We start from the raw sequence: 93527 nt of genomic DNA, 5'->3' as shown, positions 1-93527 counted from the left end.
TGCCCGTTTAAAATCGTATCGCGCCATAGCGACGCGCTACGATAAACTGAAGCGAAACTACGAAAGCATGGTGGCTTTGGCGTGCGGTTTTTTATGGCTCCCAATGTGAAACGTCAACAGGCCCTAAACTAGCTTTTATATTTTGTTGATTACTGGCTAGTAAATTTTTTGGCACTCTTTAGCTTCAGCCCCGCGTTGCGGGGCTTTTGTTTATCATTACTGAACATATGTGGCGCGTCATATCAGTCATTGCGCATTAAAGTGATAAATAAGCTGGTACAATGCAGCGCTAAATTTCCACGTATTTTTGCTTGGTGATTGTTTACTGGAGTTATTATGACTTCCTGGCTATGGGGGGCCAGTCTTGCGTTGATACACATGCTTGGCATGGTGTCAGCGGTGATGGCGCTGATGTCCAGTCGTACATCGCAGGGTGCGGTGGCCTGGATAATTTCACTACTTACCTTTCCATATGTGGCATTGCCGGCTTATTGGTTTTTTGGACGGCCACGCTTTTATGGCTATGTTTCGGCCAGAGGTGAACGCGACAGCGTGTTGCGCCGTGTATTGGCTCGTTATCGCGCTAATATGATGCCTTTCTATGTGGCCTCTGCTAATGCAGATATACATGCCGTAGAGCAGCTAGCCATGATGCCGTTGACCCAAGGCAACCAGGCTGATCTTTTAATTGATGGTGAAGCCACATTTAAAAGCTTGTTTTCGGGTATCGATCGTGCTGAGTCGTATATCCTGCTGCAGTTTTTTATTGTGCGCGATGACGAACTCGGTCGTAAGTTGCAGTACCGGTTGCGGGAAGCAGCTTGCCGTGGGGTGAGGGTCTACTTTTTGTATGATGAGGTGGGTAGCCGTAAGCTTAATGAAGGCTATTGGCTCGATATGCAATCAGCGGGCGTAGAAGTTAGTGCATTTCGCTCATCGCGCGGATTTAAACATCGCTTTCAGCTGAACTTTCGCAATCACCGCAAAGTGGCTGTGATGGATGGGAAGGAGGGCTGGGTAGGCGGGTTTAACGTGGGAGTCGAGTATTTGGGAGAGCATCCTCGCCACGGTGCCTGGCGAGATACGCACCTAAAACTGACAGGGCCCAGTGTAATGGGGTTGCAAGAGGCTTTCTGGGAGGATTGGCACTGGGCGACGGGAGAAGTTATTAACCTCAACTGGCAGCCTGAGACCAAGTCCTCGACAAACCATCACGTCATTATTGTACCTTCAGGGCCCGCTGATCGTTTAGACACGGCAAGCCTTTTAGTGCAGAACATGATTCATAGTGCACAAGAGCGCTTATGGGTGACAAGCCCTTATTTTGTGCCTGACCAGGGGGTGCAAGATGCACTCCGATTGGCCGCTATGCGAGGCGTGGATGTTCGAGTCATGATTCCCGAACGCCCAGATCACTTGCTAGTGTTTTTATCAGCCTTCTCTTTTTTACCCGACATGCTTCAAGCAGGGGTAAAAATATACCGTTATCTACCAGGGTTTTTACATCAAAAAATTATATTGGTAGACAATAAAGCAGCATCCGTGGGAACCGTAAATCTGGATAATCGCTCTTTTCGTTTGAACTTTGAAATTACTGCCTTTATTCCTAGCCCTGAATTTGCGGGTGAAGTGCGCCTCATGCTGGAAAAAGATTTTTCACAGTGTCGGCGTGTTTCTCTTGATGAAATTCAGCAGCGCCCTATGTGGCAAAAAGTTATTTCGCGGGCTGCTTACTTAACATCCCCCATCCAATAATCGCGGCGAATACACGTTACATTTGATTCAATAGGAGTCTAGGGTGAATTTAGAAACCAAATGGTTAGAAGATTTTGTCGCCCTAGCCAATACGCGCAGCTTTTCTGCGTCGGCGCGTCAGCGCCATGTGACTCAGCCGGCGTTTAGTCGGCGAATCCGAGCTCTCGAGCAGTCGATTGGTGTCACGCTGGTTGATCGTTCAACGACCCCTGTGGGGCTTACCTCAGAAGGGCAGTTATTCCTAGTGACTGCTCGCAACCTTGTCGAACAACTTAACGAATCGCTTAGCCACCTGCGTGGGCTTTCCATTGCTAACGAAGCCTTGGATATTGTGGCTGCCCATTCTCTGGCGCTTAGCTTTTTCCCGCCTTGGATTTCTCGGCTGCAAAAAGGGTTAGGGGAGCTACCCACTCGGTTAGTTGCCATGAATGTTGGCGAAGCCATTCATGTGCTGCGCGAAGGGAATTGCGACTTGATGCTTGCGTATTACGATCCTTTTGCCACGATGCAGCTTGATGCAGAAGTCTTTCCCTCATTTTCCATCGGTAAGGTCAAAATGCTGCCCGTTACACTGCCCGATGAGCAGGGTAAGCCGCGCCACGCACTCCAAAGTGAAAGTTCTATTCCTTATCTCGCCTACACACAAGGTGCTTTTTTAGGTCGCAGCGTGCGAATGCTGCTCAAAAACGACCCGCTACGCATGCGCTTGCGCACAATATATGAAACGGCCATGGCAGAAGGCCTTAAAGGCATGGTGCTTCAAGGCGTAGGGGTGGCTTGGATTCCGGATTTCTGCATTCGTGAGGAGCTCAAAAGCGGTCAGCTCGTTCGTGCCGGTGATGAAAGTTGGGATATCCCGCTAGAAATTCGTCTATACCGCTGCTCTTTGGTTCACAAGCCGGGGGTTGAGCGCCTATGGAGGCAAATGATGAAGCTGCCCAGAGACTTTCTTCAAGCGTAAGATCTTTCTTTATGGCAAAGACTGTTAGCTTTAACTTGCGCTACCAAAATCAGTGGGTAATCCTAAAAAATTCTGAATAATAAAAAAATGATCCTCAAAAAGGCTATCCGGCTCAAGATCAGCTAAAGCGACCCAACGGGCATGGTCGCCGCCTTTTACCGGCTTTAGTCTTGGCAATTGCTGGTCAGGGCGAAGAGCAAAATAAAACGCCTCGGCAAGCGTACGCCCACGCCAGCTGCGGTGCGGTTCATCAAACAGACGCTGCCCCCGTAGTGAGCCTTTGAGCACCGGCTCCGGCACTTTAAGACGAATACGCTCGCGAAGCTCACGCAGGCAAGCGTCCATTAGCCGCTCGTGTGGGTTAATAAAACCACCGGGTAACGCATAAAGTCCCTTCCCTGGGGCGGCAGTACGCCTGACTAAAAGCACATGCCCAGACTGCACAACAACGGCATTCACAGTAACAAAAATCGGCGGGTAGGGCGCTTGTGACCACGCCTGACGGTATTGATCCAGCAAGCGCTGCTCTTCAAGTAGCTGATCATACGCATCGCCCTGACAAAACTGGCTCACCCGCTCTACCACACCAGGTGGTAAATCGTGGTAGGCGCCGGTACTCAAATAGTCATCGGTAGCGGCTTGCGAGCGAAATAACCGTTCGCGAATTTGGCTAGCTGAAATCCCCTCGACAAGCGGTACGCTAACCGACTCCCACTGTGGGAAAAGCGATAAATAGTAACTTGATTGTCCGCGACTCGCGCCTATCAAGCCAATACGCGGTAGCTTTGCGTTGTCGAGTGCGGTTAAGTCACGGACACGGCGCTGAACATCGCGCACCCAGACATCATCGTTATACAACGCGTCTAACAGCGGCGTGATTTCCAGGCGCTGATTTTCTTCGTCATCAAAGCCCGAGCGAATCATCGCCTGACGTTCATTGAACTGCCAGGGGTTACGCAGCGAACGTGCCTGCCAAGCAGAACCTGCGAGCACGATGACTTGCCGAGCTTGCTTAAGCGCCTCACGGATAACCGCTAAATGGCCGAGATGCGGCGGCTGAAAACGGCCAATAAACACCAGGCAATCAAAATCGTATGACGGAGCGCCATGAGCCTGTGTGGCTGAATGTTCTGGTGGACCCATAAGGGGCTCCTGTTAGAAGGACGCGGACGATTCGCGGTAAATCGATTGCCATTATGGCAGTTAAGGCGTTTGACGCAATTGGTCGTTGACCTATCATCCGGCGTAAGGTCCGGTATGCTATGTCCTATTCACCAAAAGACAGGGACGCAACTGATGGTCAAACGTACTGTGACGTTTTGGGGCAACGTCGTAAGAGATGCCATAAAGCTTTGGTTGGAACGAAATGCATTTAGCTATGCGGGCTCACTGGCGTTTTATACGCTTTTTTCTCTCGCGCCAACGATTATCATTGCAGTGACCGTTATTGGCGTGGTGATGGGGGAAGAAGCGGCACACGGCCAGATCGTCAGCCAATTGCAGGGGACCTTGGGTGCCGATGCGGCCATCGCTGTCGAGCAGGCCGTCGCGCAGTCACGTATTGAAGAAGCCGGTTTTTTACCCACGATCTTAGGTGTCGGCGCGCTGATTGTAGGGGCCACTACCGTCTTTGCTCAGATGCAGTTTTCGCTAAATACCATTTTTGGAGTTACCGCGCGCCCTACGGCCAATAGTGCTTGGGTTTTTATCAAAAACCGATTGCTCTCACTAACGGTTGTTCTCGCGATCGGTTTTATTTTTCTTGTATCGTTGGTTGTTGGCGTTATCATTCGCAGCATGTTGCAGGCCACAGACGATCATTTACCCTATACTGGCATGCTAGCCGCAAGTGCGGAGTCGGTGATTTCGTTAGGCGTGGTGGTGCTGCTATTTGCGACCATTTTCAAGGTGTTACCCGATGTTATTTTGCGCTGGCAAGATGTTCTCATCGGCGCGGTGGTGACGGCGATACTCTTTACCATTGGGCGCAGCCTTATTGCGATTTACCTTGCCTACACGGCTACCGCTTCCACGTATGGCGCCGCGGGTTCAGTCGTGATGATTTTACTTTGGGTTTACTACTCGTCCCTTATTCTTTTGTTTGGTGCTGCTTTTACCCGCTCGCTTTTAATCCGGCGCGGTCGTGTTTTGGTACCGCGTAATAGCGCGGTTATTGTTAGACGTGAGCTAGTTGATGAAAGGCCAACAGCGAAATAAGCGCACACGCATCAATTAAGGAGACTAATATGCCAATGTGTTGCACCAAAGCGTGGGTAACAGGCAAGGTTCAAGGTGTCTGGTATCGCGGCTCAACTCAAGAGCAAGCGCTTATATTGGGAATTACCGGGTATGCCAAGAATCTCCCTGACGGGCGCGTTGAAGTGATGATGTGTGGCTCAAAAGAGGCCGTGAAAAACCTCTCAGAGTGGTTGTGGCAAGGCCCGGAAAAGGCGCATGTGACCCACGTGGAATTTGAGGTGTTGGAACAGGCCCATGCGCCAGATACGTTCTCGACCATCTAACGCGTCAGGCAGACTGCCAAGCGCGAATGTTATCAGCCGTAAGCTTGACGATATTCTGCCGCGCTTCCGGGGTAATCCAGGCGTTGTGAGGCGTGACAATAAGGTTGAGTGCCTCGCCTTGGCTTAGGGCGTCCAGCAGTGCATGGCCGCCGCGGGGTGGTTCGCTAGGTAAAACATCAACGCCCAAGCCACCCAACGTGTTATTCCTAAGTGCCGTTAGCGCTGCGTCTTCATCAATAATGCCGCCGCGAGCGCAATTAATTAACAGCAGCGAGGATTTAGCCCGATCTAAGCGCTCCTGATTGATCAGGTGGCGAGTTGTCTCGTTGAGCGGGCAGTGAAGGCTGACGACATCGGCGCTTGGCAGCAGTTCATCCAAGGGAGGACGCTTGTCGTTTGCTTCGTTTCCCGGCCGTGCCGCAAATATCACGTTCATACCGAAAGCTTCCGCCAGGCGAGCCACCTCGCTGCCAAGCTCTCCTTGCCCGACCATCACCAGATTCTTCCCCGTGAGTTGTAAGGTCGGATGCTGCTGTAAGCAGAAGAATTCGCTCTGTTGCCATTCACCCTCAGCGATCGCGCGCTGATAACGGGGCAAACGATTGGCGAGTGCCAGCATTAGCATTAAGGTGTGTTGTGACACGCTGGCCGTACCATAAGCAGAGACGTTTTTTACCGTAACGCCCTGCGCTTTAGCCGCCTCCAGATCAATATTGTTAAGCCCTGTTGCGAGGACGCAGATAAGGCTTAGCTTAGGCAGCGCGGCCAGCGCCTTAGCATCCAGTACCACTTTATTGACAATCGCAATCTCAGCGTCTGCTAAGCGTTCGCGCGCCTCAGGTGTGCTGCTCTGAACGTATACGGTTAAATGATCCACCTGATCACGAACCGTTGTGAGGTCAATATCTGGTCCCAGGCTCTCTGCATCTAGGATCACGGCGTTCGGCATTGTTTTATCTCCTGCAGTGTTATCAAGTGATGTGTTATCGAGTGACAGCATTTATGCGGTAGCGACTTGCTCGCTAGGGGCTACAAAAGGGTATAATAAGTCCGCTTTACCAACCGCCGTCTTGGAGTTTCCCCGATTTGGCCGCATATAGCAGCCCGGCAGCGAATGCGCATGCCAATATCCTGTCTGGGCCACGCTTTTTAGGAGTCAATAACATGCCCATCTACGAATATGAGTGCAAGGCCTGCGGCCATCGTCTAGAAAAACTGCAGAAAATCAGCGCTGACCCGCTGACGGATTGCCCCGTTTGTGAACGTGATACACTTTCGCGTCTTATTTCAGCGGCGGGTTTTCGCCTCGCTGGCGGCGGTTGGTATGAAACCGATTTCAAGACGGGTAGCAAAAAGAACTTGGCAGCAGACAGCGCTAAAGAAGCCACTACATCTTCAAATAGCGAAAAGTCGCACGGCAGTAGCAAAAAATCCGATGGCGCTGCTGCTTGATGCTTGATGGTTCTCGCTAACCGTATATTTCACGGTTTTACCGTTACGTTACCCTCACTTTGCCACAACACAAAACAGGATTTGACATGCGCAGCCATTATTGCGGCCAGCTAAACGAAACGTTGGTGGATCAAACGGTTACCGTTTGCGGATGGGTTCACCGTCGCCGGGATCACGGCGGCGTTATCTTCCTCGATATGCGCGATCGCGACGGCATTGCACAGTTCGTGGTTGACCCAGACACCGCCGAGGCGTTCGCCAATGCCGATCGCGCCCGTGGTGAGTATGTGCTTCGCATTACGGGGCGCGTTCGTCTGCGCCCGGAAGGGACACAAAACCCCAACATGCCAACCGGCATGATTGAAGTCTTGGCCAAAGACGTAGAAGTGCTGAACACCGCCGCGACACCGCCGTTCCAGCTCGATGAGCATGGCAAAGTCGGCGAAGAAGTACGTTTAAAGCATCGCTACATCGATTTGCGCCGCCCAGACATGATCGAGAAGCTACGCATGCGTTCGCGTATTTCGCACAACGTGCGTGCCTTTTTGGAAAACCAAGGCTTCTTAGACATTGAGACGCCGGTCCTCACTCGGGCAACGCCTGAAGGCGCGCGTGACTACCTGGTACCAAGCCGTACTCACGCAGGTAATTTCTTTGCGCTGCCGCAGTCGCCGCAGCTTTTCAAGCAACTCTTAATGGTGGCCGGTTTCGACCGTTACTACCAGATTGCCAAGTGCTTCCGCGATGAAGACCTGCGCGCTGATCGTCAGCCGGAGTTCACGCAGATCGACATCGAGGCGTCGTTCGTTGAAGAGAACGACATCATGGCGATCACCGAGTTGATGATTCGTCAGCTGTTTAAAGACGTGCTCGACGTTGAGCTGCCGGTATTCCCACAGATGACATGGCACGACGCCATGCAGCGTTATGGCTCTGATAAGCCTGACCTGCGCATTCCGCTGGAGTTGACCGACGTTGATGATTTAATGCAACAAGTCGACTTCAAGGTGTTTTCAGGCCCCGCTAGCGCGGAAGATGGCCGCGTAGCCGCGCTGAAAGTACCGGGTGGCGCGACGCTTTCGCGTAAAGAAATTGATGAATACACCAAGTTTGTCAGCATTTATGGCGCCAAGGGCTTGGCGTGGATCAAGGTCAACGAGCGCGACAAGGGTCTCGAAGGTCTGCAATCCCCCATCGTTAAATTTATGGAAAACGTGGTTGAAGAACTTCTCGACCGTGTTGACGCAAAAGATGGCGATATTATTTTCTTCGGGGCCGATAAAGCCCGCATCGTCAATGAAGCCATCGGCGCGCTGCGCGTTAAGCTGGGTGCCGACTTAAATCTCTACACCCAAGCGTGGTCACCGCTGTGGGTCATCGACTTCCCGATGTTTGAAGCTGATGACAACGGCCGCTTAAACCCGTTACACCACCCGTTCACTGCGCCGGCGTGCAGCCCTGAAGAGCTCAAGGCGAACCCGGCCGGGGCGCTCTCTCGCGCCTACGATATGGTGTTGAACGGCACTGAGCTGGGTGGCGGTTCTATCCGTATCCACGATCAGACTATGCAGAGTAGCGTATTTGACATTCTGGGGATTGGCGAAGAAGAAGCGCGTGAGAAATTCGGCTTCTTGCTTGATGCGCTGCAGTACGGCGCGCCTCCCCATGGCGGTTTAGCCTTCGGCCTGGATCGCTTGGTGATGCTGATGGTGGGTGCGAACACTATTCGTGAAGTGATTGCCTTCCCAAAAACGCAGAGCGCCGCTTGTTTAATGACCGATGCACCAGGTGACGTCAGCGCCGAGCAGTTAAAAGACCTCAATATCCGTCTGCGCCCAAAAGCTAAAGCGGAAACCGCGGGGGAGTAATCCTATTTGCGGTAGTCGCCATGGCTTTTGTCGGGCAACACGACACCGGCGCCTTAGGGCGTCGGTGTTTTTTTAACTGCTTATTCTTAGGATATAGCCGATGCCTGAGCCGCCGCTCGATATAATGCCGCGTATTCTTGGGATTGACCCCGGTTCTCGTATTACCGGTTTTGGTGTCATTGATATTCATCAAGGTAAACCCGGTTATGTTGCCAGTGGCTGTATTCGCACCACCGATGTAGCGCTTGAGCAGCGACTCGCGCAAATTTATGCCGGCCTCGGTGAAGTGGTGGGACTCCATCGCCCGGCGTACGTAGCGATAGAGCGCGTATTCATGGCCAAAAACCCGGATTCGGCGCTGAAACTCGGTCAAGCACGCGGTACTGCGCTTGTCTGTATGGCGAACCTAGGGTTTGCGGTTAACGAATATTCGCCACGCCAAATTAAACAGGCGGTGACAGGGCAGGGTGGGGCGGATAAAACGCAGGTACAGCACATGGTCAGCGCCATTTTGCGCCTTTCCGCCACACCGCAGGCTGATGCCGCCGATGCCCTCGCGATTGCGTTGACAGACGGTTATGCCCGCAGTGGATTGGCCGTTGGTGCGGCGACTCAACGCCCACGACGTAAAGCCGGCCGTTGGCGTCTTTAGTGCTTATCTTTACGGGTAAAGCGCATCACTTGTACCTGGTCACTTGTACAGAGTGGCTTTATAGTAAGCACACTTTGCGCAAGCGTTTGCCTATTCGCTATGAAGAGCCCGTTATCAAGAAAGGTCAGCTATGATTGGACGCCTTACCGGGCAGTTGTTGGAAAAACATCCGCCTTTGATTGTTATCGACGTGCATGGCGTGGGCTATGAGCTAGCAACGTCGATGAATACGCTAGTGGCCTTGCCTGCCGTTGGTGAGACCATTTCGCTGTATACCCATTTGACGATCCGAGATGACGCGCATCTGCTTTACGGTTTTTCCCGTGAGCACGAGCGAGCGCTGTTTCGTGCGTTGATCAAGGTCAACGGGGTTGGTCCCAAACTAGCGCTCGCGATTCTCTCGGGCATGGATGAAGATGCCTTTATGCGCTGCGTACGCGATGATGACAGCAAAGCGTTGACTCGCCTTCCGGGTGTGGGAAAAAAGACGGCTGAGCGACTAATCATCGAGATGCGCGACCGTTTCCCAGAGTGGGAAAACGCCTCAGACGCCACATTGCCGTTAGAAGCGGCGACAGCGAAAGGTCAACGCAACAGCTTAGCAGATGCCGAAGCAGCATTGATCAGCTTGGGTTATAAGCCCGCTGAAGCTGCCAAAATGCTTTCAGGGCTCGATCCGAATCAGCCTGCTGAAACGCTTATCAAAGCCGCGCTGACGCAACGGTTAAGCAGCTAGCCTATAGACTCTGAGGAACCCCATGATCGAACAGGATCGCTTGATTGCCGCCGCGCCGGAGCAGGGTGAAGTCAGGATGGATCATGCGATTCGTCCCAAGCGTCTTTGCGACTATATCGGCCAGCCACGCATGCGTGAACAGATGGATATCTTCATCGGCGCCGCCCGGCTGCGCGAAGAGAGCCTAGATCACACGCTGGTGTTTGGCCCACCGGGGCTGGGTAAAACGACTTTGGCGAATATTATCGCTACTGAGATGGGTGTCGGCTTGAAATCTACTTCAGGGCCCGTCCTTGAGCGTGCGGGTGACCTTGCCGCGATGCTGACCAATTTAGAGCCTGGCGATGTGCTCTTCATCGACGAAATCCACCGACTTTCGCCTATGGTAGAAGAAGTGCTCTATCCAGCAATGGAGGATTTTCAGCTCGATATTATGATTGGCGAAGGCCCAGCGGCGCGGTCAATTAAGTTAGACTTGCCGCGCTTTACACTAGTCGGCGCCACGACGCGTGCCGGACTTTTAACCTCTCCGTTGCGCGACCGGTTTGGTATTGTACAGCGCTTGGAGTTTTATAATATTGAAGAATTGAGCGCGATTGTGACTCGCTCGGCGAATTTGTTGAACGTCACTACCAGTGTTGACGGTGCCGCTGAAATCGCCAAACGCTCGCGCGGCACGCCGCGAATTGCTAACCGCTTGCTGAGACGCGTACGCGATTACGCTGACATCAAAGGCAGCGGATATGTCGATATCGATATTGCCGATGCGGCGCTGAATATGCTCAACGTTGACCATCATGGTCTGGATCATATGGACCGTCGCCTATTACTGGCGATGATGGATAAGTTTGATGGCGGCCCGGTCGGCGTGGATTCTCTTTCCGCGGCGATTAGCGAAGAGCGCGATAGCATTGAGGATGTGATTGAACCGTATTTGATTCAGCAGGGCTTAATGATGCGCACCCCGCGTGGGCGTGTTGTGACCCGCCAGGCGTGGGCGCACTTTAGCCGTGTGCCGCACGAGCAGGCGCCCGGCAGTACAGGGGAAGTCAGACCATGAGCCATGTTTTTACCATGCCTATCCGCGTTTACATGGAAGACACAGATGCAGGGGGAATTGTCTACTACGTTAACTACCTGAAGTTTATGGAGCGCGCTCGTAGCGAGTGGTTGAGACAACAAGGCTTCAACCAACAGGTGCTATTACAAGAAGGGACGCAGCTAGTGGTATATCGCTTGGCGTGCCACTATGCCAAACCGGCTAGGCTTGATGATACGCTTAGCGTTGCCGCCGAGATAAGCAAAATAGGTCGCTGCCGGATGCTCTTTGAGCAAAAAGCAACCCGCCACGGGGAACTGTTGTGCAATGCCACAGTCGAGATAGCGTGTTTGGATGCCAAGCGCTTAAGACCTAAAGCTTGGCCGCCTTCCCTTATGGCATTATTTAATTAAATCTGGATAAAAGAGGACACTCGTGAACGAAAATAGCATGTCGATTCCCCATCTGGTTATGAGTGCCAGTCCGGTTGTCCAGCTAGTGATGCTGCTACTTGTGCTGGGATCTCTGCTGTCATGGGTAGTCATTTTTCAGCGCAGCTTTGCGTTGAATCGCGCAAATAAAGCCTATGACCAATTTGAAGAGTCGTTTTGGTCAGGCGTTGATTTGAATGATCTCTATCGTGACATTCCCGCCGATGACGCGCGCCAGGGGGCCGAGCGTATTTTTCAATCTGGATTTCGAGAGTTTCACCGTTTGGCGGCCAAAACAGGGCAAGTAGATACTGTACTCGAAGCGGTTCAGCGCAGCATGCGAGTCGCGTGGTCACGCGAAGAAGACCGCCTCAACCAGCATCTAGTGTTTCTTGCCACGGTGGCATCGGCGAGTCCCTACATTGGTTTATTTGGTACGGTATGGGGAATCATGGGCTCATTTCAATCGATCTCCATGGCACAACAAGCGACCTTGGCGACCGTTGCACCGTGGATTGCTGAGGCGCTAATTGCCACAGCAATGGGGCTTTTTGCTGCGATTCCTGCGGTTATTTTTTATAACCGTCTTTCTAACAGTGCCAGCCGATTATTGGGTAAATATGAAAACTTTGCCGAAGAGTTTTACGCCATTTTGCACCGTAATCTGCAAGGGCGTGACACCACGTCCAGCTAAGGGAGTCGCTGTATGCAAGGGCCTTTTCATCGCGGTGGGCAACGCCGACCCATGGCAGAGATTAACGTGGTCCCTTTTATCGACGTGATGTTGGTGTTGTTGGTGATTTTTATGATCACCGCGCCCATGCTCACTCAAGGGGTACAAGTTGATTTGCCGCAGGTCTCTTCTGAACCGATCGAAAACCCAGAAGATAACGACCCTATTTTGGTATCCGTCGACCGCGAGGGTAACTATCACATCAGCCTGGGCGACGACACGACAGCTGTGGCGCTGGATGACCTCGCTGAGCGCGTCACGGTGATTCTTGAGCGCCGCCCTGACACGCCGGTGATGGTACGAGGCGACCGCCAGATTGCCTACGGCCAAGTCGTCACGTTGATGAGTACGCTGCAGCGCGCGGGTGTGGCCAACGTAGGCCTCATTTCCGAGCCGCCGCAAGATGAGTAAACGCAGGGGATGCCTTGTGGCTTTTTTTTCACGAGATAAACGCGAAGTCGGCTATGTTTGGCCGGTTGTTTTTGCGGTGTTGGTTCATGTTGTCGTTGTTATGTTTAGCGTGATTAATCTTGAGAGCAAAGACGCAGAACCCGAACCATCTTCCATCGTTCACGCTACGCTTGTGAGTACGGAAACGTATACGGATCAGGCCCAACAGGCGAATGATAATCAAGTGACATCGAACGTGCCGTCTCAACCGCCTGAGAAAACGCCGCCACAAGAAGAGCCAACGCCACCATCTCGGCCGCTAGAAAAGGCGGTTATCGATCAGGCCGAAGAGCTCGCTGAGGCTCGAGAAACCCAAGCGCTTGAAGAGGCGCGGGCCAAGGCTGAAGCGCAAGCACAAAGGCGCACCGAGGAAGCAGAGCGCCGAGCATTAGAAGCTGCCGCGCGTGAAACCGAACGTGCCGAGCAACAAGCCGAAGAACAACGCCGCCGTGAAGAATTGGCGCGCCAAGAGCAAGAAGCTGAGGCGCAGCGTCGTCGCGAAGAAGAGCAGGCCCGCCAGGCGCAAGAGGCCAAGGAACAGCGTCTTCGTGAAGAGAAACTAGCTCGCCAAGCGCAAGAGGCTGAGGCGCAGCGTCGCCGTGAAGAGGAACAAGCTCGCCAAGCGCAAGAAGCCGCTGAAGCCGAAAGGCAGCGCCAGCTAGAAGGGCAAGCAGAAGCGGCAGCTGATGCCCGCCAGGCAGAGCAGGCAGCCAATAGTTTTATCGCCATCGTACGCCGCGCGGTAGAGCAGGCATGGCTTATCCCAGGAGGGGCAAGTGATACAATGACTGCCACCATCCAAGTTCGATTAGGGCCATCCGGTGAAGTGCTTGCCACCTCAGTCGCAATATCAAGTGGCGATAGCGCCTTCGATCGCTCGGCCATCCAAGCGGTTGAGCATGTAGCACCCTTTACCGAGTTGCGTGAGCTATCCGCAGAACAGCAACGCAGCTTACGCCAATTTAATTTGCGATTTACTCCAGGGGATGTTCGTTAATGCAAACCTCACGCCATTTACGACTAGGGGCATTGCTATTGCTCATAGGCAGTTTTTTTATTGTTAGCAACGCCGCCAGTGCGAATCTCACCATTGAAATTACGCGTGGAAGTGATCGCGCACTGCCGATCGCCGTGGTTCCTTTTGCCGGTAGTGAGGGAATACCCGACGATGTGGCGCAAATCATTCACAATAACCTAGAGCGTAGCGGTTTCTTTTCTCCACTTGAGCGCGATGCTATGTTTGAGCGTCCTAGCAAAGCCGAGGATGTGCAATTCGGCACCTGGCGCTCGCTGGACGTGCGCTATTTGGTCGTTGGCGATATAGAAACCAGCGAAGCCGGTTACCGTATTAACGCTGAGCTGATGGATATTAGCGGCCAGCGTCGGATGCTGTCTGAAAGTATCCGAAGTGGGGAGAATAACTTGCGCGGTGCTGCCCACCGTTTAAGTGATCAAATCTTTGAGGCGATTACCGACATTCGCGGGGCGTTCTCGACGCGGATTGCTTATGTGACCGCTCAGGGTGTCGGCGACAATATGCAATTTGGCCTCTACGTAGCGGATGCGGATGGACGTAATAGCCAGGAGGTGCTCAGTTCTGATAACCCTATCCTTTCCCCGTCGTGGTCGCCCGATGGCCGCAAGCTTGCGTATGTATCGTTTGAAACTGAGCAGTCAGCCATCTATGTACAAGAAGTATCTTCCGGGCAAAGGGTTCAGCTAACTTCCTTTGATGGTATCAACAGTGCGCCGGTTTGGTCACCTGATGGCCGCCGGTTGGCCATGTCGCTATCCAAAGACGGGCAGCCTGAGATTTATCTTATGAACGTGGCTAACCGCTCGATTGAGCGCTTAACCAACAGCAGTGGCATCGACACTGAGCCCGACTGGGCGCCCGATGGACGTAGCTTACTGTTTACATCGGACCGTAGCGGTGGCCCACAAATTTACCGTTACACGTTGAGAAACGGAAAGACCCAACGGCTAACTTACACTGGCAACTATAACGCGCGTGGGCGCTTCTCTCCTGATGGCGATGACATCTTTTTGATTCACCGCTCTGGTCGGGGTTATCAAGTCGCGCGCCAAGAGTTAGACAATGATCGCTTGATGGTATTAAGCGAATCGACCCGCGATGAATCACCTAGTGTTGCCCCTAACGGCACCATGGTAATCTTCGCTACCCAACAAGGCGATAATAGTGTGTTGAGTGCTGTCTCCGCCGATGGGCGCTCTTCATTCAGGTTGCCTGTAGTGCAAGGTGATATACGCGACCCCGCATGGTCCCCTTTTTTACATTAGGAGTAGAATGATGCAAATTAAACCGATGGCACGTGCATTAGCCGTTGCTTTCTCACTTGCTGTAATCGCTGGTTGCTCAAGCACGGGGGGAACCCAGGGTGGTGAGTCAACAGGTTCTCAAACGGGTAGTACGACGGGAAGTGGGGCTGAAAGCCGCGGCGCGGGTAGTGGCGGTCAGTACGGTTCTACCACCGGAAGCGGTACACGTGCTAGTCAGCAAGCCGATTCGCGAATCCCTGATGTGCGTACGATTTACTTCGATTTTAACCGCGACACGATCAAAAGTGAGTACGAGTCGGTCGTGATGGCCCATGCACGTTACTTACGCGTCAATCCGGGTGCGACGGTCGTGCTGCAAGGTCACACCGATGAGCGCGGAACGCGTGAATATAACTTGGCGCTAGGCGAGCGTCGTGCCAATGCGGTACAGCGTTTCCTCAACATCCAGGGTGTTTCCAATAGCCAAATGAGCGTTGTTAGCTACGGAGAAGAGCGCCCGGAAGCACGTGGTCAGAGTGAAGATGCATACGCAAAAAACCGTCGTGTGATATTTAGCTACTGAGCTAACTTAAACGTTTGATGGATGCCACCACCTCGCTGGTAACAGCGGGGTTTAAACAGATGGCTTCAGGAGACATGATGAATTTCAGCCTGACATGCGACAAGCACACGAGGAAGGCCAACTCCTCACGCCTTTCGCTGCTGAAGCGTTTTACTTTAGGGCTTGCGGCCTCACTGTTCATGGTGCCTCTCACTGCCTTGGCTCAACAGCCAATAGTGGAGGACCTTTCTTCATCCTCTGACAGCTTCTATCAGCAAACGCAAACGCAGCCGACAAGCGGTGGAAGCCTGGTTCTTTTTAACCAGGTGCAAGAGCATCAGCGCGAAATCCAGCAGCTTCGCGGTCAGCTTGAAGAGTTACGTCACGAGTTCGAACAAGTGAGTCGCCAAAGCCAGCAGCGCTATATTGACATAGACGACCGGCTTGCGAGCTTAGAGCGCGATAAAGCCTCTTCAGCAGCTGAAGAAGAGGCAGACACCGCGACACCCGCCCCCGAGTCAAGCGTAGAACCCAAAGCCATAGGAGAAGCAGAACGGGTAGAGAAAACTGAACAAAGCGGTAGCAATTCTGTAAGCGAAGAGGTGCAAAAGGCCTATGAAAATGCCTTTTCTCACGTTCAAGCGCGCCACTTTGATGAAGCTATTACTGCCTTTAAAGGCTTTGTCGAGCAATACCCTGACTCATCGCTAACGCCCAACGGTTATTATTGGCTGGGCGAGCTTTATGCGGCAAATGATGCACTTGCCACCGCGGAAGAAGCATTCGACCGTGTAATTAATGAGTACAGTGACAGCCGTAAGGTTCCCGATGCGCTATATAAGCTTGGTCTCTTGAAGGCCCGCCAAGGCAAAACAGACCGTAGTCGAGAACTCCTTACCCGCGTAACCGAAGAGTATCCGCAAAGCAGTGCAGCAGGACTTGCAAGCGACTTTTTACGTCAATCCCTGTAAAACTAATGTGAAGGATCCAAACAACGCTATGAGCTGCAAAATCGACTATCAGCCTACGCCTGATTTACTTAAAGATCGTATTATTTTGGTCACCGGGGCAGGCGATGGCATCGGCCAAGCGGCAGCGTTGACCTATGCGCAACATGGCGCCACGGTCATTTTGCTCGGGCGCACGATTGCGAAACTTGAGCGTGTTTACGATGAAATTGAGGCGGCAGGAGGTTCGCAACCGGCTATTTTCCCGCTCAATTTTGAAGGTGCTACGCTCAAAGATTTTCATGAGATGGCGCAAACGCTGGATGGCGAATTTGGCCGCTTAGATGGAGTTCTTCACAACGCCGGTATGCTAGGTCGCATTACCCCGTTTGAGCAGTGCAATCCTGAGCTTTGGAGCCAGGTGATGCAGGTAAATATCAACGGCCCTATTTGGATGACCCAAGCGTTACTGCCGCTTTTGCAGCAGTCAGAGGATGCCTCGGTTATTTTTACTTCATCTAGCGTGGGGCGCAAAGGTCGCGCCTACTGGGGTGCTTATGCCGTGTCTAAGTGTGCAACGGAGGGTTTTATGGAAGTGTTGGCCGATGAATTGGATAGCCAACAGAACCTACGCATTAATACGCTCAATCCAGGAGCCACCCGTACCCAAATGCGCCGCAGCGCATTTCCTGGTGAGGACCCTGCGACGCTTCGCACTCCAGAAGAGATCATGCCCACGTATTTATGGCTAATGGGGCCTGATAGCCGTGGGGTAAGCGGTCAAAAATGGGATGCACAACCACCCCGTTAATGCCGAGGTTAACGTCACTCTAGCAAAGCGAAGGTTTCATAGTGGGTAGGGCAGCCACTAGCGCAGTGCAATCACTAAACCAGACGTCTGCCGGCCACTGACGGTAATCGTCCTCTTCGCTAATGTATCCATACCCCACTGCCACAGCGGTCATTCCTGCCGCTTTGGCAGCCTGCATATCACGCAGATGATCTCCCACATACCAGCACTCGTGAGGCGCGACATTTAGACGTCGCGCTGCCTCCCATAACGGTTCGGGTGAGGGCTTTTTAACGCTTAAATCATCGGCACAAAGAAGGGCGCCAGGCTCTAAGGCGAGCGCGTTTAAAAGTGGCTCGGTGTAGCGACGTGGCTTGTTAGTCACAATACCCCATAAGCCGCTGTTTAGCTGCCAGCGTTTAAGCCACGTATCCAATGGCGAGAAAACGCGGCTGTAGGTTGCTACGGCCTGCTCGTAAGCGTTAAGTAAAAGCACTCTGGCAGCGCTGTGATGTGGGTGATCAATGTCAAAGCCTAGCGCTAACGTGACCAAAGCGCTGCCGCCATTTGAAACTTGTCTGCGGATAGTGGCAAAGGGCAAAGGCGCTAATCCGTGGTGGGCACGCAGCACATTGGTTGCATTGGCCAAGTCCGGCGCGGTATCGACTAATGTACCATCCAAATCAAACAATAAAGCACGCGCGGGAGGAGGAGCACCGAGCATGACGTCATTAATTACATCAGACATCACGCCTCCGATTTGCGACAGTGCATCATGTAATTGACCGAGACGTCATAGCTATTTAGCCGGTATTGACGCAATAGCGGATTATAGGTCAGCCCGGTTTGCTCCCTCACCTCTAGCCCAGATACGCGACACCAAGCCGCCATTTCAGAGGGGCGAATAAACTTAGCATAATCGTGCGTTCCCCGCGGTAAAAGTTTAAGCACATATTCAGCGCCAACAATGGCAAATGCGTGCGCTTTACGGGTACGGCTGATTGTAGAAAAGAAAACATGGCCACCAGGGCGAACTAAGCGGCTGCAAGCTTCTACTACTGAAGCCGGATCGGGCACATGCTCAAGCATCTCCATACAGGTGATAACGTCAAAAGAGCCGGCATGCTCATCGGCGAACATTTCAACGGCTACCTGGCGATAGGTGATGTCGAGACCGTTTTCTTCAGCATGCAAACGCGCGACGCCGAGCGGCGCTTCGCCCATATCAATACCGGTGACATTCGCTCCGCGGTGCGCCATGGCTTCGCTTAAAATTCCCCCGCCACAGCCCACATCCAGCACGCGCTTGCCCGCAAGCCCTGTGCGAGCATCAATAAAATCAAGACGCAGCGGGTTGATGTCGTGCAACGGCTTAAATTCACTGTTTTTATCCCACCAACGGCTGGCGAGGGCTTCAAACTTCGCGACTTCAGCCGCATCGACATTGCCGTGGTAACCTTGCGCAGTGCTATCCTGAGATGGCGCTTGCATGTGCGTGACTCCCTGCATGTTAAAACGAGACATTAAACGGCAGAAAAAAACCACCGGTAGCCACCGTGAGGGATTACCGATGTGTAGTGTATGATGCCCATTCTAACCACTCCGAGGTCGGAACGCATAAAAAGGACCTTTGTATGATTCGCAAGGCTGTACTTCCTGTTGCTGGCTTTGGCACGCGCTGCTTGCCCGCGTCAAAAGCCATTCCTAAAGAGATGATTACCATTGTCGACCGTCCGGTTATTCAATACGTGGTAGAAGAGGCAGTGGCGGCCGGTATTCGCGACATTGTGTTGGTAACTAGCAGCAGCAAAAGTGCCATTGAAAATCACTTTGATACCCACGCAGAGTTAGAAGCTAGCCTTGAAGCCAAAGGTAAGCATGCGCTATTGGAGAGCATTCGCGACATTATCCCAGACGATGTCAATGTCATTAGCGTGCGCCAAGGCGAGCCATTAGGCCTAGGGCATGCGGTGCTATGCGCCCGCCCGGTCATTGGTGACAACGAGCCTTTTGCCGTGTTGCTACCCGATGTACTGGTTCACCAAACGGATTCGTCCTCTCATAATGATTTGTACGGCATGCTACAGGCGTTTGATAAAAACAGTACCGCCCAGTTGATGGTAGAGGAGGTCGACTGGGCGAATGTTGAGCGCTATGGCATCGTCGCCTTGGAAGCGCAAATACCTGCGCCGGGTCACGCTACGCCAACTGTCGGGGTGGTGGAAAAACCCGCCCGTGATGCCGCACCGTCTAACCTCGCTGTTATTGGACGCTACGCACTGCCTGGGTCGATCTTTTCTCTACTCGCCGAAACACCGCCCGGCGCTGGTGATGAAATCCAATTGACGGATGCCATTGAGACACTGCGCCAACAATTAGGGGTAGAGGCATACCGTATGCAAGGGGTAACGTACGATTGTGGGCAGCCATTGGGGTATTTAGAAGCGACTCTCGCTTATGGTCGCGCCCATCCCGCGCTTGGAGATGACTTCAAGGCATTGCTTGCGCGCTATCAGGAGGCGTAGGCCATGCGGGTTTTTGTTTACGGCAGCGAGCTAAGTGCGGCGACCGCAGCGGCGGCGCTTTCTTGGGTGGGGCACCATGTGCATTGGCTTTTACATTCGGCTCAACCGTGGGAAGCGTTGGAGCAGGCTGGGTGGTTACGGCGCGAGCCTACCCTGTTTGATCAGCTGCAGCATAGCGTTGCAGAAGGCAATCTGATGCTGGTGCATGAGGTAGATAGCCTTCGTCGTTGCGACATTGCTTGGCTGTCACTATCCCCTACCCAACGTGACGATGCAGCCGCATTGGTTTCTGATCCCGCTATGCACACAAACCCTGAATTGCTGCTGGTGAATAATTCGACGTTTCCCGTGGGTGAAACCGAACGCCTGCAGGAGCTTATGCAGTCGACTCAATGTAGCGTCTCGCTGCCGGATATGCTGGAGGAAGGACGCGCTTGGACAACCTTTACGCGCCCCTCGCATTGGCTACTCGGGTGTGATGATGCCGCCAGCGAGCGTTTGGTGCGCGAGTTGCTGCGTGCTTTCAACCGTCGCAGTGAGATATTTCAGGTGATGCCTCGCCGCGCCGCTGAACTGGCCAAGTTGGCGATCAACGGTATGTTGGCCACGCGCATTAGCTACATGAATGAAATTGCCGGGCTAGCCGATACGTTGAGTGTTGATGTCGAATACGTTCGCCAGGGAATGGGGGCTGATAGCCGTATTGGCTTTGAATACCTGTACCCTGGTTGTGGGTTTGGCGGGCCGAATTTTTCGCGTGATTTGATGCGCTTGGCGGATGTACAGTTCTCAAGCGGTCGGGCCTCGGCGCTGCTTGAGCAAGTGATGGATATTAACGAACAGAAAAAAGAAACGCTTTTTCGCAAGTTATGGTCTCATTTTGGCGGCCAACTAGCGGGCAAAACCGTGGCCATTTGGGGCGCGGCCTTTAAGCCGGGCACAGCACGTATTGATCAAGCTCCTGTGTTAACGCTACTTGAGGCACTGTGGGCGCAAGGGGTGCACGTCCGTCTTCATGATCCGGCGGCCGTGCCAGCACTAGAAGATGCCGTAGGATCACGCGATGATTTAGCGACGTTCAGCGATGATCCCTATCTCGCCTGCGAAGGCGCAGATGCACTAATGTTAGTAACAGAGTGGAAAACCTATTGGAACCCGGATTGGCCTCGGCTTAGCAAGTTATTAAATGCAAAGCTCGTGCTGGATGGCCGCAATATCTATGAGCCAAGTTTCGTGGCAAGTTGTGGCCTTACCTATCGAGGCATTGGCCGCCGCGCTGATCCCACCGCTTGATAAGGAGAGCGCATGTCTGATTCCGCTGCAACGACACGAATCGTGCCTGACGTAGAACAAAGTTTGAACGCCCAGCACCTACGCCACCGCAAAGGTCCTGCTCTTTGGCCTTTGTGGCTTGCCGTAATAGCGATAATAGCCGTACTTGGCGCTGCCGCCGCGGGGCTTTGGTTTGAGCGAGAGCGACTTTTGAGCGAGCTAAATCGAGTAAGTGGTGAAGTCTCCAATATGCATGCACGCTTAGACGCGGATGACAGCGATGTAAAGGAAAGGTTAAACTTAATTCAAGCGCAAATGAGTACCCTTTTTCAAGAGCAAGAGCAGTTGTCCGTTGCGCTGAGAAACGCTCGTGAAGAGCTTTTTAGTCTTATCCCTGCCAGCGAAGATATGGTTTCGGCTGATGCCATTGAAACGTTATTGCTACAAGTAGAGCAGCAACAAGCACAAGCTCAGCTACGGGATAGCCAACTCGCCGCTATCAACGCTTCGCTCAATGCGTTAGAGCAGTCAAGCGATAGCACGCAAGAGCGCCTCACAGAGAAAATTGAGCGATTAGCGGAACAAGGCCACGAACGCAAAGAGACGCTCAATGCCCTAGAGCAAAAATGGCAACAACGCTTAACGGCGCTAGAAGGCGATTTTCGTCAAGTACGCCAATCGCAGCTTGCATTGAGTGCTCAGTTAGAAATGCTGCGTTGACAAGATGCCACGTTATTGGCTAGGACAAGATTTATGGGAATAAAACGCCGAAGACGGGCAAACAGGCTGGAATACGTCACACTCTTCCCGCTGTTATGCCTTTCTTCTGGAGCCATCGCTTTCGATGTGACGATAAATGGCGTGGAAGACGACGTTCGTGGAAATATTAGCGCCTACTTAGAAAACCTCGAAGCGGAAAAATATACCGGCATGCGCTTAGAAAACGAGGTCAAACAACGTGCTCAAGAGGCCATGCGGCCCTATGGGTATTATGAACCCACTATTAATATTGCGCTGGGTGAAGACAATGGTGAGGCAACATTAGAGATTGAGCCTGGCCCACAAGTCAGAATTGAAACACTTGCCATTCAATTGGAAGGCGATGCCCGTGAAGATCCGCCTTTTGTCCAAGCCGTCGACAATTTTCCTCTTCAAGAGGGTGACGCGTTACGCCACTCACCCTGGGATAGCCTGCGTAGCCAGCTGTCGGCACTTGCGTTAGAGCGTGGCTATTTCGATTCGCAGTTTACCGACCGGCGCATGGAAGTGCGCCCTTACCAGCAAAGTGCTCGCTTATACATGACGTTCGCCGGTGGTTCTCGCTATCAGTTTGGTGACGTAGCCATTAGCGGTAGTCATATTGAACCTGAGCGATTACAAAACTTGCGCACCTTTGAAACAGGAGAGCCTTACCGTGCTGAAGCCATCGCACAGTACAATCAGCGGTTGGGTGAAACCGGCTGGTTTCGTTCTGTGGCAGTTCGCCCAAGGTTAGCGAGCGCACGAGAACTGGTTGTCAATCCACCCTCTAGTGGCAAAGGGACTTGGTGGCAAGCGGCAACCCCCGAGCAAGTACAACGTTCTTATGTTAGCCGTGCCGCGCTTCAAAGCGTGATGAGTGTAAGCCACCGTGAAGACCCATTACTGCCCATCGATGTTAGTGTCGAACCAGCTGACCGGCATCAGTTCGAAGTAGGAGTGGGTTATGCCACCGATATCGGGCCGCGTTTGCAATTTGGCTGGCAACAACCCTGGATTAATCGTTTTGGCCACAGTTTAAACCACGATTTATATATTTCCGCGCCAGAGCAGCGCTTTTCGGGGCGCTATCGCATACCGCTAGATGACCCTCGCCGTGACAGTTACCAGCTGCAATATGGAATTAAAAACGCAGACGACAACGATACCCGTTCACTGGAAGCGACCGTTGAGGTTGCGCGGCGTTGGCAATTTAAAAACGACTGGGTGCAGTCAGTTTACCTACGCACCACTTATGATGACTTCACTCAAGGGGGAGATGCCGAAAAAGTATTGATTTACTACCCCGGAGTTCAATGGTCGCGAACCCGTACGCGCCAGCAGCGTTTTCCTACATGGGGAGACCGTCAGCAGTTTTCGATTGAATACTCCGATACCGCGTGGGGTTCCGATGCCCAGTTTTTGCGCGTTACCGGTGATACCGAATGGATCCGCATGCTAGGGCAACATAACCGCTTTATCGGCGGCATCAGTATCGGTGCCATCGAAACCGACGATTTTGATCCCATTCCGCCGTCGCTGCGTTTTTTTGCCGGTGGTGACAATAGCGTGAGGGGGTATTCGTATGAAAGCCTATCCCCACGCAACGACGAAGGCCGGTTACGCGGCGGCCAACATCTTCTCGCCACCAGCGTCGAGTACCAGCGCCGTGTGACCGGCAACTGGTGGGGAGCAGCGTTTGTGGATAGCGGCGATGCCTTTGATAATTGGGGGCCTAATGAGCTGAAAACCGGTGCTGGCTTAGGGGTTCGCTGGGTGTCTCCAGTCGGCCCTATTCGTTTAGATGTTGCCCACCCGTTTGATCACGAAGACGATTGGCGTTTGCACTTCTCCATCGGGCCGGAATTCTAGGAGGTTGTTTTGTCCCAGTTTGCTCATACGGCGCCCAAGCGTCACCCCCTTTCTGCCCGTAAACGCCTCTGGCTTCTTGTATGGAGCTTCATTCGGCTAGTGATCGTCCTGCCACTATGGTCGTTATCCCTGGTGATGCTGTTACTGGGTTGGGCGCTTTCACCGTGGGGCACCGGTGTGCTGCTGGATCAAGCCGAGCAGCGTGATTGGATCGCGTTTGATCATCGCGAAGGTAGCTTATTGGAAACATTTCGTGTTGAAGGTTTTGCCTTAGAGGCGGCGGGCATTGAGGTGACGATAGGGGAGTTTGAGCTTGCCTGGGCAGAGGACTGCGTACTTTCAGGAAAGCTATGCATCGACACCTTACGCATCGCCCAAGCCGATATCCGTCTACCGACAGCTAACACAGCGCAAGAACCCGAAGACGCATCGACAGCAAGCTCACCAAACGGCGTTATCCGCTTTCCTTTTCCTTTCTCGGTAAGAGCGCTAGTCCTGGATGACGTAACCCTCCACTTAGGTAACGGAACGAGGTTCAGCTGGAATCATTTTGATAGTGCCATCCACGCGACCGAAGGCGGCATCGATATTTCTCCCACCCACTGGGAAAAACCCGAATTGTATCTCCCTCCAAGCGGGGGGGGTCGTCTTACACAAGATACCGACACCCCGCTTAGCGCCGATGGAATCAATGCCGCCATTGCCATTCATGCGCCTCACGCTGACGCACATGAAGGTGACGAAGGAAATACTGACGTCCCGTTGTCAATGGAGGAAACGCTAGCTGAACGTGAGCCAATCACGCTTCCGTCCATCACGTTACCGCTCAATATCCGCATGCCGTCGTTTAATGTCACGCAATTTACCCTGACAGGAGCCGCTGAGTATCACGTCGAGACACTTGATATGGGCCTCGTTACCGAAGGCAACCGTGTGACGCTGACGCAATTAAATGCCACTACTCCCGATGCGCGTATTGCGCTTACATCGGACGTCAGGCTTCACCAGGACTACCCGTTGACGGCCGAGCTTAGCGTCGACGTATTGGAGTCGGAGCGGTTAAACTCGCTTGGTCTTGAGGCGCTGAGTGGCCAAAATCTGCACCTTAATCTCAACGGCCCGTTAAGCAACCTTAACGCTGAGCTTCGCGCAGACGGAGTACTGCAAGCGTCTGTCGAGGTCAAGATCAATGCGCTCGCGCCAACGCTTCCGTTTAAGCTTCATCTACAAAGCGATGCGGTCAGTTGGCCGCTTGCCGCGACAAGCGATGACGACAAAACAGCCAATCAGGCCTATCGCCTACAGGCATTTGATTTAGCGTTGGAAGGGGACTTAAACGATTACCGGTTGACGTTGGATACGCAAGCGTCAGGTCCTGCTATTCCTATGACGCAGCTTTCGGTTTCAGGTGAAGGTGACATTGGACAATTTGCTTGGTCGCCACTTTCCGTACGCGTTAACGACAGCGAAATTCGCAGCCAAGGCCAAATTGATTGGCTAAACCCGATTAATCTATCAGCAATGCTCACTCTTTCTAACGTCAACCCAGGAGATTTTGTTGAATCGCTCAACGGCGATCTAAACGGCAACCTTGAGATCAGTGCACGACAAGAGCAAGAGCGCTGGGCCGTGTCGATTCCAGCGCTCAACATTGATGGTGAGTTGATGGATTATCCGTTATCGCTCAGCGCCGTGTTAGACGCCGATAGTGAACTGAATGCGAATATTCACGAGCTTCGCTTCGCTCAAGGCAATAATCGTTTAAACGCCAGCGGCGAGCTTAGTGAAGACAACATGTCGCTCGATGCCGAAATCAACCTGCGCGATTTGGCGACGCTCGCGCCGCAACTATCGGGTGCGTTAACGGGCGATATTCAAGCTCGTGGCAGCTTTTCGCAACCTAACGTAAGCGCAGCTCTCATTGGCGAGGCGCTGCAGATTGAGGAAAATCGACTTGAAACACTACGTCTTAATGCCGATGTCAGCGGGGTAGAGGATCCAAGCTTTGATATAGCGCTTAATTTATTGAACATCAACGCAGGTGGTCAAGCTATCGAGCGTGCTGATTTAAATCTCGACGGCCAACTTTCTCAGCATCGCTTAACCCTGGATATACAAGGCGCACCCCAAAACTCACTGCTTGAGCAAGCCTCAATGGCGTTGGAGGGCAGTTTTAACCAAGCAGAACAATACTACCGCGCCCGAATCACACCCCTCGAAGTCGTTTCAGACGTCGGCACGGTCCGCTTGGAAGACGCGCTGAATATCGATTACCGCTTAGTAAGCAGTGAAGCCAACGTGTCACCATTTTGTCTGCGCCGAGAGGAGGGTGGTGTTGTCTGCTCAGAATCGCCTCTACGCGCTTCATCTGAGTCAGGCGAGGCCGTGCTCTCGCTACGTGAAGTACCGATGCAAATGGTCACGCCTTTTTTACCTGAGGGATGGTCATTAGACGGTGATACCACCGCCGACATAACCGCCTCCTGGCAGGACGGAGGGCAACGTTGGCAAGCGGATATGCAGCTTTTGAGCGAACTGGCGATTACCGCGCTTAACGATTTCGGCCAACCCGTGGCGCTTCCGCGCCTAACCCTCGACACCCGCGTTAATGCCACCCCTGAGCGCGTCCAAGCTAATAGTGCGCTATCTTTTTCTGAAGCAGGCGTTGTTGGACTTTCACTGACCATGGCAGATCCGCTAGGAGAAGGTCGGCTAGATGGCAAGTTAACGGTTGAGGATGTATTACTTGCCCCCTATCGTCCTATGGTCGTTGGCATGGATACGTTGGCCGGCAGGCTTAATGGCAACGTACAAATTAGCGGTGTCACCGAGGAGCCTGACTTACAAGGCCAACTTGAACTTTCCGGCATTAATGCCGCCGGCCCAAATTTGCCGTTGGTTATCTCAGAAGGAGAGATCAACGTGGCTCTCGACGGTCCGGCTGGCACGATTGACGGCTTTATTGGCGCTGAACGTGGCCGCCTGAACATTTCCGGCGATGCCGTTTGGCCGAGTAACGAGCCTTGGCGCATGGGGGTGGATCTTAACGCAACGCAAGCACCGCTGCTCATTTCGCTGCCACAGTTTGGCCGTTTAGAAGTGGCGCCTGATATTCGCGTTCGCGTGACACCCGCGCGTTTGCAGGTGCGCGGCAACGTAGACGTGCCCTGGGCTCGACTTGAGGTGGGGGATATTCCCAGCTCCGCGACCGCGCCCAGTAGCGATGAAATCATTATCACCGAGCGTGATGATCGTGAAGCGCTAGAACGTGCGCAAGCTCGCGCTGAGAACGGAGAACCCAGCGCCGCCGAAGCGTTGGCGCAAGAGGGCATGGCAATAGATGTGCTGCTCACGGTGACATTAGGCAGAGATATGCAGTTAGCCGCGTACGGTTTAGCGTCTAATCTAGGCGGTAAGTTGGAAGTTCGTCAAAATAGTGGCGGCCTACAGCTTTTTGGCGATGTTAACTTGGTCGATGGTCGTTTTAAAGCGTTTGGGCAAGATCTGTTAATTCGGCGCGGACAAATTCTCTTCAGCGGCCCGCCTGGGCTGCCTACTCTGGATTTCGAAGCAATTCGCAACCCTGAGGTAACCGAAGATGATGTAATTGCCGGGCTCAGTGTAACGGGGCTCGCCGAAGCGCCCGACGTTGCTATCTTCTCTGAGCCGACGATGAACGAGACGCGCGCACTGTCTTACCTATTGCGCGGCCGCGCGCCAGATGCCAGTGGCGGCGGGGTTGATAATGCAGTGACCACAGCGCTCATCGGTATGTCACTTGGTCGCACTGGCGGTGCTGTTGGCTCTATTGGCGAAGCCTTTGGTATTGATAACCTCACGTTAGATACCACTGGCGCCGGGGACGATAGCCAAGTCGCGCTCACTGGCCAACTTACCGATGATATTCGTATCAGCTACGGTGTAGGGATTTTCTCTCCGATCGCCGAGCTTACATTGCGCTACACGCTGTGGCGCAACCTTTATGTGCAAGCGGTGTCAGGGGCTTCTCAAGCTGTCGATCTTATCTATGAGCTTAATCGCTCAGGCAGTCCGCGTATTTTCGATTAAGTATCTTTTTCAATCAAATAAGTAGGGATATTATGACACTCTTTGCAGGTGCACTTCCTGGGCGTGACACACCGATTTCCACCAGTGACCGACACGCGGTAAACAATGAATCGCTTCATCCTCCGTTTCCCGACGGATACGCGACGCTTGTGCTCGGCATGGGCTGTTTTTGGGGTACTGAGCAACTATTTTGGCGGGTAACCGGCGTACACGTTACGGCCGCCGGTTACGCTGGCGGTGATACGCCCAACCCTACGTATGAAGAAGTTTGCACCGGGCGTACGGGCCACGCAGAGGCCGTTTTGGTGGTATTTGATCCTAAGCAAACTGACGTGGAAATACTGCTCCAGGTGTTCTGGGAGAACCACGACCCAACACAAGGGAGCCGCCAGGGTAATGATATTGGTCCTCAGTACCGCTCCACTATCTACGTCACCGACGAGGCGCAACTTGAGTGCGCTAAACGCAGCGCCGATGTATATCAGCAGCAACTGGCTCGCGCAGGGCGAGGCGACATCACGACGGAAATAAAACCGCTCGATACTTTCTATTACGCCGAGGCCTACCACCAGCAGTATCTCGAAAAAAATCCCGGCGGCTATTGCGGCTTAAAAGGGACTGGCATTAGCTGCCCGATCAACTGAGCATGAAAGATACAACGCCATTAAAGGTAGGTTGCACGATGCCTGATGTATTCGATTTATACAAAGCTGGGGTACTTGCTCCCAGTCGCTCTACCTGCTTGGTGAGCTCATTTTTGTTAGGACTTGTTGCTATCGCTGCGATGACACTCGCCACGACAGGCGCTTATGCTGATTCACGCGGAATCTCAGCACTCCAAGACGTAGATGAAACGCGCTTTGAAAGCGAGCGTGAAGCGGTCATGTGGCGCCAGCAAGAACTGAAAGATATTGAGAGTTTATTGCGTCAACTGCGCTTTGATCTTGTGAATAACCGTGATGCAAAGGCGGCGGCGCCGCGGTTAAAAGAACTGAAAGAACGTGCTAGTGCCGACAATTTGATACCTGCGTATATTGTCGGTACGCACGGGCGCGGCTCCGGTGCACGCCCCGAGATTTGGGAAGAGTGGGACCGTTTTGAGGACGGGTTTTATGACATGGAGCAGCGCATCGATACGCTAATCGACGCCGCCAATGCCCAGGAGTATCGCGCGGCGGCGAAAGCCCTATCAGACGTCGGGAATAGCTGCAAAGGCTGCCATCGTCAATATCGCTACGATTAACATATCGTGATGACTAGGCAACGTTATTAGCTGCTCGGCTGTAGCCGGTCAATACGGTAGAGCGTTTCTACCTGAGAAAGGCCAGTCACCGTGCAGTTAAGGTCTTTCACAAGACCATCTTTTAAGCCGTAAACCCAGCCATGGACGGCGATTGGATCGCCGCGCTGCCAGGCTCGTTGTAATATTTTGGTGCGACAAAGGCTGTTAACTTGCGCTTTAACGTTAAGTTCACACATACGATCAATCCGTTCATCCCGCGCAAGATGATCGAGCGATTCGCGGTGGTGATTATAGAGTTCACGTACCGAGTGAAGCCAATAGTCGACAATGCCGCATTCACCCCCGGTAACCGCCGCCTTAACGCCCCCGCAGCCGTAGTGGCCTACCACCATGATGTGTTTTACTTTCAGCATGTCCACCGCGAACTGAACCACAGAGAGGGCGTTCATATCGGTATGGTGCAGTAAGTTTGCTACGTTACGGTGCACGAAGACTTCACCTGGCGGCAGATCGATAATTTGGTTTGCCGGTACGCGACTATCGGAGCAACCAATCCACAGGTAATCGGGGTTTTGTTGCCGTGATAGTCGCGCAAAATAGTCGGGGTCTTGTTCGCACATTTGTTCCGCCCATGCGCGGTTATTGGCTAACAGGGTATCAATAGGATTGGACATAACCTTATCTCGCAGTTGTAACGTGGAATTCATCGATAAAAAAACTTAAGCGTTTTAACCTTGCCGCGGTGTTAGGTCAATAAAGCGCCGGTATACCCAGCAGCTAGATTCAGCCTTAGGAGCCTAAAATGACAGATGTAACACGCTACGAATACGACCTCTTTGTGATTGGTGCAGGCTCTGGTGGCGTCCGGGCTGCGCGCATGGCGGCGGCCGAAGGTGCATCGGTCGCTATCGCGGAAGATCGCTATCTTGGCGGCACGTGTGTCAATGTAGGCTGCGTGCCGAAAAAACTCTATTCGTACGCAGCCCATTTTCACGATAGCTTTGATGATGCCGAAGGTTTCGGCTGGCAGTTACCCGGACCGGCAACGTTCGACTGGAACACGTTGCGGGAAAACAAAACAGGGGAAATCAAACGCCTTAACGGCATTTATCAGCGCTTACTCGAAAGTGCAGACGTGATGCTTTACAACGCTCGTGCAAGCATTGTCGACGCGCATACGGTCGTGCTGCATAACGATGACGGCGAGCAAAAAATCAGTGCCGAAAAGATCTTAGTCGCGACCGGTGGCTGGCCGTGGGTGTCGGACTTTCCAGGCAGTGAACACACCATTGATTCAAACCGCGTGTTTGACCTTGAAACGTTTCCAGAGCGGTTTTTGGTCCTCGGCGGCGGTTACATTGCCGTTGAGTTTGCGAGCATTTTTAACGGATTAGGCAGCGAGACCGAACTTATTTATCGCGGCGATTTATTCTTGCGGGGGTTTGATCAAGAAGTACGCGAATTTACCCGTGATGAAATGGCCCGTAAAGGCGTAAACCTGCACTTCAACACCAATATTGCGCAAATTGAGCAAAGCAAGGGCGCTTATCTTGTCACATTGACTAACGGCAAGACGCTTGAAGTCGATGCTGTGCTCTCCGCCACCGGACGCCATGCCAATGTAAAAGGGCTGGGGCTAGATACACTAGGGATTAACCTCGACGAACAAGGAAAAATCCCCGTTAATGATCGCTTCGAAACGGTCGTCCCGTCAGTGCTTGCCCTTGGCGATTTGATAGCAGGGCCAGATCTTACGCCAATCGCCCTGGCAGAAGCGATGCAGTTGGTTGACATCCACTTTAAGCAGCTCACGCCAGCGGCTCTTGATTACGCCACGATCCCGACCGCGGTTTTCTGCCATCCCAATATTGGCACCGTGGGCCTTTCCGAAGAACAGGCCCGCGAACGTGGTGATATTCGCGTTTATCGTACCGATTTCCGTGCCATGAAACATACGCTTTCCGGCAGCCAAGAACGCACGCTAATGAAGCTAGTGGTCGACGACGTCACCGACGTGGTGTTGGGTGCCCACATGGTCGGCGAGGAGGCCGGCGAAATTATGCAGGGGATTGCCATTGCAGTGCGCGCCGGTTTAACGAAGGTCGATTTTGACCGTACCGTCGGCATTCACCCAACAGGGGCGGAAGAGTTTGTCACGCTACGCAGCTTAGCGCGTCGTTAAGGCACTTATCTCTAGCACTTTCAAGGCGGGCATTTGCCCGCTTTTTTATGATTGGGATGCATCGCAGAAAAGTCGTCTAAACTGAAAAAATAGCGCTAAAAAGGGTTTACCAATCCATAAAGCGCAAATAGCATAACAAAAATTTATAGAACAGCTGCTTGTAAATAATTTGATTTTTGAATTGCTCATAAGCAACTGTTATAATCCTTCTCGAAATCGCAAAAGCGAAGCATAACTATGACCACCCCAATACAGCCGTTTACTCCCTCTGCGGACCTTATTCGACCCACCGTTGCTGATGCGGTTGTGGGGCATGCCGAAACCCCACTCTTTATTCGTAAGCCTAACGCTGACGATGGCTGGGGCATTTATGAACTGATCAAGTCATGCCCCCCGCTTGATGTAAATTCTGCCTACGCCTATTTGCTGTTTGCCACGCAGTTCAGAGATACCTGTGCGGTGGCAACCAATGAAGAAGGCGAAGTCGTGGGATTTGTATCGGGTTACGTTAAAGACAATGCGCCCGACACCTACTTCCTTTGGCAGGTTGCTGTAGGAGAGAAAGCACGTGGCACCGGGTTAGCCCGCCGTTTGGTTGAAGCGATCATGTCGCGCCCTGAACTGAGCGATGTGCACCATCTGGAAACCACGATCACGCCAGATAACTTGGCCTCGTGGGGACTGTTTCGCCGTCTAGCAGCGCGCTGGCAAGCACCGCTTAATAGCCGCGAATACTTTTCTACCGAACAGCTCGGAGGAGAGCACGACCCGGAAAACTTAGTGCGCATCGGCCCCTTCCAAACCGATACGATCTAACGCGGCGTTTTCTCACTCGTGTTTCTTTCACGTTTTTTTATTTTCACTTAGCACTACTTTGTTTAGCACTATTATTTAGCACTACGATTTATTGTCATAATGATCAAAGGAGGTCGCCAATGCAGACCCAGACGCTTGAACGCATGGAATCGAATGTACGTACCTATTCACGCTCTTTTCCGGTGGTGTTTACTAAGGCGCAGAACGCGCGCTTGACCGATGAGGAAGGCCGTGAATATATCGACTTCCTTGCCGGCGCTGGCACGCTTAACTACGGTCACAACAATCCGCACATAAAAGAAGCGTTGGTGGAATACCTTGCCAGCGACGGCATTGTCCACGCCTTGGATATGTGGACAGATGCTAAGCGCGACTATTTTGACACCCTGGAAACACTGATTTTTAAACCGCGTGGTCTTGACTACAAAGTTCACCTGCCGGGGCCAACGGGCACCAACGCGGTAGAGGCGGCGATTCGCCTCGCGCGCGTTGCCAAAGGCCGTCACAATATTGTCACTTTCACCAATGGCTTCCACGGCGTCACCATGGGGGCGCTCGCCACCACTGGTAACCGTAAATTCCGCGAAGCCACAGGCGGCATTCCGACCCAGGGTGCAAGCTTTTTGCCTTTTGACGGCTACATGGGTGAGCACACCGACACGCTGGATTACTTTGAAAAGCTGCTAAAAGACAAATCTGGTGGTTTGGATGTACCCGCGGGCGTGATCGTTGAAACTGTGCAAGGCGAGGGGGGTATTAACGTAGCTGGCCTCGAGTGGTTAAAGCGCTTGGAAGACATCTGTCGCGCACACGACATTCTGCTGATTGTCGATGATATTCAAGCGGGCTGTGGCCGCACCGGTAAGTTCTTCAGCTTTGAGCACGCCGGTATCGTGCCCGACATTATTACCAACTCTAAGTCTCTCTCTGGCTTCGGTATGCCATTTGCGCATGTACTGATGCGCCCCGAGCTGGACCAATGGAAGCCGGGGCAGTATAACGGCACCTTCCGTGGTTTCAGCCTGGCGATGGTAACGGCAACCGCAGCGCTGAAAAAGTATTGGAGTGATGATACCTTTGAGCATGATGTGCAGCGCAAATCCCGTATTGTGGAAGAGCGTTTCCAAAAGCTTGCTGCTTTGCTGAGCGATAACGGTATGCCAGCGACAGAGCGTGGCCGTGGTTTAATGCGTGGTATCGACGTAGTATCCGGTGATATTGCGGATAAAATCACTAGTAAAGCGTTTGAACACGGCCTTATCATTGAGACTAGCGGTCAAGACGGCGAAGTCGTGAAGTGCTTATGTCCGTTAACCATTACCGATGAAGACCTGCTAGAAGGCTTGGATATTCTTGAAGCCAGTGTTAATGCTGTTATTAGCGAATAAACGCAGGCGTCATGCAAACTGATAGGGCGGCTCAGTACAGAGCCGCTGCAAACGAGGAAAAGATATGATCGTTCGTAATATAGAAGAAGCTCGTCAATCAGATCGCCTAGTCAAAGCGGAAAATGGCAACTGGGATAGCACGCGTCTGGTATTGGCAAACGACGGCGGCAATTTCTCATTCCACATTACGCGTATCTTTGAAGGTACGGAAACGCATATTCACTACAAGCACCACTACGAATCGGTCTACTGCATTGAAGGCGAAGGCGAAGTGGAAACCTTAGCAGACGGTAAAATTTGGCCGATCAAACCCGGCGATATTTACATTCTTGATCAGCACGATGACCACTTGCTGCGTGCCCACAAAACCATGCACTTGGCGTGTGTCTTCACGCCGCCGATTACTGGGAATGAAGTCCACCGTGAAGACGGCTCTTACGCACCGGCTGACGATTGATTTCAGGCGTACCGTATCAATAAGCCCGCTGATTGGTGTCAGCGGGTTTTGCTATTTAAGCACTAGCGCTGCTCAAAAATCAGCGTAATTTCGCCTAACGTGACGCCAAACTTACGCATCGCAGTACGGTTAATAAGGCGCCCATCAGGTTGAAGATACATCCAGTCGTCCATTGTAAAGCCAATCGTGCGGCCGCTGATCTCAATGTCCAGTGGGTAACGCATGTGGAAAGCATTACCGTATTGGTGCGCTTCAACGTCACCCTCGACATCATTTGCACGGCCAATCCAGCGATGCGCGTCGACACGCTCAAACGTCCATACGCGGCGTTCTCTCTCACCATTGGCGAAAACAAAAGACTCGTCTAACGTTAAGGTGTTGCCATCATAGTCACCGTCGATATCGACGGTAAATTGGCGCTGTAGTTCGCCACTATAATCCTGGACGATTCCCCAAGCACGCGTGCTACCAGCAAAATACTCGCCAATATCCAGCTTTGGTTCTCGATCAGTATATTGCTCAACATCTACGCCGGTACAACCCGCAAGTATTAAAAGCGCAAACGCCAAGCACCAATGACGATAAGCAGTGGGGATGATTCGGTTTAGAACAGAGTGCTGGGCCATAAGCGCCTCCAAAAAGTTATACAAAAAACACATACAGTTCATTAATAGTAAAATATTTTTGGGGCTGGTGCAGCCTTAATGCACGCGGTGCAGGCACATAAATTATGTGGCTTTTAAGTTCGCATAATATATATTATGTTAAATTGAATCAGAGGCTTGAATTGTAAAGATGTTACCCGCTTTGAACGCGACGGCGAAAACTGGGTGCGGTTTAAACTAGCACTGAATGATAATGATGTTGTCATTGAGGACAAGCGCGATGATTGGATTGAGGCGCCTGTTGAAAGACGTGTCCGTATTGTGCAGGCGTCAGGCGAAGACTCGCGGCCCGTCATATCATTACTGATGACGCTCGGGCCGATTCGTGAAAATGTTGAATTTACGCTTAATGACCGCTCCCATTTAAATTACCCAGTCCTAATTGGCCGTCGTTTTTTACTCGACATCGCGCTTATTGATGTTGCAGCCACTTACCTGCATCCACGCCCTGAATTCCCCGGCGGTGAGCCAGCGGAAGCTGCAGCTTAGACCAAGATGATAACGAAGAGTAGCGCTATCAAGCGCGCTTAACACTAAATATAAGGGCTTGATGCATGTTTCGGCTTCCTTTTTATGCCATGAAAGCCTGATGGCCTATACCTACGAGGGTGTGCCCGACATCCGCGTGATCATCTTTAAGGGCTACCCTGTGATGGCGATGATGCGACTCTCGACGGCCGCCTCCGATGGGAAAGCCAACTTACACCAAGGAGCGGTTGGCGTGGGGCTCGATATCGCAAGCGGTTGCGCGTTGCGCGGCGTGCAGTTTGATCGCCCCTGTACCCACCACCCAGACACAGGTCACGACCTTGCAAGCTTGATGGTGCCGCAGTGGGAAACGCTGTTGAACCTAGCCGCCAGCTGTTATGAAATGACCGGGCTGGGTTACTTAGGCACCGATATGGTACTGGACCGCCAGCATGGGCCGATGCTGCTGGAATTGAACGCCGCCCCGGGCTTGCCATACAAATGACCAACGGCGAAGGCTTACGGCGGCGTTTGGACCTGATTGAGCATCAACCCAGCGGCGTGGGACTCGAAAAGCGCGTGGCGTTTGCTCAGCAGCACTTCGCCCGCCGCAGCGAGCTGCCCGATAGCACTGACACGCCGACGGCAAGCGCGTAAACTTGCGTGAACCTGGACGCATAGAGGGAGCTCATGCCTCAAACAACCGCACTACTTCAGCAAGCCGCCTCGCAGTGCCAAGCACGCGGTGTACGCTTCACTCCGATTCGCCGCAAGGTGCTTGCGCTAATTGCCCAAAGTGGCGGTGGCCTTAAGGCTTACGACCTGCTGGATCAGCTCACTACCGAGCATGCGGCCGCACGCCCACCTACGGTATACCGGGCGCTGGATTTTTTGATCGAACAGGGGTTAGTCCATCGCATTGAGTCGCAAAATGCCTATGTTGCCTGTGCCTGCCCGGAGCACGCTCACGGTTTTCAATTGTTGATTTGTCGCCGCTGCGGTCATGTGGAAGAGATACACTTAGACGAAATTAGTGACCAGCTTGCTGCCCGCGCCGAACGCAAAGGCTTCCGTGTTGAGCGTCAAACCATTGAATTACAAGGCCTATGTGCTGTTTGTCAAACCGAGCGAGCGTAATCCATCCTTACGCCACCATTGTGGCTAATCTTTTGTCCATGAGTTAACGATATGTCAGCGTTATTCAAGCAGCTAGAAAGCACCAACCGAGATGACACCCTGCCCTCCACTTCTGACCTCCTCGATGCTGTTAAGTATAACGAGCAAGGATTGATTCCCGCTATCGCCCAGCAGTTTGATAGCGGCGAGGTGTTAATGATGGCATGGATGAACCGAGAGGCACTGGAAGAGACACTCCGTACTGACCGCGTCTGTTACTATTCGCGTTCGCGCGGTAAGCTTTGGCGTAAAGGTGAGTCATCAGGTCAGCAGCAACAGTTAAAATCCGCCACTTTGGATTGTGATGGTGATACGCTGCTGCTTCAAGTAGAGCAAACGGGGCCTGCTTGCCACACCGGGCGGCGCAGCTGCTTTTATGTGGCCATTACGCCAACACACGCGCATATCACCAGTGAACCGCTTATCGATCCCGCTGAACTCTATGGCCAACGCAGTTAATCGCTTCTTCATTCGCTTCAAAAAGAGACTTCGGCGTTTTTTTATCGTGTTGCTAACCGGCACGGTAAAAGGATATCAGCTGGTGATAAGCCCCCTACTCGGCCCGCGCTGTCGTTTCTGGCCGAGCTGCTCATCTTACACTATCGAGGCCATTCAGGTGCACGGGCCATTAAAAGGCACCTGGATGGCGGTCAAGCGAATGGTCAAATGCCACCCGGGTAGCGACGGGGGATTAGACCCCGTTCCTGGCGGCCCGAGTGAAAAGCTCTGCCAAGAAGACGAAGAGCTATGTTGTTCGCCCAACAAGCGTCCGACACTCAAATAGCTGTTTGCGCAAATATTCGACTACATTATCCCTCTTTCGCCACGCGATAAATGCGCTCAAGCATCGCGTTTAGGCCATTACTACGCGTTGGAGAAAGGTGCTTATCTAGCCCTAAATCGCCCAAAAAATGCGGCTCAGTCGTGGTGATCTCCTCAGCGGTACGTTCATTATAGATGCGCAGCAGCACCGCGATTAGCCCCGAGACGATCGCCGCATCGGAGGTGGCGCTGAAGATGAGCTGATCACCCTGCTGCTCATGGCGTACCCAGACATTGGATTGGCAACCTTGAATTTTATACTCGTCGGTTTTCCACTCATCCGGAAAATCCGGCAGCGCTTTGCCCATATCAATAATGTATTGATAACGATCCATCCAGTTATCAAACATCTCAAACTCTTCAATTAGCTCTTGCTGCGCCTGCTCGGTGCTCATTACGCGCCCTTTTATCGGTATGGATTAGAGAAGTAAAAGTCATCGCATTATAACGCGTTTACTCTTGATCCGGCGAAGACGCTAACGGATAAAGCGTCGTCAGCCGATGGCGTTGTTGTTCATCGTGCCACTGATGCGCCTCCGTGTGCAGGTAACGCGATGTCGTTTCCAGCCTGGCGTGACGAGCACTCTCAGCCAAATAACGCAGGCTAACCCCGGCTTGCGCTTGATGAGTGATAGCCGTGTGGCGCAACCAGTGTGGGGTAGCGCGTTGCAGTGCTGCGATATAAGCGGGCGCACCTTCTTCGTCTTCTAGCGCCCTGGCGGCGTCTTGAAAGCTCGCACGAATTAAACGGTAAAGCTGATTGTCACCAATAGCGCGCTTACCGTCCAACGCGCGTAGCAGTGGCGTGGCTTCTTGATACGCTGGCTGAGGCGGCAAGCCCAATGTTTTGCGCCACTCGGTAAGGTAGATAAAAAAATCATCCGGTACCGGTACCTGTGCGAGCTTGTTGCCCTTCCCTACCACTTGCCACCACCAACGACCTTCGCGGCGGTAAAAATCGCCCATTTGTGTCGCAGCCATTTCACTAATGCGCGGCGCCAGTAGATAAGCAAAGGCAAAGATGATCTGTTGCCTTGTCCGTTCGAAATGCGCTCGTGAATTTGTGCCTGGTAGCGGGCGATGCAGCCAGCGCCAAAACCAGGCCCATAAAGGCTGCTCAAAGTAGCGCTCTACCTGCCGCGTTTGGTTATTGAGCCGCCGGGATTTATCACGCATCAAACGAAAGGGGTTGTGCGCCACCCACCCCGCTTCCACCAGCCAGCTGTACATACCCTGCAAGATGACCAAACTTTGGCGTCGGCTTGCTGGCGATAATGGCCCGCGCATCGGTCGCCACTCTGGGTGATTGCGAGGTTTTGTTGGCCCGATCCATCGTGCCCGCGGTTGTGGGTCGGTAAGAAAGCCTTCAAAGCGTGATAGGCAGTGGCGATCCACCTCGTTAAGCGTCCGCCCTTCTTCATATAGCCACAACAACAACCGCTCGGCCTCTCGGCGATACGCACGCTGGGTTTGCGGGCTTTCACGATACTCAGAAAGCCAATGCGTGACAGCTTCTGCGTCATTGTTAGCATCAATGTGCGCCTTACCTGCGCTGCTGGGTAGTGCGTCCTGCTTCCCTATTAAATTCATGTTCGCGAGATGTTGCGGCGCGGATATGACGGGTTTTGGCTCTTTCACGAAGGCTCCTTTCAAGCTAAGCGTCTAATGTGCCAGTACACCCGCAGAAATTCAAGATAATACGGGTAATCTTGAATTTATAGCAATTAATGTAAATAATTTTACGTTTTATGTATTACGTAATTATTGTAATTTTAACCAAAACCTATGAAAATAGTGCTACCAATCTGATAGGGATAAGCACCATGGCTCGCAGCGGGATTCAATACAGTGATGTTCAGCAAGCAATCGACACCCTGCTCGCTCGCGGCGACACCCCTAGCGTGCAACGCATTCGGGAAGTACTGGGAACCGGCAGCTTCACAACGATCAGTGAGCATTTTCGTCATTGGCGTATTGAACGAGAGCAAAATCGCGATGTTCCGCCACCTAAAGGCGTCCCAGAAGTCATCGTTAACGTCGCAACCGAGCTATGGCGCGAGGCGCAAGAGGCCGCCAATCAAGCGCTCGTCCACTACCGTGAAGATGCTAATCGGCAGGTAGAGAGCGCCCAGCAGGAAGCCGCCGAAGCGCTTCAGCAGATAGCCAATGCGCAGCAACGAGAAAGCGCCCTTGCAGAGCATTTGCGACATACAGAACAGCGCTTGGAGTCACTTAATCGCGAACTGGCCGCTAGCCAAGCGAATGAGCATCAGTGGCAGCAACAGGCAGAGCAAGCCAATCAAGATGCTAAGCGATACCAGCAGTTGCTTGCTCAGTCTGAGCACGATGTCGCTTCGCTGAAAGAGCGCTTCACTGAAGAGCTGCAACAACGCCAAGCCGCTTGGGAACAGCGCCTTGCTCAGGAAGAGCAGCGTAACGAAGCAGCAGAAGGAAAACTGATGGCGTTACTAGACACGCTTAGACAAGAGCGTGCCCAAGAAGAAAAAGCACTACAAAAGCGCCTACTCCAGTTGGAGCAGCGATCAGACAGTTTGGCGAAAGAACTTCAGCTCAAAAAAGACACGTTGCAGCACTACCAGTTAGACAACAGCAGCCTGCAACAGCGAATTGACGAGCTTGAGCGCAACAATATATCGCTAAAAGAGCTGCACTCCAGCCTGCAGAGCGAGCTCGATAAGGCCCAACAAGCACTAGAACAGCAGCACAAAACGGCGCTTCAAGACGAAAACTGGCAGCAACAGCTTTGGCAACGAATGGAAGCCCTTCAGGCACAGTTAACAGCCCTGCCGGAGACAATTTCCTCGCAAGAAAAAACAGACAATCCACCCAATGAGTGACCTGCAGCTCATAATCATGAACAATATTAAATGCTTAAATAGGCAGGCTGCGCAGGGCTAGAGGCCTTAACTCCCTATTCTGGCTTGATTGAAGGAGGCGGAATTCAGCCTAGAACCGGACCCGCTACAACATCAACCAATCAATGGTCAAGTTCAAGCGGCTAGTATAGTCTCCCAAAGACACCCAAACTTCCTGCCTTTACACTACATGTCTTTATCAACACTTGAGAAAATGAAATGCAAGGAAAGTCCTCTGACGCGAAGAAATCAGCCGACCAGCGCAATCGCCCTCGCACAAAACCTGCTGATGTACGACTTAATGAGTTAATGAACGCTGCAGAAGCGCTGTTTCTAGAACAGGGCGTTCAAGCAACCACGATCAACGACATCGTCAAAGCCGCAGACGTGGCCAAGGGCACGTTCTACCATTATTTTTTCTCCAAAAATGAAATCCTGGGAGCGCTTGGCAATCGCTACACGGAGAACTTCCTTGCTCAACTGGAGAAAGCGCTTGAGGCCTGTGACGAAGGCGACTGGATTGGACGGCTTCGCGCCTGGATTCGGGCAAACGTGGAAACCTACGTCGACACCTATCGTATACACGACATCGTCTATACCAATCATCATCACCATGATCGCTCCAACCAGGCTAAGAACGCCATTCTTGATCAGCTATTGAGCATCATTGAGGGAGGGCGGTCCGCGGGCCTTTGGGCACCGGAAAACCCAAGAGTGGTAGCGCTATTGATCTATTCCGGTGTCCATGGCGCCACGGATGACATTATTGCGTCTCAAACAAGAGACTGCTCGCCCTTTGCCGATAGCGTTTCGGATGTTTGTCTGAACATGCTGACGTCCCCTGCAAAAAATCTTAGGTGAGGTTGACGTCGCGTTTATTCACAATCACTGCCGTTGGCACAACGACGTGAGTAACCATGCGGAGGCGTTTCCAGCCCGAGGTTTTCCCGGAACGAGCGCCCCTCATACCGCCTTCTGAGCAAACCGCGTCTTTGTAGCTCAGGTACCACCTGTTCAACGAACTCGGTTGCCCCACCAGGCAAATGTGAGAACATGATATTGAAACCGTCTGCCGCACCGCCCTCGAACCACTGCTGCATTTGGTCCACGACCATCGTCGCCGTTCCGACCATTTCGAGGCCCTGATACCCACACACGCGTCGCGCCAACGCAATGATACTCAGGTTTTCTCTTCGGGCGAGCTGGATGACCCGGTCACGGCCACTTTTGCTGGCATTGCTTTCGGGAATCTCGGGGAGCGGTCCGTTTTCATCATATTGGGAGATGTCATGCCCAAGCGCGATCGACAAGGTTGCCAGACTGCTCTCGTCATCAACCAACTGATCCAGCTGGTGTCTTTTTTCCTGCGCCTGTTCCAGAGTATCCCCCAGCACAACAAACACCGCTGGAATGATTTTCAAGGCACTCTGGCGCCCCGCTGCACGCGCCCGACGCTGCATGTCGGCATAGAACTGCCGAGCGGCCGGCAAATCAGTCTGATAAGTAAAAACCACCTCGGCTGTTTCGGCAGCAACCTGTCGTCCAGCCTCTGACGCACCGGCCTGAACCACCACCGGCCGCGTCTGGACGGGGCGCTCGACATTCAGCGGCCCACGTACAGAAAAATGAGGGCCCCGATGATCAAGCGCATGCATTTTGCTTGGATCAAAAAAGAAGCCACTTACCGCATCCCGGCAGAACGCATCTTCGTCCCAGCTCTCCCACAATCCGTCCATCACCGAACAGAATTCCCGCGCCCGCCGATAGCGGGCACTATGCTCCATATGCTGCTCGACGCCGAAATTCGCCGCTTCGTTGGGATTACTGGATGTCACTAGGTTCCAGCCCGCCCGGCCGCCACTGATGATATCGAGCGAAGCCAAACGTCGCGCAAGCATATAAGGCTCGTTGTAGGTCGTGCTGGCTGTGGCAATCAGGCCGATATGCTGTGTCACAGCAGCCAGTGCAGGCAGCAGCGTCAACGGATCAAGCGTAGCGACACTGTGCCCCCGCGCCAATGCCTCAATCGGTGCTGCTCGAACGGCCAGGGAATCGGGCAAGAACAGCCCATCGAAACACCCTTGCTCCAATATCTGGGCAAACCATTTCATCTGCTCGAAGCTGGATTGAAAATCTGGCTGAGCGCCAGGGTAACGCCATGCTCCCGAATGGATACTGGGCATCGCCAGCAGAACTATCGACCTCTGATTTCCGCTCATACCGCAGCCTCCTCTACCTTCGACAACTCCGCCCTATCCCTGACCGAGCGGTCCACAACAAGAAATGGATACCCCTGGGAACAACACTCCAGGCGCGTCAGGACACCGTAGACCTTTTGCATCAGCCCCGGCGTCAAGACTTCACGTGGCGAGCCGGTCGCTTCCACCCGGCCCTGATGGAGAACCACCACATGATCGGCAAAACGCAGCGCATGATTGATATCGTGTATGGCCAGGACCACACACATGGAACGTTCACGCGCAAGCTGACATAGCAACTCGAGCACCTCGAACTGATTCTGCAGATCGAGGGCACTGGTCGGCTCATCCAGCAACAGAACCCGAGGCTCCCGAACCAGCGCCTGGGCAATGGATACCAATTGACGCTGACCACCGCTGAGTGCGGCCAGTTCGCGATCTGCCAGGGCCTGAATACCCAATGTCTGTAGCATGCGGATAACAACATCCATTTCATCGTCATTCACCCCCCAACCGCTACCTTGCTTGCTCGCCAGCAGCACGGCTTCAAAAACTCGCAGCGACGACATCATCGATATATCCTGGGGGACGTGGGCTGGGCGATTGCAATGGTATGTTGGCCAGGCTTCAACCGCCTGCCCGACCACCTCAACCTTGCCCGCCCCCCGCAACTCACCGGCCATCCGGCGCAGCAATGTGGACTTTCCCGCCGCATTGGACCCCAGCAATGCCGTAACACTGCCAGCGCGCAGAGGACCAAAGTCCAGATTCCGCAAGATCACACGGGTACCGAATGCAACAGACACCCCTGATACGTTGAGTAGCTCCATCACAGTTTCCTCGACCGCAAGATCAAAACAAAAAACATCGGCACACCCACCAGCGAGGTAACAATACCTATAGGTATGGCTTGCCCTTCAACCAGGGTTTTACTCAACACCGAAGCAGCAGAAAGCATGCAGGCGCCACAGAGGGCCGAAGCAGGCAGCAGGAAACGCTGGTCTTCCCCCACCAGCATGCGGGCGATATGAGGTGCCACCAGGCCAACAAATCCGATGGTTCCGACAAATGACACGCAGACCGAAGCCAGCAAGCTGCCCAACAGGATTCCCTGTAAACGCAACCGGCCCACGGGAACACCAAGACTTGTTGCTCGCGCATCTCCAAGGCGCAACGCCGTAAAGGCCCAGGCTCGGCGAGCGAAAAACACCGACACAAAAAGCAGAATGGCACTCAGGATAGCCAGCTGCGGCCAACTGGTACGCGACAGGCTACCCATCATCCAGAACACTACGGCAGAAAGCGCCTGATCGGGCGCAATGTACTGCAGTGCTTCCAGTAATGCAGTAAACGTAAAGACCAGAGTGGTACCCAGCAGCACGATCATCTCGGTGGTAATCCCCCGCTTTTGGCTCAAGCGGTAGATCACCAGTGCTGCGATCATGGAAACCACAAAGGCATTGGCCGGAACGGCAAAGGCCACGGCCGATGCCGGCAGGATGCTCACCCCCAGAATCAGCCCAAGCGCAGCACCAAAACTTGCTGCCGCGGACAACCCCAACGTGAAAGGGCTTGCCAGCGGGTTACCCAGCACCGTCTGCATTTTGACACCCGCCACAGACAGGCTGGCACCAACCACCAGCGCTGTCAGTGCTACCGGCAATCGAATGTCCCACAGTATGACCCGAACAGCGAGAGGGGCATCTGGGTTCCAGAGAGCGGCCAGTACCTCCCTCGGCGTATAATGAGCCTGACCGATTGAAAGATCTGCAATGAAACACATGAATGTCAGTAAGGCGATACCTGCGAGTAGGGTCAGCCTCTGCCTGGTAAGACCGACATAGAAACACCGACCGCGCTTGAGTACAGTCGATTCGATGATAGTTGTTTCAGTCATGAGGACTCTCCATACAGGCTGAGCCAATACCCCGGCTGATAGGAAACGGGAAGAAAACGTTCATGCAGTTCGGCAAAGGTCGCGTCGGGGTCAAGCGAGTCGAACAGTTCTGGGTGCAACCATTTGGCAATGCGCTGGAGCGCCACAAAATGATACGGGTTGTCGTAAAATGGGTGCCAGATCGCATGTACCCGTCCCGTTTTAACCGCAGACAGCAACCGATAAGCCGGTCGTGCCATCAACCGTTCCAGGCGAGCCTGACCCTCGCCAATATCAGCGCCGGGCCCAAGGCCAACCCAATCACCCGCGGGCGAGTACAGGGTCCAGTTAGCCCCCGTCACTAGAACAACATCCGGTTCGGATTCAACCACCTGTTCTGGATGCAAAGTGCCAAACAGGCCATGAAGAAACCGAGCTCCAATATTCTCGCCACCAGCGACAGCAACCAGTTCGCCGAAATTGCCGTCGCCGTAGGTTAGGCAGCAATCGTCATATAGCCCGGCGGCGCGCTCGATCATGACGCTCGGTTTCGTCCGGACATGCGTTAGCGGCTGTGTTACTCGGTTGATCTGTTCCTGCCTGAAGTGCAGAAAGTCCATGGCACGGTCACGCCTCCCCAGCAACTCACCAAGAATCTGCACACTCCGGGCAGTGTTGCCCAGTACCTTAGTGCGAAAGTCTACGAACACAATGGGAATACCAACCCGCGCCAAGGTCTGCATCAGCCTGGACGACTCGACTGCCGGCTTTGAACTGAGATTCATCACGACCACGTCCGGCTCAAGCGAAATCGCGAACTCCGCTCCGATAGAGTCCACAGTCCGGCTTGGGAAGGACGGGATGCTGTCAATCTCGGGAAACGCTCTTTGGTAGGCTTTATAGCCGTCCAAATCCGCCCCCCGGAAGTTATCTCCCCAACCGATGACGTCGCCAAATGGGTCTTCGGGGTTCAGCAAGGCCATGGCATAAGCCAGGGAGCCATCGCCTAGCAAGATACGCTTGATAGGCGAATCGAGGTGAAGCCTGCGCGCGGCAATGTCAGTGATAACTATTGGAGATTGGATGCCAGCGCGCGAACGAGAGGTGGCAACAAGCAATCCTCCCGCCAGCATGCCGTTTAGCACATCGCGTCTCGAAAACGTTTTATCGAACACAATGATCACCAACGATAGTTTAATGTTGCCGTCATCGTCCGGTCTTGTCCGACGAAGCAGTAAAGGCGCGACGTGCAGCTGGCAACATACTGTTCGTCTGTCAGGTTGCTCACATTAACTGCCAACGAAGCTCCGCTCAGCTCCGACGAAAGAAAACCAAGCTGGTAGGTTAACGCCAGATCCAAGAGCGTAGCTGAAGGCACCTCGAAATCGTTACTGGGGTCGGCAAAGGTTTTGCCTAGATAGCGCACCCCTCCGCCGACCTGCAAACCGGAAAGCGGGCCATGACCAAACTGGTAGTCCATCCATGCAGAAGCGCTATGCTCAGGTGTCTGAGTCAGGCTGTTCCCTTGATACAAAGCATCCTCGACCAACTCATTGTCCAGATAGGTATAGCTGGCCATCAGGTTGAGATTACGCGCAAGTTCCGTGGTCGCCTGCAAATCAAGCCCCCGCGTGCGAACTTCACCTGCTTGGGTATTAAACCCGAGGTGATCAGCATCACTTGTTTTTACGTTGGTCTGTTCCAGCTGGAATACCGCGGCACTCAATAACGTTCCGGAACCCGCAGGTTGATATTTGATACCAACCTCTGCTTGCCTGGACTCAACCGGGACGAACGCATCCCCCTTGTAGTCTGTCCCCAAAAGCGGATCAAAGGATGTGGAATAGCTGATATAGGGCGCCAGGCCGCCATCAAATTGGTAGCTCAAGCCCGCGCGACCACTCCACTTTGTATCATCCTGATTGGTCAGTCGTGCAGTGGGAGAATAGCTGTGCGTCTCATCATCGGTTCTTGACCAGTCATGCCTTACACCAAGTGTCACAAGCCACCGGTCGTAGGCAATTTGGTCTTGAAGATATGCGCCTATGCGAGTGAAGTCTTGCTGTGATTTCCATGGTGCCTGACGACTGGCGGTAAAGTCGGGCATGATATCTGGACGATACTCTGGGCCGTAAGGATCGAAAAGCACAGGTCCGACACTGTATAACTCGTTTTCCAGAGTACCGGATGAGTAATCGATTCCCGCCAGTATGGTATGGGTCGTTGCCTCCAACTCCAGATTGCCACTCAGGTAATTGTCCATGGAGAATGTGCTCACCTTGGCAGGCGTCTGTTCGTAGTAGCCACGCAGCTGCGGCAGACCATCAACCTCCTGGTATCCGTAAACGACCCCTCGCTGGATATTCGACCTGACATCCATATAGCGTGCGTTACTGGAAAATGTCCAACTGTTGCCAAAATCATATTCGAAGAACGAACTCAGTGAGTTCTGGTCGCGCGAGGAATCCTCGAAACCCATATCCGTGAAGTTTCTCTTCCGATCGATCTCGGGATACGGGCTATCATCCAGCCCTAATACAACGGCCGGGAGGCTGTTGTAGTTGGGCAAATCTGGCTCACGAGAGTGCGTCGCCAAGATCGTCCATGACGTTTGTGAGTTTGGTCGCCAGGTCAGTGACGGTGCCAGATAGAACCGCTTGTGACGAACATCCTCAATCTGGCCCTCGGTATCCAAACCGCTTGCGGTAATGCGATAAAGCAGTGAGCCGCCATCGTTCACCGCCCCGCTGCTATCCAGCCCTATATGCTTACGGGTAAAGTTGTCGAACTGAAGGCTCACTTCATGATGTTCAACTTCCTGGGGCCTGCGGCTCACCTGATTCACAATACCGCCGCCTGTACCCTGACCGTAGATTGCCGACGAAGGACCGCGCAGTACTTCGATCCGCTCTAGTGAGTAGGGATCGATCTGTGGTAGCCAGCTTCCTGGGTTACCAATGATCCGCAAACCATCCAGATAGTAATCCGCGTCAACTCCACGGATTCGGGTGATATCAATATAACTGCCATTGCCCCCATACTTCTCGCTCGTCGCTCCAGCGGTGTAGCGCAGCGCAGAGCTACTGCTAGCAGGCTGCTGAATGTCCATCTGCCGTCGAGTGACCACCGAGACAGATTGCGGTATTTCCAGGATTGAGGAGTCGACCTTGGTCCCAGTTGTCGATTGCTCAGCCACATACCCTTGGACGGGCCCGTTTCCCATATCCCATTCACTGTCCGCGGTGACTGTCACAGCCGGTAACGTATAAATATTGGCAGATCCATCTGCGTCTTGTTTCTGAAACGCACCGTTTGAGACTTCTTCTGAATGGGCGGAAACGCCACCCGCAATTAGCATAGAAGCGGCAGCCGCCATGCAAGAAGGCACCCAGGGAGCCGAAAATCCCGACCATGATGAGATTGGATGTTTTTGGGAATGTAGTGATAAGAGGTGGCCCATATTAGTCCTAAGCAAAGAAATCAGATGGATTAATAGCAGGAATAATAACTTTCGACCGACCGCCAGTCAACATGAATGATTCGCATTTTTAACTTAGCCGAGCGTGTCACAACATTACGACGATCCGGATGGCGTTTGAGTAGATTCAGGGCGAACTGGCGCAGGGTGTTGAAGTTGGCCGGCGAATGATTGCAGCGGATGCGGCTGTCGTCTTCGCGGAAGGTGACATCCAGAACCCAGTGTAGTTGGTTCTCTATGCCCCAGTGGCTGCGCACAGCACGACCGACGGCCTGGGCTGAACCGCTCAGGGTGGTGATGTAGTAGCGGTCTTCGCGACTGACCTGGTCACCGACATGACGCTCGGCCTGAACCCAGACAATGCTCCGGAGACCGGACCACTGCGTAGGATCAGGTAGGGTCCGAAGATCTTCGACAAGCCAACAACGCCGGACTTCACAGCGGCCGTGGCCTGTATCGGTTTCCTCATAATACGTCATAGGAACACCGGCAAAGCCACCCCCATGCGCCGTGGTGAAGTAGTCGCGCAGCGCCTCGTACAGAGTGGGCTGGTTGTCTTTGACCGCAAGAATGTAGTCGGCTCCCTGGCTTACGACCTGTTCCGCGATGGCCGTCTGGCAGCCCATCGCATCGAGGGTTACGATGGCACCGCGGATCTCCAGCAAGCGCAGCAACTCGGGGATGGCGGTGATCTCGTTGGATTTCTCCGTGGTAGCCACCTGCCCCAGAGCCAACTGCTGCTCGTTCGCCCATGCGCTCACGACATGCAGGGCGGCTCGGCCGTTACGACGATCGTGCGAGCGACGCAGGCGTTTGCCGTCAATAGCGACTACATCGCCGTCCTGGATCTGTGCCACGGCCTGCGTCCAGGCCGCAAACGCCTCCTGGAACGTGTGGGCGGGCAGTCGCGCCATCACCCAGCCGAGGCAATCTTCGGAGGGAATGCCGTGGTCATAGGGAAGAAATTGCCGTAGCCAATCCAGCTTGTCGCGCCCGAAGTCGGCAATGGAGGCCCACCCATCGGCGCCACTCACGACAGCACAGATGCACAGCAGTAGAATCTCTTCCAAGGGGTATAGCTTGTTTTTGTCGGCGCGAGGGTCCTTGATGACCGATAGATGGGAAATCAGATCCGAAGACATATCACACCTCACCTTGTTGAAGATGAGGTAGGTTACGTAACTATCTGTCTATACGAAACCGATTATTCGGGAGCCCTGCACAACCAGCAGGTTGAACGCCTCATCGTATTGATTTTCAATAAAAAACCCCAAAGGCCGGACAGAGTGTCCAACATTTGGGGCGCCGTTTTGTCAGGCTTTTTGAAGTACAACCGGTACTGCTAAGTCGCGTTAGCGATAGTAAGCGTTCGTTGTATCCGAGTGATCGGTCACATCACGAATACCCGCAAGCTCGGGGATACGCTCAACCAGCGTTTTTTCCACGCCGTCCTTCAGCGTTAAATCCACCGCCGCACAGCCTTGGCAACCGCCACCAAAGGCGAGTATCGCCACTTGATCTTCAGTGAGTTCAACTAGCTTGATCTCACCACCGTGCGCGGCAAGCCCAGGGTTGATTTCACTGTAAAGCACATAGTTAACACGATCTTCCAGGGGACTATCAGCGTTAACTTTGGGCATCTTGGCATTGGGTGCTTTAATAGTGAGCTGCCCGCCCATGCGGTCGGCATTAAAGTCCACCACCGCCTCGTCTAAAAACGGCAAGCTGTTTTTATCCAGAAAGACGTTTATCTTCTCAAGCTCAATCTTTTGGTCCGTGGGCTCTTCCTCGCCAGGGCGGCAGTAAGCCAAGCAAGTTTCCGCATACGGCGTGCCCGGTTGAGTGATGAAGATACGCACCGCAATACCCTCGACGTTTTGCTTATCTAAAAGCTCAGCCAGGTAATCTTGTGCGCTATCGGTAATCTCGATACCTTTTACTTCTTCTACGGTTTCTTCTGCTGTCGTGCTCATGAGGGGTATTTTCCTCCCGTGGCAGTGGCAACGGCCACTTCACATGTCATTTGTTGCTATAGTAAGCCAAAACTAGCCGTCAGCACAATCCCGACCGTTTTAGTAGGCTTTTGCCACGCTGGAGGCTGCCACCGCGCACGCGCTCTGCTATCATACTTGCCCTTTATCATATCTTATTAATAATACCCTCTTTGCCGCTGGCAACTGCGGCACTGATGACGTTTACTGTGACGCTGGAGATCTCCCCCTGCCATGTCTGCTAGTGCCTTGACCGTGCCGCTTTCCCAACGCCTTGAATCCTCCGTTAGCAACACGCTTAAAAACACGCTTGAACAGCGCATCCTGATCCTCGACGGCGGCATGGGCACCATGCTGCAAAATGCCGAGCTGAGCGAAGAGGAATTTCGCGGCGAACGCTTTAGTGACTGGCCTTCAGATCTCAAAGGCAATAACGATCTATTGGCACTGACCTGCCCCGATGTCGTCACGCGGATTCATCGCGACTACCTTGAAGCTGGCGCTGACATTATTGAAACCAACACGTTCAATAGCACGCGCCTGTCGCAGTCAGATTACGGCATGGAAGATTTAGTACCGGAAATCAATCGCGAGTCGGCGCGCCTGGCCCGTGAGGTATGCGATGCGGTGACCAGCGAGACCGGCGTGCCACGCTTTGTGGCCGGGGTGCTTGGCCCGACCTCGCGCACTGCGTCTCTCTCACCGGATGTCAATGACCCGGCTAAGCGTAATGTCACCTTTGATGAACTTTGCGAGAACTACCGCGAAGCCGCCATTGCCTTGATCGAGGGCGGTGCTGACCTGATTCTGATCGAGACGATTTTCGATACGCTCAACGCCAAAGCCGCTATTTATTCCCTAGAAGAGTTATTTGACGACTGCGGCAAGCGCTTGCCGGTGATGATCTCTGGCACCATTACCGATGCCTCCGGCCGCACCCTCTCCGGGCAAACGACCGAAGCGTTCTGGAACTCTGTCCGCCACGCTCAGCCCCTATCAGTAGGGCTGAACTGCGCGCTGGGGGCTGAGGAGCTGCGCCCTTATTTGGAAGAGCTTTCCACCAAAGCCGACCGCTTTGTCTCCGCTCATCCAAACGCGGGGTTGCCTAATGAATTCGGTGAGTACGATCAAACGCCAGAAGAGATGGCGGCCATCGTCAGCGAATTCGCCCAAAGCGGGCTCGTCAATATTATCGGCGGCTGTTGTGGTTCCTCACCGGAGCACATCCGCGCGATTGCGGAGTCCGTCGCGGACATGGCACCACGCAAAATTCCCACGCGCAACGCGGCCTGCCGCTTATCGGGGCTTGAACCGTTTAATATTGCGGCAGACTCGCTGTTCGTCAACGTCGGTGAGCGCACCAACGTCACTGGCTCGGCTCGCTTTAAGCGTTTGATTGTGGAGGAAGACTTCACTACGGCGCTAGAAGTTGCACTGGAGCAGGTCGAAAACGGCGCCCAGATGATCGATATCAACATGGATGAAGGCATGTTGGAGTCGCAGGAAGCCATGGTGCGCTTTCTCAATCTGATTGCCGGTGAGCCTGATATCGCCCGTGTGCCGATCATGATCGACTCTTCCAAATGGGAGATTATAGAAGCTGGCCTGAAGTGTGTGCAGGGCAAGGCCGTCGTCAACTCGATCTCGCTCAAAGAAGGAGAGGCAGCCTTTCGTGAACAGGCAACCAAGTGCCGCCGCTTCGGTGCTTCTATTGTGGTCATGGCATTCGATGAAGAGGGCCAAGCCGATACCTTTGCGCGTAAAACCGAGATTTGCCAGCGCGCCTATCGTTTGCTGGTCGATGAAATCGGTTTCCCGGCAGAAGATATTATTTTCGACCCCAATATCTTCGCCATTGCCACCGGCATTGACGAACACAACAACTACGCCGTTGATTTTATCGAGGCGACACAATGGATTCGTGAACACCTGCCCCATGCTATGGTCTCCGGTGGCGTTTCTAACGTCTCATTCTCCTTTCGCGGCAACAACGCGGTGCGCGAGGCGATCCATTCCGTTTTCCTCTATTACGCCATTCGCGCGGGCCTCACCATGGGGATCGTCAATGCCGGTCAGCTGGCGGTGTATGACGATTTACCCACCGAGTTACGTGAAGCCGTCGAAGACGTGGTACTCAACCGTCGCGAGGACGCCACCGAGCGACTCTTAGATATTGCCGAACAGTACAAAGGCGATGGCAGCGGCGCGGCGAAAAAAGAGGACCTTGCTTGGCGTAGCTGGGAAGTTAACCAGCGCATCCAGCATGCGTTGGTCAAAGGTGTGACGGCCTACATTGAAGAAGACACCGAAGAAGCGCGTCATGCGGCCGCCCGCCCCATCGAGGTCATCGAAGGCCCGCTGATGGACGGTATGAACGTGGTGGGCGATTTATTCGGTGACGGCAAGATGTTCCTACCCCAGGTAGTGAAGTCAGCCCGCGTGATGAAGCAGGCGGTGGCGTATCTCATTCCTTACATCGAAGAAGAAAAGGCCGAGCTTTCCCAAGGTGAGAGCCAAACCAAGGGCAAGATCGTCATGGCGACCGTCAAAGGGGATGTCCATGATATCGGCAAAAATATCGTCGGCGTGGTACTGCAGTGTAATAACTACGAAGTCATTGACCTCGGCGTAATGGTACCTACGGAAAAGATTTTGCAGGCCACCGAAGAGCACAATGCCGATATCATTGGCCTTTCGGGCCTGATTACGCCGTCGCTGGATGAGATGGTTCACGTCGCTAAAGAAATGCAGCGTCGCGGCATGAACCTTCCGCTGTTGATCGGCGGCGCTACTACGTCAAAAGCGCACACGGCGGTGAAAATCGAGCCGCAATACGAACACCCTGTAATTTACGTCACCGATGCGTCGCGTGCCGTTGGCGTCGCGGGTCGTTTGCTTACACCCAACCTTAAAACACCTTATGTCACAGAGATTCGTGAAGAGTACGAAAAAGTCCGCGAGCGTAATGCCAAACGTCGCCCCAAAGCGGCTGACTTAAGTTATGAGCAGGCGCGCAAGCGGCGCTTTCGCACCGATTGGGCCGCCTATACGCCGCCGACACCCAACGTTGGCGGGCTCACGGTTTTCGATGATTACGACCTTGAAGAACTTATCGAGCGTCTCGACTGGACGCCTTTCTTTATGAGCTGGCAACTGGCCGGCAAGTACCCCAAGATTTTGAATGACGAAAAAGTGGGCGAAGTCGCACGTAACCTGTTTGCCGATGCGCAGAAGATGCTGCGTAAACTGATCGATGAAAAACGTGTTCAGGCACGCGGAGTGATCGGTTTTTGGCCGGCAAATACCGTGGATGATGATGTCATTGAAGTTTACAGTGACGACGAGCGTCGCGACGTAGTGGAGCAGCTACACCACATTCGTCAGCAAACCACCAAAGGGCGCGACGGTCTCTGCTATAGCCTGGCCGATTTTATTGCGCCGAAAGCAAGTGAACAGCCCGATTGGATTGGCGGTTTTGCGGTAACCACCGGTCACGGTGTGCACGAGCTGAGCAAAGCCTATGAAGCCGCTGGCGACGACTACAACGCCATTATGGTTCAAGCACTCACCGACCGTTTAGCCGAGGCCTTTGCCGAACGCATGCACGAACGCGTGCGCAAGGAATTCTGGGGCTATGTCCCCGAAGAAGCGCTGGATAATGATTCTCTTATTGCGGAAAAATACCAGGGCATTCGTCCTGCACCGGGCTACCCTGCTTGCCCCGATCACACAGAAAAAGCCACGCTCTTCCGGTTGCTCAATGCCACCCATAATACCGGCCTTGAATTAACCGAGAATTTTGCCATGTGGCCAGCGGCAGCGGTATCGGGTTGGTACTTCTCCCACCCGCAATCGAAGTATTTCTCGACGGGAAAAATCACCCGCGATCAAGTCGAAGTCCTCGCGGAGCGTAAGGGCATGACACTTACCGAACTAGAGCGTTGGCTTGCCCCTGTGCTCTCTTACGACCCGAGCTAACCCATGGTGCTGATGGGCCATCGGCGGAGCAAAGTCATGCGCTTGGCGCTGCCGATCATGTTGGGCATGCTGTCGCAAAGCGTGCTCAATCTTATCGACGCCGCTCTGGTCGGCTCACTGGGTGAGGTCGCCCTCGCTGGCGTCGGTGTGGGTGGCTATGCCATGTTCATGATGACGGCGCTCGTCTTCGGGCTCTCATCTGGGGTGCAGGCGCAAACCGCGCAACGTACCGGCGCGCAATGCGCCACCCCGGCTCAACCGCTTAATGCTGGGCTACTGATCGCACTGGGGGTTGGGCTCCCTTTAACGCTAATGGCTTGGTGGCAAGCACCGCTTCTCATTCGGCTAATGACGCAAACGACCGATGTCCACAGCGTCGCCGTGGATTATTTTCGCTGGCGCGTGGTGTCGCTTAGTGCCATCGCGATGACCCTGTGTTTTCGTGGTTATTGGAATGGTCGCCAATATACGTCTCTCTACCTGCGTATTATTGTTGGTGTTCACGTGCTTAATGTGTTCATTAGCATCGGACTGATTTTTGGCTATGCAGGGCTTCCGCAAATGGGGGCCAGCGGTGCAGGCGCTGGAACCACGCTTTCAATCTTCATCGGGCTAGTGGCATGGCTGTTCGTCAGTGTTAAAGGCGCTTGTCAGCAGGGTTTTTTGCAGCATTTGCCCTCCTCTCAACAAATACGCCAGACGCTGGTGCTAGCATTCCCCCACTCCTTCCAGCAACTTTGGTTTGCCGCCGGTTACGCGGTGTTAATCTGGATGCTTAGCCAAATTGATACCGCCAGCGTCGCTGTGGGCCACGTGCTAATTAACTTATCGCTTTTATTAATTTTGCCTGGCGTTGGGTTGGGCGTGGCAGCCATGAGTCTTGTTGGTGACGCGCTAGGACGGGAGGCCCGCCAGGAGGCGCATCGCTGGGGTTGGGATGCCCTTGGCGTTGCTTGGCAATTACTTGCCCTGTTAGCGCTTCCGATGCTGTTATTCCCTAGTGCGCTGCTAGGGCTGTTTTTTCACCAAGAGGCGTTAATTGCTCTCGGTCGGCTTCCGCTTCAGCTCACGGGGGCTATGATTGTACTCGATGCCGCCGCGTTGGTGCTCGCGCAGGCACTGATGGGCGCTGGCGCCCAACGCACTGTGATGATGTTAACGCTGAGTATGCAGTGGCTGTTGTTTTTACCGCTTGCCTGGTGGGTCGGGGTTGTTCATGAACATGGCCTCATTGGGATTTGGCTCGTTCAGCTGATTTATCGGCTACTCAACTCACTGGCGTTTTTATGGGTTTGGCAGCGTCGACGCTGGGCATCCCCTTTGTAAGCGCTTTTTAAATATCATTTAGAAATAAAAAGATAATTATATATTCTTTTGTGGAATATTTAGCCCGCGTTAAGGTGTATCAACTCTTAGCTTTAGTTGTTTGGTTAACCACCTTGGCTAACAACAGCGTGTCGCTCCGCTCGACACCTTCGCATTAAGCAGGACCGTGCCCCATGTACCGCTATGACACCCATGACCAAACGCTGGTAGATGAGCGCGTCGCTCAATTTCGCGATCAAATGGATCGCTACCGCGACGGGCGTTTGGGAGAAGAAGAATTTCGTCCACTACGTTTGCAGAATGGTCTCTATATCCAACGCCATGCGCCCATGCTGCGCATTGCGATCCCGTACGGCATGTTGGCTGGTCGTCAGCTGCGTGCGCTGGGGGATATTACCCGTCGTTACGACCGCGGCTATGGACACTTCACCACGCGCCAAAATCTGCAGCTCAATTGGCCTGCCCTGGAAGATGTGCCGGACATTCTGGCGGATTTGGCCAACGTCCAGATGCATGCGATTCAGACCAGCGGCAACTGCATTCGTAATACCACCAGCGACCAGTTTGCCGGCATTGCCAACGATGAAGTGGAAGATCCGCGTCCCTGGTGCGAGCTGATTCGCCAATGGTCGACGCTACACCCTGAATTTGCCTATCTGCCACGCAAGTTCAAGATCGCCGTCAGCGGCGCCTCTCAGGACCGCGCGGCCATCCAGGTTCATGATATCGGCCTGCGGCTATGGTACAACGAGGCTGGCGAACTGCGCGTCAGAGTTCTCGCTGGCGGAGGCCTGGGCCGCACGCCGATGATCGGCGATGTGGTACGCGACGACCTGCCCTGGCAACACCTGCTCACCTATCTGGAAGCGTGCGTACGGGTCTACAACCAGTTTGGGCGTCGCGACAACAAATTTAAAGCGCGGATCAAGATCCTGGTCAAGGCGCTGGGGATCGAAGAGTTCCGCCGTCGCGTCGAGGAAGAGTGGGTGCATTTGAAAGATGGCCCTCAGACGCTCAATGCTGCCGCGATCGAGGCAGCTAAAAGCCACTTTCCAGAGCCTGAACGGCGCAGCGTGGAAGAAAGCGCAGTAGCTGATTACGAGCGCTTTCGTCGGGAAAACCGAGGCTTTGCACGCTTTGTGACCAATAACGTGACCGACCACAAGGTCTACGGCTATAAAGCCGTGACGCTATCCCTCAAGCGCCGCGAGCATGCCCCCGGCGACGTGACGGCTGACCAAATGGACGCCATCGCCGACCTCGCTGACCGTTACAGTTTCGGCGAAGTCCGCGTTACCCACGAGCAGAACCTGGTACTTTCCGACGTGCCGGTGGACGAGCTTCAAACCCTTTGGCAAGCGCTTGAAGCGCTGGGCATGGCCAACCCAACAGTGGGCACGCTCAACGACATCATCTGCTGCCCGGGCGGCGATTACTGCAGCCTGGCTAACGCGGTGTCGATACCGATCGCCCAGGCTTTGCAGGAACGCTTTGAAGACCTCGATTTCCTTTACGATCTGGGGCCGCTGGATTTGAACATTTCCGGCTGCATGAATGCTTGTGGTCACCACCACGTGGGGCATATTGGCATTTTGGGCGTTGATAAAAAGGGCGAGGAGTACTACCAAATATCGATTGGCGGCAACTCGACCGATGATGCTTCTTTGGGCAAGATCCTCGGCCCCTCCTTTTTCCGTGAAGACGTACCCGGTGTCGTCGAAAAAGTGCTGGAAGTCTACGTGGCCCAGCGCCATGAAGATGAACGCTTTCTGGACACCTATCGCCGTATTGGACTGAAACCCTTCAAGGAGCGTGTTTATGCCGCCTAATGACAAGCAGGCCGATGCGATTGAGCTAACGCCGGTTCATGCTGATCACCTGATCGAAAATGGTGAACTGGCGGCGGAAAACGCTTGGTGTGTGTCTTACGACGCTGAGGCGCTACCTGAGCAGCGCCCTGCGTTTGTACCACTGGCGCTCTGGAAAGCTCATCAGGAAGACACCGAACTGGCACCGCTGCTGGCAAGCGATTGCGAACTCACGGCTATTCTGGCCGATGAGATCCGTTCGGCCCAGGCAGTCGCCATTGATTTTCCGGCGTTTACCGACGGCCGGGGCTACACCCTTGCTCGGCTATTGCGCGAGCGCTTCGGCTACCAGGGTGAAGTGCGCGCGGTTGGTGATGTACTGGTCGACCAGTTGGAGTACATGCGCCGCTGTGGCTTTACCGCCATGGCGCTTCGCGATGACCAGCACCCCGAGGATGCCCTTAGGGCACTGAGTTTTTTCAGCGTACACTACCAACCGGATGTCCAAGAACGCCAGGCACTGTTTGAAAAACGCCTTAACGCTAATCGCTAAGTGCGTCAGCTATCTAAGCACTCAGTCATCTAACCACTCGGTCATCTAACCACAGGGGGCAGCCATGCGGCTGCCCCTTTGTGTTGACGACGGCTGAATTGGCGATAGCTAGCCACGGCGTTTCTGCTGGCGCTCACGGTTATTGGCTTTGGACCGCTCGCTTTTTCGCAGCATGACCCAAGTCGCCCCCAACCCGCCGTCAGAGGATTGCGCCGAAATATAGGCCTGCACTTCGTCAAACTGCATGAGCCATTTCGCCACATAAGAACGTAAGACATTGGCAGGACTATCGATATCTCGCCCCCGGCCGTGGACAATCAATATGGATCGCAGGTCGTGAGCGTAGGCATCGTAGATGAAAGGGAAAAGCAAGCGGCGACACTCCGCTAGCGGCCGACGATTAAGATGAAGCTGCGCTTGCACCGAATATCCCCCATGTTTGAGCTTATCCACGACACCCTGCTGAATGCCCTCACGGCGAAACGTGATCGGATCAAACGGTGGCACCAAATCAACAAAATCATCCGAGAGGAAGTTACGCTCACCTAACGCTTCTTCTGCCGACTCCCGTCTTGCGCGCTGAGCTTCTGTTGCATCGGAACGTTTTTTCCCCGTTTCCGCTCGGTTGTGGCTCCTTAGCGGTTTCACATCCCCCATCATTGCCCTGAAATCCCGGTCATCACGCAGTGACTGATTCATGTTGCATTCCTCCGGCAGGTCGAGAGCGCATCGTAGCAAAAGCAGGCACAATGCTTAAGCATTCGATATGGGACAATAAAGGAATCGCCATGACAGGTGTAACGCGTTTCGCAGTATTTTTACTCATCGTGCTTGTGGGTATAGCCACTTGGCTGTGGCTGACCATGCTTAGTCCCTGGTTTTACGATCGACCCGATCACCTTTCTTCGATTCAATCGCGCCCACATCAGGTATTTGTGTACGGAACCCTGACATACGCGCCGGTGCGTTTTGTAGTGATGGGCGCATTAGGAAATCCTGCACCTGCCACTCTTGAAGGTTTCACACGTGAAGGGCTGGATATCTCGCCCTCGCCGGGTGAGCATATTAATGGATTACGCTTGACCGTCACGCCTGAACAGTTGGCACGGCTAGATCGCTACGAGCGCTTAGGAGTTCGCTACGAGCGAGTGAAACTCCCCCTTGCGGATGGCACTGCGGCTTGGGTTTACCGTCGCTTGCTTGAGTCTGCTAACATGAATGATCCAATTTTTGATGCGATGAGCGTCGCTATGCATATCGAGAAAGAATTTACCCAGAAAGAGTTTGCCGAGAAAGAGACCGTCCAATGAGCGCTAACCAGCCGTATATTCTTGTGTTGTATTATTCCCGCAGCGGCGCAACCGCGACCATGGCACGGCAAATTGCCGAAGGCGTTGAAAGCATTGCCGGAATGCAGGCTCGCTTGCGATGTGTGCCGCCAGTATCACCTACCTGTGAAGCCGTTGAGCCAGAAATCCCGGAAGAAGACGCCATATATGCCGAGCTTGATGATCTGCGTTACTGCGCTGGGCTGGCAATCGGTAGCCCTACGCGTTTTGGCAATATGGCAGCGCCGATGAAGCATTTTCTCGATAGCACCAGTAATCTTTGGCTCAATGGCGCGTTAATCGACAAGCCTGCCTGTGCGTTTACCTCTTCATCAAGCCTGCATGGCGGCCAAGAAAGCACGCTACTTACTATGCTGGTGCCACTATTACACCACGGAATGGTATTTGCCGGCCTGCCCTACAGCGAAACAGAGCTTATTGAAACGCAAGCAGGCGGAACACCGTATGGCGCAAGCCACCTAGCGGGCGCGCGCAGTGACCGCCAAGTTGATTCGAGCGAAAGAGCACTCTGCACCGCTCAAGGTAAGCGCATTGCCAAGCTAGCGCTGGCACTGCAATCTATGCGTGAGGAGGCTTAATGCGTCAGTGGCTGGAGAACGTCGAACAGCAGTACGGGCTGGATAACTTAACCCTGCGCTCGCGCCAATTAGTCATCCTAAGCTATGCAGCACTTATGTTACTGACGCTTTATCGCGGCTTCCTGCTTCAAGGGGACACGTTTAATTGGCGCCCTATCGTCGCGTTTATACTCCCCCTTGTACTGTTTTTGCCTTCTATTATTGGGCGTCGACCACGAGGGCATGCTTGGCTGGCTTTTGTCAGCCTGCTCTATTTTACTCAAGGTGTCATGGTGGCCACACTGCCTAGCCAAGCATTACGGGGGGTGGTGGAAGCGCTAGTCTCCTTGGCTCTATTTACCGGCTGCATGGGCTATGCCCGCTTTCGCAGCCGTCAGTTACGGTTTCACCAATGACCCATATCACATGAATTATGGCGAAAAGTGCTGAATCGTTTGCCTTAGCTGCTAACAACTCATCAGAAACTAACCGCTGAGAAGCGCGCACTTCTCAGCGGTTTTGTTATTAACCATCATGACTTACCCAAGCCAAAACGTAAGCGTAACCGCAATTCCTACAAAAATAGCCACTAATGCCCATCCCCAACGTATTTTTACCTCGCCCGAGGCTGGGTAATCCACAGGAGGATGCGAAAGCGTTTTAACACCGGTAACCATCCCCTTTACCAGTTTTTCCCCCATCAGCCGGTGCGCCACAATTGCCACCAAGTGCAACCCGATAAGCACGACCAAAAGGTTGGAATTAAACCGATGCCAGCTGAAGAGCGCTTTGCTGACATCGCCGCCAAAAAGACCATGAAGCGGTCCTTGGAAGAAGATATCGTCGCTTAAAAAAAGCCCACTAACCGCCTGAAACGTTAAGGATAGCAGCATGACTACAACCATCCAGCCACCCAGCGGATTATGCCCTGCGTAAGACGTAGCCGAGCGCTGAATCGTCGCTTTCGCGTAGCCAAGTGAACCGGACGGCCCCGCAAGGAAGGTATGAAAGCGTGCATAATGACTACCCACCAGCCCCCAAAGCCAGCGAAAAGCCAAGAGCCCAAGTACGGTATATCCTGCTTTCGCATGCACTTCAATAGGGAAAAGAAACGGCGCACCGCTGGTTTCCATAGTGTAAAACGCCATTATCACAGCACCCACTAACCCCCAGTGAAACACCCGAACGTAAATATCCCATACAAAAACGTGACGCATTGCTGAGCTCTCATGACGGCGTTAGAAGAGTTATGAGTTTCGCATTTATCCCTTGATTCTCATAGAATGCGAGGCGGTTCGTCGCAGCTTGTGGTGCAAACCGGAGAGTCCGCCTTATAACAAAAAGAGCGCTTGAGCTTTTGCATTAGAGCAGCGAACATAGGTAAAACATTTTGGGGGAGTAATACAATGACACGTAATATTGCCGACATTCGTCGCGACTATGAGGGAGGTCGGCTAGACGAGTCACACACGTCTGATGACCCCTTTGCTCTGTTTGATGAATGGTTTACGTTAGCCCTTGAGAGCGAAGGAAAAGACGGCAATGCCATGACGCTTGCCACCGTAGACAGTCAAGGGCACCCTCACGCTCGCGTCGTGTTGCTTAAAGGTTTCGATGAAAATGGCATGGTATTTTTCACTAACTACCATAGCCACAAAGGTAGCGAACTTAACAATGTTCCCTATGCGGCATTGACGTTTTGGTGGCCGTCTCTTTCTCGTCAAGTGCGTATTGAAGGACGTACAGAGCAGGTCTCTGCCGACGAATCCGATGAGTATTTTGACAGTCGTCCGCGAGGTAATCAGCTGGGCGCATGGATTGCGACACAAAGCGTTATCATTCCTAACCGCAACTGGATAGAAGAGCGTCAAACGCGCTTTGAACAAGCGTATGAAGGCCAAGATATCCCGCGCCCAATTCACTGGGGTGGCTATCGCGTTATCCCCGATATGATTGAGTTCTGGCAAGGCCAACCTAGTCGCTTGCATGACCGTATACGCTTTGAGCGCCGTGAAGGCGAAATCTGGAATCGCTTTCGCCTCGCGCCTTAATTCTCGTTAGTGTGGTAAGTATCCAAATCAGGTTAGAGCGAACACAAGGGCGAGAATATCGTCCTCGTGTTCAGGCCTTACTTAGTCAGGCAAGCTCTCCAAGCGGTGGCGTTGCCACTCGCTTTCGGGTTCATTAAGGCGCATCACCGCATCAACTACCTGCTCTTCCATGTTATAGCGGCACTTAAAGCCTAGGTACTTCATCAGTGCTCGCATCGGGTGATTATCCACCATGATTTTACCGATCATTTCTAACGTGCCGATGCTACGACAGTAATCAATCATTTTCTTCATCAGTAGGCTACCAATCCCAAGCCCCTGAAGATCGTCACGAATAATCACTGAGAATTCGGTGCGAATATTGTCAGGGTCATTAAACACTCGTACAACGCCCAACATCTCTTTGCTGCCATCATCGCATTGATGTTCGGCAATAAAAGCCATCTGACGATCGTAATTGATGTGCGACAACATCGATAAATCGCGTTTCGTCAGGTCTGATTTATTGTGGAAGTAGCGAAACCGGATACTCTCTTCTGACAACTGGCGGTGGAAGTTGGTAATGAGCGGTGCATCCTCGGCGCGAATCGGGCGGACCTCAACTTGCCAGCCATTTTTCAACGTCACCCATTCACGCAACTCCTCAGGGTACGGCATAATGGCAAAGCGTGCGGGCGGGCCAAGGTCCATGGCAAAATCGACCGCAACGATTCCATCGCGATTGAGAAGTAACGGGTTAATTTCCAATCCTCTTAACTCGGTGAGCTCGGATGCCATTTGCGATAGCTTGACGAGCAACTGGCAGAGCCTATCGATATCGCGCTGAGAGTCCGCAGAGTGCTCACGTAGCAGTGACGCTGCATGGGTTCGCCCGACAACATCGGCGGCAAGACTCATATTCAAAGGAGGTAGTGCCACCTGACGATCAGCCAAAATATTCACTTTATAGCCGCCAATACCAAAAACGATCAATGGCCCAAATACCGGATCACGCGTAACCCCGGCACAAATCTGCATCGAGTGCTTACCACGCTGCATCGGCTGTAGACAGTACTCGTGGATCACATATTCAGGGAATTTATCCCGGACTTTTTCGCCCAGACGCTTAACCCCATCTGCCACTTCCTCAGCGGTTTCCAAATCCTGCAGCAACCCAGCTGAAATCTTATGAGGGTGCTTGCGGTAACGATATGGCCAGCAATTTCCTTCGTGTACGACTTTTAGTGCTTTTGCCCCGTCAATACGCTTCGCCGCTTCTAAGGCTTCCTCTTCCGTGTGAACATACACACTGGTGGCGGTAGGGATGCCATAGGCTTCCAGCACGCTTGCCGTTTCCGAGTGGGTTAATGTTTGACGTCCCACCTCCTTGGCCTTTTTAATCAAAGTGCGGCACTGGGCGCGAACATCCAGGCTGGTGGAAAACGGTAGGCTTGGCGGTATTTCTTGCAGCAGTAGCTGAACGCGTTGGTAATCCACCATGTGCATGAACGCTTTAACGGCTTTTTCCGGCGAGATGTACGTTGGAATACCCGCAACATTACACTCGTGGCGTGCATTCAGCGCCTCTTTTAACCCCATCCAGCTGGTCAATAAGTTACGCCGGAATTTTTTGCGATTTTCAATCAGCGCCTGCGCCGTTGCTTTTGATGGTGCTAAACGAGTGGGCGCGTGCACCACCAATACGGCGTCAACATTGGCGTCAGCGGCCACGATTTCTAACGCCTCGACAAAGCGTTGTGGTGTTGCGTTGCCTCCAAGGTCTACCGGGTTTTCTCCCGGTTTAGTGAGATCCACTTGGCTTTTATGCAGAGCATGCTGGGTATCGACGCTAAATTGAGCCAGTTTTCCCCCAGCGCTAATAAGCTTGTCGATGGCGAGCATCGCGGGTCCCAAACCGTTGGAGACCACCGCAAGCCGATCTCCTTTAAGCGGCTTCATGCGTGAAAGCGTTTCTAGCGCATCAATGAGCTCATCGGAGTCATTTACCCGCACAACGCCTGCGCGCGAAAATGCCGCATCAAAGACTTTATCGCGGTTAGCAATGCCAGGCGTTGGCGGCATGCCCGAAATATCGGATTCGATCGTACGGCCACTTTTAATCGCCACCACTAGGCGGTTGCGTGAAGCGTCACGCACTGCGGTCATAAAATGCTGCGCATCGTTGACCCGCTCTAAGTGCAGCAAAATTGCTTGGGCTGGGGAGAACTGGTTCACGTAGTCGATTAAGTCAGGCAGCAGCACATCGACGCTATCGCCCACGGTGATTAAATGAGAAAAGCCAACGTCACGACCTCCCGCCCAATCGATCATCGCATTGGCAAGCATTCCAGACTGGCCAAGGTAGGCAACGCGACCGGCTTTTACTTGCTGACTCGCATAAGAAGCATTGAGCTTTTTCCCTGGCACAATTACGCCCATACATTCAGGCCCGAGCAAGCGAATACCCGAAGCCCGGGCGCCTTTTAACATGCGTTCGCGAATGGATCCTTTATTGCCTTTATCACGATCTAAATATGCGCCACCAGAGAGAACGATAGCGGCTTTTACACCAAAGTGGCCTAACTGTTTAATGAGCTGGGGAACGCCATCAATCGGTGAACAGATCACGGCTAAGTCAGGCACCTCGGGAAGATCATTGACGTGGCTTACGCACGTTTCACCAAAGACATGCGCATAACCACGCAGATTCACCGCCCAGATAGTGCCTTTAAAGCCACCTTCTTGAATATTGCGCAGCACTAAGCCACCCAACGATTCAGGTTTTTCTGAGGCACCAAAAACCGCAATCGTTCGTGGTTCAAAAAAATGGTGTAAAAAGCGTGTACTCACGTATAGCTCTCCCGCTACGGTCAAAAATAAGTACGCTCAGCCATCGCGACGGTAAAGCAAATGGCTAAATAAATATGCCATTTAAGACTTATTGACACTGTCGCAAGACACCTCGAGGCGATTATGGTGCCTATATTCATAATGGAGCGTTTGAATGATTACTGCCTACCTTACCCACCCTCACTGCTCTTTGCATCACATGGGGCCTGAACATCCAGAAAGCCCGAAACGCTTAGAGGCGATTAGTGCACGGCTATCACTATCCGGTCTTCTTCAGCAAACCATGCAGGGGGATGCCAAGGAGGCCACTGATAAAGACTTGGCGCGCGTGCACCCCATTCGCCATCTTAAAGCCTTAGAGAAATGCGTTCCTATCGAAGGGATTGTGACGCTCGATAGCGACACAATGATGAACCCTGATAGTTTAAAAGCAGCACGCATGTCAGCCGGGGCCGTATTACGCGGGGTTGATCAAGTTTTTCGGCGCCAAGCAGATAACGTATTTTGCGCGGCAAGGCCGCCGGGGCATCATGCGGAAGCTTCCGATGCAATGGGCTTTTGCTTCTATAACAATATAGCGGTTGGTGCCGCCTACGCACGTGAAAAATATGGGGCCCGGCGCATCGCTATTCTGGACTTCGATGTACATCAGTGTAACGGTACGATCGATATCTTTAAGAATAACCCGAACTACCTTATCTGCAGTAGCTTTCAATACCCCTTCTACCCATGGCGCTACCTGCGTAGTGAGTGGCAAAACGTAGTGAATACGCCGCTTGAAGTGGGCACACAAAGTGATGAATTCCGTCGCATTGTAGAAAACCACTGGCTGCCTGCCCTGCATGCGTTTAAACCTGATCTTGTCATGCTTTCTGCCGGCTTTGATGCTCATCGTGATGATCCGATGGCAGATATATGCCTAGAAAATGAAGACTTCTACTGGGTAACGCACTTGGCAATGGAAATAGCGACGCTGTATGCAGACAATCGCGTGGTTTCCGTTCTCGAAGGCGGTTATAACCTCATAACACTAGCCAATGGGGTTGAAGCACACATCAAAGCCCTTTTAGGGCAGCCGTTCGACGCTGTTCCATAATTATATTAAAGTGAAATGAGTCCCATATAGTTTTTTGACAAACTAAGTTTAACTATGCTGTTTGTAAAATAAAGTTAACGGTATATTTTTCAATGCCATGAAATGGCTTGTTGGCAGCATGCCGATAACTTCACGAAGGTATTCACATTCACTCTCTGCTCCGGTGCAACCAAGGCTAATAACCCGCGCGCCTCCAGGTCTTCTTCCATGACAAAAATTCGCTCAGCGGCTAATGTCCACCCCTGCCATGCTTGATCTAACACTGCGATGACCGCGTCTTCAATCAGCACAAGTTTATCTTCTGGCCCCATCACACGCAGTGCCTGAGAGGCCGCCTCGCCAAACTGCGGCGCCCGGTTAACGATGTGTAACAGCACCTGGACTCCCCTTAAAAATTAAGAACATTTGCGGCATCGGCAAAACAGTCAAGCATTTGTTCCTCATCTAGCAGCGTTATTCCTTTTACTAGATCATCGGCTTTCACGCTAATTGCATGAAGATCGTTTGCCGCTACGCATAAGTGCTGGATATCGTACATAGCCAACGTTTCCTGTGTTGGAAGTCGTGGTTTTTCTGACCCAGGCTCTTGCGCCTGACCTGGCAGTAATGCCAAAACCCCCTGGCCCATGAATAAAAGACTGACTGTTTTACCAAATGCGGCGCCTACCATGGCGGCATCTAATGCTTCCTGTAGCCAGTGCCCGCTTTGCGGTGCCTGCCTAATGACGACCAGTAACGTATCTTTTTGGCTCATGGCTCGTTTCCACTAAGGGGCAAATGTTATTAAACGATCACAACGCTGCTGGAGCGCAATGAGCTGCCCAAGACCTGTTAGCTCGAAGGGAGGCTCAACGTTATAGGCTGAGTATCCATGGCGATTAGCTTCTGCCAAGTCAACCAAACCTCGCCGTAGTGCCGCAGCGATACACACGTCCAGGTTAACGTTGTATTGCTGATGCAAGGCTTTCCAGGCACTGCGCAGGCATGTGGTACCTTGGGCAGGCGTAACCAGGGATGAAGCGTTGTGTACCCCTTCATGGTAGAAAAAAACACTCTCAAGATCATACCCCTGACCGATCACTGCATGTGCAAATCGCAGCGCCGAATGCGGCGCCTGGCTGACATAAGGCGCTCCCATGACTAGCAGTGCATATCGCATACTGCTCTCTCCTTTTAAAACAAGACAAGCCCTACCTTTCGATAGGGCTTGCCAAGCTTCAACTTGCTAACTTATATATATTAGTCGCTACTCATGATACCTAGCAATGAAAGCAAGCTGATAAACAGGTTATAGATAGAGACATATAACGTAATGGTGGCCAAGATATAGTTGGTTTCGCCCGCGCGATGAATGATTTCGCTTGTTTGGTACAAAATGGCGGCAGAGGCAAACAGCACAAAGCCAGCCGACACCATTAGTGACAGCGCCGCAATATTAAAGATCAAGCCAGCAACCATGGCCAGAATTAGCACAATTGCGCCTGCGACGAGGAAATTGGCCAGGAAACCAAAATCTTTCTTAGTGACCAAAGCCACCGCCGAAAGGCCAAAAAAGGTCACACCTGTCATCGCTAATGCCGTCATGATCAGCGAAGCACCATTAGGCAGGGCGAGATAGGCAGATAGAATCGGGCCTAAGGTAAATCCCATAAAACCGGTGAACGCGAACGTCGCAAGCAACCCCATTGCTGAATTCGCCGTTTTATGCACTAAAAACATGAGACCGTAAGCGCCGATAAAGAACACAAATATGTTCATGCGCTCAATGCCCAGCGCCATTGCTCCACCAGCCGTTACTGCTGAGAACAGCAGGGTCATGGCAAGCAAGGCATAGGTGTTGCGCAACACTTTGTTTGTGTTGATGCTATTGGAATAACCACTTTGTTCAGCAGGCGCTGAACGCGAAACACGTGAGTCGTTGTAAGCCATGCGACTTGCTCCCTATAAAAACGCGTTAACAACAGCTGACAAGCATGCCGCTCTCAAGTTCCCAACGCAAGCCTCACCATTGCATGCAAGCTAATTTCACCTGCGCTATGCTTGTACCAAGAATGGAAGTCGTGACCCACTCTCTAACCCACTAATTGGATTGATTATGAACGCGAAAGAGCTGACATACTCACTAAACAAGGCTACACCCCGTTGGCCTTGCAAGCCGCTACTAACCACCTATGTATAGCAGCCTAGTCCTTTCCGTTTGGCTGCGCCAATGACCATTCTGCTTGAGACACTTTCCCCGCTTTCAGGCGGTATTAATGCATTACTGATCATTATCTCCGCGCTTACGTCGGCTTTCACCGCTGCTATTGGCGTGGGGGGTGGGCTTTTGATGATCATGGCGATGGCTCAGGTAATGCCATCAGCGGCTATTATTCCTATTCATGGTATGGTGCAGCTTGGCTCTAATGTAGGTCGAACAGCTTTAACTTGGCAGCATATTGATCGCCGAACCATCGCGGCTTTTCTACCCGGCGCCGTGCTTGGAACCTTGACCGCTATTTGGCTAATCATACGCTTGCCCGCTGGTATGCTTGAATTTTGTATTGCTGCCTTTGTGCTTTACTCCTGCTGGGGGCCACCGCTACCCAAACATGCTTTAGGCGCCGTCGGCACCGTCATAGCAGGCGCTATTACCACGTTATTATCCAGTTTTGTTGGCGCTAGCGGACCGATGGTTTCCGCGTTTATCAAGCAAGGCCAAGCCAACCGATTAAACAAAATAGCGACGTTTTCCGCTTGTATGTCAATACAGCACCTAACAAAAGTGTTCATCTTTGGCTTGGCTGGCTTTGCCTTTCACGACTGGCTCGGCTTACTCTCCGCTATGATCGCTTTTGGCTTTATCGGTACATGGATAGGTGTTCGTTTGCTGCACTACCTTTCAGAGTATCGGTTTGATGCCCTTTTCAAATGGGTATTAACGCTTTTAGCACTGCGCCTTCTCTGGGTGGGCATTCAACGGCTCGGCAGCTAGTGCTGTTAATAGACGACTTTTCTCTTAAGAGCATTGACTTCTAAGGGAAAGCTGGTAATATACGCAACCAAGTCGGAGGGATGGCAGAGCGGTTGAATGCACCGGTCTTGAAAACCGGCAAGGGTTAATAGCCCTTCCAGGGTTCGAATCCCTGTCCCTCCGCCAAGCTTCATGAAAAAGCCCTGTTTTTACAGGGCTTTTTTTATTATTTAAAATAAAACATCAACAGCAAAGCTAAATTACCACAACGTCATTCACCAACCCCTAAAGGCTTGCTAAACCCCGTGTATTACCTCGCATCGAAGTGCTGCCAACTAACTTATTGAAGCTAATACAGACGCAGGCCGATACGGGTGATCTTACCGCCTTCCATATCGCTTACCACCCAATGAATACCGTGCCAATCGACGTCATCCCCAACGACCGGGTGGCCGCCCACACGCAAAGCGATAAACTCCGCCAGTGTCATATCTTGCTCTCCCGGGCTCAGCGTTAAGCCGTAAGCCTGAGCGATATCCTGCATTCGCGCACTGCCATCCAAGGTAAAGGTGCCAAAAAATGCGCGTTCCCGCTTGAGTTTAGCATCGCCGTTGAACAAGCGATTTAACCCTGGCAAATCTTCGGTGCGACCAATCACACAGATAACATCACCCAGTTTTAAACGCGTACTGCCTTTTGGATGCAGCATGACATGGTTACGAAATAGGGCGGAAATCAGCGCACCAGACGGAAAGCGCAAAAGACGAATCGGCACATCCTCAAGATCCTGGTTTTCCACCACGTATACGAACATCTCAAAGTCGTTTTCAGGCAAAATACCAAGCGGGCCACGGCGATTGGGGGTCGTTCCCTTAGGCACTTCCACCCGCATCCATCGCGCCATCCAAGCAAGCGAACCACCTTGTATCAAAAGCGACATCAACACGACAGCAAAGGCGATATTGAAATAAAGCGAGGCGTTTTCCACCCCGCCAATGACGGGAAAAATCGCCAACACAATCGGTACAGCCCCACGTAAGCCAACCCAGGCAATAAAGAGCGTTTCACGCCAGCGGAACTTAAAAAACGGCTTGATCGTGATTAATACCGCAAGTGGGCGGGCTAAGAAAATTAGCGCCAGCGCGACTACTGAAGCTGGCAACGCGACGTCCCATAGCTCGCTTGGGGTTACCAAAAGCCCTAGCACCAAAAACAAACCAATTTGACTAAGCCATGCCAAACCATCGTGTACCGGCAAAATAAAGTTCAAATGCCGCCCTGGTTGGTTGCCAATCATCAAACCAGCTAGGTAGATGGCTAAAAAGCCGCTGCCCCCTAGCACGCTTGTCAGACCAAAAACGCTGAACCCCAAAGCAAGCGCCAGCATGGAATAGAGCCCTGGCGCCAAATCTAGCCAACGCAGCAGCTTAGCGCTGACCCAGCCCCCGCCAATACCTACTGCAAGGCCAATACCAAACTGGGAAAGAAAAAACAGCAGTGTTTCTTGCCAACCGCCGATCTCGCCCACTAGGAGCTCTACCAACATTAGGGTGAGGAAAATTGCCATCGGGTCGTTGGTGCCCGATTCGATTTCTAGTGTCGCGCCTACGCGTTCGTTTAAATTCACCCCGCGACCGCTAAGCATGGAGAAAACGGCCGCTGCGTCAGTAGAGCCCACTATGGCTCCCACCAGCAACCCCTGCACTAGGGTCAGGTCAAACATCCATGTCGCAATCACCCCGACAATCGCGCTGGTGAGAAACACGCCAAATGTGGCCAATGTGAGCGCCGGTTTGAAGCCTACGCGGAACGTTTTTAGCCGCGTGCGCAAACCGCCATCAAGAAGAATCATAGCCAACGCGAGGTGACCGATGACAAAAGCCATGGAGTAGTCATCGAACTCGATGCCGAGAACCCCTTCTTCCCCGGCAAGCATCCCTAAGCCTAAAAAAATCAATAACAGCGGCACGCCCATAATTGACGATAACCGGCTAGCTAAAATGCTCAGCGTCATCAACAAACCGCCGAGCAAAAAGAAAGTATACAGTGCGTCCATGATTCCCCATCTCAGCCTCAATACTCCACCATTATTGCACGCCAGGACCTATTTTACTGAGGCATATTGAGACATTACGTTGATAACGAAGCTAGCCAGCCTATTTGCGATCCGGATACACTTCATACGATAATCCTAGGAGTATTATTCATGCTACGATGCTTTTTGCGCACCGTATTCGCTTTTTATGTACTGCCCTTAATGGCTGCGCTGTCTGTTACGCTAGCAGCTGTGGCCCATGCTGAAGAGCCTATCTCGCTAAATTCGGATGTGCAGCTACCCGATAGGCTCTGGCATATTAAAGAAAGCGGCAGCGACGTCCCGACTACGGTCATAGCGCCACCGGAGCCGCTGGCGACCCCCCCGCTTGAAACCGTCAACGTCATGTTAGATTGGTTTTTAAGCCCTCAGCATGCTCCCATTTTACTGGCTAAAGAGCGTGGTTTTTTTCGACGCCAAGGTTTGGAAGTGCAATGGCAATCTCCAGGCGACCCTTCCTTGCCAACTAAATTACTCGCGGCCGGAGAAGTCGATCTCGCTCTAGGGCGCCAGAGCCTTCTTCACTTGAGCGCACACCAAGGAGCAACACTGATTCGCATTGCCACCCTGATTGAAACCCCATTGAACGCCGTTATCACGACGGCAGAACACGTAAGCAACGCCCCTACTCAGAATGACTTAGAAGCACTTGGTACACTTCATTTTGGTTTTACCACTCGAGAGGGTGAACAGCTGGTTATCCCTGGGCTGGTTCCCCACGTCATTACCCAATCCGATGAAGATGCACTTCCCCCAGAAAGCTTGCATTTTGATGCGGCCCGAGCGCTTACTGAACAAAAAGTTCAAGCGGTATCTGACGGCTTTTACCATACCCTTCCCGCCCAGCTGGCCACCGAAGGCATGGAAGCTAAGGTCATTTCTTACGAAACGCTATCAATCCCCCGCCACGATGGTCTGATCGTTATGGCCAATAGCCAGTCACTAAATAAGCGCGCTGATACCTGGGAGGGCGTTGTCATCGCACTAGAGGACGCAACGAATTGGATGATCAACAACCCGAATCTCGCTTGGGAAACACTGATCACCGCTTACCCAGTACTTGATAACAGCATTAACGCTAACGCCTGGGAGGATTTGCTGCGGCGTATTGCCCTAAGACCCGCTGCATTAGATACACGCCGCTACCGTGCCTATGAAGCGTTTTTATACCAGCGCGGTATTACTGATGCACCCTTAGAGGTTGAACATTTAGCCATTGACCCGCACGAACGCTGACATGACCTCCTCGACCTTAATTTTTATCGATGTCGAAACCACGGGCATGCGAGCAACACGTGACCGCATTACTGAAATCGCGGCATTAAAAGTGGTTGATGGCGATATCGTCGACCGGTGGACGTGTCTTATTTACCCCGACATACGCGTCCCCTTCAATATCACCCAGCTCACAGGGATCACTGACGCCATGCTCAGCGATGCCCCGCGTTTTGCCGATATCGCGCACTCGCTTTACGAGTGGTTGGGTGACGCGCCGCTTGTCGCCCACAATGCACGCTTTGATTTCGGCTTTTTACGCAATGAATTTACGCGCGCCGGGGTTAATTACCGCTCGCCGCTGTTATGCACTTTGCGACTTTCCCGACGCATCGCACCCCAAGAGCGCCAACACAATCTTCCAGCGTTGCTTGCTCGCCACGATATTTCAGCCATTCACCACCACCGCGCAGAGAATGACGTTGAAGCCCTGTGGTCGCTATGGCAAACCTGGCAGGCGCAGCACTCAGCCGCTCAATGGGAAGCGCTACTCGCCACGGAAAATCGCTATCGTAGCCTGCCCGCCCATCTTGACCCGGAACTGTTAGAACAGCTGCCCAAAGCACCCGGGGTTTATCTCTTTTACGGGCATAATCAGCTGCCCCTTTACGTGGGGAAAAGCATAAATCTGCGTGGCCGTGTACTGGGGCATTTTCAGCGCGACCACCAAGACGACAAAGAAATGCGCCTTGCTCAACAAGTTCAGCATATTGAGTGGGAAGAAACGGCAGGCGATCTCGGCGCTCAACTACGCGAAGCGCAGCTAGTCAAAAGCTTGATGCCGATTATGAATCGCCGATTGCGCAAACAGCGGCGGCTTACCGCCTGGCACTGGCCGGAAGAGACAACCCAACCCAGCTTACTCGACGCCAACGCCATGGAGCTTGTAAGCAGCACCCTATATGGACCTTTTCGTTCGGCTCGCGACGCCAAAAGCGCACTGCGACGCATCGCCGAAGAGGAACAGCTGTGTCCCCAGGTGTTGGGCTTAGAGAAGAGACGCGGGCGCTGCTTTGCTCATCAGCTTGGCAAGTGCCGTGGAGCGTGTTGCGGCCAAGAGCCAATGGATGAGCATACCAAGCGGGCGAAAAATGCCCTAGCGCAGTTGCGGGTCAGCGCATGGCCGTGGCCGGGTAGCATCGCGATTAAAGAGTGCCACCCGCAACGTTGGCAGGTCGCGTATCACGTCGTGAACCAGTGGCGTTATTTAGGCACAGCCAACAGTCAAGCCGCCGCCACCGAGTTGACAACAACCAACGCCGTCTTCGATTTGGATGCCTATCGTATCCTTAACCGATTTTTACGTGACCCGGCGTCACACGCGCTGGAAGTTGTGACGCTTCCAGCGCCAGCATGAACACCGATTAAAGGCCTTTCCGGTGCGATGCCAAAAACGCTTCAACCGCTTTCTGAAATGCCTCAGGTTGATCGGCATGAAGCCAATGGCCAGCGTTTTTCAGCGTTACCACTCGCGCTTGTGGCAATACTTTGCGCAGCTCGGGCAGTATGTCATCACTGACATACACGGAATCTGCGCCACGCAGCACCAACGTCGGTCCCTCATAAGGCATATCACCCGCTGGCTCACCAACGACATCGTCGTAGCCTGCCATAATGACGTCCAACCCAATACGCAGTTTCAACACGTTACCCTTTTCGCTCTCGTGACGCTGAAGGTTGGTGGCCAAGAAAAGCCGTGTAGGGCGATGGTCAACATGCCTTGCCAACAAGGTATCCGCGTCACGGCGATTTTTCGGTTGGCCGCACTCAACTTCGCGCAAGGCGGCAAACACATCATCGTGCCCATGCTGATAAGCCACCGGCGCAATATCGGCCACCACCATCGACGCAACACGTTCAGGGGCTAAACGCGCCAAGCTGATCGCTACTTTACCCCCCATGGAATGGCCGAGGATATGGGTCTCTTCCACACCCAGCTGGTCCAATAGCGCCAACACATCGGCGCTCATTGCCGTATAGGACATTCCCTCTGCATGTGGCGAGCGCCCGTGATTGCGCAAATCCACCGCAATCACACGGCGATACGGCCGCCACGCTTTTAGGTGCGAGCGCCAGTTATCCGCACTCCCCAACAAGCCGTGAATAACCACCAATGGCAGAGCATCCCTCGCCTCGGCTGGGCCCATATCGACAAGGCCTGTATCAAGATAGTGCAGTTCAACGGATGAAGCGTTAGGCATAAAGACTCCCGGCATCTTCGCGATAAAATCCTAATTCGTTACAGAGCATTCTGTCCTATTAAGCAACGCCAGGTTCCGCGTCACGACGCCCTGTCCAAACCACCAAACGGCGCGTTAACCACGCCAATAACACACCATATAAAGGCAAGAAAAACAGTAAGCTAATTGCTATTTTAATCACATAATCCACCAGCGCGATTTCTAACCAGTTTGCCGCCATGAAGGGATCAGGGCTTTGATAAAATGCCACTGAGAAAAACGCCAGTGTATCAGCTAAGTTCCCCACGACCGTTGAGCAAACCGGTGCCACCCACCAGGCCCACTGACGCAGCCGATTAAACACTTGCACGTCTAATAGCTGACCCAGCACATAAGCCAAAAAGCTGGCAACGGCAATGCGCGCAACGAATAAGTTCCACTCACCAAGCCCAGCTAACCCCACATACTCGCCGCGGGGAAATACCACGGAAATCACATATGAAATAATCAACGCGGGAAGCATAACGCGCAAGATGATCGCACGGGCAGGCTCTTTACCAAACAGTCGTACGGTTAAATCAGTGGCCAAAAATATAAACGGAAAGCTGAAGGCTCCCCAGGTGGTATGCCAACCAAAAAGTGTAAACGGCAACTGAACCAAGTAGTTGCTTGCTGCAATAATAGCAATATGAAACGCCACCATCATGAAGAGGCAGCGGCGGTGCTGGGCGTTTGTTAGCACGAACATAGGTAGGATAGCCTTTTTCGTTAAGTGAAAGAGGGGTAAGGGAACCCTCCTCGCCCGTGATGGGCAGCGCGAGGCATTATACGCACCTGACTTTTGGAATTCACCTTCCAGCTTTTACAAGAGATATTGATTAGCGCATAAAAGATAACGGTATAAACCCCCGCCGATGTTATCGGCGGGGGTTTAGCTTAGGTCTAATCTTGCGTTTATACCGGCGTGGCTTTATCCGCTGCGCCGACAGAGCGTTCGCGCATTGCGCCGTGTACATCTTCCAAGCTGGTCGGGTCATCAATGGTGGACGGCACGCCAAACTCTTTACCATCGGCAATGTTTCGCAGCAGTTTGCGCAAAATCTTACCGGAACGTGTCTTGGGTAAGCGATTAACTACCAGTACCTGTTTGAAACAAGCAATCGGGCCAATTTGATCACGAACGCGTGCGATAAGCTCGTTTTCCAGCGTAGTTTCATCACCATCAAAGCCGTCTTTGGGAATCACTAACCCTACTGGTAGCTGACCCTTAAGCTCATCATGGATACCAATCACCGCACACTCAGCCACCGCCGGATGAGCCCCCACCACTTCTTCCATTTCACCGGTAGAGAGACGGTGCCCAGCGACGTTTATGACATCGTCGGTACGGCCCATGATGAAAAGATACCCCTCGTCGTCAAAATAGCCACCATCACCGGTTAAATAGTAGCCGGGAAAAGCTGCCATATACGCACTATGGAACCGCTGGGAATCCCCCCACACGCCCACCAAACACCCCGGCGGCATCGGCTGTTTGATCACCACGCTACCTTGCTCCATAGCATTGGCCTGATCACCGTCACGGTCAAGAATTTGCACGTTAAAGCCCGGTACTGGAACGGTCGCTGAACCAGCCTTGGTTGGCATCGGCTCAAGGCCCGGCACATTAGCGGCGATGGGCCAGCCGGTTTCAGTTTGCCACCAGTGGTCGATGACCGGCACGTCAAGCAGGTCATCAAGCCAGTGAAACGTAGGCGGGTCGAGACGCTCACCGGCCAGGTAGAGGTTTTTCAAACTACTGATATCGTACTGCTCTAGCAGCTTGGCATCGGGATCTTCTTTTTTGATCGCCCGAAAGGCAGTCGGCGCGGTAAAGAAGCTTTTTACCTTGTACTCTTCGATCAAACGCCAAAAAGCACCGGCATCCGGTGTTTTTACCGGCTTACCTTCATACACCACGGTGGTGCAGCCACGCAGCAGCGGCGCATAAACAATATAGGAGTGCCCTACGACCCAGCCAACATCAGAGGCGGAGAAGAACACATCGCCCGGCTCGACGTCATAAATCACTTCCATTGAGTACGCAAGCGCCACCGCGTAGCCTGCCGTATCCCGCACCACCCCTTTTGGCTTACCCGTGGTACCGGAGGTATACAGCACGTACAACGGGTCTGTGCCTTTAACTGGCATGCATTCGGCGTAAGGGGCTTTTTCAACCAATGCTGCCCAGTCATGGTCGCGCTCACCCAGCTCTGCCAGATGCTCTTTACGCTGAAAGACAACACACGCATCGGGTTTATGTGTACTTAGTTCAATCGCATGGTCGATGATTGGTTTGTAAGGCAAGACCTTATTAACCTCGACCCCACACGAAGCCGCCACCACGACCTTTGGCTGCGCGTCTTCAATGCGCACAGCCAGTTCGTTAGGCGCAAAACCACCAAACACAGCCGAATGAATCGCCCCTAGCCGGGCACAGGCAAACATGGCGACCAACGCTTCCGGGATCATTGGCATGTAGATAACAACGCGGTCCCCCTTTTCAACACCAAGCGCTTGTAGCCCTCCGGCGAAATAGGCTACGCGATCACGCATCTCTGAGTAGGTAATCGTGGCTTTTTTACCAGTGACCGGGGAGTCCCAATAAATAGCGGGCTGCTCTCCACGCCCTTGTTCAACATGATAATCAAGCGCTGCATAGGAAATATTCATTTCGCCATCACCGAACCAGCGGGCATGCTGGTGTTCGTCATACGACAGGATCGTCGACGGCGGCGTAAACCATGGGATTCGTTTAGCCTGCTCTGCCCAGAATGTCTCCGGGGTTTGCGTGGCGTGCTGGAATTCTTGCTGATAACGGCTCATAAGTTCCCTGCATGTCAGTGCTTGTCAACGGTAAGCAGCGCTACAACAAATAGAAGCGCCAGCATGATTGTTGACACTTTATAAAGAAAGCGGGGAAATATCCGTCATACTATGGGCTAAAATCCGACTAAAAGCGTATAAATTCTTAAATATTGTCAACAAACATATTTTTACTACCATTGATTAAACGTTAATTAGCGGTTTGGACAAGACTTACTAAATTACCGAACATTACATTGCCACATACATAAGATATAACACCGCATTGCACCGTGTACGCTAGGAGTTTCCTATGCCCTTATCCCAGAGCGCCGCCGCTGATTTGCTGGCACAAAATAGCCGAGCCATTGAGCAATCCACATTACTGTTAAAAGCCATGGCAAATGAAAAAAGATTACAAATCGTGTGTTTGCTGCTAGAGAGGGAACTATCAGTCACGCAGATAAATCAGCAACTCACATTAAGCCAATCGGCGCTTTCTCAGCATCTTGCGATTTTGCGCCGTGATAATCTGGTGCATACCCGGCGCGAATCACAAACTATTTACTATTCGCTGACAAGTGATGGGGCAAAAGCCATGGTAGAGACGCTAGCAGCTCAGTTTTGCCACTAGCGCTTAGCTTATAACTTACTGCTTATACCAGCGGGATGCCTCCAACACACCCAACGCTTTTAAGCCTGCCTGCTCAATACCATGAGAGACGGTCACCCCCAATTTTCGGCTTAAGGTTTGTGGCGGCTCTAATGCAACGCGAAACACATGCGCGTCTTGCATCCGCTCGAAAAGATACGCCTCGCTGGTTTGCACACTATCAACGAGCTTGCATTGGAGTGCTTCACTGCCGTACCAAATTTCCCCGGTCGCTAAGCTGTCGATGTCCATTTCTGGGCGGCGCTCAGCTACATGCGCTTTAAAAAGCCGGTGTGTGTTTTCTAGATCATCGATAAACTTCTCACGTCCTTCGTCAGTGTTCTCCCCCAACACTGTCAACGTGCGCTTATATTTCCCTGCGGTTAAAAGCTCCACATCAATATTGTGTCGCTTAAGTAAACGATGAATATTGGGCACCTGGGCAACCACACCAATTGAACCGATCACGGCAAAAGGAGCTGCTTTAATATGCGTCGCACTGCACGCCATTAGATAACCGCCGCTGGCCGCCACTTTATCAATACATACCGTTGTCGTCAGGCCAGCCTCTCGTAACCGGTCTATCTGTGCCGCGGCTAGGCCGTAGGCATGTACAAGCCCGCCACCTGACTCTAAGCGCACGACGATTTCATCGCTGGCGTCGGCAACATCAATAATGGCTGAAATTTCCTCAGCAAAGTGCTCAGTGGCAGAGGCTCTGATATCCCCATGAAAATCCAGCACCCAAATACGTGGTTCGGCGCTATCTTCACTTTTTTTGGACGTCGATTTTTCTCGTGTTTTGTCATCTCGGCGAAAGACTTTCACCAACTTTTTACGCTGACTTGGCGCAATAGCAGCCATTTTCAGTCGGCGCCGTCGATAACGGCGCTGATCATTTAACGTATCAATGCGCAGCGTGAGGGACTGATCCGCCCCTTCTTTTGCTCGCATCACCACCATGACGCCGATTCCGATTAACGCCACGACCACTAGAGTCTGGAGCAAAAACGTTCCTTGCTCGATTATCCACTCGCTCACTGGCCATCTCCTTGTTTTATCATTGTGCTCATATTGCTGATTTCACCATTATCCGTACTTGATTAAAACACTTGTTTTAAATACCCTCATCGGTATCCATACATACACCCCCAAGGACGCATTACACTATGTCATCAACAACGTTAGAAAAACTAAAAGCTCGGTTTAACCCTGAAGCCGCGGAAGGCATGAACGACATATTTCAATTTCACTTTACCGATGCCGAGGATTACTACCTGAATATTCAGGACGGCACCTTAGACATTCAAGAAGGCGAGCACGATGATCCTTCTGTCAGCCTAAGCCTCACCACCGACACGCTAAAAGGCATTATGAGCGGTGATGTTAATGGTATGACAGCGTTCATGACCGGTAAGCTTAAAGCCACTGGAAACGTCATGCTCGCCACCAAGCTGACGTCACTTTTCCCAAGCGAGTAAAATTCTCATCACGTCAAGCACCCAAAACGGCACCGAGCTAGTGCTAGCCGGTGCCGTTTTAATGTTTAAGTACCCCTTATGGATTTTTATCCCATTTAGCCAGATGCACCTCAATAAGCTCGCGGGAAATAGAGTAAGGGGGTGGTAGCATGGGCAGCTGTCGAGGTGAAAACCAAGCCGCATCGGCAATTTCGACGCCATCAATGCGGATACGCTTCGTGGTGGCTTCAGCAAAGTAACCCAGCATCAATGAGTGCGGAAAGGGCCAGGGCTGACTTTGGAAGTAACGCAGTTGATCAACATACACGCCGACCTCTTCGAACACTTCTCGGTGTACTGCCTCTTCTGCCGACTCGCCAGGTTCGATAAAACCCGCCAGCGTCGAGTAACGCCCTGGTGGGAAGCGCGGGCTGCGCGCTAACAACAACGATTCGCCATAGGTCACCAGCGTGATAATACACGGCGAAATACGCGGGTAATTACGATGGCCACACGCATGGCAGTGCATCGCGAATTCGGCCTCAAGTTTTGTCGCGGGTGAACCGCAGCGACCGCAAAAACGGTGATTCTCGAGCCACGCGCCTACCTGCAAGGCAGTTGATAGCAAACTAAACCAACGACTCGGTAGCTCCGCCATCCACTGACGACCGTCGATCCAGTCGTCTTCTGGCTGAGACACGACTTTCAACGCCACTGGCTCGTCATCCCAATAGCAAAGCGGCTGCATACTCGCATCCCAGGTTTGCCAAGGCTGCAAAGGTGTGTACAGCTCACTGCTGTCGGATAAACAAGCGGGTGCCAGTTTGCTTTTTGCCAACACAACAACACGCCCAGCATCCTCTTGAGTAGGGATTTCTCGCCTAAGCATGGGCATCCTCAGGCCAGTGCAGTTGATGCGCATCGCACTTAGCGCGATGGGCTTCACGTTCTGACTCACTCGGACGAATCACGCGCAGCTGCCCCGGCTCCAACGCTAAACGCTGAATGGAGAGTCCTTGACTGGCACTATCGCGCTTATTGGTATTCTGGCTGCCCGCATCCAATGTGAGCGCCGTCTGCCCGCCCGTCATCGACAGATAGACTTCCGCCAAAATCTCGGCGTCCAATAGCGCGCCGTGTAACACTCGACGGCCGTTATCAATAGCGTAGCGCTTACACAGCGCATCCAGGTTGTTACGCTGACCAGGGTGCTTTTGCCGCGCCATTTCTAAGGTATCAAGAATACGGCAAGACTCGGCGACCGGCCCCAAGGCAGGCGATCCACGCTTTTGGTTAAGCATGGAAAATTCGTGATCGATAAAGCCGACGTCAAACGCCGCGTTATGAATCACCAACTCTGCGCCTTGAATAAATTCCCAAAACGCGTCGGCCACTTGCGCAAACACTGGCTCGTCGGCCACGCGCTCGTTATCAATCCCATGAACGGCAACAACTTCAGCATCAATATGCCGTTCTGGATTGATGTATTGGTGATAAGTGCGGCCCGTAAAGCGACGATTGACCATCTCAATCGCGCCAATCTCGACCAACCGGTGGCCTTGTTTAGGATCGATACCGGTGGTTTCAGTGTCTAATACGATCTGGCGCATCAGGCCCTCCTTTCAACATGCTCGTCAATCGCGGTATTGGCTAGCGCGTCCGCTTTCTCATTACCAGGATGCCCGCTGTGACCTTTCACCCAGTGCCACTCAACATGGTGACGTTGAGTCTCTTCGTGCAGCATTTGCCACAGTTCGGCATTTTTTACCGGTTGTTTAGCAGCCGTTTTCCAGCCACGTTTCAGCCAGTTGTGAATCCATTGGGTGATTCCTTGGCGCACATACTGCGAGTCGGTCCACAGCGCGACATCGCAAGACTGATTTAGCGTACGCAACGCCGAGATAGCCGCCATCAGTTCCATCCGGTTATTGGTGGTGAGCGCTTCGTAGCCATAAAGCGTTTTTTCATGTTCGCCGCTTTGTAACACCACGCCCCACCCGCCAGGCCCGGGGTTACCTCGGCAGGCGCCATCGGTATACACCGTTACCTGCGGCCGGGGCGGTTTTTCTTCATTACTCAACGCTTAGATTCCTCGTTGTGATCTACCGACGTTTGATGAGCCGAGCTTTGTTGTGCTCGACAATGTTCTCGATAAGTTGCCGAGCGGCTTGAGCCACGCGCCACTCCCAAAGAATGCGTCGCCGCCGTAGGATTGACGCCAAACTGGACACGTTTTGTAGGGGCTTGCGGTTGTTTACGCTTGGCTTGAACCATATAGCTTTCGCCTAAGGGGACGTTAAGTCGACGCCCCCATGCTTCCCATGACTCACGACACCGGGCTTTTTTGGTTGGGCAAAAAATAGGGCAGTGGAAACCGCAATAGTCTACGCGCTCGATGGTAAAATCGACAAACTCTAACCACTGGGTCAGCTGTGATGTAGAGTGCCAGCGCGCGCGCGCGATATGTGTCTCTGTATCATTGCGGGGAACACCGCGTCGTCCAGGCAAAAACCGCCGAGCTAGATGATTAATGCTTAGCGGGTTAAAGCCAAAAATAATCAAGATACCGTGATCAGCGGTGACCCTTGCGGCTTCTAGTAAGGCTTGCTCGGCGTCAGGAAAATGTTCCAACCAGTGATGAATGAGACTGATATCCAAACACGCGTCAGGCAGCGCCAGCTCGTTCGGCGGGCATATAAGGCTTGATGGTTCTTTGGCCTGGGCGCGCGTGGGCACCCATTCAATTACATGAGGTACCGCCGATAAGCCTAGTAAGGAGGGCCCCATGGTCATCTCCAACGAGTGGCCACCACTGCGCGCTTCAATGACCGGGCCAAGACAGGCACGTTGAGCGCCGCTCAACGCTTTACCTGCATCAGACGTCCAGAAACGCTGGCTATGTTCAAGCCGCTGCGTCAATGAGTCGGCCGTGTGGGAATTTGACATAAACAGCGCATACCTCCAAAGTAACGGCTTTTTGACGTCGTTAATATCTAGATCTAAAGGATCCTCGCATGCTGAGCGTGACACCCATTCCCGCCTTAAGCGACAACTATATTTGGTTGCTACGACAAGATGCCAGTCATGGCGTTTGTATCGTGGATCCTGGTGAGGCGGCGCCGGTCATCGAGTTGCTTGAGCGCGAGTCACTCACCCTTGAAACGATATTGATTACTCATCACCATCCTGACCACACGGATGGTTTAGATGAATTGATTAAGCGCTATTCACCGCGAGTGATTGGCCCTGACAATCCGTCGATTAAAGGCATTAGCGACCCCGTTGGCGAAGGGGATGAAATCCGCGTCATGGGACGTTTGTTTGAAGTGATGGCAACACCAGGTCATACATTAGACCATATTAGTTTTTTCACCGCGGGGATACCGCCGCTTCTATTTTGTGGTGACGCCCTCTTTTGCGCTGGCTGTGGCCGCCTGTTTGAAGGCACGCCGGAACAAATGCACGCAGCGCTTAAGCGTTTTGCCACGTTGCCTGAAGATACATTCGTGTTCGCCGGGCATGAATATACCCAGGCAAATTTACGCTTTGCACGGGAAGCTGACCCCGAAAACGAAGACGTTAAATACGCGTTACAGGAATGCGACAAGGCGCGATCACTCGAGCGCCCCACGCTACCCAGCACGATAGGACGCGAGCTGACCATCAACCCCTACTTGCGTTTGAGCACGCCGAGCGTGCGCCAGGCAGCCGGTAACGAAGGGCCAACGGATGACGATCTCGCAACGTTCACCACTCTTCGCGAGTGGAAGAACCGTTTTTAGTCAACTATCGAAGACCCAACATCGCCTATGACGAACCGCATAACTCGGCAACGTTTGCTATTAAGCGTTAGCAGCACTCTCACAGCTCTGATGCTCTGCGCTTCCGTTCAAACCCAGGCGTCAGCGCCTACCTCTGACTTCTCTACCAAGCCGCCCACTACCGACACTACATCTTCCAGTACCTATGTGACTCATTTTTGGGATGCACTAGCGCTAGAGCCACAAAACGCATGGAGCCAACTGCGCAAAAGCTTTGCTTGGCAAGATCAACAACTCTCAGCGCAAGCTCGAGTACGCGTCGATCAATGGATAGCGCATTACCGCTCAAGCCCTGAGAACATCGCGACCATTACCCAGCGCGCAGCGCCTTGGCTCGCCTTTATTACCCAGCAAGTCGAAGCGCGTAACTTACCCGGGGAAATCGCCCTCATCCCGTTCATTGAGAGCTCTTTTGACCCCAGCGCCCGCAGTCACCGAGGCGCTGCTGGTTTGTGGCAATTCATGCCAGGAACCGGCGATGCCTTGGGTTTGGTTCGTAACGGCCACTACGATGGGCGTTTGGACGTCATTACATCGACCCAAGCTGCGCTTGATTATATCGAGATGCAGGCCGACCAGTGGTACGAAGGCGACCTTCCCCTTTCGCTAGCGGCTTATAACGCCGGCGCTGGCACGGTAAACCGCGCGGTACGCAACGCCCAAAGCCAAGGCAAAAGCGGCCACTACTGGAACTTGCAGCTGCCTAACGAAACCATGCAATACGTGCCTAAACTGCACGCGATTGCCGCCATTGTTGCCAACCCCGAGCGTTATAACGTAAGCCTTCCCGAAATTGAGGCGGAACCCACCTTTGCCAAGGTCCAATTATCGCATGCGCTCACCTTGCGCGAAGCGTCAAGGCTTTTGGATGTGGAGCAATCCGCTCTCACCAAGCTTAACCCTGGGCTACTTAATGGCGCCATCGACCCCCGCAGCGCGCAAACGTTGTTAGTGCCGGATGAAACCAGCCACGAGATGATAGCCAGGCTTTCCCAGGGTGAACCTCAAAGCGCACAAGTCGCCACGTCCGCTCCGGATACTTACCGCGTTGAGCGTGGCGACAACCTCTCCACTATTGCGGCTCGACATAACCTTACCCAGCAACACATTATGCGGTTAAATGCCATTGAGCGCCCTGATACGCTACAACCAGGTCAGCTCCTGACACTTTCTGACTCCTAGCTTTATTACTCTTAGGACTTAACCGCCACCAAGCGGCTAAACGTGCCCGCAAAAAGCAACCGGGGAAAGACCATGAAGCAGATTGGTAGCGCGTCGTTAACCGGCTCCCTTGACCAACGCCGTTGGTGGCAGTGCTTAGCGGTGCTGATTTGCTTTTTTTCAGCGTTGACTGCCCTAGCTAAACCACAAGTTGCCGCCCCCACGCAGGCCGAAATGCCTGAGCGTAAAAGTGAGAACAGCGTGGAGACCCGCTACGCGTTAGCCCTATACGACACACCAGCACTGCCCGAAAACTTCCCTCACTTCCCCCATGTCAACCCTGATGCGCCCAAAGGGGGGAGCATGACCCGCACTGCCGTCGGCGGTAGCTTCGACTCCACCAACCCATTTATCATTCGCGGTACGCCTGCAAGCGGTATTTCACAGATTTACGATACGCTGATGGCCAGCAACCCCAACGAGCCTTTTAGCCTTTATGGATTGCTGGCTAGCGGCGTTCGGCTAGACCCCGAGCGCGAGTGGATCGAGTTTGACCTTCGCCCTGAGGCCCGCTTTCACGATGGTGAACCCATTACCGCCGACGACGTCGTCTTTACCCTTGATGTGCTACGCGAAGAAGGCAACCCTTTCTACCGCAATTATTACGCGGGGGTAGACGACGCCGTCGCACTTGAAGATCATCGCGTGCGCTTTAATCTTAACGATACCGACTCGCGTGAACTGCCCTTGATTGTCGCGCAGATGCCGATTTTGCCCCGCCATTACTGGGAATCACACGATTTCACTGCGCCAACGCTGGCCAAACACCCTGGCTCTGGCCCTTATCAAATCGACACCGTCGACCCTGGGCGGCGTATCATCTTTAAACGCGATGATAACTATTGGGGGAAAGATCTACCGGTCAATGTTGGGCGCTATAACATTGACCGTTTGGCCTACGACTACTATCGCGACCGTGATATTGCTTGGCAGGCCTTTAAAGCGGGTTTAACCGATTTTCGCACCGATGCCCGCGCCGCCACATGGGCTATCGGCTACGATTTTCCCGCGTATCACGAGGGATTGATCAAACGCATTACCATTCCCGATGTAACCCCCTCGCGTATGCAGGCGTTTGTTTTTAACCTACGCAAGCCGAAATTCCAAGACCCCAGGGTGCGCGAAGCGCTGAGCTTGACTTTCGACTTTCCCTGGTTGAATACCAATATTTTCTACGACGCCTATCAGCGTACTGAGAGCTTTTTCCAAAATTCCGAGATGCAGGCCACAGGGAAACCCAGCAAAGAAGCGCTTGCGCTACTTGAGCCATTTCGCGATGAACTCATTGACTCGCACCGCTCCGATAGGCTTTTCACTCAGCCGCTACCCATTGATCAACCTGAAGACCGACGCGAGCGACTGCATCGCGCGCTTACCCTTTTGCGCGAGGCGGGCTATCACGTAGAGGGCCAGCGTTTGGTCCACCAAGAAAGCGGCAAGCCGCTGACGCTTGAGGTACTGCTTTACGATTCAGGACTCGAACGCGTTGTCCAACCGATGCTGCGCAATATGGCCCGCCTGGGCGTGCAAACCTCGTTACGTATCGTCGATATCAACCAGTATCTTAATCGGCTACGTAGCTTTGACTACGACATGGTCATTAGCCAATTTCCCCAGTCGAATAACCCAGGTAATGAACAGCGTGACTTTTGGACCAGTGCCGCAGCGCAGCAGCCGCAAAGCCGTAACCTGATGGGATTGTCACACCCAGCGGTTGACCAACTGGTTGAGCAATTAATTCGCGCCAGCAGCCGAAATGAACTCCACACCGTCACCCATGCGCTTGACCGCGTGCTGCGCTGGGGGTTTTACGTCATTCCCCACTACCACTCTGGGGAAACACGCATTGCTGTGTGGGATAAATTCAGGTATCCCAAGCCGTTTCCTAAATACGCCATGGATTTCGACGCGTGGTGGGTCGATACTGAGCGCGAAGCCCAGCTCAAGAGCCGCCGCAGCGGTCGCTGACATTTGCTGAAGGAGCCCCGCCGTGGCGCATTATACCTTACGCCGACTACTATTCATGATTCCGACGCTGGTGGGGATCATGCTGCTCAACTTTATCATTGTGCAGGCCGCTCCCGGCGGGCCCATTGACCAGATGCTGGCGCGTTTTGAGGGTGCGGACGCCATGGCCAGCACGCGCCTTGATATGGGCGGCGGTGACGTGCAAGTTAGCGATGATTCTCGCGGTGCCCGAGGTGTCGACCCGCGCTTTATTGAGCAGTTAGAGCAGCAGTTTGGCTTCAACGAGCCTGCGCATGAGCGTTTCCTCGGCATGATGGGGGATTATCTTACCTTCGATTTTGGTACCAGCTTCTTTCGTGACCGACCGGTTATCGAGTTAATGCTGGAACGTCTACCGGTCTCTATCTCGCTAGGGCTATGGACCACGCTGCTGGTGTATTTAATCTCGATCCCACTGGGGATTCGCAAGGCCCTCAAACACGGATCAAAATTTGACGTTTGGACCTCAGGCCTGGTGATTGTTGGCTACGCCATTCCCGGCTTTCTCTTCGCGGTTTTACTCATTGTACTGTTTGCTGGCGGCACCTATCTCGACTGGTTCCCCTTACGCGGGCTCACCTCACCGGGTTTTGATCAACTCTCGACCTGGGGCAAAACCAAAGACTACTTTTGGCATATCACGTTGCCCGTCATTGCCGCCTCAATCGGCAGCTTCGCCACACTGACCATGCTGACCAAGAACAGCTTTTTAGACGAAATTCACAAACAGTATGTGCTCACCGCGCGGGCCAAAGGCGCCGACGAACAGCGGATTCTCTATGGCCATGTGTTTCGCAATGCGATGCTGATCATTATCGCCGGGCTACCTGCGGCACTGGTGGGGATCTTCTTTACCGGCGCCCTACTGATCGAGGTCATCTTCTCGCTCGATGGTTTAGGGCTCCTCGGTTTCGAGGCGGTAATGCAGCGCGATTACCCGGTCATTTTTGGCACGCTTTATCTTTACACACTGATGGGTTTGTTGCTGAAGCTCGTGTCCGATTTGACCTATGTGTGGGTTGACCCGCGCATCGATTTTGCCACCCGGGAGTCATGACCGTGTCGCCGATTACCCGTCGCCGCCTCGCCGCTTTTCGCGCCAACCGACGTGCCTATGTATCGCTATGGCTGTTTGGCGTGCTTTTCGTGCTAAGCCTGTTTGCCGAACTGATCGCTAACGACAAGCCCATCGTCATGCAGTATGACGGCAGTTGGTACGTGCCGCTTTTAATCGACTACCCGGAAACCGAGTTTGACGGCTTTTTCCCCACGCGGACCGATTACCTTGACCCGTTCATACAAGAACAGATTCGCGATCACGGTTGGGCGCTGTGGCCGATAATACCCTTCTCATACCAGACGCTGGATATGCACATGACGCGCCCCTCCCCTGCGCCGCCGGATAGCCGCCACTGGCTAGGCACCGACGACCAAGGCCGCGATGTGCTTGCTCGGGTTATCTACGGCTTTCGACTTTCGGTTGCGTTTGCGCTGGTCCTAACCGCTGGTTCACTAGTGATAGGCGTGCTGTTCGGCGGTATTCAAGGCTACTTCGGCGGTAAGGTCGATTTAATCGGCCAACGCGTGACCGAAATCTGGTCGGGGCTGCCGGTGCTATTTTTGCTCATTATTCTGGCAAGCTTCGTGCAACCGGGGTTTTGGTGGCTATTGGGCATTATGCTGCTGTTCTCATGGCTGGGGCTTGTCGATATCGTGCGCGCAGAATTTCTGCGGGCACGCAACTTGGAGTATGTTCGCGCGGCCAAGGCCATGGGGCTACCATCAAGGCTGATCATGTGGCGCCATGTACTCCCCAACGCCATGGTCGCCACGCTCACGTTTATCCCCTTTATTTTCACCGGCGCCATCGGCACCTTAACGGCACTGGATTTTCTCGGCTTTGGGCTACCGCCCGGCTCGCCATCGCTAGGGGAATTGGCCGCACAAGGCAAGAATAATTTGCATGCGCCTTGGCTTGGCATCACGGCGTTTATGACGCTTGCGATCATGCTGTCGCTACTGGTGTTTATCGGTGAAGGGCTTCGCGATGCGTTCGACCCGCGCCATGTCAAGCAGCAGCCGGCGCAAGCGACTGCATCACAGGAGGCTCCTCATGGCTGAAGCATTGCTATCGGTTAAACACCTTAGCGTCGATTTTGACGGCACCCCGGTGGTGGATGGCTTAAGCTTTGACGTCAACGCTGGAGAAACGCTAGCGCTGGTGGGAGAATCCGGTTCTGGAAAATCCGTTTCCGCGCTGGGCGTGATGAACCTGCTCCCCGAGAACTCACGCGTTAGCGGGGAGCGTTTTCTCTTAGGCACCAACCTTGAAGCACTGAAACGACCACAGTGGAATGCCATTCGCGGCCACCAAGTGGGGTTTATTTTTCAGGAACCGATGACGTCGCTCAACCCGCTTCATCGCATCGGCAAACAGATCGGCGAAACGATCAAACTGCATCAGGGCTTAAGCGGCCGCGATGTACGAAAGCATGCCAAAACGCTGCTTGAGCAGGTCAAACTCCCCCGCGCGGAAGAGCTCTTGGATGTCTGGCCCCACCAGCTCTCTGGCGGGCAACGCCAGCGGGTCATGATTGCCATGGCGATTGCCAACCATCCCAAGCTGCTGATTGCCGACGAACCTACCACCGCGCTGGATGTCACCGTACAGCAAGAAATCCTTGCCTTGTTGCGCGAGCTGCGCGACCACCACGGCATGGGAATGCTGTTTATTACCCACGACCTCAATCTGGTGCGCGCTCATGCTGACCGTGTGTGTGTGCTGTACCAGGGTCAGGTGCAAGAGAGCGGCACCGTCGGGCAGGTGTTTAAAGCGCCTAAAAGCGACTACACAAAGGCACTGATCTCAGCCGAACCCGAAGGGCGCCCGTCGCCGGTGGGGCGAGTATCGCCACGGCTCACCGCGAAACAACTCAGCGTCAGCTTTGCGCGACCCAAAGCCGGTCTTTTCCGCCGCGCACCCCCTCCGTTTGAGGCGGTACAACCCATGGACTTATACGTCGCACCTGGCGAAACCTTGGGTATTGTTGGGGAATCCGGTTCAGGGAAGACCACCCTGGCCTCTGCGGTCATGCGTATGGTAGAAAGCCGCGGCGAGATCACGCTGGGGGATGACACCCTGAATGCGCTTTCAGGCAAAGCGCTAAGAAAAGAGCGCCATCGCTTTCAAATGGTGTTTCAAGACCCTTACGGTGCGCTCTCACCGCGTATGCCGGTGTTCGATATTATTAGCGAGGGGCTACGGTTTCATTTTCCTGCGCTTTCTATTGCCGAGGTAACCAAGCACGTTCATCGTACGCTGACGGAAGTGGGTCTACCTGAGAGTGTCGCCGCGCGCTACCCGCATGAGTTTTCCGGCGGTCAGCGCCAGCGCATCGCCATTGCTCGGGCCATCATTCTGGAGCCTGAGCTTCTCGTGCTCGATGAGCCTACCTCAGCGCTGGATCGGACCGTACAGAAACAAATGGTCACACTGCTGCGCGATTTACAGTCAAAACGGCAGCTTAGCTATCTGTTTATTAGCCATGACCTTGCCGTTGTTCGCGCCATGGCGCACCGCATCATGGTGCTGAAAGAGGGAGAAGTCCTGGAGGCCGGCACCTGCGAAGAGGTGCTCAACGCCCCCCAGCATGCCTACACCAAGCGGCTAGTGAGTGCCGCAAAGCTGGTGTAGGCGGGTAAAAACTCAATTAAAACAGCGCGATTTCGTCGGCAGTCAATTCGCGCCATTCGCCGGGTGGAAGATTCGCATCAAGCACAAGCTCGCCTATTGAAGCGCGATGCAGCGATTCCACTCGGTTGCCCAAGGCCCCGAACATGCGCTTCACCTGATGATAGCGTCCTTCGGTGATGGTCAACTCCGCTTGTGTTGGGCTTAGCAGCGTTAGCGTTGCGGGCTTAGTTGGCTCTTCCTCACCATCTAACAGTAATCCCTCTGCTACTTGCTCTACCGCGCTTTGTGCCGCTACCCCTTCCAAGGGTGAAGCTAGCGTCGCGCGGTAAACCTTAGCGCTGCGGTGCTTTGGCGAGGTAATACGATGCGCCCACTGACCATCATCGGTTAAAAGCAAAAGGCCGGTGGTATCCACATCTAAGCGCCCAACGGGTTTTAAGCGTTCGGCTTTGGGCAGGTCGATCAAATCCACCACGCGGGGGTAAAAGCCGCGCCGGGCGCTACATTCCACCTCAAGCGGCTTGTTCAGCATCACGTAACGCAGCCCCACAAGCGCTAAAGGCTCACCTTGCCACCTCACCGTATCGCTTTCCGGATCCATTTGCGTGGCAGCTTGCTTGATAGGCTCGCCGTTAAGCTCAACCTCACCGTTTTTGAGCGCGCGCTTGGCCAAGCTGCGCGTTAATGGTGTGGTTTCACTTAAAAAACGATCAAGACGCATCATTGGCCAACTCCTGGCAATAGCTGAAACCGGTCGGCATCTTGCCAAGCGGGAAACTTCTCGCGAAAAGCGTCCAACGCATCAAGGTCCAGCGTCCCGGTTTCGATAAACCCTTCATAAGCAGGACGGTCAATGAGCGGCTCGCCTTTAAAATCCACCAGCATCGAGTCGCCGCTAAATGCGATTCCTTTGGCATCTTCGCCTACCCGGTTAACCCCAATAACATAGCTTAAGTTTTCAATCGCCCGCGCCTGCAGTAGCGTGCGCCAAGGGTGGCGACGTGGCGCCGGCCAGTTGGCGACACATAAAAGCGCATCGTACTCAAAATGATCCCCCTCATTGGGCTGCTGGCGTTGCCATACGGGAAAACGCAGGTCATAGCAGACGCTAAGCAGAATTCTGACACCTTTACAGCTCACCACCTTGCGCGTTTCCCCCATATCGTAGCGCTCGTGCTCGCCCGCCATACGAAACAGATGGCGTTTGTCATAGGTGGTTAACTCACCGTCGGGTGTGGCCCAGATCAGGCGATTGAAATAGTCGCCGCCATCTTGGATCGCAACGCTTCCGGTCATCACACAGCCACGCGCTTGGGCTTGCGCTTGGAGCCATGCCACGGTTTGGCTCTCAGCCATTGGCTGGGCTTGCTCGCGTGAATTCATGGTAAAGCCAGTGGAAAACATTTCCGGCAGGACAATTACATCGGTATCTCGCCCATCGTAATCGTCGAGCAACGTTTCTAAGTGGCGGTGGTTGGCCGCAGGGTCTTCCCAGCGGAGATCGCACTGCACCAAGCTGGTGGTTAGCTGACGCATAGGTCATCTCCTTTATTGTCGCCATGGCTCATCTTGTTTCGTTAGTATGCTAGATTAGCATTTTTTCACGCACTTTTTTCACGCCGTTTTTACCCACGCTTGTTGCCAACGAGGTTGTCATGTCGTCTTTACCTACTCCAGTACGCGACCCAGAAGCTGTTAAAGGCGTAGGTTTTGGCGTAACCGCCTACCTGATGTGGGGCTGCTTCCCGCTTTTTTTCGCGCTATTCCAAGGTGTGCCGGCGTTTGAGATCTTGATTCACCGTGTTTTGTGGTCGTGCCTTTTCTTGATCGGCTTAATCAGCCTGTTGAGACGCTGGCCACCAGTGGTCGCCGCGCTTAGCGAGCCTAAGCGCCTTGGGCGCGTCCTCGCTTGTGCACTGCTGATTGGCTTGAACTGGGGCGTCTATATCTACGCGGTGGAAACACAGCAGGTGCTCCAGGCAAGTTTGGGCTATTTTTTAACACCGCTGGTTAACGTCGCGCTGGGCATATTGGTATTGCGAGAAGTCATGGCGCGTTTACAGCTGATCGCCTTAGGGCTTGCAACACTCGCCATTGGGATTCAATTTGCCCTGCTTGGCGAAATGCCATGGCTGAGCTTGATTTTGGCTTTTTCGTTCGGCACCTACGGGCTTTTTCGCAAACAGGTGCCTCTTGATGGGCTTTCGGGGCTTTTTGTCGAAACGCTACTGCTGCTTCCGTTGGGGCTTTTAGCCTTTAGCTGGCTGAGCTTAACGGGGATTTCACACTTTGCCATCGAGCCCACCACTACGGCACTATTGATCGCCAGCGGCGTGATTACTGCCCTACCGCTGATGGCGTTCGCGGGCGCCGCCCGACGGCTACGCTTGGCAACACTCGGTTTTTTAATGTACATAAACCCGAGCATCCAGTTTTTTATCGCGTTAAGTGTCTTCCATGAGCCACTGTCCACCGTACAGCTGATGAGCTTTTTACTTATTTGGATCGGCCTTGCCTTGTACTCCTACTCGGCTTGGCACCAATCACATAAGCGCCTAGCGGCCGCTCGGTAACGCCTTGGCCTTGCCGTCACCTTGGTCATCATCGCCGATAGCGGCCTCAAGGTTTTCGCGTTCCGGCTGATAGCCCACGCGAAAGCCGCCCCAGTGCTTACCGTTCACATAAACCGGCACGGAGAGATCGTGCATAATTTCACCGGTATCACGCTTGTAGGTTTGCAGTAGTAGCGCTTTTTCATGCGCTCCACAGCGTCTACCGGTAGGGTCATCAAAAATGCGCTTGCTGCGGCAAAATTTTAGATCATGCGCGTATTCCCCAGTCGGCTGACGGCTAGTTGCCTCGTTATGCGTGGGTACATAGCCGTTACGATCGCAGGCGATTGCATAGCTTAGCCCTTGTGATTTCAGCATCGGCTCCTGAAGCGCCGGCAAGTTGCGATCAGTAAAGTCGTCAAAGGTGGTTTTATACATCGGCGGGTTTGTCCCTGGAATTTTCTCATAGCGCGGCTCGAATAGACCCGATTGTGAAAGTTCGCCACGTTTTAGCGCCTGCTCAAACAGCTTGCCCAATTGATCTGCCCTTTCACGTGCGGCGTGGAATACGTCTTGGTGACGTCCATTTAGCCGCTGCTGTGCTAGCTCGCCATCCACGCTTTCGGCAGCATCCATTAGCGCGCGGGCCTGCTCAGCCAAATCGTGCATATTGCGGTTGCCTTCATCAACATCCGTCTCTAGCTGGCGCAGATTATCCGCGACTGTCTGACTATGTTGCCGGGTATTTTCCATGGCTTCCGCGACACTGATGATTTCGCTGTGTACTTGGTCGAAATCCCCAGTGATATTGACCAGGCTGTTACCCACGCCACGGATGCCCTCGGAGCGCTCGCTAATACGCGTCATCAGGTGCCCCATGGTACCGACCACGCTCTGACCACTCTGGTGCATATCTTTCACCAGTTCATCAACATTTTGTGTCGCGTTGGAAGTCTTAAGTGCCAAGTTGCGCACCTCACCCGCGACCACCGCAAAACCACGTCCATGCTCGCCCGCCCGCGCGGCTTCAATAGAGGCATTTAGCGATAACAGATGTGTTTGTTCAGCGATGCCCTCGATCATCGACGTGACGTCGCGTACTCGCTCGATTTTATCGTTAAGCGCATTAAGCGCATCGAGCGCCTGCTCCGAACGCTCAGCGATCTGCATCATCTCGTTAATGACTTCATCAAGCTCGCTGCGGTTGTGATGACTGGCATCTCGAGCACTGTCAGAAAGCGTCGCTACCTGATTGGCGCTAGTAGAGACCTGGACGATAGCGGCATTGATCGCGCTCATACTGGCAGAAGCATCGCGCGCCATGGCTTCTTGCTTATCGAGACGTTGGTCCATTAAATCCGCGTAGTGGGATACTTCAGCCGAAGCAATCGCCGTACTGCTCGCACGCTGCATGAGGCGGTAGGCCATGTTGCGTAGCGAACGGTAGTCGTGCACGGGCCACAGCCAGGAACGATGCCCGGCAAGGCCTTCTCGCCCAGCGTAATATACCGCCAAGTCACCGCTAAACACCCAAGCTGCGCCACCGACAGCGGCCAATACCAGCCCGGCATAACCCCAAATCCCCCCTAGCACTTGCGCACCGATCGCCAGTAAAAAGCATCCCAGTGCTGCTAGAATAGAAAGTAATCGCATAGCGTCTCTTTACCTTTTTGTTATTGAAATCGTTTCATCGCAATGCGTTGTGGCCAACGCTCATGCCAGAGTACCGGATGCCAGGGCATCCGGTACTGAGCTTAACGCGTTGTTGTAGGGAAGGAAGTAGCACTTTCGGGGAAGTATCCCCTATATATTAGGGCCTGTTGACGTTTCACATTGGGAGCCATAAAAAACCGCACGCCAAAGCCACCATGCTTTCGTAGTTTCGCTTCAGTTTATCGTAGCGCGTCGCTATGGCGCGATACGATTTTAAACGGGCA

General features: G+C 53.2%; 88 protein-coding genes, 1 tRNA gene and 4 pseudogenes. 58 read left to right on the top strand and 35 right to left on the bottom strand.

All coding sequences use genetic code 11. The features are described 5' to 3' along the window. The 3 genes and pseudogenes from M8006_RS09380 to M8006_RS09370 form a co-directional block, all read left to right on the top strand. A pseudogene (locus M8006_RS09380) lies at nucleotides 1-109 on the top strand (IS5/IS1182 family transposase); the annotation flags it as partial. A gap of 227 nt (nucleotides 110-336) precedes the next feature. Continuing rightward, a complete protein-coding gene (gene cls, locus M8006_RS09375) occupies nucleotides 337-1755 on the top strand; it encodes a cardiolipin synthase (protein ID WP_250081508.1) in 1419 nt (472 codons plus the stop codon). A gap of 43 nt (nucleotides 1756-1798) precedes the next feature. After that, on the top strand, nucleotides 1799-2716 hold the full coding sequence (locus M8006_RS09370; RefSeq protein WP_250081507.1) for a LysR substrate-binding domain-containing protein: 918 nt from the start codon (nucleotides 1799-1801) through the stop codon (nucleotides 2714-2716). Nucleotides 2717-2746: 30 nt separating this feature from the next. Here the strand turns inward: M8006_RS09370 and M8006_RS09365 are convergent, their stop codons facing one another. Next, nucleotides 2747-3859, bottom strand: a complete 1113-nt coding sequence (locus tag M8006_RS09365) for a bifunctional nicotinamide-nucleotide adenylyltransferase/Nudix hydroxylase (protein ID WP_250081505.1) — start codon at nucleotides 3857-3859, stop codon at nucleotides 2747-2749. 153 nt (nucleotides 3860-4012) lie between these two features. On the opposite strand from M8006_RS09365, the gene M8006_RS09360 reads away from it, so the two are divergent. Then, nucleotides 4013-4933 (top strand): YihY/virulence factor BrkB family protein, encoded by a 921-nt coding sequence (locus M8006_RS09360; protein WP_250081503.1) that lies wholly within the window; start codon nucleotides 4013-4015, stop codon nucleotides 4931-4933. Between the two features lie 29 nt (nucleotides 4934-4962). Then, complete coding sequence (gene yccX / locus M8006_RS09355) at nucleotides 4963-5238, top strand: acylphosphatase (protein WP_250081500.1); 276 nt, start codon at nucleotides 4963-4965, stop codon at nucleotides 5236-5238. Nucleotides 5239-5242: 4 nt separating this feature from the next. On the opposite strand, the gene M8006_RS09350 is transcribed toward yccX, so the two are convergent. Continuing rightward, a complete protein-coding gene (locus M8006_RS09350; protein WP_250081498.1) occupies nucleotides 5243-6187 on the bottom strand; it encodes a D-2-hydroxyacid dehydrogenase in 945 nt (314 codons plus the stop codon). Between the two features lie 215 nt (nucleotides 6188-6402). On the opposite strand from M8006_RS09350, the gene M8006_RS09345 reads away from it, so the two are divergent. The 13 genes from M8006_RS09345 (at nucleotide 6403) to M8006_RS09285 (ending at nucleotide 17199) form a co-directional block, all read left to right on the top strand. Beyond that, on the top strand, nucleotides 6403-6690 hold the full coding sequence (locus M8006_RS09345; RefSeq protein ID WP_250081497.1) for an FmdB family zinc ribbon protein: 288 nt from the start codon (nucleotides 6403-6405) through the stop codon (nucleotides 6688-6690). Between the two features lie 86 nt (nucleotides 6691-6776). Then, nucleotides 6777-8558 carry an aspartate--tRNA ligase gene (gene aspS, locus M8006_RS09340; protein WP_250081494.1) on the top strand — a complete coding sequence of 594 codons (1782 nt, stop codon included), beginning with the start codon at nucleotides 6777-6779 and terminating at the stop codon, nucleotides 8556-8558. 100 nt (nucleotides 8559-8658) lie between these two features. Further along, a complete protein-coding gene (gene ruvC, locus M8006_RS09335) occupies nucleotides 8659-9210 on the top strand; it encodes a crossover junction endodeoxyribonuclease RuvC (protein WP_250081492.1) in 552 nt (183 codons plus the stop codon). A gap of 130 nt (nucleotides 9211-9340) precedes the next feature. Further along, nucleotides 9341-9946 carry a Holliday junction branch migration protein RuvA gene (ruvA, locus tag M8006_RS09330; protein ID WP_250081490.1) on the top strand — a complete coding sequence of 202 codons (606 nt, stop codon included), beginning with the start codon at nucleotides 9341-9343 and terminating at the stop codon, nucleotides 9944-9946. A gap of 22 nt (nucleotides 9947-9968) precedes the next feature. Further along, the gene (gene ruvB, locus M8006_RS09325) at nucleotides 9969-11006 is read left to right on the top strand and encodes a Holliday junction branch migration DNA helicase RuvB (protein WP_250081488.1); all 1038 of its coding nucleotides are present in this window, start codon (nucleotides 9969-9971) and stop codon (nucleotides 11004-11006) included. Beyond that, nucleotides 11003-11398, top strand: a complete 396-nt coding sequence (ybgC, locus tag M8006_RS09320; protein WP_284046998.1) for a tol-pal system-associated acyl-CoA thioesterase — start codon at nucleotides 11003-11005, stop codon at nucleotides 11396-11398. Before ruvB ends, ybgC begins: the two co-directional genes overlap by 4 nt. A gap of 22 nt (nucleotides 11399-11420) precedes the next feature. Continuing rightward, nucleotides 11421-12110: a protein TolQ gene (gene tolQ, locus M8006_RS09315; protein ID WP_250081486.1), complete on the top strand. Its 690-nt coding sequence runs from the start codon at nucleotides 11421-11423 to the stop codon at nucleotides 12108-12110. Between the two features lie 12 nt (nucleotides 12111-12122). Continuing rightward, the gene (gene tolR, locus M8006_RS09310; RefSeq protein ID WP_250081484.1) at nucleotides 12123-12560 is read left to right on the top strand and encodes a protein TolR; all 438 of its coding nucleotides are present in this window, start codon (nucleotides 12123-12125) and stop codon (nucleotides 12558-12560) included. Between the two features lie 16 nt (nucleotides 12561-12576). Then, nucleotides 12577-13596 carry a cell envelope integrity protein TolA gene (tolA, locus tag M8006_RS09305; protein WP_250081483.1) on the top strand — a complete coding sequence of 340 codons (1020 nt, stop codon included), beginning with the start codon at nucleotides 12577-12579 and terminating at the stop codon, nucleotides 13594-13596. Further along, a complete protein-coding gene (tolB, locus tag M8006_RS09300; protein WP_250081481.1) occupies nucleotides 13596-14900 on the top strand; it encodes a Tol-Pal system beta propeller repeat protein TolB in 1305 nt (434 codons plus the stop codon). Before tolA ends, tolB begins: the two co-directional genes overlap by 1 nt. Before the next feature lie 10 nt (nucleotides 14901-14910). Further along, nucleotides 14911-15462, top strand: coding sequence for a peptidoglycan-associated lipoprotein Pal (pal, locus tag M8006_RS09295; protein WP_250081520.1), 552 nt, complete (start codon nucleotides 14911-14913; stop codon nucleotides 15460-15462). Between the two features lie 179 nt (nucleotides 15463-15641). Then, nucleotides 15642-16412 (top strand): tol-pal system protein YbgF, encoded by a 771-nt coding sequence (gene ybgF / locus M8006_RS09290; RefSeq protein ID WP_250081518.1) that lies wholly within the window; start codon nucleotides 15642-15644, stop codon nucleotides 16410-16412. Between the two features lie 28 nt (nucleotides 16413-16440). Next, nucleotides 16441-17199 (top strand): YciK family oxidoreductase, encoded by a 759-nt coding sequence (locus M8006_RS09285; protein ID WP_250081480.1) that lies wholly within the window; start codon nucleotides 16441-16443, stop codon nucleotides 17197-17199. Nucleotides 17200-17218: 19 nt separating this feature from the next. Here M8006_RS09285 and M8006_RS09280 read toward each other — a convergent pair whose 3' ends face one another. Beyond that, complete coding sequence (locus M8006_RS09280; RefSeq protein ID WP_250081478.1) at nucleotides 17219-17926, bottom strand: HAD family hydrolase; 708 nt, start codon at nucleotides 17924-17926, stop codon at nucleotides 17219-17221. Next, complete coding sequence (gene ubiG / locus M8006_RS09275) at nucleotides 17926-18669, bottom strand: bifunctional 2-polyprenyl-6-hydroxyphenol methylase/3-demethylubiquinol 3-O-methyltransferase UbiG (protein ID WP_250081476.1); 744 nt, start codon at nucleotides 18667-18669, stop codon at nucleotides 17926-17928. The genes M8006_RS09280 and ubiG overlap by 1 nt, the downstream gene beginning before the upstream one ends. A gap of 143 nt (nucleotides 18670-18812) precedes the next feature. Here ubiG and M8006_RS09270 point away from each other — a divergent pair, with 143 nt between their 5' ends. The 7 genes from M8006_RS09270 to M8006_RS09240 all read left to right on the top strand — a co-directional run bounded on the left by M8006_RS09270 (nucleotide 18813) and on the right by M8006_RS09240 (nucleotide 28896). Further along, nucleotides 18813-19703 (top strand): UTP--glucose-1-phosphate uridylyltransferase, encoded by an 891-nt coding sequence (locus M8006_RS09270; RefSeq protein WP_250081474.1) that lies wholly within the window; start codon nucleotides 18813-18815, stop codon nucleotides 19701-19703. 3 nt (nucleotides 19704-19706) lie between these two features. Then, nucleotides 19707-20996 (top strand): nucleotide sugar dehydrogenase, encoded by a 1290-nt coding sequence (locus M8006_RS09265; protein ID WP_250081471.1) that lies wholly within the window; start codon nucleotides 19707-19709, stop codon nucleotides 20994-20996. 12 nt (nucleotides 20997-21008) lie between these two features. Next, on the top strand, nucleotides 21009-21695 hold the full coding sequence (locus tag M8006_RS09260; RefSeq protein WP_250081469.1) for a hypothetical protein: 687 nt from the start codon (nucleotides 21009-21011) through the stop codon (nucleotides 21693-21695). Nucleotides 21696-21728: 33 nt separating this feature from the next. Then, nucleotides 21729-23585, top strand: coding sequence for an autotransporter assembly complex protein TamA (gene tamA, locus M8006_RS09255; protein ID WP_250081467.1), 1857 nt, complete (start codon nucleotides 21729-21731; stop codon nucleotides 23583-23585). A gap of 9 nt (nucleotides 23586-23594) precedes the next feature. Further along, nucleotides 23595-27653 (top strand): autotransporter assembly complex protein TamB, encoded by a 4059-nt coding sequence (tamB, locus tag M8006_RS09250; RefSeq protein WP_347709754.1) that lies wholly within the window; start codon nucleotides 23595-23597, stop codon nucleotides 27651-27653. Nucleotides 27654-27685: 32 nt separating this feature from the next. Beyond that, nucleotides 27686-28297 (top strand): peptide-methionine (S)-S-oxide reductase MsrA, encoded by a 612-nt coding sequence (gene msrA / locus M8006_RS09245; RefSeq protein WP_250081466.1) that lies wholly within the window; start codon nucleotides 27686-27688, stop codon nucleotides 28295-28297. 113 nt (nucleotides 28298-28410) lie between these two features. Then, on the top strand, nucleotides 28411-28896 hold the full coding sequence (locus tag M8006_RS09240) for a cytochrome c (RefSeq protein ID WP_250081464.1): 486 nt from the start codon (nucleotides 28411-28413) through the stop codon (nucleotides 28894-28896). A 26-nt stretch (nucleotides 28897-28922) separates the two neighbouring features. Here the strand turns inward: M8006_RS09240 and can are convergent, their stop codons facing one another. After that, nucleotides 28923-29570, bottom strand: coding sequence for a carbonate dehydratase (gene can / locus M8006_RS09235; RefSeq protein ID WP_250081462.1), 648 nt, complete (start codon nucleotides 29568-29570; stop codon nucleotides 28923-28925). 128 nt (nucleotides 29571-29698) lie between these two features. On the opposite strand from can, the gene gorA reads away from it, so the two are divergent. The 4 genes from gorA (at nucleotide 29699) to M8006_RS09215 (ending at nucleotide 33739) form a co-directional block, all read left to right on the top strand. Further along, the gene (gorA, locus tag M8006_RS09230; RefSeq protein ID WP_250081460.1) at nucleotides 29699-31078 is read left to right on the top strand and encodes a glutathione-disulfide reductase; all 1380 of its coding nucleotides are present in this window, start codon (nucleotides 29699-29701) and stop codon (nucleotides 31076-31078) included. A 237-nt stretch (nucleotides 31079-31315) separates the two neighbouring features. Beyond that, a complete protein-coding gene (gene ectA / locus M8006_RS09225; protein ID WP_250081458.1) occupies nucleotides 31316-31894 on the top strand; it encodes a diaminobutyrate acetyltransferase in 579 nt (192 codons plus the stop codon). Nucleotides 31895-32013: 119 nt separating this feature from the next. After that, on the top strand, nucleotides 32014-33282 hold the full coding sequence (gene ectB, locus M8006_RS09220; protein ID WP_250081456.1) for a diaminobutyrate--2-oxoglutarate transaminase: 1269 nt from the start codon (nucleotides 32014-32016) through the stop codon (nucleotides 33280-33282). Between the two features lie 64 nt (nucleotides 33283-33346). Further along, entirely contained in the window at nucleotides 33347-33739 is a 393-nt protein-coding gene (locus M8006_RS09215) for an ectoine synthase (RefSeq protein ID WP_250081455.1), read from the top strand. Nucleotides 33740-33801: 62 nt separating this feature from the next. Here the strand turns inward: M8006_RS09215 and M8006_RS09210 are convergent, their stop codons facing one another. After that, nucleotides 33802-34365, bottom strand: coding sequence for a DUF3833 domain-containing protein (locus tag M8006_RS09210; RefSeq protein ID WP_250081454.1), 564 nt, complete (start codon nucleotides 34363-34365; stop codon nucleotides 33802-33804). Nucleotides 34366-34536: 171 nt separating this feature from the next. Here M8006_RS09210 and M8006_RS09205 point away from each other — a divergent pair. From M8006_RS09205 to yidD, 5 genes and pseudogenes are all read left to right on the top strand, one after another. After that, a pseudogene (locus M8006_RS09205) lies at nucleotides 34537-34893 on the top strand (ATP-dependent zinc protease family protein); the annotation flags it as partial. Nucleotides 34894-34984: 91 nt separating this feature from the next. Continuing rightward, a pseudogene (locus M8006_RS09200) lies at nucleotides 34985-35529 on the top strand (sugar-transfer associated ATP-grasp domain-containing protein); the annotation flags it as partial. Between the two features lie 33 nt (nucleotides 35530-35562). After that, a complete protein-coding gene (locus tag M8006_RS09195; protein ID WP_250081452.1) occupies nucleotides 35563-36009 on the top strand; it encodes a transcriptional repressor in 447 nt (148 codons plus the stop codon). 51 nt (nucleotides 36010-36060) lie between these two features. Further along, nucleotides 36061-36507, top strand: a complete 447-nt coding sequence (hisI, locus tag M8006_RS09190; protein ID WP_250081450.1) for a phosphoribosyl-AMP cyclohydrolase — start codon at nucleotides 36061-36063, stop codon at nucleotides 36505-36507. Beyond that, nucleotides 36491-36832 carry a membrane protein insertion efficiency factor YidD gene (gene yidD / locus M8006_RS09185; protein ID WP_250081448.1) on the top strand — a complete coding sequence of 114 codons (342 nt, stop codon included), beginning with the start codon at nucleotides 36491-36493 and terminating at the stop codon, nucleotides 36830-36832. The genes hisI and yidD overlap by 17 nt, the downstream gene beginning before the upstream one ends. A 25-nt stretch (nucleotides 36833-36857) precedes the next feature. On the opposite strand, the gene M8006_RS09180 is transcribed toward yidD, so the two are convergent. Together M8006_RS09180 and M8006_RS09175 are read right to left on the bottom strand one after the other, a co-directional pair. Further along, the gene (locus M8006_RS09180) at nucleotides 36858-37265 is read right to left on the bottom strand and encodes a SufE family protein (RefSeq protein ID WP_250081446.1); all 408 of its coding nucleotides are present in this window, start codon (nucleotides 37263-37265) and stop codon (nucleotides 36858-36860) included. Nucleotides 37266-37323: 58 nt separating this feature from the next. Next, the gene (locus tag M8006_RS09175) at nucleotides 37324-38460 is read right to left on the bottom strand and encodes a tyrosine-type recombinase/integrase (protein WP_250081514.1); all 1137 of its coding nucleotides are present in this window, start codon (nucleotides 38458-38460) and stop codon (nucleotides 37324-37326) included. A gap of 233 nt (nucleotides 38461-38693) precedes the next feature. On the opposite strand from M8006_RS09175, the gene M8006_RS09170 reads away from it, so the two are divergent. Together M8006_RS09170 and M8006_RS09165 are read left to right on the top strand one after the other, a co-directional pair. Further along, the gene (locus M8006_RS09170) at nucleotides 38694-39728 is read left to right on the top strand and encodes a DNA-binding protein (RefSeq protein ID WP_250081443.1); all 1035 of its coding nucleotides are present in this window, start codon (nucleotides 38694-38696) and stop codon (nucleotides 39726-39728) included. Nucleotides 39729-40055: 327 nt separating this feature from the next. Then, nucleotides 40056-40607, top strand: a complete 552-nt coding sequence (locus tag M8006_RS09165) for a TetR/AcrR family transcriptional regulator (protein ID WP_250081441.1) — start codon at nucleotides 40056-40058, stop codon at nucleotides 40605-40607. A gap of 14 nt (nucleotides 40608-40621) precedes the next feature. On the opposite strand, the gene M8006_RS09160 is transcribed toward M8006_RS09165, so the two are convergent. The 7 genes from M8006_RS09160 to nfuA all read right to left on the bottom strand — a co-directional run bounded on the left by M8006_RS09160 (nucleotide 40622) and on the right by nfuA (nucleotide 49271). Next, entirely contained in the window at nucleotides 40622-41965 is a 1344-nt protein-coding gene (locus tag M8006_RS09160) for an LLM class flavin-dependent oxidoreductase (protein WP_250081439.1), read from the bottom strand. Continuing rightward, nucleotides 41962-42726 carry an ABC transporter ATP-binding protein gene (locus M8006_RS09155; protein WP_250081436.1) on the bottom strand — a complete coding sequence of 255 codons (765 nt, stop codon included), beginning with the start codon at nucleotides 42724-42726 and terminating at the stop codon, nucleotides 41962-41964. Before M8006_RS09155 ends, M8006_RS09160 begins: the two co-directional genes overlap by 4 nt. Before the next feature lie 47 nt (nucleotides 42727-42773). Then, complete coding sequence (locus M8006_RS09150) at nucleotides 42774-43841, bottom strand: FecCD family ABC transporter permease (protein WP_250081434.1); 1068 nt, start codon at nucleotides 43839-43841, stop codon at nucleotides 42774-42776. Next, on the bottom strand, nucleotides 43838-44995 hold the full coding sequence (locus M8006_RS09145) for an ABC transporter substrate-binding protein (RefSeq protein ID WP_250081432.1): 1158 nt from the start codon (nucleotides 44993-44995) through the stop codon (nucleotides 43838-43840). The genes M8006_RS09150 and M8006_RS09145 overlap by 4 nt, the downstream gene beginning before the upstream one ends. Nucleotides 44996-45000: 5 nt before the next feature. Beyond that, nucleotides 45001-47196: a TonB-dependent siderophore receptor gene (locus tag M8006_RS09140; protein ID WP_250081430.1), complete on the bottom strand. Its 2196-nt coding sequence runs from the start codon at nucleotides 47194-47196 to the stop codon at nucleotides 45001-45003. A gap of 113 nt (nucleotides 47197-47309) precedes the next feature. Continuing rightward, nucleotides 47310-48440, bottom strand: a complete 1131-nt coding sequence (locus tag M8006_RS09135) for an ISAs1 family transposase (protein ID WP_250081428.1) — start codon at nucleotides 48438-48440, stop codon at nucleotides 47310-47312. 210 nt (nucleotides 48441-48650) lie between these two features. Next, entirely contained in the window at nucleotides 48651-49271 is a 621-nt protein-coding gene (nfuA, locus tag M8006_RS09130) for a Fe-S biogenesis protein NfuA (protein ID WP_250081425.1), read from the bottom strand. 252 nt (nucleotides 49272-49523) lie between these two features. On the opposite strand from nfuA, the gene metH reads away from it, so the two are divergent. From metH to M8006_RS09110, 4 genes are all read left to right on the top strand, one after another. Next, entirely contained in the window at nucleotides 49524-53267 is a 3744-nt protein-coding gene (gene metH / locus M8006_RS09125; protein WP_250081422.1) for a methionine synthase, read from the top strand. A 3-nt stretch (nucleotides 53268-53270) separates the two neighbouring features. Then, nucleotides 53271-54593, top strand: coding sequence for an MATE family efflux transporter (locus M8006_RS09120; protein WP_250081420.1), 1323 nt, complete (start codon nucleotides 53271-53273; stop codon nucleotides 54591-54593). Between the two features lie 173 nt (nucleotides 54594-54766). Further along, a complete protein-coding gene (locus M8006_RS09115) occupies nucleotides 54767-56422 on the top strand; it encodes a nitrite/sulfite reductase (protein ID WP_250081418.1) in 1656 nt (551 codons plus the stop codon). Then, a complete protein-coding gene (locus tag M8006_RS09110; RefSeq protein WP_250081416.1) occupies nucleotides 56412-56954 on the top strand; it encodes a DUF934 domain-containing protein in 543 nt (180 codons plus the stop codon). The genes M8006_RS09115 and M8006_RS09110 overlap by 11 nt, the downstream gene beginning before the upstream one ends. Before the next feature lie 108 nt (nucleotides 56955-57062). Here M8006_RS09110 and smrA read toward each other — a convergent pair whose 3' ends face one another. After that, on the bottom strand, nucleotides 57063-57653 hold the full coding sequence (smrA, locus tag M8006_RS09105) for a DNA endonuclease SmrA (protein ID WP_250081414.1): 591 nt from the start codon (nucleotides 57651-57653) through the stop codon (nucleotides 57063-57065). A gap of 89 nt (nucleotides 57654-57742) precedes the next feature. Here smrA and M8006_RS09100 point away from each other — a divergent pair, with 89 nt between their 5' ends. Genes M8006_RS09100 through M8006_RS09090 form a run of 3 tightly spaced genes read left to right on the top strand, consistent with a single transcriptional unit; the run spans nucleotide 57743 to nucleotide 59276 of the window. Then, nucleotides 57743-58264 carry a gamma-glutamylcyclotransferase family protein gene (locus tag M8006_RS09100; RefSeq protein WP_250081412.1) on the top strand — a complete coding sequence of 174 codons (522 nt, stop codon included), beginning with the start codon at nucleotides 57743-57745 and terminating at the stop codon, nucleotides 58262-58264. Next, nucleotides 58261-58881, top strand: a complete 621-nt coding sequence (gene wrbA, locus M8006_RS09095; protein ID WP_250081410.1) for an NAD(P)H:quinone oxidoreductase — start codon at nucleotides 58261-58263, stop codon at nucleotides 58879-58881. Before M8006_RS09100 ends, wrbA begins: the two co-directional genes overlap by 4 nt. Beyond that, a complete protein-coding gene (locus M8006_RS09090; protein WP_250081408.1) occupies nucleotides 58881-59276 on the top strand; it encodes a DUF2069 domain-containing protein in 396 nt (131 codons plus the stop codon). Before wrbA ends, M8006_RS09090 begins: the two co-directional genes overlap by 1 nt. A 123-nt stretch (nucleotides 59277-59399) precedes the next feature. On the opposite strand, the gene M8006_RS09085 is transcribed toward M8006_RS09090, so the two are convergent. After that, complete coding sequence (locus M8006_RS09085; protein ID WP_250081406.1) at nucleotides 59400-60077, bottom strand: cytochrome b/b6 domain-containing protein; 678 nt, start codon at nucleotides 60075-60077, stop codon at nucleotides 59400-59402. 189 nt (nucleotides 60078-60266) lie between these two features. Between M8006_RS09085 and pdxH the strand changes: the two genes are divergently transcribed. Next, on the top strand, nucleotides 60267-60911 hold the full coding sequence (gene pdxH / locus M8006_RS09080; protein WP_250081405.1) for a pyridoxamine 5'-phosphate oxidase: 645 nt from the start codon (nucleotides 60267-60269) through the stop codon (nucleotides 60909-60911). Nucleotides 60912-60992: 81 nt separating this feature from the next. On the opposite strand, the gene M8006_RS09075 is transcribed toward pdxH, so the two are convergent. Then, the gene (locus M8006_RS09075; protein WP_250081404.1) at nucleotides 60993-63740 is read right to left on the bottom strand and encodes a bifunctional acetate--CoA ligase family protein/GNAT family N-acetyltransferase; all 2748 of its coding nucleotides are present in this window, start codon (nucleotides 63738-63740) and stop codon (nucleotides 60993-60995) included. Between the two features lie 154 nt (nucleotides 63741-63894). On the opposite strand from M8006_RS09075, the gene M8006_RS09070 reads away from it, so the two are divergent. Next, nucleotides 63895-64836 carry a histone deacetylase family protein gene (locus M8006_RS09070; RefSeq protein ID WP_250081401.1) on the top strand — a complete coding sequence of 314 codons (942 nt, stop codon included), beginning with the start codon at nucleotides 63895-63897 and terminating at the stop codon, nucleotides 64834-64836. 89 nt (nucleotides 64837-64925) lie between these two features. On the opposite strand, the gene tusB is transcribed toward M8006_RS09070, so the two are convergent. From tusB to M8006_RS09050, 4 genes are all read right to left on the bottom strand, one after another. After that, a complete protein-coding gene (gene tusB / locus M8006_RS09065; protein WP_250081398.1) occupies nucleotides 64926-65213 on the bottom strand; it encodes a sulfurtransferase complex subunit TusB in 288 nt (95 codons plus the stop codon). Between the two features lie 11 nt (nucleotides 65214-65224). Beyond that, nucleotides 65225-65590: a DsrE family protein gene (locus M8006_RS09060; protein WP_250081396.1), complete on the bottom strand. Its 366-nt coding sequence runs from the start codon at nucleotides 65588-65590 to the stop codon at nucleotides 65225-65227. A 12-nt stretch (nucleotides 65591-65602) separates the two neighbouring features. Then, complete coding sequence (gene tusD, locus M8006_RS09055) at nucleotides 65603-65995, bottom strand: sulfurtransferase complex subunit TusD (protein ID WP_250081393.1); 393 nt, start codon at nucleotides 65993-65995, stop codon at nucleotides 65603-65605. Nucleotides 65996-66075: 80 nt separating this feature from the next. Next, complete coding sequence (locus tag M8006_RS09050) at nucleotides 66076-66765, bottom strand: Bax inhibitor-1/YccA family protein (protein ID WP_250081391.1); 690 nt, start codon at nucleotides 66763-66765, stop codon at nucleotides 66076-66078. A 280-nt stretch (nucleotides 66766-67045) separates the two neighbouring features. On the opposite strand from M8006_RS09050, the gene M8006_RS09045 reads away from it, so the two are divergent. Both M8006_RS09045 and M8006_RS09040 read left to right on the top strand, forming a co-directional pair. Further along, entirely contained in the window at nucleotides 67046-67810 is a 765-nt protein-coding gene (locus M8006_RS09045; protein ID WP_250081389.1) for a sulfite exporter TauE/SafE family protein, read from the top strand. 74 nt (nucleotides 67811-67884) lie between these two features. Then, nucleotides 67885-67975 (top strand) — tRNA-Ser (locus M8006_RS09040). Nucleotides 67976-68138: 163 nt separating this feature from the next. Here the strand turns inward: M8006_RS09040 and M8006_RS09035 are convergent. Then, on the bottom strand, nucleotides 68139-69845 hold the full coding sequence (locus M8006_RS09035) for a potassium/proton antiporter (protein ID WP_250081386.1): 1707 nt from the start codon (nucleotides 69843-69845) through the stop codon (nucleotides 68139-68141). A 150-nt stretch (nucleotides 69846-69995) separates the two neighbouring features. Here M8006_RS09035 and M8006_RS09030 point away from each other — a divergent pair, with 150 nt between their 5' ends. Both M8006_RS09030 and M8006_RS09025 read left to right on the top strand, forming a co-directional pair. Then, on the top strand, nucleotides 69996-71120 hold the full coding sequence (locus tag M8006_RS09030) for an ABC transporter substrate-binding protein (protein ID WP_250081384.1): 1125 nt from the start codon (nucleotides 69996-69998) through the stop codon (nucleotides 71118-71120). 1 nt (nucleotide 71121) lies between these two features. Further along, nucleotides 71122-72516, top strand: a complete 1395-nt coding sequence (locus tag M8006_RS09025) for a 3'-5' exonuclease family protein (RefSeq protein WP_250081382.1) — start codon at nucleotides 71122-71124, stop codon at nucleotides 72514-72516. 7 nt (nucleotides 72517-72523) lie between these two features. Here M8006_RS09025 and M8006_RS09020 read toward each other — a convergent pair whose 3' ends face one another. From M8006_RS09020 to M8006_RS09010, 3 genes are all read right to left on the bottom strand, one after another. Continuing rightward, entirely contained in the window at nucleotides 72524-73360 is an 837-nt protein-coding gene (locus M8006_RS09020) for an alpha/beta fold hydrolase (protein ID WP_250081380.1), read from the bottom strand. 58 nt (nucleotides 73361-73418) lie between these two features. Then, the gene (locus M8006_RS09015; protein WP_250081378.1) at nucleotides 73419-74087 is read right to left on the bottom strand and encodes a 7-cyano-7-deazaguanine/7-aminomethyl-7-deazaguanine transporter; all 669 of its coding nucleotides are present in this window, start codon (nucleotides 74085-74087) and stop codon (nucleotides 73419-73421) included. 206 nt (nucleotides 74088-74293) lie between these two features. Then, nucleotides 74294-76204, bottom strand: a complete 1911-nt coding sequence (locus tag M8006_RS09010; RefSeq protein ID WP_250081372.1) for a propionyl-CoA synthetase — start codon at nucleotides 76202-76204, stop codon at nucleotides 74294-74296. Nucleotides 76205-76496: 292 nt separating this feature from the next. Between M8006_RS09010 and M8006_RS09005 the strand changes: the two genes are divergently transcribed. Further along, the gene (locus M8006_RS09005) at nucleotides 76497-76817 is read left to right on the top strand and encodes an ArsR/SmtB family transcription factor (RefSeq protein WP_250081370.1); all 321 of its coding nucleotides are present in this window, start codon (nucleotides 76497-76499) and stop codon (nucleotides 76815-76817) included. Between the two features lie 15 nt (nucleotides 76818-76832). Here the strand turns inward: M8006_RS09005 and sohB are convergent, their stop codons facing one another. Next, complete coding sequence (gene sohB, locus M8006_RS09000) at nucleotides 76833-77876, bottom strand: protease SohB (RefSeq protein ID WP_250081368.1); 1044 nt, start codon at nucleotides 77874-77876, stop codon at nucleotides 76833-76835. 128 nt (nucleotides 77877-78004) lie between these two features. Here sohB and M8006_RS08995 point away from each other — a divergent pair, with 128 nt between their 5' ends. Next, complete coding sequence (locus M8006_RS08995) at nucleotides 78005-78316, top strand: SCP2 sterol-binding domain-containing protein (RefSeq protein WP_250081366.1); 312 nt, start codon at nucleotides 78005-78007, stop codon at nucleotides 78314-78316. A gap of 76 nt (nucleotides 78317-78392) precedes the next feature. Here M8006_RS08995 and nudC read toward each other — a convergent pair whose 3' ends face one another. Genes nudC through M8006_RS08975 form a run of 4 tightly spaced genes read right to left on the bottom strand, consistent with a single transcriptional unit; the run spans nucleotide 78393 to nucleotide 81241 of the window. Then, a complete protein-coding gene (gene nudC / locus M8006_RS08990; RefSeq protein ID WP_250081364.1) occupies nucleotides 78393-79184 on the bottom strand; it encodes an NAD(+) diphosphatase in 792 nt (263 codons plus the stop codon). After that, the gene (gene dnaQ, locus M8006_RS08985; RefSeq protein WP_250081362.1) at nucleotides 79177-79905 is read right to left on the bottom strand and encodes a DNA polymerase III subunit epsilon; all 729 of its coding nucleotides are present in this window, start codon (nucleotides 79903-79905) and stop codon (nucleotides 79177-79179) included. The genes nudC and dnaQ overlap by 8 nt, the downstream gene beginning before the upstream one ends. Then, entirely contained in the window at nucleotides 79905-80375 is a 471-nt protein-coding gene (gene rnhA / locus M8006_RS08980; protein WP_250081360.1) for a ribonuclease HI, read from the bottom strand. Before rnhA ends, dnaQ begins: the two co-directional genes overlap by 1 nt. Beyond that, nucleotides 80372-81241 carry a methyltransferase domain-containing protein gene (locus tag M8006_RS08975; protein ID WP_250081358.1) on the bottom strand — a complete coding sequence of 290 codons (870 nt, stop codon included), beginning with the start codon at nucleotides 81239-81241 and terminating at the stop codon, nucleotides 80372-80374. Before M8006_RS08975 ends, rnhA begins: the two co-directional genes overlap by 4 nt. Before the next feature lie 68 nt (nucleotides 81242-81309). Here M8006_RS08975 and gloB point away from each other — a divergent pair, with 68 nt between their 5' ends. The 6 genes from gloB (at nucleotide 81310) to M8006_RS08945 (ending at nucleotide 89038) form a co-directional block, all read left to right on the top strand. Continuing rightward, nucleotides 81310-82077: a hydroxyacylglutathione hydrolase gene (gene gloB / locus M8006_RS08970; RefSeq protein WP_250081356.1), complete on the top strand. Its 768-nt coding sequence runs from the start codon at nucleotides 81310-81312 to the stop codon at nucleotides 82075-82077. A 27-nt stretch (nucleotides 82078-82104) separates the two neighbouring features. Then, nucleotides 82105-83298: a transglycosylase SLT domain-containing protein gene (locus M8006_RS08965; protein ID WP_250081354.1), complete on the top strand. Its 1194-nt coding sequence runs from the start codon at nucleotides 82105-82107 to the stop codon at nucleotides 83296-83298. Between the two features lie 213 nt (nucleotides 83299-83511). Next, on the top strand, nucleotides 83512-85305 hold the full coding sequence (locus tag M8006_RS08960; RefSeq protein ID WP_250081512.1) for an extracellular solute-binding protein: 1794 nt from the start codon (nucleotides 83512-83514) through the stop codon (nucleotides 85303-85305). A 22-nt stretch (nucleotides 85306-85327) separates the two neighbouring features. After that, nucleotides 85328-86401: a microcin C ABC transporter permease YejB gene (locus M8006_RS08955; protein WP_250081352.1), complete on the top strand. Its 1074-nt coding sequence runs from the start codon at nucleotides 85328-85330 to the stop codon at nucleotides 86399-86401. Between the two features lie 2 nt (nucleotides 86402-86403). Next, nucleotides 86404-87465, top strand: a complete 1062-nt coding sequence (locus M8006_RS08950) for an ABC transporter permease (protein ID WP_430886817.1) — start codon at nucleotides 86404-86406, stop codon at nucleotides 87463-87465. Then, nucleotides 87458-89038, top strand: coding sequence for an ABC transporter ATP-binding protein (locus M8006_RS08945; RefSeq protein ID WP_250081347.1), 1581 nt, complete (start codon nucleotides 87458-87460; stop codon nucleotides 89036-89038). The genes M8006_RS08950 and M8006_RS08945 overlap by 8 nt, the downstream gene beginning before the upstream one ends. A 16-nt stretch (nucleotides 89039-89054) precedes the next feature. Here M8006_RS08945 and M8006_RS08940 read toward each other — a convergent pair whose 3' ends face one another. Together M8006_RS08940 and M8006_RS08935 are read right to left on the bottom strand one after the other, a co-directional pair. Then, nucleotides 89055-89759, bottom strand: coding sequence for a pseudouridine synthase (locus M8006_RS08940; RefSeq protein WP_250081510.1), 705 nt, complete (start codon nucleotides 89757-89759; stop codon nucleotides 89055-89057). Further along, a complete protein-coding gene (locus M8006_RS08935; protein ID WP_250081345.1) occupies nucleotides 89759-90574 on the bottom strand; it encodes an amidohydrolase in 816 nt (271 codons plus the stop codon). Before M8006_RS08935 ends, M8006_RS08940 begins: the two co-directional genes overlap by 1 nt. Nucleotides 90575-90693: 119 nt before the next feature. On the opposite strand from M8006_RS08935, the gene rarD reads away from it, so the two are divergent. Then, nucleotides 90694-91611 (top strand): EamA family transporter RarD, encoded by a 918-nt coding sequence (gene rarD / locus M8006_RS08930; RefSeq protein WP_250081343.1) that lies wholly within the window; start codon nucleotides 90694-90696, stop codon nucleotides 91609-91611. Here rarD and M8006_RS08925 read toward each other — a convergent pair. Together M8006_RS08925 and M8006_RS08920 are read right to left on the bottom strand one after the other, a co-directional pair. Further along, nucleotides 91594-93243 (bottom strand): methyl-accepting chemotaxis protein, encoded by a 1650-nt coding sequence (locus M8006_RS08925; protein ID WP_250081341.1) that lies wholly within the window; start codon nucleotides 93241-93243, stop codon nucleotides 91594-91596. The genes rarD and M8006_RS08925 overlap by 18 nt on opposite strands. 175 nt (nucleotides 93244-93418) lie before the next feature. Then, nucleotides 93419-93527 (bottom strand): annotated as a pseudogene (locus M8006_RS08920) (IS5/IS1182 family transposase); the annotation flags it as partial.

Origin of the sequence: Halomonas llamarensis, assembly GCF_023555005.1 — a bacterium.
Lineage (GTDB): Bacteria > Pseudomonadota > Gammaproteobacteria > Pseudomonadales > Halomonadaceae > Vreelandella > Vreelandella llamarensis.
Note: the sequence above shows the minus strand (reverse complement) of the source record. Positions and strands in the feature narration are given on the sequence as shown.

Coding starts and splice junctions, on each gene's coding strand:
- cls (WP_250081508.1), top strand. CDS start 337: ATGACTTCCTGGCTATGGGGGGCCAGTCTTGCGTTGATACACATGCTT.
- M8006_RS09365 (WP_250081505.1), bottom strand. CDS start 3,859: ATGGGTCCACCAGAACATTCAGCCACACAGGCTCATGGCGCTCCGTCA.
- M8006_RS09360 (WP_250081503.1), top strand. CDS start 4,013: ATGGTCAAACGTACTGTGACGTTTTGGGGCAACGTCGTAAGAGATGCC.
- yccX (WP_250081500.1), top strand. CDS start 4,963: ATGCCAATGTGTTGCACCAAAGCGTGGGTAACAGGCAAGGTTCAAGGT.
- M8006_RS09350 (WP_250081498.1), bottom strand. CDS start 6,187: ATGCCGAACGCCGTGATCCTAGATGCAGAGAGCCTGGGACCAGATATT.
- M8006_RS09345 (WP_250081497.1), top strand. CDS start 6,403: ATGCCCATCTACGAATATGAGTGCAAGGCCTGCGGCCATCGTCTAGAA.
- aspS (WP_250081494.1), top strand. CDS start 6,777: ATGCGCAGCCATTATTGCGGCCAGCTAAACGAAACGTTGGTGGATCAA.
- ruvC (WP_250081492.1), top strand. CDS start 8,659: ATGCCTGAGCCGCCGCTCGATATAATGCCGCGTATTCTTGGGATTGAC.
- ruvA (WP_250081490.1), top strand. CDS start 9,341: ATGATTGGACGCCTTACCGGGCAGTTGTTGGAAAAACATCCGCCTTTG.
- ruvB (WP_250081488.1), top strand. CDS start 9,969: ATGATCGAACAGGATCGCTTGATTGCCGCCGCGCCGGAGCAGGGTGAA.
- ybgC (WP_284046998.1), top strand. CDS start 11,003: ATGAGCCATGTTTTTACCATGCCTATCCGCGTTTACATGGAAGACACA.
- tolR (WP_250081484.1), top strand. CDS start 12,123: ATGCAAGGGCCTTTTCATCGCGGTGGGCAACGCCGACCCATGGCAGAG.
- tolB (WP_250081481.1), top strand. CDS start 13,596: ATGCAAACCTCACGCCATTTACGACTAGGGGCATTGCTATTGCTCATA.
- pal (WP_250081520.1), top strand. CDS start 14,911: ATGCAAATTAAACCGATGGCACGTGCATTAGCCGTTGCTTTCTCACTT.
- ybgF (WP_250081518.1), top strand. CDS start 15,642: ATGGTGCCTCTCACTGCCTTGGCTCAACAGCCAATAGTGGAGGACCTT.
- M8006_RS09285 (WP_250081480.1), top strand. CDS start 16,441: ATGAGCTGCAAAATCGACTATCAGCCTACGCCTGATTTACTTAAAGAT.
- M8006_RS09280 (WP_250081478.1), bottom strand. CDS start 17,926: ATGTCTGATGTAATTAATGACGTCATGCTCGGTGCTCCTCCTCCCGCG.
- ubiG (WP_250081476.1), bottom strand. CDS start 18,669: ATGCAAGCGCCATCTCAGGATAGCACTGCGCAAGGTTACCACGGCAAT.
- M8006_RS09270 (WP_250081474.1), top strand. CDS start 18,813: ATGATTCGCAAGGCTGTACTTCCTGTTGCTGGCTTTGGCACGCGCTGC.
- M8006_RS09265 (WP_250081471.1), top strand. CDS start 19,707: ATGCGGGTTTTTGTTTACGGCAGCGAGCTAAGTGCGGCGACCGCAGCG.
- M8006_RS09260 (WP_250081469.1), top strand. CDS start 21,009: ATGTCTGATTCCGCTGCAACGACACGAATCGTGCCTGACGTAGAACAA.
- tamA (WP_250081467.1), top strand. CDS start 21,729: ATGGGAATAAAACGCCGAAGACGGGCAAACAGGCTGGAATACGTCACA.
- msrA (WP_250081466.1), top strand. CDS start 27,686: ATGACACTCTTTGCAGGTGCACTTCCTGGGCGTGACACACCGATTTCC.
- can (WP_250081462.1), bottom strand. CDS start 29,570: ATGTCCAATCCTATTGATACCCTGTTAGCCAATAACCGCGCATGGGCG.
- gorA (WP_250081460.1), top strand. CDS start 29,699: ATGACAGATGTAACACGCTACGAATACGACCTCTTTGTGATTGGTGCA.
- ectA (WP_250081458.1), top strand. CDS start 31,316: ATGACCACCCCAATACAGCCGTTTACTCCCTCTGCGGACCTTATTCGA.
- ectB (WP_250081456.1), top strand. CDS start 32,014: ATGCAGACCCAGACGCTTGAACGCATGGAATCGAATGTACGTACCTAT.
- M8006_RS09215 (WP_250081455.1), top strand. CDS start 33,347: ATGATCGTTCGTAATATAGAAGAAGCTCGTCAATCAGATCGCCTAGTC.
- M8006_RS09210 (WP_250081454.1), bottom strand. CDS start 34,365: ATGGCCCAGCACTCTGTTCTAAACCGAATCATCCCCACTGCTTATCGT.
- M8006_RS09195 (WP_250081452.1), top strand. CDS start 35,563: ATGCCTCAAACAACCGCACTACTTCAGCAAGCCGCCTCGCAGTGCCAA.
- hisI (WP_250081450.1), top strand. CDS start 36,061: ATGTCAGCGTTATTCAAGCAGCTAGAAAGCACCAACCGAGATGACACC.
- yidD (WP_250081448.1), top strand. CDS start 36,491: ATGGCCAACGCAGTTAATCGCTTCTTCATTCGCTTCAAAAAGAGACTT.
- M8006_RS09180 (WP_250081446.1), bottom strand. CDS start 37,265: ATGAGCACCGAGCAGGCGCAGCAAGAGCTAATTGAAGAGTTTGAGATG.
- M8006_RS09175 (WP_250081514.1), bottom strand. CDS start 38,460: ATGAATTTAATAGGGAAGCAGGACGCACTACCCAGCAGCGCAGGTAAG.
- M8006_RS09170 (WP_250081443.1), top strand. CDS start 38,694: ATGGCTCGCAGCGGGATTCAATACAGTGATGTTCAGCAAGCAATCGAC.
- M8006_RS09165 (WP_250081441.1), top strand. CDS start 40,056: ATGAACGCTGCAGAAGCGCTGTTTCTAGAACAGGGCGTTCAAGCAACC.
- M8006_RS09160 (WP_250081439.1), bottom strand. CDS start 41,965: ATGAGCGGAAATCAGAGGTCGATAGTTCTGCTGGCGATGCCCAGTATC.
- M8006_RS09150 (WP_250081434.1), bottom strand. CDS start 43,841: ATGACTGAAACAACTATCATCGAATCGACTGTACTCAAGCGCGGTCGG.
- M8006_RS09140 (WP_250081430.1), bottom strand. CDS start 47,196: ATGGCGGCTGCCGCTTCTATGCTAATTGCGGGTGGCGTTTCCGCCCAT.
- M8006_RS09135 (WP_250081428.1), bottom strand. CDS start 48,440: ATGTCTTCGGATCTGATTTCCCATCTATCGGTCATCAAGGACCCTCGC.
- nfuA (WP_250081425.1), bottom strand. CDS start 49,271: ATGAGCACGACAGCAGAAGAAACCGTAGAAGAAGTAAAAGGTATCGAG.
- metH (WP_250081422.1), top strand. CDS start 49,524: ATGTCTGCTAGTGCCTTGACCGTGCCGCTTTCCCAACGCCTTGAATCC.
- M8006_RS09120 (WP_250081420.1), top strand. CDS start 53,271: ATGGTGCTGATGGGCCATCGGCGGAGCAAAGTCATGCGCTTGGCGCTG.
- M8006_RS09115 (WP_250081418.1), top strand. CDS start 54,767: ATGTACCGCTATGACACCCATGACCAAACGCTGGTAGATGAGCGCGTC.
- M8006_RS09110 (WP_250081416.1), top strand. CDS start 56,412: ATGCCGCCTAATGACAAGCAGGCCGATGCGATTGAGCTAACGCCGGTT.
- smrA (WP_250081414.1), bottom strand. CDS start 57,653: ATGAATCAGTCACTGCGTGATGACCGGGATTTCAGGGCAATGATGGGG.
- M8006_RS09100 (WP_250081412.1), top strand. CDS start 57,743: ATGACAGGTGTAACGCGTTTCGCAGTATTTTTACTCATCGTGCTTGTG.
- wrbA (WP_250081410.1), top strand. CDS start 58,261: ATGAGCGCTAACCAGCCGTATATTCTTGTGTTGTATTATTCCCGCAGC.
- M8006_RS09090 (WP_250081408.1), top strand. CDS start 58,881: ATGCGTCAGTGGCTGGAGAACGTCGAACAGCAGTACGGGCTGGATAAC.
- M8006_RS09085 (WP_250081406.1), bottom strand. CDS start 60,077: ATGCGTCACGTTTTTGTATGGGATATTTACGTTCGGGTGTTTCACTGG.
- pdxH (WP_250081405.1), top strand. CDS start 60,267: ATGACACGTAATATTGCCGACATTCGTCGCGACTATGAGGGAGGTCGG.
- M8006_RS09070 (WP_250081401.1), top strand. CDS start 63,895: ATGATTACTGCCTACCTTACCCACCCTCACTGCTCTTTGCATCACATG.
- M8006_RS09060 (WP_250081396.1), bottom strand. CDS start 65,590: ATGAGCCAAAAAGATACGTTACTGGTCGTCATTAGGCAGGCACCGCAA.
- tusD (WP_250081393.1), bottom strand. CDS start 65,995: ATGCGATATGCACTGCTAGTCATGGGAGCGCCTTATGTCAGCCAGGCG.
- M8006_RS09050 (WP_250081391.1), bottom strand. CDS start 66,765: ATGGCTTACAACGACTCACGTGTTTCGCGTTCAGCGCCTGCTGAACAA.
- M8006_RS09045 (WP_250081389.1), top strand. CDS start 67,046: ATGACCATTCTGCTTGAGACACTTTCCCCGCTTTCAGGCGGTATTAAT.
- M8006_RS09035 (WP_250081386.1), bottom strand. CDS start 69,845: ATGGACGCACTGTATACTTTCTTTTTGCTCGGCGGTTTGTTGATGACG.
- M8006_RS09030 (WP_250081384.1), top strand. CDS start 69,996: ATGCTACGATGCTTTTTGCGCACCGTATTCGCTTTTTATGTACTGCCC.
- M8006_RS09025 (WP_250081382.1), top strand. CDS start 71,122: ATGACCTCCTCGACCTTAATTTTTATCGATGTCGAAACCACGGGCATG.
- M8006_RS09020 (WP_250081380.1), bottom strand. CDS start 73,360: ATGCCTAACGCTTCATCCGTTGAACTGCACTATCTTGATACAGGCCTT.
- M8006_RS09015 (WP_250081378.1), bottom strand. CDS start 74,087: ATGTTCGTGCTAACAAACGCCCAGCACCGCCGCTGCCTCTTCATGATG.
- M8006_RS09010 (WP_250081372.1), bottom strand. CDS start 76,204: ATGAGCCGTTATCAGCAAGAATTCCAGCACGCCACGCAAACCCCGGAG.
- M8006_RS09005 (WP_250081370.1), top strand. CDS start 76,497: ATGCCCTTATCCCAGAGCGCCGCCGCTGATTTGCTGGCACAAAATAGC.
- M8006_RS08995 (WP_250081366.1), top strand. CDS start 78,005: ATGTCATCAACAACGTTAGAAAAACTAAAAGCTCGGTTTAACCCTGAA.
- nudC (WP_250081364.1), bottom strand. CDS start 79,184: ATGCTTAGGCGAGAAATCCCTACTCAAGAGGATGCTGGGCGTGTTGTT.
- dnaQ (WP_250081362.1), bottom strand. CDS start 79,905: ATGCGCCAGATCGTATTAGACACTGAAACCACCGGTATCGATCCTAAA.
- M8006_RS08975 (WP_250081358.1), bottom strand. CDS start 81,241: ATGTCAAATTCCCACACGGCCGACTCATTGACGCAGCGGCTTGAACAT.
- gloB (WP_250081356.1), top strand. CDS start 81,310: ATGCTGAGCGTGACACCCATTCCCGCCTTAAGCGACAACTATATTTGG.
- M8006_RS08965 (WP_250081354.1), top strand. CDS start 82,105: ATGACGAACCGCATAACTCGGCAACGTTTGCTATTAAGCGTTAGCAGC.
- M8006_RS08960 (WP_250081512.1), top strand. CDS start 83,512: ATGCCTGAGCGTAAAAGTGAGAACAGCGTGGAGACCCGCTACGCGTTA.
- M8006_RS08945 (WP_250081347.1), top strand. CDS start 87,458: ATGGCTGAAGCATTGCTATCGGTTAAACACCTTAGCGTCGATTTTGAC.
- M8006_RS08940 (WP_250081510.1), bottom strand. CDS start 89,759: ATGCGTCTTGATCGTTTTTTAAGTGAAACCACACCATTAACGCGCAGC.
- M8006_RS08935 (WP_250081345.1), bottom strand. CDS start 90,574: ATGCGTCAGCTAACCACCAGCTTGGTGCAGTGCGATCTCCGCTGGGAA.
- rarD (WP_250081343.1), top strand. CDS start 90,694: ATGTCGTCTTTACCTACTCCAGTACGCGACCCAGAAGCTGTTAAAGGC.
- M8006_RS08925 (WP_250081341.1), bottom strand. CDS start 93,243: ATGCGATTACTTTCTATTCTAGCAGCACTGGGATGCTTTTTACTGGCG.